We start from the raw sequence: 115,343 nt of genomic DNA, 5'->3' as shown, positions 1-115,343 counted from the left end.
GTCGCCATCCTGATCCGTTTCCGTCACCATGGCGCCATGCAACGCGACAAAAATACCGTCAAAAGGCCCGCTTGCCTCCAGCCGCTTCAAACATTCCTCGGTGATTTCGAGGCGTGCCGTCTCAAGCACCGGCCCGTTCGGCTCCGCATGAGCTGCGGTGATATAGACGGGCATCCATCCTTTTTCTTCCGCGACTTTTATCGCCCCGCCTATTTCGGAGCCCGTATCGCGAAAATTTGCAGGGATCTCATCACCTTTAAAATAATGAGACGCGCGAAAATCGCTGATACTAGTGCGGTTCTGAGTGAAGGTATTACTTTCATTGATCAACTCGATGATTGCAACACGATAGGACACGCTTGATCTTTCTTTTGTCGGGGGAAGAATAATTTTAAATTGGCCGAATACGAACTATGAAAACTTACCCGGAAAATCGCGAGCAATGATGCCTGGAACCGTTTTAAGGCCAGCACCATTTCAGGGAACAAGTGAAAGTGCGAGGCGGAACACCCGCAACTCAAAAAATGTTGCACGTAGTTTAAGTAAGAATATTCAAACTACGTGCAAACTTGAACAAAATTACTTCGCAAAAATTTCGCTGGCGAACTTCGGCTTGGTTCTTATATCAAAATCGAAGTAACGAGCGCGAATCTCATCGTAGCTACCATCCTGAATAATTTCATCCAGTGCCTGATCTACACGATTTCTCAACTCGTCATCTTCCTTGCGGAAGGCCATTCCGGCACCCACTGTACCGTCGAGAAGAAATTCGCTGCCAACAAATTCGCAACAATCGCCGCCTTTGGAAAGCCAGTCGCTCAGTGCAAACTTGGACTCCAGAAGAAGATCAATCCGCCCATTCTCAATATCCAGGAATGCTTCCCCCAATGTGGGGTACAGCTTTACTTCATTGTCCGGGAAGAACTGCTGTAGAGCATCAAAAGCAATCGAGCCGGTTTGCGTGCCGATGATCTTGCCCTTGGCAATTTCAGGCGTCACGTCCTTGAGTCCCAAATCCTTCAATGCGACAAACCGCATTGTGTTGTAATAGTACGGCTTTGAAAAATCGACCTGCTGCATCCGGGCTTCAGTAATAGCCATCGAAGAAGCCATGACATCAAATTTCTTTGCCTGAAGCGCTGGAATGATGCCACTCCATTCATTCGCGCTCCACACGCAGTCAGCTTTCAATTTTTCACAAATTGCATTGCCGATATCGATATCAAAACCTTTTAGCTGACCACTCGGATCAAGGTAGTTGAACGGTGCATAAGCCCCCTCTGCTCCCATGCGGATCTCTTCCGCGTAGGCCGGAAAGGCGCCAACAGCAGCGATAATTGCTGCAATAACCCCAGTTTTTATTTGCTTATACACGCTCTGTTCTCCTGTTATCCGCCCGTACCCAGCTTCGTCTTCCCTGAAAATGTGCATCATTCACAATTGGGATAGATGATATCCGGGACCTAAGGGCTGCTTTTTATTGATTGACAATTATTCTTGCGCTGGAAGCCGATCAATGCAAAAGATCTATTCATTATTATTAGAAAAATTCATAGGTCCATGGCCTCACGCATAGAACGGAAAAAACTTCCAAGTTTGAAGGCCTTGCGGGCTTTTGAAGCTGTTTCACATTATCATAGCTTCACCACGGCCGCCGAGGAACTGGCTGTGAGTCAGGGGGCGGTAAGCCACCAGATAAAACTATTGGAGCAGGCACTGGGCTGCCAATTGCTCGTCCGGGGACCTCGCGGCGTGTCAGTTACCGCCGAAGGCGCCTTATTGACCGAAGTATGCAGTCGAACATTCGATGAGCTGGGCGCAGTTATTTCCTTGATAGGGCAAGATAAGAAGGCGCAGGTTCTTCGCGTTCGGGCAGGTCCGTTTTTTGCGATGGAAGTTATAGCAAGCAGGATATCGGATTTTCTGAAGCAGAATCCTGGCATTCAGTTGCACCTCAATAATCTTGAGACTGAATCTATGGCTCAAGAACGTGAGGACGCTCAGATCAAATACTGCCTGCATCCACCCTCTGGCGTTTATAGTGTGGATATCCTCAGAGAGAAGCTGGTGCCTGTTTGCAGCCCCTCCTTCTTGGAAGGGGTGTCGAACCCAACAGACATCCTCATGAATCCAGACATCGCCCGGCTGCATTACCGAGACGTGAACGACTGGAAAAGATGGATTTCTCAGCACGGATTCGAAGATAAGAATGCAAACTCAAACCTATTCTTCGATGACCAGCACACGCTTCTGGCCGCAGCTCGCTCCGGTCAGGGCATTGGGTTTTCTCACCGCCCATTGGTTGAAAGCGACGTTCAGCGTGGAAGCCTTAGCGTTGTCTCGGAAAAGTATTTTCAGCCGCGAGAATCCTACAAGTTTATTTGTAGCCACGAGAATATTGAATCTAACGCAGCGCTGCGGCTCTTTCGCGATTGGCTGATTGAGGAAATCTCAACAATTTCCTGAGCATGGCAATTATTGAATGCCTTTTTCCGAAGAATACGGCAAAGGACAGTGAGAATAGATACGAAGAAATCACAACAAATGCTCTGACGTGCGATAATACGGAATACGCTCTCGCAGACGTACAGATACCGGTGAGAGCGCAGCCAATGCAGCAAACTGAGATTAGCGCGACGGGCCCGGCGGTTGAGACCACCTTTTCCGACAGGAAAGTACACTTTCGTCGTAATGACCACATCTTCGCCAGAGGCGTGTTCTTTGAGCAATTGGTCGATAACCTCTTCGCTTGCTCCCGCCGACAAGGCATTCTCAGTATCGAAAAAATTGATACCCGCTTCAATTACCTGACGAATGAAAGGGGCGCATCGTCCAGTCCGAGTGCCCCGTCGTGCGTACCGGCTTTGGGGTCTCCATAGGTCATACATCCGAGTGCCAGACGCGATATTTTCAGACCGCCTTTACCGTGGTTTACGTAATTCATCGTCATATAAACCTAGCTTTGTTGGGGGTAGAACTCTTCAAGCGGGCATACACAACCATGCAGCGTCATAAATGGCGGTTTCACTAAATTTTTCTTTTTGTATTTTATTGCGCTTGACGCGGTTGGATAATTAAGCCCACAATATGTTAACGTTATCATTCTGGGTGCGAGAATAAATTTCAAGGGAAGCCAAGCATGGAACGGAGTGGAGGAACAGAAATGCCGAGACCCCTTACCGTAGGCGATATTTTTAGTTTTGGGATATCGCATCCTCGCGCGCACTGCGCGGTTCTGGTTCGTGGCCGGGCAGACGGCGGTATCGCCGACGCATTTCGGGTAATGTGATGGCTTCTTTGAACTTCCGCCCCTTATGGCGTTATGAGGACACTTTCATCGAAGGCATCCTCGTAACCCTGAAGCTGGCGCTGCTGGCGGGTGCGGTCGGGCTTTTGCTCGGCCTTGTCTGTGCACTTTTGATGGGTCGCGGCAATCGCGCCGTGAATCTGTTGATCCGTTCCTATATCGAACTGATCCGCAACACCCCGCCGGTGCTCCAGATATTCATAATCTTTTTCGTCATGCCGCAGATCGGCCTGCGCCTGCCGCCATTCGAGGCGGCCGTAGTGGCGCTGACGCTCTATTTTGCGGCTTTTGTCGCAGAAATCGTGCGTTCGGGACTCAATTCGATCCCCAAGGCGCAGATTGAGGCCGGGCATTGCCTGGGACTGACCGGCTTGCAGGTATTCGGCCATGTCGTGCTTTTGCCCGCCTTGCGCAATATCTATCCCTCACTCACGAGCCAGTTCATTCTGCTGTTGCTGGGAACCTCGGTCGCGTCGTTCATCTCAACCGAGGAGCTGTTCCATACCGCCGCCTTCGTCGACAGCCGCACCTTCCGCAGCTTCGAGGTCTATGCCCTGATTTCGGGGATCTATGTGGCGATGGTACTGGCGTTTCGTTTGTTCTTCTTCGCCCTCGGAAAGTTGGCTTTCCGCTGGCCAATAGCGCGCTGAGGAGAGAACAATGCGTTCCCTGGGTATGATTGATCTCATCTCTTTTGCGACCGCTTTCCAATACACCATTTTGCTAGTCCTGCTGGCTTTGGTGGTTGGCGGTCCGCTCGCGCTGGGCTTTGCGATGATGCGCGTGTCGCGCTTCGCGCCGCTACGCTGGTTCTCGGCTCTGATCCTCCAGCTCATGCAGGGCGTGCCCCTGCTGGCCCTGCTCATGTTCGTTTACTTCGGCCTGCCAGTCTTTTTGGGCATCCGACTGCCACCGCTTCTGGCAGTCACGGCAGCCTTCACGATCTATACGGCCGTTTTCCTGGGCGAAATCTGGCGCGGCGGCATCGAAGCGGTCAAGAAAACGCAATGGGAGGCTGCGGCCTGTCTGGGCCTGAGCCGGTGGCAGCAATTCGCGTATATTATCGCACCGCAGGCGCTCAAGGTTGCTCTGCCCGCAAGCGTCGGCTTTCTTGTCCAGCTCATCAAAGGCACCTCGCTTGCGGCCGTGGTCGGCTTTATCGAACTGACCCGCGCCGGGCAATTGTCCGCCGCAGCCACGCTACAACCGCTTCCGGTCTATATCACCATAGCTGCGATCTACTTCGCTATCTGTTCCCCGCTGACGTTTTTGTCGCGCAAACTGGAGACACGTCTGCATGGCGCTCGTTGAGATCAAGAACCTGCGCAAATCCTTTGGTACACTAGAGGTTCTCAAGGATGTGACGCTGATTGTCGAAAAAGGCGATATCGTCGCCCTTATAGGCCGCTCGGGCTCGGGCAAGTCCACATTGCTGCGCTGCATTAACGGGCTTGAGGAAACGCAAGGTGGTTCGATTACGGTGGCAGGACAGGCCATCAGCGCCAGAATGGCGGGCCTGCGCGAATACCGCCAGCGTGTGGGGATCGTTTTCCAGCAGTTCAACCTGTTTCCCCATATGAACGTGCTCAAGAATGTAACGCTGGCGCCGGTCCTCACCGGCAAGGTTTCCAAGGGAGAGGCGCGCCCACTGGCCGAGGCCTGTCTGGCGAAGGTCGGGCTTCTGGAAAAGATCGAGGCGTGGCCCGAACAGCTTTCGGGTGGGCAGCAGCAGCGTGTCGCCATCGCCCGTTGTCTGGCCATGGCACCTGAATTGATGTTGTTTGATGAAGTGACCTCCGCGCTCGACCCCGAGCTTGTCGGTGAAGTGCTCAAGGTCATGGAGGATATGGCGCGGCAGGGCATGACCATGGTTCTCGTGACGCATGAAATGACTTTTGCCCGTAACGTCGCAAACAAGGTGGTCTTTATGCATCAGGGCCGTATCTGGGAGGAAGGTCATCCAGAGCAGGTATTTGGCAATCCGCAGACGCCGGAATTGCAGGCCTTCATCCGGACATCACAAAAATAACTGTTCAACATTTAACAAGGGAGAGAGCAAATGGGAATCAAAGCGTTTCTTGCTTCGCTGACCGTAGCGGCAGCATTGCTTGCGCCAGCCGTGGCGCAAGCCGACAAATTGCAGGATATTCTCGACGAAGGGAAAATCCGCGTCGGCATTCTGCTGGATGTGCCGCCATGGGGCATGACCGATGCCAGCGGCAAGCCGACAGGTCTGGACGTCGAGGTGGCGCAGCTTCTGGCGGAAGAACTCTCCGTCGAACTCGACATCGTGCAAGTCACCGGCACGAACAGAATTCCCAATCTTTTGTCTGACCAGACCGATATCATCATCGCCGCCATGGGCGCCACCTCCGAGCGCGCACAGCAGATTATGTTCTCGCAGCCCTATACAGCCGTACAGCTCGGGGTCTTCGGTTCGCCAGAGATAGGGCTATCGGAAGATATCTCGGTTCTGGATGGGCATACGATTGCCGTCGCACGCGGAACAACACTGGATCTGTGGCTGACTGACAATGTTACCTCGGGTACCACGCTGGCGCGTTTTGACGACGTGCCGGGGGCCATGGCCGCCTATCTTGCGGGGCAAGCGGATATGTTCGCTGAAAACAGCGCCATCATCTCCAATCTGCGCACGGATCGCCCCGAAATCGAGATTGCTCCGGTCTTCGAAATCCGCCAGTCGCCGGCGCATATCGGTGTGACAATGGGAGAGCATAACCTGCTGCAATGGGTTAACACCTTTGTCTTCACAAATGTGATCAATGGCAAACTGCCGGCATTGCAGGAAAAATGGTTTGCAACAAAACGCGGACAACTGCCGCCACTCTGAACAAAACCGGGCGATCACCACACAAAATGATCGCCCGGTCTTCATTCCCCCATCTGACGATCGGCATTCGCAAAGTCTGATGGTAAGGTACACTCGATCCACTTCATTAAGTTCCGGGGCCGAATAACGTATCGGCATGAAAGCCTTAAATGCAGACTATGACGATCCCTACCGTGACTCAGGATCCTGTTGCGCGTGTTCCGAGCAGCGAGAGTGAACGAGCCTTACGCAGCAAAGGTCAGGTTCGGATCGAGGCAGTCGCAGAGATCGCGGGCGTCTCAGCGATTACCGTTTCCCGCACATTGCGCAAGCCCGAACTCGTTACGGAAAAAACCCGAACCAAAGTCACAGAAGCCGTCCGCGCTACGGGATTCAGCCTCAATCCGCATGCCAGTGCATTGCGTTCAGGCCGCTCCAATGTGGTGGCGGTCTTTGTTTCTTCGATGGCTAGCGAACAGTTCCTGCTGGCTGCTGATGCGTTTTCAGATGTCGTAGAAGCCTTAGGTTTTGAAATCGTTCTCGCCCGTACTTCCTATTCCTATGAGCGCGAAATTCGATTGACGCGTAGCCTGTCACAGATTCGGCCCGCCGGCGCCTTCATCACCGGCATGATCGAACAAGAATTGAACCGTGATTTATTTCGCCGCCTTAATATTCCCATCGTTGAAAGCTGGGCCTATTGCGATACGCCGATCGATATGCTTGTGGGCGTGTCGAATACGGACGGCGTGACGGCAATGGTCCAATATCTGGCGCAGCGCGGTTATCGCCGCCCCGCTTATATCGGGCGCGCCTACGGGCGAGGACTTATCCGGCATGTGGCCTTTCAGAAGGAATGTGGGCGCCTCGGCCTCGAAAATGGCGGCTCTATCCTTCTGCCAACCGTCCGCTCGCAGCAAGATGGCCGCGTAGCGCTTTCCGAATTGTTGCGGCAGGGTCGTGCGCCCGATGCGGTCTTCTGCGCAAATGACCTTCTGGCCTGCGGTGCCTTGCTCGAAGCGAAAGACCGTGGCTTGCGGGTGCCGGAAGATATCGCCATTAGCGGGTTTGGAAACAGTACATTGATGCAAGAACTGTCACCCGGCATCACAACCGTCACTGTAGATGCAACGGAATTGGGCCGTCTGGCGGGGGAGATGCTGGCCGCCCGATTGACTGGGACAGTTCCTAAGAACGATAGAATATTAATGCCCCTCACCCTGCTCCAACGGGGATCATGCTGATTCCTGTTCGCACTATGGCGCCTGCAGAAGCAAAGCCGGTTTCGCTTTACCCGGAAATGTTCCACTCCCATTTTTCCTCCTCCATTAATCTATCGCTACACCCCTATTAGAAACCATATGATGTTAACGTTGTCACCGTCTGGAGATATGTAAGGCATGACAAGATATGCTGGAATAGATCGCGAAGCAGCAATTTCCCTGCTGTCGAGCTTTATCAGGATCCCCTCGATCAACCCCGCATTTCGCACCGAAAATGATGAGCCATCCCATTTTGGGGAAGAGGCGGTCGCGGAAGTTCTGTGTGAATGGCTGGAGGGAGCGGATATTGATTGCAATATTGAAGCAGTCGAGCCGGGTCGCCCGAATCTCGTCGCGCGTGTTAAAGGCCGCAGCGGCACCAAGAGAATGCTCTGGGAGGGACATCTGGATACGGTGCAGGTTGCCGGCATGGCCGATCCCTTTACGCCGCGAATGGAAGGCGACAAAATTTTTGGGCGCGGTGCGGTCGATGACGGGGCGAGCGTTATCGCCTTCATGCTGGCAATGCGCGCATTAAAGGCGTCACCGCCCGAAGCGGATGTCGATTTTCTCGCAGCTATGGACGAAGAATACAGCTATCGTGGCATATTGCACCACCTTGCCCGGAAAGAACATTACGATCTCGGTGTAGCAGGAGAACCGACATCATTACGGGTAATCAGGGCCTGCAAGGGCACCGTTCGCTGGTGGGTGAATATCGAGGGTCGGAATGCTCATACGGGCAAGCCGCAGGAAGGGATCAACGGCATCACGATCGCGCGCCGTGTTCTCGAACTCTACGACGATGAAATGGCACGCCGTACTGTAGCTCATCCGTTGCTTGGCCCAGCAACCCTGACCTGTACGGCGATTGAAGCAGGTGTCGGCCCGAATACGGTTCCTGCGGCCTGCCGGTTGCGCTTCGATTATCGCTACCTGCCGACCGAACTGGGAACGGAAGTACACGCCGCATTCAAATCTGCCGCCGAAGCGGCGGTCGCGGAATTCCCTGGCGCGCGCATTACGGTCGAAGCGCCTTTCGTTGATTCATCCGCCATGGATATTCCGGAGGCAAGCGAGATCGTGGCACGCATGAGCAAGATCTGCGGCGCATATGGCATCGATCCGATGCCAATTGGCGTTCCTTACGGATCGGATGCAACGAAAATGGTAAACATCGCAGCAATCCCGACCATCATCTTCGGTCCGGGCAGCATTGATCAGGCTCATGCCATCGATGAGTATGCTGAAATCGAACCCATACTCAAAGCGGCAAAAATGCTCGTTGATCTGGCTCACGAACTGGATACGCCGCTTTAGCGGCGTATCCATCGGTTCAATCAGTAGAGCGCCCTATGAAACAAACGGCGCTCTACTGAGGCAATCCCGCCCCGCAGACGGCGACCGTAATCTTCTCTCCGCGGTCTGCCTTATAGGCTCCCGAAAGAAGAGCTGCGACTGCCGCCGCGCCAGCCGGATCGGCCGCAATACCCATTTCGAACCAGAGCCATTGTGCCGCCTCGGCCATATGTGCGTCTTCGATCAGCACATATTCATCCACAACCGTTCTAAATTGCGCAAACAAAGCCTCATCGGTCCGGCGGCAGGACATGGTAGGAATTGCACTTGTGATACGGGGCAGAGTGACAACTTCCCCTGCGGCGGCGGAATTATATAATGTCGGTGATCCATACGGCTCGACCACCACCACTTTAACATTGGGGTTAAGCGCCTTGATTGCCGTCCCCGCGCCGGTGACAAAGCCACCGCCGCCTGCGGCAATGATAACGGTTTCGGTTTCCGGGCGATCCTCGAATATTTCGAGTGCTACAGTCCCCTGCCCGGCAACGACAAACGGGTCGGCGAAAGGATGCACATAGGTCGCTTTTTCCTTTTCCGCCATGACATGCGCAAGCGCGTTGCAATGGTCGAAGTCGTCACCACCAACAACGGTGTTTGCTCCCCATGCCTGCATTTTAACGACCTTTTCCGGGGCAACCGATTCGGGCAGGAAGATCGTCACAGGCACTTTTGCAATATGGCCGCAGCGCGCTACGGCAAGGCCATGATTGCCGCCCGACGCCGCGACAAGCCCCCGTGCGCGCTGCTCAGAAGGCAGTGACATTACACGATTGGCTGCCCCTCTCGCCTTGAACGAACCGGAGACCTGAAGACATTCAAGCTTTAATGACAGTTCTCCTTTCGTGATGGACGACTTTATCTGATCCGCAGCCAGAAGAGGTGTCCGCCGCACATAAGGCGCGATCCGTTGCGCCGCAGCACGAACGTCGTCCAAAGAAATCATAACCGTATCCTTCGCATTCGATAAAACTTTGCTTCAGGCCCATGATTCTACTTGACGCAGCAGGATAACCAAGCCCAGAATATGTTAACGTTATCATCCATGATGGGAAAGAACTTTCTCGCTGAGGAAGCCAGATGAAACGGGGGGAAAGCAAACAGGAATGACGAGCGTATGACCAAGGATCTGATAAATGGTGAAATCCGTGGATTTCCCTCTGACCGCCCTGCTGCTTCCGCCTCCGATATTGCACGTCTGGGCATTGACCCACGAGATGGCTCCGCGCAGCTTCCGCTGCTGACATTCGACCGCACAGCCTGGGAACGCAATTGCAATGCGATGTTTTCCTATCTTCGAGCGGTAGGCGCTAAGATAGCACCCCATGCCAAGACGCCTATGTCACCGGTATTGGCCCGCGATCTTATGAAGCGCGGCGCGGTGGCTCTGACGGTAGCTGATATCCGTCAGGCGGCGGTCATGCTCGGACACGGCCTTGACCGTCTCATTCTTGCCAACCAGATCGGAGGGCGGGCAAGCGGTGCGAGACTGGGTCGACTCCTTCAGCAATACCCATCATCGCAGATCACGCTCTATGTAGACAGCCTGGCTGCGTTAGCCACTGCCGCCGAGGTCGCCGAAGCAGCCGGTCGTCGGATCGACTTCCTGATCGAAGTCGGAGGTGGCCGCGCCGGTGCAAGAGATGTCGATGTTGTTTCCGCAATACTGGATAAATTGGAGGATTTACCAAGTCTGCGCGCCGTTGGAATTGCAGCCTATGAAGGAGCGTCGGCGAGCGCCGATCAGGTAGCAACCCGAAAGGCGATCGCTGAACTTCATGCTTTCGCGGCCAAGGCTTTTGCGCGTTTGCGTGCCAGCCAGCCCAAAGATCACCTTGTGCTTTCTTCGGGTGGGTCGAGCTTTTTCGATCTGGTAATCGAGGATCTTGGGCCTGTGGTCAAAGCAGATGGGAATGCTGATCTAGTACTACGATCCGGCGCCATCTTTTTTCATGACCATGGGGTTTATGCACGCGGCCTTGCCAATATGGATAAACGCGGCGGCTTTGCTCCTGCAGGAATGGGCCCGGCGAGTACAGCCTTTACGCCCTCACTTCTGGTTTATGCCGAAGTCTTATCAAGACCCGAACCGGGCCTTGCCATTTGTGGCATGGGGATGCGGGATGTGTCCTTCGATCAGGGTCTGCCGATAGCTGTGTCCTGCTATCGCGATGGGCAGGTACTGGCGGTGCCTCAAGGCGCTGAAGTGATAAAACTCAACGATCAGCATGCCTTCCTCAAAATCCCTGCCGAAGCGGACCTCGCTGTAGGCGATATTTTTAGTTTTGGGATTTCTCATCCTTGCACAGCGCTTGATCGTTGGTCGTGGCTGTTTGTGGCGGGTGACGATGGCAGGGTTGTTGACGCTCTACCAATGCATTTTGGGTAGAGTGATGGCTTCTTTGAGCTTCCAGTCCTTATAACACTATGAGGCACCTCAAGTGAAGGCATCACCTCGGCGTGCGGCTTCAGACTTTGTCCTTGAGCGTTTCTTTCTGGGTAATGAGCCGTGCGGAATGGTGGCCGCTGACAAATGCCCAAAGCCAGCTTAGCGCGACCGCCATCCGGCTTCTTGTTCCAATCAGGAAATAAATATGCGCTAGCCCCCATATCCACCAGGCGAGCCATCCCTTCAGCCGGATACGCCCGAAATCGATAACGGCGGCACTGGGGCCTATCGTAGCGAGATTGCCAAGGTGGCTGTAGCGAAAGGGACCCGGAGCCGCTCGCTGTGAAAGCCGATTGCGGATGACGCCCGCTACATATTTGCCCTGCTGCTTGGCGGCGGGTGCGATGCCCGGCACCGGCTTGCCATCCTGATCGCTTACCGCCGCCGTGTCTCCGATAACGAAGATATCCGAGTGGTCCTTGATCGTCAGATCATTCTCGACAATCGCCCGACCGGCGCGGTCATGTTCCGCTCCTGTCCATTCAGCCGCTTGCGATGCCTGTACGCCTGCGGCCCAGATAACCGTCCGGCATGGCATGAACTCATCACCGATGACGATACCCTGATCGTTACACGAAGTCACGGGGCGGCCCGTCCGCACATCGACCTGCATTCTGCGCAATACGTTCGCAGCATAGTTCGACAAAGACTCGGGAAAGACCGGAAGTAGCCTCGGGCCGGCCTCCACCAGAACGATCCGCGTTTTCCGCGTATCGATAGAGCGGAACTCTTTCGTCAATGTCCTTTGCGCCAGTTCCGCAATAATGCCCGCCAGTTCCACGCCCGTCGGCCCGCCTCCGATGAGGCCGAATGTCATGAGGGCGCTGCGCTCCATCGGATCGATCGTTAATTCGGCCTTCTCGAAGGCCAGAAGCAAACGGCGGCGAATGGTCGTCGCATCTTCCAGCGTCTTGAGGCCGGGAGCATAAGGCTCCCATTCGTCATGGCCGAAATAGGCGTGCCGCGCCCCGGTTGCGAGAACCAGAGTATCGTATTCGACAGCTGTCCCCTCTTTCAGCCTGACGGCTTTCGCTTCGACATCGACGCTCACAACCTCGCCAAGAAGAGTCCGGACATCCGGTCGGTCCCGAAAGAGAGATCTTATCGGCCAAGCGATCTCCGATGTCGACAGAACCGTGGTAGCTACCTGATAAAGAAGCGGCTGGAACAGATGGTGATTGCGCTTGTCGATAATCGTAATATCCACGGAGGAGCCCGCCAGATCCTTGGCGACTTGCAGGCCCGCAAAGCCAGCGCCAACAATGACTATCCGGTGCGATGACATTCGATTTCTCCAAGCAGGCTGAGCGATATGCTTTCCACCGCTCGATCTCCAATTGACAGATTAACCGATGAGAGCATGAATGCACGAGTATAGTCACAAATCTCATCGTGGGCGGATATCGCGATAATTTGATGACGGCTGAAGCCAGAGATATGGCTCGATCCCCTACCCGGCGGCTTTTGTTCTCAGTTATTCTGTGGACAAAGGTGTAAGTTGTCCGCGTCTTCGCGTATATCGTGCAATGCTGATACTACAGTCTTGCTGAATCGCGGATACAGATCATGAATACTTCTCCGGCGCCGTCACAATGGCGCATTCTGGATATGCTGCCCGCGATTGCTCTTTTATTAACCGGCCTTACGGCGCTAGCCTATGCGATGCTCTTGCCCAAAGGAGAAACTGGCCAGTTCGGTGTTCTGCTTCAACCTTGGGCCGATGCTTCGCGGGTCATCGAACTTGTGAGCGATTCCCACGCGCAGATACTTTCCTTTAACAAGCGAACGAATATCGTCGTGGTCTACGCCGACCGGCCTGACGCGATTGAAGCGCTTTACCGTGCAGGTGCATGGTTCGTCTTTGAACCCGCTCAATTATCCAGTTGTTTCGATCTCAAGGTCGTGGGGCCTTAAATCATGATCATCGAACTTGATGATATTCGCAGACGCTTTGCGCGTTTTCTGGTGGTGCTTTTCTGGCTGCACGTACCGCTATTTGCAATTATGGCCTATACAGTCGGCTCTTCGGTGACAGGCGGCGCACTCGCAGGCGCTTTTCTAGCGACAAGCTATCATCTGATGTGGTGGCGCTCGGACATAGCGCCAGCGACACGCTTTCTTTCTGCCGTTGCCCTAATGGGAGAGCCGGCAATCCTGCTTTACCTCATGCGTGGCCATGTCTGGCAGATGGACATGCATATGTATTTCTTCGCCATGCTGGCGCTGACCATCGGCTGGTTCGATCGACGGACGACGATCATTGCTGCAACCGCCGGTAGCCCTGCACCATCTGGTGCTGGGCTATTTCCTGCCATCACTCGTTTTCCCAACTGAAAGTGATATCAGTCGTGTATTGCTACATGCAGTGATCATTGCATTCCAGTCCGCGGTCCTCGTATGGTTCTCCGACATGCTTGTCGATTGCATCAACCACATCAGCAGCATGCGCGATGAAATTCTGGCCAAAAATGCGCAGATCGAGAAGCATTCGGTGGAAGTCGAGCGGGCGTACAAGGCCAAGGGCATGTTCCTTGCCAATATGAGCCATGAAATCCGTACGCCGCTCAACGCCATTCTGGGCTTTTGTCACCTCATGCAGCGTACCGACATAACAGAGAGGCAGCGCGACTACCTGTCCAAAATCAATGGCGCCAGCGCCGCCCTGCTGCGCCTCATCAATGATATTCTGGATTTCTCCAAGAACGATGCGGGCAAGCTGACACTTGAAAACAGGCCATTCGAATTGCGCTCGATGTTTGATAATCAATTGCAATTCACCAGTGCCGACGCGCGCACCAAAAATGTCGATGTGCAGCTTCACATCGATAAAGCGGTGCCGATCCGCCTCGTCGGCGATGAAATGCGGCTTTCGCAGGTGGTGCTCAACCTGTTGAGCAACGCCATCAAGTTCAGCGAAAACGGCTCTGTTACCATCCGTGTCAACGGGAAGCCGGGAGACAGCGACGAGTATGATTTGCAGATAGCGGTCGCGGATACGGGCATCGGCATGACGGCTGAACAGCAGGCCGGGCTTTTCAGCTCATTCTCGCAGGCCGATAGCTCCACCACGCGCCGCTTTGGCGGCACCGGGCTTGGGCTGGTCATCAGCAAGCAGATAGCCGGGCAGATGGGCGGAGACATCACCGTGATGAGCAAACCGGGCAAGGGCAGCCTTTTCACTGTTACTGTCAAGCTGGGCAATGAAGATCGCCTCAATGCCGTCATCAGAAAGCCGTCGCCTCATATCCAGAAATTGCGCGTGCTGATTGCCGATGACAATCCCGCGTCCCGCGAAATATTGCAGGGTATTTTTGCGGACTGGTCGATGCCCGCCGATCTTGTCGCTTCGGGTAATGAAGTCGTTGGGGCGCTTGAAACATCGCTTCAGCGCGGACAGCCCTATGATCTACTGCTGCTCGACTGGAAAATGCCGGGAATGGACGGCATGGAAACCGTCAGCAGTCTCTATGCCAATGCAAAACTGGCCAAACTGCCGGAGATCATGCTGATTACCGCCTATGGCAGCGAAGAATTCAAGGCCGAGGCCTCGCGTGCGGGTATTGCGGCCTATCTCCCAAAGCCAATCGAAGCGCAGCAGATTCTGCAAACGCTTAACGATATTTTCCCGCCATCGGGCAGCGCGGACACTATAAGCCATGAAGCCGGGTTGATCGCCGCGCCATTGCGCGGTGAGCGGGTTCTGCTCGTAGAAGACAATACCATCAATCGCGAGATTGCCTATCAATTGCTCAGCGATGCGGGACTTGAAGTCGATGTAGCAGAAAACGGGCGCATCGCTTGCGAAAGCGTCACCCGGTCAGGGTCGCATTATGCCGCAATATTGATGGATGTGCAGATGCCGCAAATGGACGGTCTGGAAGCCACACAGCATATCAGACGAGACTGGTCTTCCGATGATCTACCGATCATTGCGCTGACTGCCCATGCCTATGAAGAAGAGCGCAGGCGCTGTGCACAGGCAGGCATGAACGATCATATTGCCAAGCCGATTGATCCTCCCGTACTTATCGGGACGCTCGAACGCTGGATGAAGCCGCGCAGACACCAATCGTCAGGCGAAGATATTGCGCCGGCGAAAAAGAACGAGGGCAAGCCTGCACCCTTGCCGGAGCAATTACCGCCTTTTGATCTTGCACGTGCGCTCATTCGCGTCAACGGCAAGGAAGCTCTGTTACGCCGGCTTATTATCGGCTTTCATGACGATTTCTCAAACGTTATGGATAGCCTGCGCGATCAGATCGCCAGTGGAGATCTGACTGGAGCGCGGCGTCTCGCCCATACGCTCAAGAGTGTGGCAGCATCGCTGGAACTGGCCAAGGTTGCCCGCATTTCAGCCGAAGTGGAGCTTGCGATTGCAAACGAGCAGCTTGTCGGCCTTGATCCTGTGCTAGCGGGACTGGAAACAGCTTTGATTCCTGCATTGCAGGCGGCGGCGAACCTGAAGGAAACCGCACAGACCGCTCTGCCGGACAGGAATTTCAGTGGTCAGGCGGCCGATATTGCATCCGCACTTGCCGCGCTGCGCGAACATCTCGACCGTCGAAGCATGCGCGCCCGTGCGAGTTTCGATGCGTTGACGCAATTGCTCGGCGACTCTTCAGAGAATATGGAAGCTCTCAGGCCTGTCAAAAGCGCATTGGACAAGCTCGATTATGAGCTTGCAATACGCTACCTCGATGAAGCTTTCGCGGGCAGTATTCCCTCTGCGAAATGATCAGGACTGAAACTACCGGAGTATCATGAATGACTGAACGTGCGACCGTGTTGATCGTCGATGACGAAGTTTCGAATATCGAGATCATGAATGCGGTGCTGGAAGACGATTATGAAATCTGCTTCGCCACATCCGGCGAACAGGCTATGGATGTGGCTCGTTCGGTATTGCCGGATCTGGTTTTGCTTGATGTCATGATGCCGGGAATTGATGGTTATGAAGTTTGCGCCCGTCTGAAAAACGAACGCCTGCTGGCGGATGTGCCTGTCATTTTCACGACCGGGCTAGACGATCAGGAAGCGGAGGTGCGGGGCCTGTCGGTGGGGGCGATCGACTATGTGACGAAGCCTATTAATCCAATCGTCCTGCGTGCCCGCGTATCAAACCATATCGAGCTTAAACGCTTACGCGATCAACTCGCACAGATGGCCGTTACCGATGCCATGACCGGCCTTAGCAATCGCCGTCAGCTCGAAACCACGCTAAAGGCGGAAACCACGCGGCTCGCCTCATCAGGTGCATGGCTATCGGTCATCATGCTCGATATCGACTTTTTCAAGCTGTTCAACGACACTTACGGCCATCCGGAAGGAGATCGATGCATCACGATGGTCGCAGCTGCTTTGACGCGTGCCGTCCACAAAATATCTGGCATAACCGCCCGTTATGGCGGCGAAGAGTTTGCCTGCGTGCTGCCGGGAGCCGACCCAGCTATGGCATTGGCCACTGCTCAGGACATACAGGCGCAGATAAGGTCGCTGAATATTCCGCATCGGGGCTCGCATGTGAGCACCAATGTCACGCTTAGCATTGGTGTCGCATCCGCACAGACGCATCCAGATATGTTCGGCGATCTCTGGCTGCAACATGCGGATCATCAATTGTACATAAGCAAGAAAAATGGCCGCAACCAGATTACGATCATAGAATTCTGACCAGAATTCAGGGGGAGACCTCGCTGCCTGATTATGGAGCATCACTGAGATCAGGCAAGATGAGCATTGCGAATGCATGCCGAACTTTGTGCAGGAAAATCGTTTCCTGCCGATGTTGAAGAACCTACTGTGCAGCTTCCGATATGATCGGTTTCACCGGCGCTGCTTTATCAAGAGCACACACCTTCAGATTGCCGGAGAACAGAATTCCGGTGATCGGCAAAACCGGCTCCGCAGGTAATGTGTCATGACGGATACTGTCCTTGGGGACATACAGCCTGTATTCGGCTCCCTCTTCCGCCCCCATCAGCTTCAAAGCGACACTGCTGCGCGCGTCGAGCAGGTTCGCACCGTAAAGAAACTCGAAGCTGAGCATGGAAACCAGAAACTTGTAGGTGCCGTCGCGCACGCCACCTTTCATCATCGCGGCGCGATGCATGTCTTCGCCCATGGCGATATCGAGCGGCGGAATGCGCGGATCGCAGACATAACCGAGCGCCAGCAATTGTCCGTTATCGACCTCAAAACGCATACGATCCGAACCGAGATCAAGCGCTGAGATTGAAAAGCGGCGATTGCTGTACATGACAGGCACCCGCCCCAGCCGCTTGCAAAGCTGCTCGCCACTCAAAGCACGCGCATTGGCGAAATGATCGGGATCGATGGCATGCGGCAGCGCTTTCGGGCGGTGCGGAGCGGACAAAGCCGGTTCCAGCACATCGGCGATCAGATTTGATACGATGGTCGTCGAAACCGGGCGCGCATAATGGCCCTGGTCGAGATAAAAGGCCGGGCTGGTTACCACTTCGCGGCCAAATTGCTGCATCAGCATCCGCGAAACATCGGCGCAGATCGTACCATACCATTGCGAGATATAATTGATGCCCGCATCGATGGACGGAACGGAATGAAGGAACGAGCCATTGCGCGCACCGAAGACGAGCGTCGCGATGCGCAGATTCGGATTTCGCGCCAGCGCATAACGGATGATGCCTTCATAAAACCGTGCCCAATGACGAAACGGCCTGCGTTCGTCACCATAAACGAAGGCGTCATTGATCGCGTATTCGATCAGCAGAAGGTCACATTCTTCCAACTGTTCGAAGATCTTGAGCTGATAGAGGCCGAGCGCGCTCGTCGTACCACCGACCGCAAGATCTGCCACGACGTCGAGTTCGACACCCCGCCGTGCCATGGTCGATAGAAGCGTCGGCAGATAGCCGGGCAGCATGACGGTGTTGGAACCGCCGATGATTACAGTTTTCAGTTTCATTTCGTCACCGTTGCGGCCCGCCCGGCCGGGGTCAATGCCCCGCAGCGCCAGACGCCGTAAGTACCCTCATCCCAATCGAAATAGTAAGCTGCCGCGATCTGGCCGCTATCCATCATCTGCCGGAAGCGCTCACGCGCCTTCTCGACCAGTTTCTGACGGTTGTTATCGTTTGCCGGACATGCCTTGGAGGTGTTGGCAAAGCCCCATTCCGTGATCCAGCATGGCTTGCCATCGGCGCCGCCGCAGAAAGACAGTGATTTTCCGATATGCTTTGCGCGCGCGGCAAGCGTGCCGCTGCTGCCCGGATAAATGTGAATGCCGTAGCCATCGACAACCTCATCCAGACCATACTTCTTCAAAAGGTCGGTAAAGACCGCCGGGTCGACGCTATCGATCCCGCGCCGGTCGGCATCGATGAAGGGAATGTCTGACAGTCCGGCCGAAACCACCTTCGCGCCAGTACTGTGTTTCGTCTTCGCCAGTTCGGCGCGGACGATCCGCAGCAATTCGACATATTTTTCGGCACCTTTTTCGATTTGAGGCAGCTCCCTCATCTCGCCCACCGTGCGCGCCGTTTTCATTTTTGCCTTTGGCATAATAGCGAGATCGCCATTATAAGCGCCCCAATTGATCTCATTGCCGGTCTCGACGGCAACAAGGGGGACGCCGAACGCATCGATCTTCTGCAAGGCATCGGCAATCGCTATACGGAAGCGTTCCGGCGAAATATCGGAAAGCCGGTACATGTCCCAGATGCGTCCGCGCCCCGAACGCGGCTTTGTGCCGTCGGGATAAAAGTCCACATTATTGAGCGAGATTTCCAGCAGGACGGCAAGGTCCTTGTGATGAGCAACACGCACGGCATCAATGCTCTGGTCGACAGGACGCGTGAGCGAAAGCCGCACTGCAACGACCCCGTTTTTCACCATTTGATCGAAGATTTGTTCGCGCTTCGCCGCCGGAAGCCAAGCCATGTTGACCCGGTTGACGCCGAAGCGCGCATCGGCAAAAGCACCGTCCGGCACCGTCGAGAACATGACAGCGCCGAGCAGCGCCGCCATTATCCCTGTCCTGCCCCCGATGCTCCTGCCGGTCAGCTTCATCGGATGCCGATATCCTTTAGCGCGCCATTGAAATTGGCCTCGCATTCCGAATAGCGATGGATAGCGGCAGGCACATCGATCTTGGAAAGGAAATCGCGCAGGAAAGCCTTTTTCTGCGGTTCACGATTCCAGACACCGGCCTCGATATGCGGGAAGCCGACAAAACCCAGCATTTCGCGCATACGATCATCGACAGCGATCATGAGCGCCGGAATGCCCGACTGCATGCCGATGATCGAGCCATGAAAACGGCGTCCGAAGCTGAAATCCTGCCCGGAAATCCAGCTCCGCCATTTATGCGTATCAAAGAACACCAGATAGTCGCGCTTGCGCTGCCATTTTTCTGCGTGCTTGTACTCGGTCGCAGCAGTTATACGGCTCGCGGCCTGATCGTAAGCCTCGTTGCCATCCTCGCCGACCATATTCATATTGTAGACGATCACCTCGTCCTGAATGACATAGCTGGCGACACTGTCCTTTTCGAGCAGCGCATGAGCATCCACGATGGTGTCGGGAACGCTGCCCAGATAGCCACCGAAAGCGATCTTCTGTGAATCCGCAAGGCTCGGATCGGCAAGGCGGCTCAGCGAGCGCTTCATCTGATCGGGCGCATAATAAAGCGACGGACAGCCGGTCGGACGGACATATTTCATGCCCGCATCTTTCAGAAACTCCGCCGTGAAGTGCCCGCGGGTGAGGAAGAAGCTCTCCTTGCGTTTGAGAATCTCGAGAAAGCGGCGCGTGCCTTCGGGCAGCTCGGCCTTGAGGTTTTCCTTCTTCTGGATGCCGATCCCCATGACGACAATCGGCATATTGAGTTTTTCAAACACGAAGGATTCGGTTGTCGCCGCATAGCCGGGACGCAGCAGATTGGCCGAGGCGAACAGGCACAGATCGAAGCTTTCGTTCAGCTTTGCATAGGTGTCGGGCGAGTTGAGGCTGTTCGCCAGATGCCAGAACGGAACATAGGTCACATCATGACCGCGCACGCTGTTGGCAGCACCCTCGCCGATGAGATAATTGCCGGTATTGGCGATTTTCTTGACCTGATCGATCACATCTTTCTTGGTGCGGATGGGTTCGAAATACGGACGATGCTTCACGCTCGCCCCTGAAACGCTTTCGACGGTCCGCATCAAATATGACGGAATGCCGGTAATCATTATGCGCATGGTGATCCATCTTGGCTGGAGTTTATGAAACGGCGTCGGATCCGGGAGCTATCCGATGCCAATTTCTGAAAGCACGCTTCGGAAATTGCGTTCGCGTGCCGAATAGGTTTCGATGACTGCCGGAATGTTCATGCCCGCGAGATGATCGCTGACAAAAGCGCGCCGGTCGTTGGCGGCATTTAAATCGCGGGCATCGATCTTCGGCAGACCGGAGAAATTGAGCATCTCCCGCATGCGATCATCGACAGCAACCATGAGGCTTGGCACGCCTGCCTGCATGGAGATGACATTGCCGTGGAAGCGGCGTCCGAAGGAAAAATCCATGGTCGAGCACCAGGCGCGCCACTGATTGGTATCGAGAAAGGCGTGAATCCTGATCTGCTTTTTCAGATCGCCCGAACCTTTATAGGCAAGCGGCCCGACGATCTCGCCCGTGGTTGAATCATAGGTGCGGCCATTGGCGTCCGGCTCCACCTGCATGTCGAAATGCAAAAGCTCATCCTGGATGACATAGGCCGAACGTCCATCATTGGCGGCGAGCGCATTCATGTCACCGATGGTTTCCAGCTCCGCGCCCATATAGCCGGTAAAGACGGTACGGCCTTCGCCAACCTTCACTCCCGGCAGGCGGCTGATCGCCTTGCGCATATTGTCGGGGCGGAAATAGAGCGACGGACAACCCACCGGACGCACATAGGAAAAACCCTGATCGCGGAGATAGCCAGCGGCATCCTCACCGCGTGTGAGAAAATAGTGTTCACGGTCCTTCAGCACTTCAAGAAGTTTCTGCGTTCCGGCAGGCAAGCCTTCTTCGATGTCCGGGCGGTTTTGAATGCCAATGCCGAGCATCACGACAGGCATGTCGAGTTTCGACAGAACAAGTGCTTCCGCATCCGCCGACAGCCCCTTGCGCAATAGATTCGCGCAGGTAAAGACGCAGATGTCGAACTCCTTGTTGATCTCGTCGAGGCCAGTCCCGTTATTGACGCAATTATAGAGATGCCAGAACGGGACATGCTTCGCCGATGGCAGAAGGGCAGTCATCGCACCCTCGCCGATCAGGTAATTCCCGGTATTGCTGATGTTTTTCAGCTCCTGGATAAAGTTTTCCCTGCTTTCGGAGTCCCGCTGCTTTTCGGAATAGTAGATCTGTGCCTTGTCGGCACGCTGGATCAGGCGCGTCAGATGGCTGGGGATACCGGTGACGAGGATTCTTGGGCTCATAAACTGGCCTTTCTGTCTATCATTCAAGCAACTGCGCGGCCCGGGAGGGCAACTACAGGCTTTGAGTCTCTGCGCATGTCTGTGTCAGCTGACCGGGATTTCGGGAAAACGGGGATTATTTCATTGGCCCAGTCGGTAAACTCCGCAAAAGCCGAACTCCATGTGCGATGAACGGCCGAGGCCAGTGCGCCTTCAGCGGTGCGTGTCAGGGCTTCCCGATCCTGTGCAAGAATGGTCAGGATTCGCGTCATATCGGCGACAATCTGCGCATCGTTGCCATTGCGGATCAAAATGCCGTCGCGGCCATGATTGATCAGTTCATCGACAGCGCCAACCGCTGTCGCAACCGGCACACAGCCAAGCTGCTGGGCTTCGGCGATCATCAGCGGTGCGCCCTCCCAGCGCGACGGCATCAAAAGGACATCGGCCCACGCCAGATGCATCGCGATATCCCTGCCGTCGAAAACAGGGGGGGATACCTTCACGCCCGCTTCCTTCAGTCGGGTCATCCATGAGGCGCTTGGGTCGTCTGACAGGATTTCACCGCCAATTGCCTGCGCCTCGAAGGAAATTCCCTGCTCTTTCAACTTGATGATCGCATCATGCAGCCGGTCTATGCCCTTCTGGCGATCCAGCCGTCCCATATAGAGAATACGCAGCGGCTCACCCTTACGCCCAGCCTTGCGGGTGGCCGTCACCAGTGCGCGCTGCTTCGTGTCGATGGAAAAGCTCGCACCGTTGGGCACCGAAAAGACCTTTTCGAACGGCACCCCGAAACTGTGCAGATAGATCTTGAGCTGGTCCGAGCAGGTCAGGAATGCATCATAGGCATGCTCGAAGGCAATCGCTGCATAAGGCTGTCCCGCCTGACGACGGAAGACAGTCTCATCGACCACATGCAGGTAGCAGGCCGTCCGGGTCCCTTCGGATCGCAGCTTGCCCATGAGCGGGTGTGCCGCCATGACATGATTGTTCACAACGAGATCGAACCCGGAAAGCTGGCCGCGTAAGATGCTCCAGTCGAGCGGATGGTCCTCGGTGATGAAATCCTGTCCGAGAAAGCGATTGGTATCACCCCAGGCCGGAATTCCGTCCTTCCAGAAATGAAGATAGTCGAACGCTTGATCGAACTCGTCCAGTACGTCCATACGTTCGTTGCCCAGAACGAAAAGATGGGTTTCGAAGCCCTGGTTCTTCAGCTCCCGCCCGGCGGCATAGGCAACTTTCTCGGCCCCACCGAACGAGGCATTCGGCACGAGCACGGCTGCCGTTTTCCTGCGCGAGGCATTATGTGCAAGCGGCAGAACGGGCCCGCCCCCAAGCTCATTGCGCAGCACCTGATACATTTCGGAGAGTGCCGGCAAACGGCGAGGGCGCCATGTCCACCGCGTCACCGCGCTCTGCTTGAGCGGACTTGTTGCAATAGCTGTAACCAGATTGAGCATGGATTGCTCCGGTCGCGACAGCGGTCTGCGTTGCCGCACGCGCGGAAACGGAAAGCGTATCTTCATCCGTGCCGATGTTGGCCACAATTGCTGCGCGCCAAGCGAAGCGAACCAGTCCAGTGCATCATTTTCAATGACGGTCTGGATCAGCTTGGTCGAGACGAAGATCAGGTCCGCGTGACCTTGCCGCGCACCAGACGGGAGTATTTCCGTATCGATGCGGCGTTCGGCTTCCACATTGGTCAGCTCGACGAAAACGATGTTGACCTCATCCGCCAGTTTTTCCAACCGGGACAGTATGTTCGGAAACAGCCGGGAACGCGCCAAGAGCTTCAGAGTTTCCGTATTCGAAGAGGCCAGAAATGGCGGAAAATGGAAATTATCCGGTTCGCAGACGCTGCCCCAGAACGCGCGGATGGCATCGTCGAACTTCAGTTCTTTCGATTCCAGTCCCGGATCGGTAAAGACGCTGACGGTTCCCTCACCTGCGCGAATGATGCCGTAACGCGGGCATTCCTCATGCTCGAAACCGACAAGCGTGGGGCGGCGGAAGAGCGCCTTGTGCCTTTTGCGCAGAAAACCGACCGAGCCGGAACGGTCGCGATTGGCTTCCTTGAAGCGGCTTTCTGCACGCAGACGATACTCAAAGCCGGTATCGTGGCATGGCGTACCGACGAATCCGGCCTCAATCGCCGAAAGCCAGAACTCCCAATCTTCGAAACCGTTCTGGCGGTCGGTGTCGAAACGCACGCCGCTGCGGAACACCTCTGCCGAAATCATCGATCCCGTATCGCAGATATTGTCGGTAATGCAGTGGATCAGACGCGAATAACTGTCACCGTAATGCGCGCGCCAGTTGACCGAAAACGTATCGATATTGGTGTAGACCCAGCCCGCATCGCTCGCCAGAAGCTTGCGATACAACGTATCGATGGTATGCGGCTGCACACGGTTATCGGCATCGAGGAAGTAAACAGCCTCAACGTCGGGCATTTCCTGCAGAATATACTCGACGGCGCGGTTGCGCGCGCCCCCCGGCCCGGCATTCTCTGCGAAAAGCACATGAATATTCGGATGTGCGGTCGCATAGAGCGCCAGACTATCGAATACCTCGCAACGGGGGTCCCCATCCACCGATACCACGATCTGCGTGCGGAACACCGTTTCCGATGCAAGAACGCTTTCCAACGCCTCCAGCGCCAGCGCCGCGTGACCATAAAGCGGCATGGCGATGGCGATCAAATCCTTCGATCTATCGTACATTCGCCGCCTCTTTCACCACGTCCTGAACGGGAAGAGATTCGATGTGCTTTACCAGCCGGAAGTTGAAAACCTTCAGCCATGAGAAATCGACCGAGTCCCCGGCGGCTTTGCTCAGAACCACGAGATCCATCGCCTTGTCGATAGGCTCTTCAAGCATGAAATTGATATCGATCGGGCGGCTGGGGGCTACTTCCGACCAGCCGCTGAACATCGTCTGCGGACGACGGCGATCCAGGCTGGCAAGTGCTCCGATCTCTTCCTTCACATCCGATGCCAGATTGACCAGCAGCAACCCGACCACGCAGGGCTTGCCTTCCGGATGGTCGATCACGGCGCGGGCGGAAATGCGTACTGTGCCCGGCGCGACCACACGACGAATGGCCGCGGCGGTGATCCCCTCTTCGAGAGGATGACAGCCAATGGCATCCTCGTGCTCCAGAAAGCGCACTGTGGGGAAATCCGGCGTGATCGGCGAGACGGAGACATTCGCCACATTGCGCAGCAGTTCGACCGGCAGCCGGTAGTCATCAACCTTGCGGCCGCCGATGAGCGAAGTCGGAACCAGGGCATTCGGCAGCGATGCAGGACGCACGCCCGGCAACCCGGTAAAAATCCGTAGCGCCAGCGGGCGCATATCGAGATCGGCATGGGGAATGCGCGCGCGGGCGGCATAACGCTCATTGGCGATCACATTGCCGAGCGACAGCTCCGGCGGAACGCCGCCAGTCGCCGATATGCGCAGACGCAGCGTGCGATGACTGCCATCGCACGCTTTTGGCAAGGAAAAGAAATTCCATTCTGAATGTAGCGTTCCGTAAGGCACGAGCCATTCAGCGATGCCTTCGCCGTTCTCCAGATATTCGAGCGTGACGATCAACTGGCCATTCCTGTTAGCCGGCAAATCGCGAAAATGCAGCGCGAAGCCGGAAACGGCATAGCTTGAAACCGGGAACAGTTGTTCGATTTCGGATTCACGCAGCAACCGTGCGAAACCCTCATCTTTCGGATCGACCAGGGGCGTATGGCTGAAAACTTCCGTCGAGGAATCCCAGTTGCGGGCATGAAATGCATCTTCTATCGCCCGATAATTCTCGAACATCGTTTCGCGCTCTCGCCGCAGCATGGCCAGCTCCGCGTGAACCTTGCTCACATGCCCAGCGAGACGATCCAGACTGCTTTCCAGCAATTGCGTCACGAGCAAGGGAACAGTTTCCGGCGTAGCATCATCGATCCGTACGACGGGAAGCTCCGGAATCGTGCGCATATGGTAGAGCTGCTGCAAAACCGCTGTCAGTTCATCTTCGCCTTCCGGGGATGCGGCGACCGCAACGAGCGGAAATGTATTTGCCAGTCGAAGGCGTTTAGCGTCACCCTCGACAAAAGCTGTCAACTCACCCAGAGACGTCGCTTCCAGCGCTTCACGATCACGCATCGAAGCAATGGCATACCGGCGGGTTTTCCGCGCCGAGATCGCAGGAAGTGGTGTGCTCAACATAATCATCCATTGTGTAGGGGGCCGACTTGGGAGGCTCGGCCTGCGCGCACAATGAGAAAATACAGACTATGTATTGTCAACAGTCATATGACATCAAATATATGATAATATTGCGAATTTTGAAACGAAATTATTTCAATATTTGAAACAATATGCATATACATTATGAAATCAGCGTAAACACGCAGAAACAATGCATTTTATATTTTGTCACCACACCTTGAACGCCCGATTGTTGCCACATATTGTTCAGCGACCGTTCAATACTGCGTCGATCAAGGTTTTTTGCTGCCGTAAACATTCCGGCAACCTGAAACGATTTTCAACGGTTCTGCGGGCAGCAGCCCGCATCGGCAGGCAGGCGTCCGGGTCTCTGAGCACGTTCAGGATGGTTTCGGCCAATGCGTCGGTGTCGTAAAACGGCACAAGCAAACCATTCTTCCCCGAACGGATCACCTCGCGCACAGGCGGCGTATCCGAGCCGATGACGAGTGTTCCGCAGGCCATTGCCTCCACCACCGACCATGACAGGACGAACGGATAGGTAAGATAAATATGGGCGGTGGATATCTGGTAGAGCTTGCGCAACTGCGCGTGCGAGATCGTGCCCGGAAAGACAATGCGATCGGGCGGCAATTCCATGTTCTTCAGGAGGTGCTCGCGCCATGAACTGCCGCCTGGCGGAGGCGTCCCGTAACTCACCCCATCGCCCCCGACAAAAACGAAGATGGCATCATTATTCTGGCGAATAACCTTCGCAGCAGCTTCCAGCGCTTGCGGGAAACCTCTGTAGGGTTCGAGGTCGCGGGCAACGAAAGTGACGACCCGCGTTTCCCCTGCCTTCAAGATTCGTCCGTCCGGCAGCTCGATCGATGCATGGCGATCGGGATAGAATATCTTTGTGTCGATGCCCTCGTGAACCACTGCGATCCGGTTCTGGACTGTGCGCGGATAGAGGCTCTTTTGCCAATGCGTCGGACTGAACGCGCCGTCGATTCCTTCCAGGGTGACCAGCTGCGCCATGTTGCGCAGCCGCAAACGCTTGCGCATTTCGAGATCCGGCTTGTCACTGGGCGCGAAACCGACATCAGCTCCCTGCGCCCGATAGAAAAATTCGCAATAACCGAGAGCAGGCGTCGTGGGCAGCACGTCCTTTACGAACATCATGCTGCCCCAGCCAATATGACCGATGACAATATCCGGGGATTGGCCATGACGTGCCATGGATTCGAGGGTTTCCGCCACGCGGTACCCGATACGTGTATGGTGATCGGGTACCTCGAGGTATCTGGCCATCGCACCGCCTGGGCGCGGGCCGGATTCCACCCGGTGGCGGATGACACGGACCACTGGGAGGCGACGGTCCATTGTCTCGCAAACCAGGCTGACATCATGTCCACTTGTGGCCAAATGTTCGGCCAGTGCAGCGAACTGCCCAAAACCACGCCTGTGCACAAAAGCTATATGCATGTCACAAAACGTGTTCTGATAAACGCGAATAATCGATTCGAAAAACGCTTCTGATCATCAGATGCCATAGCGTGCGGCATTGCCCCACACCAGTTCCAGCCTATGCAAAGTCTGATAGGCAATCTCCAGATTACGCAGATCGTCATCATCGCGGGTGAGAACGTGATTATAGGCCCTGCTTGCATTGCGAAGATTCGCACAAAGCCGTTCGCCCTTCTCCGTAAGACGGATACGCGCCGAGCGTTTGTCCCTTTGCGAGGCGACCCGATCAACATATCCACCGTCCGTAAGCTGTTTCAAATAATAAGAAATGTTGGAACCGATATAATGTCCGCGATCCAACAGTTCTCCCACTGTAAGCTCGACATCGCCGATGGCCATCAGAACCAGGGTCTGTGCCGGGCCGACGTCTTGCACGCCCAGTTTCGTAAGCTCTGTTTTCAGCAGGCTCACGAAGCGACGATTTACTCTTTCTATCATCCGGGCCAGCTCAAAATGCGTGATGACGACGGTATGAGCTGGTTGTCTGCGTTCCTGTTTCTCGGCGGTGACTTCAGGAAAATCGATAGTACTTAAACCATCGACTGATGTTTCGACTTCCACTCTCTCGTGTAGAAGTTTTTGCATCTTCTTCTCTCCGTTTTAAATTATACTTCAAAATTTGAAGAATTTTGTAGGTATTTTTTATTTGCTCCTTTTACATTTCCCCGCCGCAAGAACTTCTTTCTGTCACATTCCATGCAGTATTATTTAACTGATCTTTATGGATACATCACACTTTCTAGGGATACCCGCCACCTGTGTCGTTTCCAAGGCAAATAGCGCATGACTGATACTCGCCAAAACAACTTAAATGGCAAGAGCCCTTCCTCTAAAAGCCAAACTGCGGAGGCGATGATTTCGCCTAAAAGCCTGATTTTCAAGGCTCGGCGCGTGTTCCTTTCGGGCCTACTTTATGCGGTGCTACTTAGTGCCTGCATCAATTTGTTACAGCTCACCGTACCACTCTATATGTTGCAGGTTCATGATAGGGTGCTGAATAGCCGAAGCATGGATACGCTCACCATGCTGACGATTCTCGCCGTCGGCGCCATGCTGGTATTCGGTGTTCTGGAGTTCATACGTTCACTGTCGTTTCAGGCAATGGGAAGCGCGCTCGTTCGTCGGCTGAACCTCGCAGTGCTGACTGCGGCAGTGCAAGCATCGGTCAATCAGGGCATGCCAAAAGCTACCCAAACCCTGCGCGATCTCAATGAGTTACGCAATTTTCTCACCTCCCCTGCCATCAACGCTCCTCTGGATGCAGCCTGGTCTCCGATCTTTCTTGGCGTTCTGTTTCTGCTCCATCCCATGCTGGGAATCATCGGCCTCGTGGCTATTGTCATTCTGGTTGCCTGCGGCGTCCTGACAGACCTTCTCACCCGCAATCTGGTTCAGGAAGCGAATCAGGCCAATGTGGAAGCCGTCGCAAAAATTGGCAGCAGCTTGCGCCATGCCGAGGTGATCGAGGCAATGGGCATGCTGCCCGCCTTGGCGCGTCGCTGGCGCACCTTGCAGATGCAGGCACTGGAAGTGCTCGACCTGAGCGGGACACGCGCCCGTGCCATGTCGTCCATTGCCCGAACAGCGCGTTTTATCGTCCAGATCGGCTCGCTCGGCGCAGGCACATTGCTTGCCATGCAGCAGGAAATCACTCCCGGCGCGATGATCGCCACCAGCATTATCATTGGCCGGCTGCTGATGCCTTTCGACCGCATCGTCGAGAACTGGCGGCAATGGGTGAGCGCCACCGAAAGCTGGCAGCGCGTGCAATCGCTCCTTTCGGAAAACCTTGCCGTTCGCCAGACCATGCCGACGCCGCGCCCCAATGGCGATCTTGTCGTCGACCGCCTGATCTATGCCGTACCGGGCGTCGATGTGCCTATCATCAAAGGTATTTCCTTTTCGATTTCTCCCGGCGAGGTACTAGGCATCGTCGGCCCCTCGGCCGCAGGTAAATCCACACTCGCGCGTCTTCTAATCGGAATCGTGAAACCCACTTCAGGCGGTGTATTCCTCGACGGCAACAACGTCTTTTTGTGGGAGCGCGGTTCGTTCGGCGAAATCGCAGGCTATTTGCCGCAATCCGTTTCGCTTCTGGATGGCACCATCAAGGACAACATAGCTCGCATGGGAGACAGCGACCCGCATCGGGTGCTCGAAGCCGCGCGACTGGCAGATGTGCATGAGATGATCGGACGTATGCCGCTTGGCTACGACACGCCTGTCGGCGACGGACGCTTGACGCTTTCCGGTGGCCAACGCCAGCGGATCGGGCTCGCCCGCTGCCTTTACAATCGTCCTCGCCTGATCGTGCTCGACGAACCCAATTCCAATCTCGATGCGGTCGGCGAACGCGCCCTGATCCGCGCTATCGAGCATGCTCGCGACGATGGTGCAATCGTCATCATGATCGCTCATCGGCCAACGATCATGGAGGCCGCCGACAAGCTTCTCGTGCTGGAAAATGGGCGTATTACGCAATTCGGCCCGCGCACCGATGTGGTTGCATCGCTCACGCCGAACAAAAACAATACGCAAGTAGGAGCCGTCAATTCATGACCGGCAAATCCATGATCCCCCGCCGCGTCTCAAATCTGCTCGCTCCGCGTGCAGAATCATCCGACCACAAGGCGCTCACCCGCTTTGGAACCGTAAAGCCGGAATGGGCAGCCGATCTGGAACAGGAGGATGCGCGGTCTCCTTTGCGCCGCCTGATCATTGCAGGGCTTACCACCATCGGCATAGCCTTTGGCGGCTTTTTCGCCTGGGCATATTCCGCCGATCTGGGCAGCGCTGCGGTAGCGCTTGGCACCGTGATCGTCGATTCGAAGCGCAAGACCATCAGCCATCTGGAAGGCGGAATTCTCGACCGTTTGCTAGTGCAGGAGGGCGATCTGGTGAAAGCCGGCCAGCCGCTTGTCAGGCTCGATGCCACGAAAGCACGCTCAGAACTGCGCTCGCTGGAAAGCCGGCGCATTGGCCTGATAGCAAAGCTTGCGCGTTTGCGGACCGAGCAAGCCGACGCAGAGGAAATCATCTTCCCGGAAAAGTTTGCCGAAAAAGGAGAGAACGCCCTGAACGCGATCCGTGCCGAACAGATATTTTTCCAGAAGCGCCAGGCGCAAAAACTGAGCAAAATCAATATCCAGCAGAAAACCATCGAGCAGTATACCGAGCAGGCCAAGGCCTCAACCGCGCAGATTGCAGCCACCGACCGTCAGATCGAACTCATCGGTGAGCAACGCAAAGCTATTGCCAGCCTTGTGGACCAGGGGTTCGCCCAGAAATCCAAACTTACCGAAATCGACACCCGGCTTAGTCAGCTTGCTGGTGATCGCGGTGAATATGCGGGTGACAAGGCGAAGGCCGAACAGGCCAAGGCGGGTGCGGAGTTTGAGCTTATCGGCATTGAACGTGACCTTCAATCGGAGATCGCCGGTGAAATCGCGTCAAGTCAGGTCGAGCTTTCCGATGTGGAAGAAAGAATCGTCGCGGCAAAAGACGTGATGCGTCGTGTCGAAGTTCGCTCACCGCAAGATGGCATCGTTGCCAATATCCGCTTACGGACGCCGGGTGGCGTCGTCGCCCCCGGCGAAGCAATTCTGGATATCGTTCCCGAAAACGAACCGCTTGTCGTGGAAATGAAAATCAGCCCGCGCGATATCGACAGCATTTCAGTGGGGGCAAAAACCCAGATCAGGCTCACCGCGTACAATCAGCGCTCGATGGCCCCGCTGGACGGCAAGCTTACCTACATCGCCGCCGATCAAATGATCGACGAAAAGACAGATACAGCATTTTTTGTCGCCCGTGCGGAAATCGAACCGGCGTCGCTGGCGGCCAATCCATCGGCGCGCCTGTTTCCCGGAATGCCCGCGGAAGTCATCATCGTTCACAAGGAACGTCGGGCGATCGACTATATCACAGCCCCGATATCCAACAGCCTCAATCGCGCGTTTCGCGAGGATTGAGAGCATTTTCAACTTCTGGAATGCCGACCTGATTCAGCCAGGTCGGCACGCTAAAGAGAAAAACGTCCTTAAGTATAACTCATCTATAGGTTGATACACTCAGGAAATTCAGCGCCGCGCATCCATTTCGATATGTGGAGCTATACGTCTGGAAAGATGACATCTTTCTGTCTTTTCTGTGAAATTTCAAATTTTGAAGCAATATGCTTATAAATACAATTCAAATATAAATTATTGTAATGATAAATATATTTCCTTAATGTGTTTACAATTTCGCAATATAAATTAATGGTAATAATTTGTTACTTATAGAATAGCGGTTTATACATTCTGCATGTGTTGCAATTTCACCTAATGAAGAGCAGACTACTGCAAGCATAATGGTCGGAGCATTCCGGCTTGTGAAAACCCGCATAGGACACAAGGAGAAGCAGATGGCCACTTTAGAAGGAGGCGCCTACGACGACGTGTTGTTTGGCTCCCGCTTTGACGATTTCATCCGCGCCCATGGCGGTGATGATCTCGTCTTCGGAGGTGATGGCAATGACACCATCTTCGGCGATAACGGGAATGACATCCTTTTCGGCGGTCAGGGCAATGACACCCTGTCCGGCGGCAATGGAACCGACATTCTCTTCGGCAATGAAGGAAATGACGTTCTGAGCGGCGGCAATGGTAGCGACGTGCTGTTTGGCGGTAATGGAGATGATATCCTCCAGGGCGGCAACGGCTCCGATCTGCTTTATGGCGGCGCGCATAACGACATTCTCTACGGTGGAAACGGCAGCGACATCCTTGATGGCGGCGCCGGAAACGACGTGCTGATCGGTGGCAACGGAAGCGATACCTTCCTGTTCAATGGTGGCGGCGGAAACGACGTCATCCTTGATTTTAATCCGGGTGAGGACATCCTCCAGATACAGAAGGACATCAATGGCCTTGATATATCTTCACCGGATGACCTTGCCGATCGCGTCACGCAGGTTGGCGGTAATGTCGTTGTCGATCTCGGCAATGGCGACACCGTTACTCTCGTGAATACCAGTGCTGATGACGTACAGTCTCATCCCGACCAGTACTTCACTATTCACTGATTGAACCAATAGTCGCGTGCCCGGCAACTCCCCCTGCCGGGCACGTTTGGTTTTTCCCTGTTCTAATAAAATTCAAAGGGTGCGCGCATTGAACCTCGACCATTCGGCGATTACTGAAAGCAAACTAGAGAACCTCTCCATTTGCCGTCTTTGCGCCGATGTGACTGTCGTCACTTGGGATATCCCAAGTCCGGCTCGCGCTTCGAGCAAATGCAAACTGGAGATACCGGTCCCGCCGGTCCCCCTGATCAGTGTCGGAATACCACTCGAATCCGGCGACATCCGTATGTTCTGGGCCATGCGAACCGGCAGCGAACCTGTCGAATTTTCACTCTCTGCAAGCCCCCTCGGCCCGACCGCTCAGGCTATTCTTTATCCGGCCAATGAGCTTGCCCCCTTCGATGCCGAACATACTCTGGCCGACCTGACTTTGCAGGGGCATATCAAGTTTCTCACCACTCTGCTGACGACCTGGCGCAGCGCCTTCCGCCTCTCGCGCAATCAGACTTTTGCTGCCCTCCTGCACGATATAACGCTGGCGCTCACGCCCGAGCCACGCGAAGCGCAGTCTTGCGGCGAGCCTGTGCAAGGCCACCATCTTCTTGAAACCGCCGTGGACCCGATGCTTGGCGATATCACAGCCATTTACGGCATCAGCCCCGGCATTGTCACTGTCATTCCGCCACGCTTCGCGGTCGGAAAACAGGGGCGTAAGAACTGGCAGCCCTGCCATCTGCTGCTGGAAGGGCCGCAAGGATTGCCTTCTTCCCTGCTTCTGGTCCTGAGCGGGCCAAAGGGCGTCGCTGTGCGTAAACTTGCCGCCAAGGCGCAGGAACCGGCAGAATTCACTAATTGGTGGACCAAGTGGCATGGCAATGGAGAGCTACGCGAATTTCTTGTCCGCGAACTTGGCAGACTCGGCGCGCCCGGCGCGGCTGTGGCCATTGATCTGCAAACGCGCGCGCCGTTGCCGGTGCGCCAGATCGCCCAATCGGCAAGCCATCCGGCCGCCGAGATCGATCTTGCTTTGGCGCTGGATGGAGGCTTGATCGTCGGCGGCTGGTTCCAGGATCCCGCGACCCTGCTGACCGATCTCGAATACCTGCCCGAAAGCGGTAATGCTGTTTCATTGAAGCCGCATTTTCATAAGTTTTCCGGCAAGGTCGCCAAGCGTGATAACAACCCGCAGACCGATGTCACCGGTTTCGTGGCGTGGCTTCCGTCAGCCAAAAACCTCGGCCCCCTCTTGCAGCCGCGTTTTCAGATGCGCCTTGCCTCTGGCGCCACTGCGCCTCTCACACCGTTACCGCAACCCTTCGAGCCATCCGCGCAACGCAACCGGATTTTGCGGGCCGTACCGCCACAGCATGCCCGTCCGAATGTGTTCGGACAGATTCTGGCCCCTGCTCTCACTGAGGTCGAGAAAAAGCTTGGCGCGACAGTGCAAATTTCCGAGGTGAAGGACTACGGCTCCACGCCACTTTCGCCTCTCGCCTCCATCGTCATCCCGCTTTACCGCAATCTGGACTTCCTGCGTTTTCAGTTCTCCGCCATGGCAACCGACCCCTGGTTGATGGAGAATGCCGAACTCATCTTCGTTCTGGATTCGCCGGAGATTCTCGACGACACCGAACACATGCTGGGCGGGCTGCATATTCTGCACGATCTGCCGTTCCGTTTCGTGATCATGAACCGCAATGGCGGCTATGCACGCGCCTGCAATGCCGGGGCGAGCGTTGCCACCGGCACGACCATCATCATGCTGAATTCCGATGTGGTGCCCGGCGGACATGGCTGGCTGCAACATCTGATCCAGCCTTTGTTCGATCGACCGAAGCTTGGCGCAATCGGCCCCCGCCTTTTGTTCGAGGACGGCTCACTTCAGCATGCCGGGCTTTATTTCGCGCGCGACCGGCAGGGCATCTGGCTCAACCATCATTATTACAAGGGCATGCCGTCCAACTATGCCCCAGCGCTTAAAGCACGAGAGGTTCCCGGTATTACCGGTGCCTGCCTTGTAACACGTAAGGATATATTCGATCTTGTTGGCGGTTATACTGAAGATTACATCATCGGCGACTATGAAGACAGCGACCTTTGCCTGAAAATCCGCCAACTCGGTTTTCAGGTTTTCTACGATCCTTCCGTCGCTCTTTATCACTTCGAGCGCCGCTCGATCCGGCGCAGCGCAGACTATATGCGCGGGCTTGCCAGCCAATATAATTCCTGGCTCCACACACAGCGCTGGAATGACGACATTACCGAACTGATGGCCCCGCCGCAGGACGGGGATCAGATAACCGATCCTTCGAACGTGATCGTAGCTAAATCTGAAAGGACCGCCGCTTGACGGACGTGGTAGCATTGAAACGGCCTGAGCCGGAAACAAGCCCGGCCATACCGGAAGCACAAATCGACTGGCTGACCCAATCGATACTGAAAAATCGTTTTCTGCCGTCACCAGACCCGAGCAGCGTCTTCGTCGGCGATGGTGATTTTCGCGCTGTCGGCGCAGAATTTCTCGGCCATTTCATTCGTATAGGCGGGCTGCCCCTCCATGCGCAGGTGCTTGATATCGGATCCGGCATCGGGCGCATGGCGGTTCCTCTAACGCAATATCTCGACCCGGCAAAAGCCCGCTATTGCGGCATTGATCCGGTGGTGGACGGCGTCAACTGGTGCCGCAAGCACATCAGTTCGCGCTATCCGAATTTTGAATTCCGGCACCTTGATATCGCGCATGAACTGTACAATCCCAGAGGCGCGATTAACGGCCTGCGCCTTTCACTTCCCTTCCCCGACAAGAGCTTCGATTTCATCATAATGACTTCTGTTGTGACTCACCTGCCCTCCGACGAGGTGAAGGTTTATCTGGCTGAAGTTTCGCGTGTTCTCGCCCCTGGCGGGCGGTTGTTAATGACTGCTTTCATCGTCGATGACATTGCCGCACGTAATCGCTACGGCAAGCGTGATCCGCGCCTCGCCTTCGAGCGTAACGGCAACGGCCCCTGCTGGTTCGTACCCGAACTTCCGCCCCTTGCCGCCGTCGGCTTCGAGAACGGTTTTCTCGACCGTGCTCTTGCAGGTGCCGGACTGACCGTCGAAACCAGATCGTTCGGTCACTGGCGCGGAACAAAGGCCGCTCATTATCAGGACATGTTTGTCGCGACACAGGGAGGTTTCGCCTGATGGCCCCGCGCGTGCTCATCGCAGCCCATAATCACCCGTCGCTGCACCCCGGCGGCACGGAGATTTTCGCGCATGACCTGTTCCGGGCCTACCAGCGCACCGGATGTGAAGCGCTGTTTCTGGGGGCCACCAACAATATCCATCGCGAAGCGCGCCCCGGCACCAGCTTTCAGAGCATTGGCAATGGCGGCGACGAGATTCTGCTCTGGTCCGGACATTTCGACCGTTTCTATATGAGCCAGATCGACCTTTACGGCATCGTGCCGGATATTGTCGAACTGCTCAACGATTTCCGGCCCGACGTCGTACATCTGCATCATCTTTTGCTGCTTGGCGCAGAATTCCCGCATATCGTGCGCCGCACTTTGCCGGATTGCCGTATCATACTGACTTTGCATGACTATTACTCGATCTGCCATCATGACGGGCTGATGGTACGTACGGCAGATAAGGAGCTATGCCATGGAGCAAGCCCCGACAGATGCCATGCCTGCTTCAAGAGTATCACGCTCGACAAATTCGTACTCCGTGAACGTCATATCAAATCGCTGTTGAGTGCCGTCGACGCTTTCGTGTCACCCAGCGAATTTCTGAAACAACGATATGTCGAATGGGGTATCGCCGAAGAACTCATCAGCGTGATCCCCAATGGCCAGCCCATTCGACCGGCGATCACCGCACCAAAGATCGGGCGTAGCAAGCCGGCATTCGGATATTTCGGAAACCTCAATCCGTGGAAAGGCACAGCCGTTCTTCTCGAAGCTGCGCAACAGCTCATCGCCACCGACTTTGATTTCGAACTGCGCGTGCATGGCGCGGCACCATTCCAGAGCGAGGCATTCGTCAACGAAATCGACCGGCTTTTTGCTGAAACCGCCCCCTTCGTGCAGCGCCGCGGAGCCTATCGGCGCGAGGACATCGCACAACTGATCCAGGCGGTCGATTGCGCCATCATGCCCTCAATCTGGTGGGAAAATGCCCCGCTCGTCATTCAGGAAGCGCAGGCACAAAACTGCCCGGTCATATGCAGCAATATCGGCGGAATGGCCGAGATGATTACGGACGGCATAAACGGTCTTACTGTTCCGCCCAACGATCCGCTTGCGCTTGGCAACGCCATGCAGCGCATCGCGGAAAACCCGGAACTGCGTCAGTCGCTTGCCGACAATGCGCGCCATCCAGACACCATCGACACGACAGCCGCGCGTTATCTCGATCTGATCGGGACATTGCGTGCGCCCCACGTCGAGGCAGCATGAGAGGTAGATCATGAACATCGCGACCCAAATTCCAGCCGAGGGAAACAAGAAACCCGCAGCCGCAGCACAGCCGACGGCCACGCAACCTCAAGGAAAAGAAGCCGTGAAAGGACGCGTTGATGCCATTGAGGACGGGCGCCTTTTCGGCTGGGCCTTCGATCCTTCTTTTCCAACGGAAAGGTTGACGATCCGCGTTCTTCTCGATGACAAGCCGATTGCGGAAGCGCCAGCCGATAAGGATCGTCCCGACCTGAAGCGTAACGGGATCGGCGACGGCAAGCATGCTTTCGAGGTCATGCTTCCCCAGTTTGCGGCGGCGCGCGCTGGCGAGCTCGTGGTCGTGGCCGCCAATGAAGCGGGCGGCGAACAAAAACTGCGCGTTCCAAAGCCCGACGAACAGGCAGCCGAAGCACTTATTGCCGCGCCCATGGCGCACATTCTCGATAAGCTCGACATGCTGATGGCTGCCCAGCGCCAGTTGCAGGTGAACCAGCGTTCGCTTCAGCGCTCAGCCCCCACACTGGACAGTTCCGGCAATACCGCACCGGCGGAACTGCTCGACATTGCAAACTCCGTGGACGGTCTTCGCACCGATCTGCATCAGCGCATGACGGAACTCGACGTGCATATCATGCGCATGGACGGTGTCGTTGCCGGGCTTGAACAGCGCATGGATGATGTGCGCAAACGGGCCGGTGGCGACATCAAGCTGCTGTTCATGCTGATCTTTGTGCTTGCCGGTTTCGTTGCCGGTGCGCTTCTGACGCTGACCGTAATGCCCTGAGGACATGGTCATGGCGAAAGACGAACGGCCTAACCCGCAACCGCCTGCGAGAGCTACGCGCGAGATCGACCGTCCTCCCATGATGATGGAAGGCGAAACGGTTGTGGGCTGCGCGATCGAGGACTCGCTGGTTCTGGTGCTGGGTATTGGCAATGCGACTGCCGGCCAGGTGAGCGCATTTTTGAATGGCGATCCCGCCATGAGCGTCAAGGTGAACATGATGACCTGGCCGCTCAGGGAACCGTCACCCGCCGGAACCCATGGTTTTGTCGCCATCGCGCCGACCGGCGTTTTGCGCCGTGGCATCCTCAAGACCATTATGTTCCAGCACAAGGCGAAGGTCGCACGCTATAACTTCGCCTCGCGTGCAGCGCCGGTTGCCGACTTCGTAGCCATGATCGGCGACCTCGCCGGGTCGAGCCTTCCGGGCGTCATCGACGAACTGGTGGAAGGGCTGATTTCCGGCCCCATTGGACGCAGGAAGCTTTCGGCCATCACTGTTCTGTTGCAGGCCGGCGCACGTTCGGACGGCTGTGTTGAACTGATCGGCGGCAGCGATGAAGGCGAGATTTTCGTTCAGGGCTGGGCACACGACCTGACCCCGGCCGTCTCCCGCCTTCTCATCAGTGGCAAAAGCACGTCACTTGCCGAGTGTTCGATCAGCGTCTTTGCCCGGCCAGACGTCGATGATCAGGCTTCCGGTTTTGCCGGGCTGCTTCTAGCCAACGAAGCGGTCGAGCCGAACGAAATCGAACGGCTTCTGTTTCGCGGGCGGCACGGCTGGCGGTTTACCGAAGTCTATGATCGCAGGCTGCTTGCAGGCTCTCGCGAAACGCCCGGACATATCCGTGCCATCCTGTCACATGTGCGCAGTTCCACCGATATTCTTCTTCGGCTGCGGTCCGCCGCCAACCGTTTTGATGGCAGCGAAACCGTCTCCAGCCTACCCCTTCCGGTTCGCATGGGCATCGACAATGCGTTCCGCGTCGAAGGCAGCGGCATTCTCATTTCCGGCTGGCTGCTTGATCCCGACAGCCATGTGGAAAGCGTCAAGCTGCGCCGTCATCGCGGAGAAATCCAGATCGACGGCACCTGGACCCGCGTCGATCGTCCGGACGTCACCCGCGAATTCGACAATCAGCCACCGTTCAATGCCGGACTCGATCCCAATCGCCATGCTCATGGCTTCGTGGCTTTTGCGCCTGAACTTGCGGGCGACAGCACGTCGCCCTTCTACATCGAACTCGCTATCAGTGATGGACGGCGGGTTTTCTTTCCCCTGGCACCGACGCGTGTCACCTCGCGCGAGGCCATTGTCCGGCAATTGCGCGCCACCGATCCCAACGCCTGGGCGCTGCGGCACATGGTGGATCAACAGCTTGTACCCTTGCTGCGCGGCATCAGCAGACCCGCGCCGGAAATCTTCGGCGTGGCCGATCTCGGACCGTTTGAAGATGCATCCGGTCCGGTCATTATTATCGGTATCGACGAACGCGTGGACGAACCTGGCCCCCTGCTCGCTCTTCTGGCGCTCGACCCGGAAACGCGCATCGCACCCATCGTCATTGCAGCGGCGACCGAGGTTATCGACCGCATCGGCGTGCAGATAAGACGGCTGGCAGATTTCTATCGTCTGCGCGTCCGCCTTGTTTCGGCAAGCGGATCAGAAGACCTTTACGACGCGCTGGAAGTCGGCGCACGGGCAGTATCCAGTGAAAAAGTCGTCTTTCTTGCGGGCTCCTTGCTGCCGCGCCGCCAGGGATGGCTGAACAAACTTGTCAGCGCTTATGACGCCAGCACGGACTGCGTCTTGTCCCCCACGCTCGCTTATGAAGACGATTCCATTCGCTGGGCCGGAACATGGGTGGCCAGTCCACAATCCGACCGTGCCCTTATCAGCCGCTATGTCGGTTATCCCATCGACGCCGTATCGGGCATAGGACTGACCGAAGTCGCCACCGCGACATTCGAATGCTGCATTTTGCCCCGCGACGCACTTTTTTCAGTTGGCGGTTTCACGCGCGGCTATCTCGGTACTCACGAAAAAGGCCTCGACCTTGGTTTGAAGCTCAAGCAGTCCGGCCTCCGCTCCTTTTGGCTGCCCTCGGCCCAGATGCTCGGTTGCGACGAGATTTCCGTCACAGACAATGCGTCGACCATCGCTCAGATCGAGCGAATAGATCGCCAGATCTTCGACGCGCGCTGGTCAGCCATTCTCGCAGGCAAGCGTCAGGCCCTGGTGAAGAGTGAACCCGCATGAACGAAAAGCTCCGTGTTCTGGTCATTTCCCATGCCCACCCGTCGATCTCGCTCGGCGGCGGCGAGATCGCATCCTACAATCTGCATAAGGGTCTCAACACACTGCCCGGTGTGCATTCGGTTTATCTGGCGCGGGCGGGACATCCGATTCCCCGGCATGGAGCGACCGCGCTCATGAGCATGCGTCGCACCAGCGACGAAATCCTGTTTCACGCCGACGAGTACGATCATTTTTATTTGTCAAACAAGAACACCGACGAAATTCGCCGTGACCTCCTGCGCTTTGTCCGCGATTTCGACCCCGATATCGTGCATTTCCATCATGTCATGGGTCTTGGCCTCGAAACGCTTTATGCCATTCGTGAAACCTTGCCGGACAGGCCAGTGCTGGTCACATTCCATGAGTTTCTGTCCATCTGCAACAACGACGGCCAGATGGTGAAAGCGGGTACGGCAAAACTCTGCAACGAAGCATCGCCCATTGATTGCCACGCCTGCTTTCCACATATCCCCCCTGCCCGATTCCTGAAGCGCGAACGGTTCGTGCGCGACATGCTGGAACTAGCCGATGCCTTCGTTTCGCCGAGCGAATTTCTCGCACAGCGCTATCGCGAATGGGGCCTTAATCCAGATAAGCTCACTGTCATCGAAAACGGCATCGATATCCGGGAAGTAACGCCGCCGCGCGAACTGACCGGTCCCAATCCTCGTCGCAACCGCTTTGCTTTTTTTGGGCAGATCAACCCGTTCAAGGGCATCGATGTGCTGGTTGATGCGGTATCGCGCGTGCCAGAACAGGTTTGGGGCGAAGATTCCCGCCTGATGATCTTCGGTGGCAATCTCGAAAAGCAACCGCCTGCCTTTCAGGAACGCATGAAAAAGCTGATCGAGGAAGCTGGGCCGCGCGTGCGTTTTTATGGCGCTTACCAGAACGCAGAAATGCCACGCCTGATGCAATCGGTGGACTGGGTCGTGATGCCCTCTATCTGGTGGGAAAACTCGCCCATCGTCATTCAGGAAGCGCTGCATCACCGCCGCCCGGTCATCTGCTCAAATATCGGAGGCATGGCCGAAAAAATCCGCGATGGCGAAGACGGCCTTCATTTCCGCGTTCGCAGCCCGGAAGACCTCGCGGATCGCTTCACTGAAGTCCTAAGCGAACCCGCGATCTGGGATCGCCTGCACCAGACGATCCGCCACCCGGTCAATCATGTCGATTGTGCGAAAGAGCACCTTGATCTCTACAACAGGCTGCGCGAAGCAAAGCTACACAGACAGAACCCAATGGCCGGTGAAGCCGTTCTCACATGAGCAAGCTGAAGCCTGGCTCGTTTGTGATATAACAAGAAGGAAGACCGTATGGCACGCGCCCTCGTCATGATCCCTGCCGGAGAAATATACGATCACGACAATGTCCGCTGGTATCGTCACACGGACGTGCAGGGCAGCATCAACCACTATCACAACATCGGCGACGCTTTCGTGTTCGAGTCTTCCCTGAAACTCATGAACTACGAAAAGGTAGCCGAACTTCCGATCACCAACCCTTCGCCAGAAAAGATCGACCAACTGCGCGAGGACTATGATTATGTGATCTTGCGCGGTTCCAATTACATCAACAAGGATATGAACTGGCGCGATACGATTGCTGTCCTGCAAAGGTTGAAATTGCCTGTCATCGCGTTCGGCATTGGTGCACAGGCGCCGGTGCAAGGCGAACTGGAGCTATCCGAAGAGACAAAAGCGATCCTGCGGATGATCGCTGGTTCAACGACATCGGTCGGCGTGCGCGGCGCCTACACAGCACAGGTTTTGAACGATATCGGCATCCGCAACGTGCGCATCATCGGTTGCCCCACCGCATTCCGGCGCAATAACCAGCATTTGCGGATCAAGCTACCGCCGCTTGAAGATGTACGGCAGGTCGGCGTGACAGTGCGCCGGGAAGTTTCACCCGCCTATGCCCAGAATATCGAGCGCTATCTCACCCTGCATCGCGACCTCATCAAGACAATGGCGCAGCGTTTTGACGTGAGGCTGATGGCGCAGGGCGAGATCGACGAGAAAAAGCTGGCGCTTGGCACCGCTGAGCAGAAAGAAGAAGCTATTGCAGCCCTGAAGGCGCATCGCTGGACGGCCGATTGGTATTTCGATAACGAAATTGAAAACCTCTACCGGCATCGCATGTTCTATTCCGATGTGGTTGCCGATTATGAGGATCTCGTACGCAAACAGCAACTTGTGCTCGGTTATCGGTTGCATGGGAATCTCATGGCCCTCGCCAATGGAGTACCCTCGATCTACTTCACCTATGACAGCCGCACAGCGGAATTTGCCGAGACATACAAGATCCCCAGCTATGACGTATTCAGCGACAAGCCTTTTCATCTGGAGGATTATTGGGACCAGTCGCTCTTCGATAAATATAACCGGGCATGGTTCGAGACCTATGCCCAGATGAAGCAGTTTCTCGATGAGAACGGCGTTGATAACAAGATGACGGATACCGGGCTTGCCGTAGAGACACTCAAGGTCGCCTGACAATAGCGGCTCTGTTTCCTATTTACTTGCGCAGCAGGCGTTTGGCAATTTCATCAAGAAACTGCGGCAGCACGCCGAACGCATAGGGCGTGTAAACGCGCTCCAGCCTCTGATGATACTCGCGCCCCCATGGGCCGATATTGACCACCGGGTAGGAAAGCGCCTTCGAATTTGCCTTATCGATAAATTGTGCCGCCGGGGTATTGTCGGCAATAATCTCACTATCCTTGGCATCAGGCACATGGCCGAAGAAACTCATGTCAGATATGCCTGCAAAAATTTCGCGATATTTGATCGTCGTATCCAGTCGTCTTTCGATATCTTTGCGCGCATCTTCAAGGGCTGTCGAGAAACCACGCTCAAGCGCCGTTTCATTGCCCATATTGACATGCGGATAGACGAGACTGCCAAATCCCACGATTACCAGCGGCCCGGTAACACGCGCTTCGGCCACCATATGATCGACCAGTTCGCGGCTGATAAGCAGGGGATTATCGCTCTTTGAAAGCTCCGCTTCCAGCGCCTCAATGCGTTGCAATGCTTCTTCCCCGCCAATGCGATGCACGGTTTCGCGCAATTGCGCAACCGTCATGACGCGGCCTTTATGGCCGCTTGAATGTTTTTCGCCTGTAAGCTGCGCATAGCTCTGCGCATTCGCGTTGAATTGTGCAATCGCCTCTTCAAGCGCCTCACCAACGATTTCCCCGAATCTTGTAAACAGGGCTTCGGGCGATAACGAATGGGTGAGCCAGTTGAAGGCAACCCATGTGCGTTCCGGCGTCGTCACTTCGTAACCGCCACGGAAATCACGCGCTTCAAGGCAGATCGGCGGTGGCGACACATTGCCCTCTCCCCTATCGCAAAGGATCATATTGGCTTCCACTGCGCGCATGATCTCGGCTGCGATCCTGTGCGCACTGATACCCTCGAATGGGTAGCTAGCATGGGAGGATTGCCCGACGATGAAAGCAAACGGCAATTGCTTGCCGATAGTGCCGCGATAGATGGCTCGGCCTTCGGAGCCGTCGCCCTGATCGCTTGTCGCATCGAGATTGATGCCCGCGATAATATCGAGGCCCCATTTTTCCATCAGCTCCGGCAGCGCATCGCGCAGACTGCGCATACCGCGCGATCCGCGCTCTTCATCCGGTGTTACAAACAGGACCAGATTGCCCTCGCGGTCGGCCTGTTCCGCAAAGTGTTCCAACGTGGCAATACCCGCCGCAACGCCGCTTTTCATGTCAAGCATGCCGCGCCCTGGCAGATAATCGCCGCTCTGAAAATCAGCCAGCGCTTTTTCCTCATGGGCGGCCAGTGGGCGGCTGGTCAGATCGGCCAGCAAGGCTTCCAGCAACGCATCCGGCTCGAAAGCCAGATACTTGAGATCACGGTAATTGGAGGTTTCCACCACGTCATAATGGCCCGCCAATGCGAGCGTGCGCCGCCCCGTCCCGCGCACGACGGCGACGATGTTCTTGGTGACAGGAGAACCATGGCTGTCGATGACGGCAATATCGCCGGGATTGGCCTTGAAATAGGGAAGCTCGCGCAGAAGCTCCGCCAGCTTTGGCGCGAAGGCGGCTTCATCCGCCGTTCCCGTCTCGCTCGGCCAGCGGACCATCCGATAGGAAAGTTCGCGCACCCGCTCATCCGGGTTCCATTGCTTGGTGGATGTCATGACATTTCCTCGATAATCGCTCCCCGTTCCCGCGCTTTTGTAAAGCGCAAGTCCAAGGCGTTGAATATTTTTTGCTTTTCCGGTCTACTGGCTCAAATGCTTGCGCAGGAACGTCCTCGTTCTCTCGTTCTGCGGATTGGTGAAGATGAACTCCGGGGGGCCTTCCTCGACCACAACTCCCTTGTCCATGAACAGCACCTTGTCGGCCACTTCGGCGGCAAAGCCCATTTCATGCGTAACGATCAGCATTGTCATGTGCTCCTGCGCGAGTTGCTTCATAACCTGGTTTACTTCTTCGACAAGTTCAGGATCGAGCGCCGATGTCGCTTCATCGAAGAGCATGACTTTTGGCTGCATGGCGAGCGCGCGCGCAATCGCCACGCGCTGCTTCTGTCCACCTGAAAGCCGCGACGGATACATGGCCGCCTTGTCGGAGAGCCCAACCTTTTCAAGCAGTGAATTGGCCAGTTCTTCCGCTTCGCGCCGGGATTTTCCTTTCAGCTTGACCGGCCCGAGCGTAATGTTTTCCATCACAGTGAGATGGGGAAACAGGTTAAAATGCTGAAACACCATGCCCATCTGCTGGCGAACGCCATTGATGTGCTTTTCAAATGCGCGACCGGTCAAAGGCTGATTAACCTGTATGCCGTCAAGCAGGATGCGGCCCGAATTCACCGTCTCAAGATGATTGATCGAGCGTAGCAAGGTGCTCTTGCCGGAGCCGCTCGGCCCGATAATGGCGATGATCTGGCCGCGTTTTACGGAGAGATCGATGCCTTTGAGGACTTCGAGCGCGCCGTATGCCTTATGGACATCGCACACTTCGACCATGGGTTTGTTGTCGCTCATCGATAGGCCTCAACTTTCTTTTCCATCCGGCGCAGTCCTGCTTCCAGGATAAGATTGAGCAGATAGAAGATCACTGCCGCTGTGATGTAGAATTCAAACGGGCTGTAGGTTTCGCTGATCGCTTGCTGCGAGGCGTGGACGAGTTCGGTTATGCCAATAACCGAAACGATCGCCGTATCTTTCAGAAGCGCAATGAGATTGTTGCCGACCTGGGGCATGGCGTTTCGCACTGCCTGCGGCACGATGATGTAGCGCAGCGTCTGGCCATGGCCGAAGCCCAGCGAACGGGCTCCCTCATTCTGCCCCGGATCGACGGTCAGAATGGCCGTGCGAAAGATATCGGAATTATAAACCGCGAAATGCAGTCCTAACCCGATCACACCCGTCCATACGGCCGGGATGTTGATGCCGATCTGCGACAGGCCGTAATAGAGCAGGAAGAGTTGCAGCAGCAGCGGCGTGCCCATGAACAGCCAGATGAAGAAGCGCAGTGGATACTGGATCAGTCGGGGGCCATAGAGAACCAGCAGCGCAAAGGCGATGCCGCCAAAAAAGCTCACCACAGATGCAAGGACCGCGATGACGAGCGTCCACCAGACGCCAGTCATTAGAAGCTCTGCATAGGGAGGAACGATCGAGAAATCGAGTTGCATGACGTCCACCTATTTCAACGCATAGCGAGCTTCGAGGAGATCGACAAACCGTGAAATCACATAAATCACGACCATGTAAATCGCAGCTGCGATACCGAAAATTTCAAATGGCTTGTAAGTCGAGCCGATAAAGCGCTGTGCCGTATAGGTGAGTTCGATCACGGAAATCGCCGATACGAGCGACGATCCCTTGACCAGCATCACCGTGTTCACACCGAGCGAGCGGATCATCAGACGTGCGGCTTGCGGCAGAACCACGAATCGCATGGACTGGCCGCTGCTGAAACCTATCGAGCGGGCGGCTTCGTTCTGCCCTGTATCAACGGTCAGAATGGCTCCGCGCATCGCTTCGGCGTAATAAGCGCCGATATTCAAACCAAGACCGATCGCACCCGCCGCGAAAGGTTCAAGATTGATGCCGATCTGCGGTCCGCCAAAGTAAATCACGAAGAGCTGCAAAAGGCAGGGCGTACCGCGAAAGACGCTAACATAAGCCGAACCGATGTAACGCAGCACTGAAAAGCGCGACAGTTTGGCAGCCGTTGCAAGCGCACCCATTATCAGGCCAAGCGCAATCGCCAGAGCAGATATTTCCACCGTGACCCATGCAGCTTCCAAAAAATAGGGAAGCACGTCCACCATCAAAGAGAAATCCATCTCTTCTCCGTTCCTGTCTAGTGCATTTCCAGCAAAAGTGTGTAGTGGTTTTGCATCCGGATAATGCGTCAAAACAAAGATTTAGAGCGGTTCCGATGATTCCCTTTAAACGAAACCGCTCTGGATGGGAAAGGCGTCGGGGCGCAAAATCAATCGCCCCGACCAATTGCAAGCCGGATTAGCGAATATCGCGGCCGATCCACTTCATCGAGATCTGCTCATAGGTGCCATCGGCTTTCATATCGTCGAGAGCCTTGTTGATAGCGTCCTTCAATTCCGGATTGTCCTTGCGCAGCGCAATGCCGATATTGTCGGTACCTTGAAGTTCGGGCGTATCGAGCTGGCGGACCTTTTCGCCGCTGTTCTTGATCGCGATCAGGATCGGAATGTCGTCTGAAACGATGGCATCGACGCGGCCCGAACGCAGCTCCAGCAGCAGTTCCGGAATGCCCTTATAGGTGCGCACATTCCAACCGCCCTGCTCGCGAGCCCATTTATCGCTGGTTTCGCCCAGAGTGACCGCGACTGTCTTGCCCTTCTGAAGTTCATCCATAGACTGGATCGACGAGGTTTCCGACACGAAAATACCGCGCCCGCCGCGATAATACGGCCCGGCGAAATCCACGGCCTTTTCGCGTTCCGGCGTGATGCTCATGGAGCCAACGACGACATCAAATTTGCCGGCGCGCAGCCCGGCAATGATGCCGTCAAACGCAGTGGTGGCGATGACCGGCTTGACGCCGAGGCGCTTGGCAAGCTCCGATCCGATATCGACATCGAAGCCTACGACCTTGTTTTCACTATCAACAAAGCTGAAGGGCGGGAACACACCGCTCATGCCGATACGCAGTTCCCCATTCTGCTTTACCGTGTCCAGATCGTCGGCATTGGCCGGTGCGAGCATCAACAATGTGCTGACGCCAGCAGCAATCAGCGAAGACAAAAAGGCTTTCATTTCGTTCTCTCCTTGGTGATCATAATGCAATCTCAGGCATTGCCCGTTTGATGTACCGCTATGCGCGGTTCATTTTTGGATCAACCTCTCCGCTGGGGAAAATCGATACGGCTCGGGGCCGATTTGAAAAGACCGAACGGAACACCTTGGCCACCAACGACCAGACGAGCCAGAACTTGCATCGATCACCTCCAAAATTCCCCTGCCGGTATCATTGTCGCTTATCCGGCTTGTTTGTTTTCAGGCACGCTAACGAAGAAAAAGATTAACGAAAACGCCATTTCTGTATAAAAAAGCACAATTATCTGCAATAAACGCGGTCCATTTGGTTAAATCGTCAAAGGAATATCGATGGACGACCTGGACCAGCGCCTTATTTCCGAACTGCGCGTCAATGCGCGTGCATCCGTTCCCACACTGGCCAGCATACTGGGCGTCGCACGCGGCACGGTGCAAAACCGCATGGAGCGCCTCATCGCGTCCGGCGTGATCGCGGGCTTTACCGTCCGTTTGAAAGACCACGGCACCTCGGAAATGATTCGCGGCATCATGATGATTGAACTGACAGGCCGTAATATAAAAAGCGTGATCGCCACGCTGCGAAAAAATCCGGGCTTCTCGGCCGTAAACACAACCAATGGTACATGGGATCTGATCGCGGAAATCGAAGTCTCGGACATGAACGAGTTTCACCGGCTTGTTACCGGCATCCGAGCCATGGAAGGCATAGCCAAATCCGAAACTCACATCTTTCTGGGCCCCGCCTGATCTCGTTTCCCGTCACGCGACACACCTTAGCTAGCCACCATGCCTTTATAGGGCCCTGCAGTCACACTTCTTGTTCTGCGCTGTTTGATATACAAAAGAAGCAAGATTGGATCATGCTTTTGTGCACATGATCTTTGGTGGGCTTTCCAGCCAGCCCCTCCGAGCGCCCATTCGATGGCCCGGGATTGCTCGTAATGATTGACGGCATTGACGCGAAAAATCACCGGGCATAGGCAGCCTCGAAAGACCATCACGGATTAGTTGAATGGGGACTTCTACAAGCCCCCATTCATATTCGTTACTGCTTCACACCTTCAACATGCAGGTCAAGATTCACTTCAAGGTCAGCGAAGTCACCTGTTACGCCAAAATCGCTGAGCTTGATGGAGGTCTCGCCTTGGAAACCCATCCGCTCCTTGCCCCATGGGTCGGTACCGCTGCCAACCATCTCCGCATCGATTTTAACGGGGAAGGTAACGCCGCGGATCGTGAAATCGCCCGCAACAGTGGCCTCCTTATCGCCATTTACCGTAATGGACGTGCTTTTGAAGGTAGCTTCCGGGAATTTGTCTGCATTGAGGAAATCGCCAGCACGCAGGTGATTGTCGCGCGCAGCCATGTTGGTATCGATCGACTTCGTGTTGACCTTCACTTCAATCGAGGAATTAGCCGGGTTGGCTTCGTCAATGATAAACTGGCCTTCGAACGTGTTGAAGCGGCCAACGATATAAGAGAAACCCAGATGCGGGGCCGTGAAGTTGATTGAGGCGTGTGCTCCTTCGGTGTCAATCACATAGGTGTCGGCAGCAAGTGCGGACGTCGAAAGGGCAAGGCCAGCGAGAGCGGCCAGAACTAAACGCTTCATAGAAATTCTCCTTGATTACTTGCTGGCTATACCCAGCATTCGAATAAAGACTCCATCGCGATCGACGAAGTGATGCTTGAGTGCGGCTGCCGCATGCAGGCAGACCATCACTGCGAGGCTCCATGCGGAGAAGAGGTGAACCTTCCCGGCGATTGCCTCAGATCCCTTGGCTGCAAAAAGAGCCGGGAATTCGAAAAGGCCAAGAACGTTAACGGGACGACCGTCCGCCGTGGCAATAACATATCCGCTCATAAACAGTGAGATGAGCAGGACATAGAGGAGGATGTGCATAATTGACGCTGCTTTCTTCTCGAAAGCATTGCCAATGCCCTCTGGCGAACCAGCAATGCTCTTCCAGGTAAAGCGCGCCAGAGACAGGCCCACAAGGATCATGCCGAAGCCTTTATGTAACTCGGGTGCGGTGTGATACCAGGGGGAATAGTAGGATAGGCTTGTCATCCAGAGACCTGACGCGAACAGGCCAATGGCAATCAGGGCACTCGTCCAGTGAAAGGCAATTGCGATGGCTCCATATTTGTCTGGCGTGTTCTTCAGTATCATCGTTGTCTCCGTTCTCTCCTTTCAGATAACGATGTATATTGTTTATGGAAACACTGAATAATCTGCACACTTCGTTCAGGAATTGTTGACAGAGAATTTCAGTTCCTTTTGGAATTTTGTCGGTAGAAAGCTAATTTGGCTTTCATAAGTGAACGGCCAGAGTCCACAGTCAGGCGATATTTAGCCACGCACTTGGGAGCGCGATTTATTTACCCTTGTTGTCAGGCGTTCAATAAGTTTAAAACCAACATCGACGCACGAGGCACCAATAGCTCGCTGCGTCGGATCTGTTTTATCAAACAAGTCGAGCAGTAATTCTCCGGTTCGCACCCCAATTTCACCTGCATCGACACGTATTGTTGTTATTGCGGGAACGGTCTGGCTCGCAATATCGAAATCACCAAAACCCATTAATGAAAGCTGTGCCGGCACCTGAACACCGCGGCGATGGCATTCCATCAAAGCACCAAAGGCTGAAACATCCGATACGGCGAAAACAGCCTCCACATCTGGCGCACGGTCCAGCAATATGGACATTGTCCGCGCGCCATGATCGTGAGAAACCGGTGCGGTCCCCTCCCGCACGATCAGTTCATCACTGACCCCCGCCTCCCGTAGCGCCGCTGAAAACCCCGCGAGCCTGCGTTCGCCGCGCAAATCGATTGCTTCAGCATCTGTCCTCGATCCAAGCGCACCGATACGCCGGTGGCCAAGTGACAAAAGATAGCGAGCGGCCGCGCGACCCACTTCATAATTGGAAAACCCGACCGAATGATCGATTGGCTTGTCGGGTTTGCCCCATATTTCGACGATGGGAATAGCGGCACGAAGCAACATTTCCGTAGCTGCTTTCGTATGAACCGTACCCGCCACCACGATCGCATCGGGACGTCGCTCCAGCATCGTACGAATGATGCGTTCTTCTTCGGCCAGTTTATACATCGTAAAGCCGATAAGTAGCTGATAGCCCTTTGGCCGTAATGCTTCCCCCAGCCCCTGCGCCGTATCGGCAAAGTTGGAATTGGTCAAGGTCGGCAGGATTGCGGTGACAAAGTTGGTGCGCCGTGAGGAGAGGCTGCCAGCCACCCGATCCGGCACATAGCCCAATTGTTCAATTGCCTCCATCACCCGCTTGCGTGTTGTTTCCGTCACCCGCTCCGGATCGGCAAGAACGCGCGATACAGTCATTTGTGATACGCCCGCCAGCCGGGAGACGTCGCGCATCGTTGCTTTTCGCGGAGGTGGGGCAGTCATATATTGGCGTCCGGATCGTTAATGTAGCAAATGAGTTGCGTATTGTCAGTTTGTCGGGAGCCGTTCGTAAACCACATGGTAAAAACGGCCATCGAACATTTCCATCATTTGCTCGGTAATAACGCGGCCCTCCAGCCGTACCGGCGAAGCAAGCGCCTCCTTCACTGCCGCCAGTGATGGATAATCGATCTCCTGCACCATAGCGATGGCAGGCGACCCAGGATCGGTATTCAACATCCGCATCACCCGAACCGCTTGCGCATTCGGCATCCGTTTCCAGACCGGAAGTAATTGCTCTTTCACAATGCGAAAAAATTCCTCTTCGCGCCCAGGATGGATCGTACCTTCAAAAATTGCTGACCGTGTATGCATGAAGCCACTCCCTGGCGCTATATTTATGTTGCAATGATATCGCTAACATGCACTATTGCAAGTGACAAACTTACGATCCGGCATCTTCAGCGATCCGTGTTTGCGAGGCAAATCGCAGTAAGGCACTCAAACACCTGTAGGGTGGCCCATGTACTAGGCACATCGTCTTGGAATTAAGGGTATGAAACGGGGGATTGTTTAGAAGTTACAAATTTGAGAATGCCACGCCATGATGTTATCGAAAACATCTCATTGAGAACGAGTATTAGCGTATCTTGATGCTATCGCGTTTCCACCCGGGGAGGATCGTGTGGAAACGAAGAACTGGAGGAGAACCATGCATATTCTAAAGACAATACGTACAACTGCCATCGCCATGGGACTAGGACTTGCGGCAGTCGGCATGTTCGGCTGGGGCGACGCTCATGCGGTTACGCTTAACGAGCTTACCCAGCGCGGCTCTGTCAAAATCGGTGTCCTGACCGGTGTTCCGCCCATGGGCATGATCGACGAAAAGGGCAACCCATCAGGCTATGACGTTGATGTGGCCAATCTGCTTGGCACCTATCTCAATCTGCCGGTTGAACTGGTTCCGCTGACACCGCCGGCTCGTATCCCTGCGCTTCAGACCGGCAAGGTCGATTTTCTGGTGGCAACTCTTTCACCAACTGGTGAGCGTGCTAAGACTGTGATGTTCACCCAGCCTTATAATGCCTTCAATATGGATATTATTTCGGGTGCAGATCAGAAGTTTGCAAACCTTGAAGATCTTGCTGGTAAGCGGGTTTCAGTCAATCGTGGCTCCACTCAGGAGACTGCACTGCGCAAGGCCGCCATTCCTAGCCTTGAAATTGTTGTTTATGAAGACGATTCTACCGCGGCACAGGCCTTGATATCCGGCCAGGTTGATGCAGTCGCATTGCCGTCAACCGTTGGCGAAGCCATCATGAAACAGCGTCCGGATGCAGGGCTTCAAGTTGGCTTTACCTTCTTCCGTCAGGGCAATTCCATGACGACTAAGCTTGAAGATTTCGAGCTGCATCAGTGGCTGAACACTGCCATCTATGTGATGAAAATTTCCGGCGAGCTGGATGAAATCGCCGTCAAGTGGACGGGTCAACCGATGCCTGATCTGCCTTTGTTCTAATCCATCTTCCGCCGGTGCTGTCTGCACCGGCGGGTTTTCCCCATTTTGCATCAACTCGTCCGCGCAGGCGCTGGCGTTCAGCGGGAGGCCGGAAAATGTCCTATACTTTTCAGTTCGGTGTCATCGCGCAATATCAGGATGCGCTGCTGGCAGGCATCTGGCTGACGATTAAACTTTCCGTCATGTCGATTGTCCTTGGCTGCGCAGGCGGCATTTTATTTGCTTCTTTGCGCTCGATGAATAACAGCATCGTCAGTTTTTTGATCAATGCTTATGTCGAAATCATCCGCAATACGCCGTTTCTGGTGCAGTTGTTCATCATCTATTTTGGCCTGCCGGCCATTGGTTTGCGCGTGGGCGCAGAAACGGCAGCATTAATCGGTATGACGATCAACCTTACCGCCTATTCCACGGAAATTATCCGAGCTGGTATTGAGGCGGTGCATAAATCCCAGATCGAGGCGGGAGAAGCCCTAGGCTTCACGCGGCTGCAAATCTATCGTCATGTCATCATTCTGCCAGCCTTGGCAAAGGTTTATCCGGCGTTGTGCAGTCAGTTCGTGCTGATGATGCTCGCATCCAGTATTTGCTCGGTGATTTCAACGAATGAGCTGGCAGCATCCGCAGCCTTCGTTGAATCACAAAGCTATCGCTCATTCGAAGTCTACATCGTCGTAACCTTGATCTATCTGGGACTGGCATTGTGCTTGCGAGCGGTTCTTGCCCTGATTGGGCTTTGGCTGTTCGGACGTCGCGTCGCCCGTCGCGCGGTCGTAGCAATTCCGGAGGCGTCAGCATGACTTTTCGCAGCTTCGGACCAGACGAATTCCTGTTTCTGCTTACGGGCCTGCAATGGACCGTATTGCTGACCGTCATCACATTGATCGGTGGTGGCATCGTCGGTTTCATTTTAGCGCTCGCCCGCGTTTCGACAATGAAATGGCTGCGCGTGGTGGCAGGAACCTATATCCAGATTATTCAGGGTATTCCGGTTCTGATGATCCTGTTTCTGTCCTATTACGGCCTGAGCCTTGCCGGGTTTGACCTGCATCCACTGATCGCGGCCGGGGCGTCAATGACGGTATACGCATCGGGCTATCTGGCGGAGATCTGGCGTGGCTGCATCCAGTCGGTAGCCAAGCCGCAATGGGAAGCATCAGAATCGCTCGCCATGACGCGCGCCCAGCAATATCGTTATGTGATCTTGCCGCAGGCAATCCGCATCTCGCTGCCATCCACGGTCGGTTTTGCCGTTCAGGTAGTCAAGAATACCTCGATTGCCTCGATCATCGGCTTTGTCGAATTGGCTCGCGCAGGCACACTCATCAACAATGCAACGTTTCAGCCATTCCGGGTGTTCGTGGTGGTAGCGATTCTCTACTTTGCGGTTTGTTACCCACTCTCGCTACTTTCACGCTGGCTGGAAAGGAGGCTCAATGTCTGAAGTCATCATCAAAAATGTGCATAAGAGCTTCGGCAATATCGAAGTTCTCAAGGGCATATCGCTCGCTGTAGAACGTGGCGAAGTCTTCGCACTGATTGGCCGCTCGGGCTCAGGTAAAAGCACATTGCTGCGTTGCCTTAACGGTCTGGAAAAAATCAATTCCGGCGAGATTGAAATTGCGGGTCACAAAGTGACGGCCGACCCAGCGCAATTGCGTAAATTACGTAAGGATGTCGGCATCGTCTTCCAAAGCTACAATCTTTTTCCTCACCTGACCGTTGGCGAAAACATCATGCTTGCACCCAGGATCGTCAAGGATGTGTCCAAATCGGAGGCGCGCAAAAAGGCAGAGGAAGTGCTGCATATGGTCGGACTTTCGGAAAAATTCGATGCCTATGCCGATCAGCTTTCGGGCGGGCAGCAGCAACGTGTGGCCATCGCGCGATCGCTCGCCATGCAGCCCAAGGTTATGCTGTTTGACGAAGTGACTTCTGCGCTTGATCCGGAACTGACCGAAGAAGTCTTGAATGTGATGGAGCAATTGGCGCGTGATGGCATGACGATGATCCTCGTGACCCACGAAATGGCGTTTGCACGCCGTGTCGCAACGCAAACGATCTTCATGCATCAAGGAAAAATCTGGGAGGAAGGGCCTTCCTCAGAGTTTTTCGCCAATCCAAAGACGCCGGAACTGCGTCAGTTCGTCAAATCGGACGTCAAATAGACTGCATAACAAGCATAATCGAGAAATAGCATGTCCATTGAATTACTTCAGCTTTGCTCACTGACCCCGGCATTGGAAGCAAGTCTCAACGAGCACTACAAAGTGCACCGCTGGTTTGAAACCAAAGATCAGGATGGCTTTCTGACGAGCCATTCGGATGCGATCAAAGCCGTTGTTACCGGCGGGCATATTGGTATTCCCAACGATCTGGCAGATCGCCTGCCCAATCTGGAAATCGTAGCCATCAATGGGGTGGGCTTCGACAAGGTGGATCTGCCGAAAGCGCGTACGCGTGGCTACCATGTTTCCAATACGCCCGATGTGCTGACTGCGGATGTCGCTGATACTGCCATTGGGCTGATTATCGCGCAGGCTCGCCATATTGCGCGGGCCGATGCACATGTACGTAAGGGTGAGTGGCCAAAGGCTGAAATCGGACTTGGCACTCGCGTAACCGGCAGGCGCTATGGTATTTTCGGCCTGGGACGCATTGGCAAGGCGATTGCCCGGCGGCTGGAAGGCTTTGACGGGCAGATTAGCTATACAGGCCGCTCAAAACAGGATGTTGCTTATACTTATTATCCAGACCTGCTCGAACTGGCGCAAAATTGCGATGTGCTGATCATCGCTGCGGCTGCAAGCAGCGAGACGCGCCATGCGGTCGATGCGGAAATATTTGCAGCGCTTGGCAGCAATGGTGTGCTGATCAATGTCGCACGCGGTTCGCTGGTCGATGAAACCGCTCTGATACAGGCTCTCAAAGCAGGGCAACTGGGCGGTGCCGGACTGGATGTGTTTGAAAACGAGCCGACCGTTCCGGCTGAATTGTTTGACATGCCCAATGTCACCCTGACGCCGCATATTGGCAGCGCAACCCATCAGACGCGCAAGGCGATGGGCGATCTGGTGCTGGCCAATCTGGCTGCGCATTTCAGCGGCAAAGAACTGGTGACGCCTGTGGCTTAAACTGGCGTTTTAAATCTTTACTTTTCGCCCGGTTTACCATCAAGGAGCCGCATCATTTCGGCGGAATCCCTGTTTCCAAGCCCCGCTGCACACAAGAGCCGGTGAATTTCCACCACCTGGCCGGTCATTGGCAGCGGGGTTTTCGTTTTCATCGCAAAGGCCTGAACCGAATCCAGATCTTTCAGCATATTATCGATGCGCCCGGTCGGGCTGTAATCGCGTGCCGCAAACTTTGCCATGAATTCCTGCATGATGCGGCTATCGGCACGCCCTCCGGCCAGCGCCTGCGGAATAGCTGCCGGATCAACGCCGCCAGCCTCGGCCAGCTTGACGGCCTCGGCTACCGCCTGAAACGTCACGGCGCAAAAAAGCTGATTGACAAGCTTGGTCGTCTGTCCGGCTCCGCTGGGTCCCATCAGCGTATAATTGGCGCTCAGATGTTGCATCACCGCATAAGCGTGGTCGAAATCTTCCCGCTCGCCGCCAGCCATGATGGTCAATTCCCCCGAAAGCGCCCGCGGCGCACCTCCCGACAAGGGGCAATCCACCCATTTCATGCCGGTTTCAGCAGCCAGTTGCTCCGCCATCTGCACCGTATCGGCCGGGTCGATCGATGACATATCGATCAACAGTTTCTCCGCACTGGCGGATTGCGCAACGCCGTCTTTTCCGAATACCGCACTGCGGACGATATTGGCATGGTTGAGACTGAGAATGATAAAGTTGCTTTGTGCCGCCGCCCCCGATGGCGAGGTCGCAGCGTGCGCACCTTTGGCAACAAGATTTTCAACCTTGCTTTTATCCAGATCGAAAACCGTGACAATATTACCGGTTTCCAGCAAGCGCGTCGCGATGGCCGTTCCCATAATTCCCGCACCAATGACGGCAACTGTTTCAGCCTTGCTCATTCCACCCTTCCCTTGCATTTGATTACACGCTGGCTGTCATTCCGCCATCTACATGCAGGACCTGACCATTGACGAATGAGGAGGCATTGCCGCTCAGATAGATAGCGGCGCCCACCAGTTCTTCGACATTGCCCCAGCGGCCTGCCGGTGTGCGCTTTTCGAGCCAGCCGGTGAATTCAGGATTATCGACCAGCGCCTGATTGAGCGGAGTCTTGAAATAGCCCGGTGCAATGGCATTGATCTGTAGCCCGTATCTCGCCCAATCAGTCGCCATTCCGCGCGTGAGATTGCGCACAGCGCCCTTGGTTGCGGTATAGGGCGCAATCGAGGGGCGCGCCAATTCGCTCTGCACCGAGGCAATATTGATAATCTTGCCGCGTTTGCGCGCGATCATATGGCGAGCCACGGCCTGCCCCACATAGAAGACGCTCGAAATATTGGTATCGAGCAAAAGCTGCCATTTGTCCTGCGGAAAATCCTCAAGTGGTGCACGAAACTGCATACCGGCGTTGTTAATGAGAATTTCAATCGGCCCATGTTCATGCTCAATCGCATCCACAGCCGCTCTAACCGCTTCCATATCGGTCACATCAAAACCGGATGCATAGGCCGTGTGGCCCTTTTGCGTGAGCATCGCAATTGCCGCATCAACCTTGGCCGGATCGCGGCCATTGATGATGACGGCCGCGCCATGTTCGGCCAAACCTTGTGCAAGCGCCAGCCCAATACCCTGGCTGGAGCCGGTAATCAGGGCCAGTTTGCCCGTCAGGTCGAAAAGCGGAAACGTCATCGATCTCTCCCGTTTAGTCCGGCGCAGCGGTTGCCGCCAGCATCCGGATGATTATCCTTGACTTAAATGTTATCGGTAACATATGCAAGTTTGATCACGGAGGAAGCTATGAAAACTGTCGTTATCCACGCCGCAAAAGACCTCAGGATCGAGGACCGGGAACCCGAAGCCATCGGGCCGGGTCAGGTGGAAATTGCCATTCAGGCAGGCGGCATTTGCGGTTCCGATCTGCATTATTATCATGAAGGCGGCATTGGCGCGATCCGCGTACGCGAGCCGATGATACTCGGCCATGAAGTTGCCGGGACCATCACGGCGCTCGATGCTTCCGTCAGCGGTCTGGCAATTGGCGACCGGGTGGCGGTGTCGCCGAGCAGGCCATGCAATGCCTGCAATTATTGCCTCAAAGGTATGCAAAACCATTGCCTGAATATGCGTTTTTACGGCAGTGCAATGCCGATGCCGCATATTCAAGGCGCGTTTCGCCAGAGACTGGTGGCCGAAAGCTGGCAGTGCCACAAAGTAGACGATGGAATTTCCATCCATGAGACAGCTTTTGCCGAACCTCTGGCAGTTACGCTCCATGCGGTCGCGCGCGCCGGATCGCTGCTGAACAAGCGTGTTCTGGTCACCGGCTGCGGACCAATCGGCGCGCTGGTCGTCATCGCTGCCCGCGCCCATGGCGCACGGGAAATCATTGCAACCGATGTAATGGAGCCGGTTCTTGCAAAAGTGCGCGAAATCGGTGCTGACCGGACCATTAATGTGGCCGAGCATGCCGATCAACTGGCCGCATATTCTGCCAATAAAGGCTATTTCGATGTGATGTTCGAGGCGTCGGGCAATGAACGCGCCATGCGAGCCGGGCTGGAGGTACTCCGGCCCCGCGGTACTCTGGTGCAGGTCGGGCTGGGCGGAGACATTTCCATTCCGCAGAATCTGGTCGTATCGAAAGAAATCGACATGCGGGGTTCATTCCGCTTCCATCAGGAATTCAGCCTCGCTGTCGACATGATCAACCGCCGCACGGTCGATGTAAAACCGCTCCTGAGCCGAACCTACCCGCTTGAAGAAGCCATCGCGGCCTTTGAAATCGCAGGAGATCGCAGGCAGTCGATGAAGGTCCAGCTCTCCTTTGAATAGGCGGATATCTGCACGACATTGGGCGGAGGACCGGGGAACCGGGGAACCGGGGACCAAAGAATATGAAGAACCGTTCCATACTCCTGTCAAAAAGGATATATTGCAGGCTTGCGTCACGAAGAATAACGGCTTTCGTCCCACGGACAGTCAGTCGAGCCTAGGCCGAACTACAAGGAGGACCCCATGCCGAATACTATTCGCCTGCATCGTGTCATTGCCACCAAACCGGAGAAGCTTTATCGCGCATTTATCGAAGCTGATGCGATTGCAAGCTGGCTTCCGCCATACGGATATCTTTGCACCGTACATGAACTGGACGCGAAGGTCGGCGGCAATCATAAAATGTCGTTCCGCAATTTCACCACGGGCCAGGGCCACTCTTTTGGCGGCACCTATCTTGAACTCGTCCCCGGTGAACGCCTCGTCTACACCGACAGATTCGACGATCCGAACCTGCCGGGCGAAATGAAGGTCACGATCAGCCTGAAGGCAGTGTCGGTCGGCACCGAAATGCATGTCGAGCAGGAAGGCGTACCGGACATTATCCCGCCGGAAGCCTGCTATCTTGGCTGGCAGGACTCGTTGCGCAAGCTCGCAAAACTGGTTGAGCCTGAAATCAATCAATAGATAAGCATCACCTGGAAGGAAAAATCCTACTGCTCGCTATGGTCATGCGGCGCATCTGCTTGATATGCTTTGGCAAGACTAACCGTACGTGTAAGATAATTGCTAAGTATTCCAGGAGGTGGGGATTATGAAGCGCAAAACTCTTGTATCGCTTGTTCCAATACTGGTTTTATCGGGATGTCTGAACATACCGGGAAATTTACCAGCGAACGAGTTCACTTTTAACGCGAGCAATTCTAGTACAAAGAAGGCCATTATTAAGACCTTTCGGTCGCGGAACTATCGCATTGTTAGAGATTCCAAATCGCAACTCGTGATGGACCGGCCAGCGAAAGATTCTGTTCGAGCACGACTCATTTATGGATCGAAAAGGAATACAGTGCCGAATGCCAGAGTGCTTCTTACGATCACCGGGAATAAACCTACGAAAGTCAATTCGATGGCGCAGATTGTCACAAATCCAGGCAGCAGGTCTGAGCGCATTACAGATGTGAGCCAAAATGCCGAGGCTCGGGAAGCCATCGCAAGGGGAATGGATCAGGTAAAAAAGCAACTCGACAAAAAGTAACTTCAACCTAGGAAGCCGCCAGTAGATGATTTCAGTGCCTGCGGTTTCAAGCACCGCATGAGCAATTTCTAAATCCAAAACGAACTCAATGACCTTCACCAGTCAGGAGGCCAATTCCAGATATGCTGCGCTGCAGTGGTATTGCAACATATGTTTTTGCAATCAGCACTATGAGGTTAGGCTTCCGTCCATGTCTGTGTTGAGGCTTCTTTAGTCGATCCGGCCTTGAGCGCTGAAATCCAAGCAGGTGCTAGGATCACGCCGTTGACCATTGCCTGCTTAGATACACAGCGCAGGACTTGTGACAAGCTTACTTGTTCTTTAGGCGTTCAGAAGCACGATCAGCGTGCCATTAACGCCTATATTAAGCAGTTATGAAAACGTGACCGTCTGTATCGCTCCAGCCTATCAGCAATTGCTGGCCAAGGGTCGGCGGACCGCTGAAAGCAGCAAGCGGCTTGCGCAATATAACGGTTTGCCCATTCCCTATATCGACAAGCAAACGTAAATGATCACCTACATAGGTTACGTCAGCGATCGTTGCAGTACATTGGTTGCGTTGTTGGTTTGCTGTTTCGCCCACGGCTATCTTCTCTGGCCTAACCGCAATTTCAACAGCTGCATTCTCTGCAATGATGGTCGACTCGCGTATCAAGACTGAGCATCCGCCATCAAGTTTCACGGTCAGGCACCCGTCTCCGTCCCGCCCAGCAGCGCGTCCCGACAATATATTGTTTTCGCCAATGAAGCCCGCGACAAAAATATCGGCTGGATTTTCATAAAGCACACGCGGGCTGTCGATTTGGACAATGTTTCCGCTTTCGAAAATAGCAATGCGATCAGACATGGTCAGGGCTTCTGATTGATCATGCGTCACATAAACCATGGTCACACCCAGATCACGATGGATCTGTTTGATTTCATACTGCATATGTTCGCGCAGAGTCTTGTCCAGCGCGCCAAGCGGTTCGTCCATCAACACCAGTTCAGGCTCAAACACCAATGCACGCGCCAGGGCCACTCTCTGTTGCTGGCCGCCGGAAAGCTCATTGGGCCGCCTGTCCTGCATAGTCTCCAGACGGACCATTTCCATAGCTCTGGAAACTTTATGGTCTATTTCCTTGCGGCTCATTTTACGCATCCGCAATGGATAAGCGAGGTTCTGAGCGATCGTCATGTGGGGGAAAAGCGCATAATTCTGAAATACAACGCCAATGCCGCGCCGATGCGGCGGCAGATGCTCGATCGACTTTCCTTCAACGTAAATATGTCCCTGCGTGGGAGCTTCAAAACCGGCCAGCATCATCAGTGTGGTCGTTTTACCAGACCCGGAACCGCCTAGCAAAGTCAGGAACTCTCCCCTGCGCACAGAAAGGTTGAGATCATTGATGATGATGTTACGACCGTCATAGGTTTTCTTTACATTGACGAAATCGACTATATTCGCGGTTGTCATATCGGTCCTCATGCACCGGGTTTCGGTCATTCGAGTTTTGGGCTCAACTTTTCAGGAACGTCCAAGCTTCTTTGCGCTGCGGTTGACCAGGTACACAGCAGTTATCAGATTGAGGACTGCAACTATCATCAGGAATGTCGACATAGCCAGAATTGAAGGCTCAATATTATCTCTTAAGCCTTCGAACATTTTCAGCGGTAATGTGCGTTGTGCCGGCCCCGCCAGATACAGGGTCACGACGACTTCATCAAAAGATGTCATGAAAGCAAACAACGCGCCTGAAATAATGCCTGGCGCAATGATCGGTACGAGTATGGTCATAAACGCAGTGAGAGGGGATGCGCCCAGGCTGTTTGCCGCCCTTAGCAACCCCATATCAAAGCCCTGCAACGTGGCGGTGACGGTAATCAAAACAAAAGGGGCCGCCAGCACGGTATGGGCAATAATGACGCCCGGCATGGTTGCCGTCAGCCCTGCTTTGGCCATAAGAAAATACATGCCGAGTCCGCTGATAACAGGCGGGACGATCATAGGCGCGATGAGAATGCCCAGTAATGCTGTTGGCATGGGAAGATCGCGCCGTGCAAAAGCGTAAGCCGCTGAAGTTCCCAATATTGTCGCGAGTATGGTGCTTGCAACTCCGATGATAAAGCTGTTTTTCAACGCGGCCAGCCATGGGCCATCCTGAAACACTTTTTCATACCACTGAAGAGAAAAACCCGGCAGCGGATAGGAGAGGAAGCTTCCCGAGCTAAATGACAGTGGAATAATCGCAATCAACGGCGTGATAAGAAACATCACCATTGCACAGCCAAATGTGTAAAAAAGAGCGCGGATCAAGCGCGTTTGCAAGTGATAAGACATCTACAACCTCACTTGAGTCCGGCCAGTTGGCGCACACCGATGGTGCGTGCGGCGATGAAATAGAGAGACAGGGTACAAACCAGCAATATGATGCCCAGAGCGGAAGCCATGCCCCAGTTGATCGTCGTATTCGCAAAAAAGGCGATGAAGTAACCTAGCATCTGATCTCTGGCGCTCGCGACTAAAGACGGCGTGATATAATAGCCGGTTGTAACGATGAAGGTCAGCAAGGCACCCGCGCCCACTCCGGGAAGCGTCATTGGAAAGTAGATTTCCCAAAAGCCACGAACCGGGCTTGCGCCCAGCGATGAGGACGCCTTCATATATTGCGGCGGAACGCCTTTCATCGTTGAGTAGATCGGCAAAACCATAAAGGGCAGCATCATGTGGACCATGACGATGTAAAGACCAGTGGTGTTAAAGATGAGCTCCAGTGGTTGGTTGATCAGACCTATATAGCCCAAGAACGAATTCACGAGACCTTCTCGCTGAAGGAGTACAATCCATGCAGATGTGCGGGCCAGCAAAGAGGTCCAGAATGGAAGCATCACGGCAATAATGAGCACGGTAGCAAAAGGCTTGGGCGCAACCAGCATAAGATTTGCCAGAGGATAACCCAAGGCCAGGCAGACAAGGGTCACAACAGCCGAAATGCGAAGCGTCCTTAGAAGAATATCGACATAGGTACGCTGCTCTTCAGGTGCCTGAGCTATTGAGCCAGTGTCATCGAGCTGTAAATCTACGGCTGCCAGCATATAAAACGGCGTATAAGGCGTGGATGTGCGCTTTATCGCATGCCAGAACGCGGGCTCTTCCCAGCGCTCGTCAATGGCAGAAAGAAATTTTCTCGCATTGCCTTCGACGCCGAGGTTCTGAGGTAAATCGCGCAATTTACGAACAGTACGGGTCACTAATGTCCGATACCCGCTGATCTCATAGTTCAAACGTCGCGCTGCTTCTCCAACCTTATTACGTGGAGCGCTGGAGAGTTCTTGAATGAATGAGAGATAAACAGTGTCTGGTGGGGCCGCCTTTGAATCGGTTGGATGCCAGTTTTCAAGATGAGATGCCGTTTGGGGGAAAACTTCTATGACTTCGGCATTCTCTATCGCTTTATAAAACATCGTGCCGATGGGGAGGATGAAGGCAACCAGCACATAAATAAAAAGCGGAGCAATCAGCATAAGAGAAATAAAGCTCTTTCTACGCTGATTGGCCCGTAACGTATTTCCCAGTTGAGACATTTCGTTTTCTATTGCCAGAACCATATAAACGATATCCTCACTACCACGCCAGTCAAACGACTGGCATGGCTGTTAAAGCACACATCCAATTCATCAGAACGAAGCAAATTCCAAGATGAAACAGGCCGGATTTACTGTGAGACCCAGCTTGCGAAGCGTTCCGCCAGCTCTTCACCGTGATCAATCCAGAACTCCGCATCGAAACGGATCGCATTTTTCAGGTTTTCGGGAGAGGAGGGCAATTTTGCAAGCCGCTCTGGTGAAAGCGCGTCCATAGCTTTAACATTGCTGACGCCATAGGGAATGGCATTCGCAAAAACGACCTGAGGATCCTTCGTCATCATGAACTCGACAAACTCAATTGCTTCTTTGATGTTGGGAGTGTCTTTCATGATCCCCCAATATTCGAGGGAATTGATCTGGCCGTCCCAAACGATAGCAAAGTTCTTACCTTCATTTTGAGCAGCATCGACGCGACCATTATAGCCAGCCGTCATAACGACATCCCCGGATGAAAGCCATTCTTGCGGCTGGGCACCACTTTCCCACCATTGGACATGCGGCTTTAGCTCATCCAGCTTTTTAAAGGCCCGGTCCTGCCCCTCTTTTGTGGCCAATACTTCATAAATATCAGACGTAGGCACGCCATCAGCCATTAATGCAATTTCCATGGTGAGCTTTGCAGTCTTCCTCAGACCACGCTTGCCCGGCCATTTTTCCACATTCCAGAAATCAGCCCAATTTTTAGGACCTTCAGCAATCTTATCGGCGTCATAGGTTATTATTTTTGCCCAGGCGAGAGCGCCCACACCGCATTCTTTGAACTGGGACGGGTCTATCTCATCCGCATTTTTCTGCTTGCTCCAGTCGATATCTTCTATCAAGCCCTGCTCGCAGGCCATGGTCACTTCATCTGCTTCCATCTGCATGATGTCCCAAGTGACATTCCCGCTCTCAACCATGGCTTTTTGCTTGGCAAGTCCGCCATTGGTTGTGTCTTCGAGGATTTTGATGCCTTTGAGTTTTTCATAGGGCTTAATATATGCTTCGCGGAATGCGTCCTGAACAGCTCCGCCAAAGCCGACAATCGTCAAATCCCGCGCTTCCGCGACGGAAACCAAGCTCAGCAATACTCCGCCGCTCAAAACGACCTTCATAAGTTTTAGCATATTCGACTCTCCCATTTTGTCAGTTTTCTAAATAGAGAAAAGTACGTCGCAAGGCAGCGGATCAACGAGTAGAGTGATCTTTAACGAAATTCAAAAATATCAACTTCTGCACACTTCTCTCCCCCATCTTTTCGCTATAAGCCATGAGCAATATACCGATGAGATCTAAAAGATGATCGCACCGAAAGCTGATCGTAACGAAAAGTGTTCGCCCTTGTTTTTCTACAGCTTAGAATTCCATTTTATAAAACTGATGTCAATTAAATGTATCCAAAGAAAATATGAAACATAGAGTAAGCCGGCCAATCTTCTGCTCCCATTCAGAGATTAATGGACAATTGTATGCAATCGATGGTTTTCTGTTCGCTCGCCTATCGGTTCCTTCAAGAGCCAACAAGGATTGAAGCAGAAAGCGGAAACCCGTTTTTCGATAAAGGCATGAGTAAGAACAACAGGTTAAAACGTGTCGTATGAGTATGGTTAAACGCGACACGCTTTAGCCTCAGGTCCCATGTACTGGTTCGGCTTCCAGCACATAGGACCAATGACAAACCAGAGGCGGAAGCTATTCCGTTTCTGCTCAAGCCAGTTCAGTCCCGGACTGGCCTCGCAAAGCAAGGGTCTTTCCGGCGTCGATCGTGAATGTACCCGGTTCAGCCTCATCCGCGAGCAGGGCAACCTTGTAGATTTCCTCGGCCACGTCCGCGGAAAGCCAGCCACGATTGACAGTTGCCAGAACACGTTCAGGGTCGCGCTTCAGCGGGTCTCCGTAACCGCCACCGCCAGAAGCGGTGAACGCCATTTTAGCCCCCTCCTCGATGACAACCTCGGCAAAAGCGGGCAGCACTTCCTCTGTGCCTCCTGCCTTGATCTTTATCGTCTCCGATGCCTTGCCCGTACCGCCTCCCAATACGCCCCGCGGCGGGAAAGTGGTTCCATCGGCGGCATAAACAATAGTCATGTCATGATCGAGCGGATAGAAAACGCCACCGACCGTTGGTGCTCCTTCGAACTCGCCATACCCTTGGGAGTTCTGCACCACACCACGACTTTCTATGATGATGGGATACATAGACTCATCCACCTCGACAGAATCGAGCTGGATCAAACCGGCATTGGCCGGGCCGCAATAAGTCAGCCATCCGTCGTGGCCGTGCAAGGCACCTCCGCCCGCATATCCTACGAAAACCTGATTCACATAACCCTTGCCCTCTTTATAAGGGTCCTGTCCTGAAATGACGCCGACACCGGCAGGCAAGTGTGAACCGCTTTCAGCCTGCCCAAAAGGTGCTCCCATCTGTGAGAAGACGGCATTCCCGGCAATCATCAAGCGGTCATTGACATTGGTTGTGGCCACGGAAGTGCCGACCGGATATTTCGGCCTGCCAATTGCTGAGCCGTCGCGCAGAAGGACCTTGATCTGGGATTTCGCACCTTCATTGTGCGGAACACTTTCATCCAGATTATTGAAAACCCCGATACGGCAAGATCCGGTCGCGGTGTTCTCTGAAAGATTAAGGCCGCCCGGCACGCAATCAATGTTATCGCGAACATCGACAACGATCTCTCCCTGCTCGGGATCGACATTGATCGTCAGCTTGACCGGGATGCCGTCCTCCGCAACGCCGGGGACAGGGTCATGCCGGATTTCGTAACTATATTGGCCGGCAGGAAGCTTGGCAATCGCCGCTTTTGCACAACGCGCACCATAATCGAACCAGTCTTCGACAAAGTCCATTACGGTTTCCTGCGAATAACGTTCCAGCAATTCATGGATGCGCCGCTCACCCGTGCGACAAGCCCCGATCTGCGCCCGCACATCGCCAAGCCACATTTCGGGAACGCGGTTGCGCATGGAACCGATGCGCAAAATATCTGCCTTTTCCTTGTAATTCTCGGCAATTCGCACGCAGGGCCAATGCATGCCCTCTTCAAATATATTCTTCGCAAAAGGAAGATAGGTTGATGGTGTCGGAGCACCTGTGTCGGCATGATGCGACAAGGCCATCATCCAGAACAATGGCGTGCCCTGATAGAAAACCGGCATTGCGACGATCAGGTCCGCGTGGTGCGTACCCCCGGTGAACGGACAATTGTTAAAAAAGATATCGCCCGGCTTGATGTCGTCGAAAAACTCCGTGATCGGGCGGGTCGCCAGATCCATCGACATGACGTGGATCGGCAACGCATCTTCCACGGATACCAGCCGGTGGTCATAGGTAAGAATAGCGCAAGAAAAATCCCGCGCATTTTTGATGACAGCCGACCGGCTTGCACGCATGACAACAAGCGTCATTTCGCGAACGACAGCCTCAAATCTGCTTTTCAGCACTGACATCAGAAAAGGATCAACGCGGCGGGCCGGGCTGTCGGCATCAGTTATTTTCACACCCATATTCATCTCTGCCTCTCCGAATTAGCCGACCTGAACGACAAGATTGCCATACTCATCAACGATGGCGTTGTGTCCTGTCTTCAAATAAGCGGTAAAGGTTTCGGCATCTACGATGCACGGTCCTGTTAATTGAGCGCCCTGGCCAAGGCCGGTGAGTTCAAATACCGGCAGCTCTTCTTTGGCCCGTTTTTCATGGTTATAGACCTGACGCGTGGCCTTTGGCTGGGCCGCGTCTTGTTGCGGTTGCAAAGTATGGCTGAGCCAGATGTCCTGTCCTGATCGTTTTCCGATCGCACGCATCTTCCATGCTGTAAATTCAACAACATCGTCATTGGCGCGGATGGAATAGATGCGCTCGTGCATTTTATGAAAAGCCTCGACAAAATCAGCAAGCTGGTCTTGTGAGATTTTGCCATCCTCCACATTGAAGGGAACTTCAATTTCAAATGACTGATATTCGTAGCGGCCCATGAAAGCGAATTCAAATTGGCGGTTCTCGTGAGTAACACCTGCCTCCTCAAGGAAGTCGTTCCCCGACTCGAGCAGGCGCTCGAGGATTGCATTGACGCCGTCTGCGTCGAAACGCACGCTCGAGGTCAGCAACACGCCGGTGTCTTCGCGGCGGATATCCGAGATCAACCCGCCAAAGGCGGAAAGCCCAGCCATGAAGCGCGGGATCATATATCGCTTGAGGCCGAGAATATCGACCATTTCAGCAATATGAATTGCTGTTGCCCCGCCCCCGCAAACGAAAAAACTATCGCGGGGATTGATACCCTCACGCACGGTAATTTCTTCAATTGCTGCCACCATATTATGGTTGGAGGTGGTATAAATTGCGTAGGCTGCCTCTTCATTCGAGACACCGAGCTTTTCAGCAACTGGAGCGATCGCCTGTTCTGCGAGGTCCTTGCGCAATTGCATTTTACCACCCAGGAAGTAATCCGGGTCGACAATACCAAGAACGACATTGGCGTCGGTTACAGTCGGCAGGGTACCGCCTTTATTATAGCAGGCCGGCCCCGGACGGGCGCCAGCACTTTGCGGGCCGACATGGAGAAGCCCGCCTGCATCCACAGAAGCGATTGAACCGCCTCCGGCCCCGACCGAGCGAACGTCAACCTTGGGAATGCCAAGGCTGTCATGATGAATCATGCTGTCGGGAGTAACGATGATCTGATGGTTGCGCAGTGCGGAAACATCGAAAGTCGTACCGCCCATATCACCAACGATGATGTCCGGTTCGTCAGATAGGGCGAGTGCCGCCATCGGCGCCAGAGTCGGGCCGGACATAACCGAATAGATTGGCTTTCTGATCATTTCTGCAACGGGCATCATGCCGCCCACGCAATTGGCCAGAAGCAGTTCGCCGGAGAAATTCGTCTCATCAAGTGCGGAGCGCAGCTTTTCAATATAGCGCCGCACGATCGGATTGATCGAAGCATCAATCGCTGCCGCAATAATACGTTTGTACTCACGGGGCATTGGATTGATTTCGTGACTAAGTGTGACGGCAACGCCCGGTAGTTTTTCTTCAAGTATTTTGCGGATTTCGAGTTCGTGGTCTGGATTGACCACAGACCAGAGCAAGCCCACAGCCACAGCCTCGACACCGAGTTTCTGGAAGTCTTCGGCTGCTTTTATAACGTCGTCGCGGTCAAGCTCCGTGATGACACGACCGCGTGCGTCAATGCGCTCACCAACCGTGCGGGTCAGATGGCGCGGCACATAGGCTTCCGGATAATCCAGACGCCACTGGAACGCGCCTTTGCGTGGACCCTCGCGCAAGACCAGTACGTCCTGATGGCCTTCAGTTACGAGCAGCCCGACCTTTACCGTCTTACGTTCCACCAGAGCATTCGTAGAGACCGTCGATCCGTGCACGATCAGGTCGATCTGCTGGAAGAACGCCTCCGAACCCATACCGTAGCCTTCTGCCGCCACGTGAAGAACATCAATAAAGCCTTTTTCAAATTCACCCGGTGTGGTCGGCGATTTGAAAATCGAAATCTCACCCTTTTCATCCGAAACAAGGCAGTCCGTGAATGTGCCGCCAATATCGATGCAAACTTGATATGCCATGTAATCCTCAGATTTCACTTTCCGGTTCAATGAAGGACGGAGCGGCCCGGGGTTGGCTACGCATCCGCCCAAAACGTTGTGGGCAGAAAACTTCTTGAATCAGCGCTGCGTTTGCCCCTGCACGACGATCAGGGAAACAATGATGATCAGCCCAAGGAATATCTGTTGAAGATAACCATCCACCTGGGTGAGGTTCATTCCGTTGGAAAGAACCGTAATGAAAAGGGCGCCCGCCAGAGCTGCCGTTACGCCGCCCTCGCCACCCGACAGACGCACACCGCCGACAACGGCCGCCGCAATGGATTCAAGGGTAAGATTGCCACCAAGATTGGGTTCACCGGAACCTGTGCGCGCAGTCAGCATGACCGCTCCTATGGCGGTAAGAAGTCCGCAAACCGTATAGGCCAATATGACCACCGGCCTTGTTCGAATTCCCGCAGCATTGGCAGCTTTCGGATTGGCGCCGATGATATAAAGGCTGCGACCGAACTTGGTTGCCGTGAGAATACAGCCCAGGACGATGAAGATTGCCGCCAAAATCCAGATTGGCGCCGCAACGCCCAGCAGCTTGCCTTGCGAGAAAATTGCATTGAGCATGGGTGGCAGACCGGTGATCGGGAAACCCCCACTGACGGTCGATGCCAAAGCAAGGATTATATTGGCCATGGCAAGGGTTGTGACCAGCGGATTAAATCCAAATCCGGCGATCAGGATACCATTTGCCAGACCGATCGCTGAGCCCAGCAGCAGCGCCACACCAACCCCGAGAATTATCGAGACGCTATCAGTATTACTCCCAACCATGACCATTGCTGCAACGACACTGATGAGCGAAATATTGAAGCCAAGAGAGAGGTCGAAGCCGCGCGTCAGAATAACGAAGGTCTGCGCCATTGCGAAAATGGCGAGGAAGCTTGCCTGAATAATAATATTCTGAAGATTCCCCCATGACCATACGCGTGGTTCAATGATGCCGAACATTATAATTGTTCCGGCGATGGCCAAAGGAAGCACAAGCGTTGGAATATTTTGTGAAATCGATAGCGATCTCGTCAGGCGACCGGAAGCTGTGTCTGTCATGATTAATTCCTCACCTGAAGCAGTCGTTCCATTCCCAGCGCGAAGATCAGCACAGCGCCCAGCATCAAGGTTTGAAATTTGCTGTCTATCTGAACCAGGTTCATCGCATTGCTGATAACTGTCAGGAAGAGAGCTGCAAGTACGACAAGTTCAGCACGTCCGACGCCACCGCGCAGCGACACGCCGCCGATGACCGCTGCCGCAATAGTTTCCATTGCCAGTGTGCCGCCAATCATCGCCTGACCAGAGCCAAGACGTGAGGTCATAAGGAACCCCGTGACCGCAGCCAGAACACTTGCCAGTGCATAGGTGGATATGACCACACGCTTTACTTTAACGCCCGAAAGACGTGCAGATCTTGGATCGCTGCCAACCGCATAAATATGGCGTCCATACACGGTAAAACGCTGGACAATCACGCAGAGCAAAGCGACAGCCAGGACAATGAGCATAACAATAGGGATGCCGAGGAATTGTCCGCGGCCGACACCCTTGATGAAACCGTCGAACACGCCATAAACAGGAATGCCTTGCGTAAAATAAAGCGCGGCTCCCATGATAACCGAAGTTGTGGCCAGCGTGACCATAAACGGGGAAATGTCAAAGGTTGCGACCAATGAACCATTGACCAGGCCAACAATCCCACCAAGGGCAATTACCGCCAGCAACGCCATCAGCGTTACATAAATTTCCATACCCGGAAACATGGGGCCAACCACAAGCATAATGGTGGCTGTTACCAATGTTGCACCGGCCACGACCGCACCGACTGAAAGATCGAAACCGCCTGTTGTCATGACGAGCATCTGGGCGAGTGCCGGCAAGGCAAGAAATGAAAAATTTCTCATCACATTGATGAGGTTGAGCCGGTTGAGAAATCGTGGCTCCAACAGCGATGTCACGATCAGGGACAATGCCAGCAACACAAGAACAATTCCGCCATTCGCTACGAAGCGATTGACCTTGTGCAGTGCGTGAGGAAGGTTAGTTTGTCGGCTAATCGCATCCGTCATGCTCTTGATTCCTCACTGGCACTTTTCCCGAAATAATGAGAAAGAACATTCGCTTCTGTTTTTTCATCTTCCTGAATTTCAGCTACAATTTCGCCTGCATGCATGACGTAAATGCGTGTGGAGAGATTGATGAGTTCGGGTAATTCCGAAGTCGAGACAATGACGGAGGCTCCGCCTTCCACCAGGCGCTTGATATAGCGGTAGACGTCCGCCTTGGCGCCCACATCGATCCCAACCGTCGGCTCATCGAAAATATAGACGTCAAAATCTTTCATCAGGCCACGCGCCAGCATGATCTTTTGCTGATTGCCGCCAGAAAAGGAACGTGCACGCCTTTCAGTATCCAGCGGGCTCAGGGCCAGTTCCTTGAGTGCGGCCGCAGCAATGCCGGGCTCTTTTCTATGCTTGAAGAAAGGACCAAACGAGACGTTCGGCAGATCCAGCCCCGCCATCGTCACATTCTCGCGCGCGGGCCGAATGAGCGCCAGGCCCTCCTCACCGCGATCTGCCGGAAAATAGCAGAGCTGATTATCCAGCATCTGTGATGGAGCAGGACGGCTGATGGTCTTGCCATTCAGGGTCACTTTTCCTTCAGCCATTTTCTCAAGGCCAAAAACCGCCCGGCACAATTCGGAACGCCCACACCCAACAAGCCCTGCAAGGCCGACCACTTCCCCTGCTCTTGCGTAGATACTGGCACCAGACACCGTACCATTATCAGTCGACAGGTTTTCAACCTTGAGAACCACTTCTGTCGGCTGTACTGAAATTTTGGGAAAAAGCTCGGAAACGGGACGGCCAATCATCATCTCGATAAGACCTTCATCACTGATCTCATTGGTCGTAACCGTGCCGATATACTTGCCCCCGCGTAGTACCGTCACGCGATCAGAAAGATTACGCAGTTCCGCCATACGATGGGATACATAGATTATCCCCACGCCTCTTTCCTTCAAACGGCGAATGGCGCGGAACAGTTTCTCTGCCTCCCCGTCGGTCAGCGATGCCGTGGGTTCATCGAGAATGAGGACCTTCGGTTCAAGGCGCAGCGCCTTCGCAATCTCAACCATCTGCTTTTGCGCACGTGACAACTGTCCGACCAGCGCATCGAGAGGAACATGGAAATCGAGGCTGTCCAGCAACGCTTGCGCTTGCGCACGCATGGCCGACTTTTTCAAGAAAAGCTTCGCCGTCATTTCTCGCGCCAGAAACAGATTTTCCAGCACGGTCAGGTCCGGAACCAGACTAAATTCCTGAAACACCGAGGCGATGCCCTGTGCACGCGCCAATGATGGGTTCATTCTGGCATGTGATTGGCCGTTGAGAATTAACTCGCCTGCCGAGGGTTCAAAAGTCCCTACAATCAGATTGATAAGTGTTGATTTTCCTGCGCCATTCTCACCCAAAAGCGCATGAATCTCACCCGGCTTCAAATGGAATTCCATGTCGTCCAGCGCGACGATGTTACGGAATTTCTTTGTAAGCCCTTTAATGTAAAGCATGTTTATTCCGATCAACGATCCCATGCCGGCCTCAATCGAGGCCGGATGGAGTTGTATTCGTGAAGAACTATACTGTCTGGAAGGTCATTGACTTATTCTGTGCTGACAGAAAACACAGGGCGCGTACCGGCTGGCGCAAAAATCTGCGTCTTATCCAATGTTTCAATATTGTCTTTTGTTACGATGCCCGGAGAAACAAGCAGCACCTTTTCATGCGGCTTCTTCTCAAGCGCACGAACCGCCAGATCAACGCCGATACGTCCCATCATAACCGGATATTCGGTCGCGAAAGCCAAAACCTCCCCAGTGCTGACAGAGTCGAGCATGGTCTGGTTCTCATAAGACGAGACGATCATAACATCGTCACGCCCTGCATCTTCCACCGCACCAATTGCGGCTTCCGCTGTCGGCGCTCCACCCCAGATAACATTCATCTCCGGATAAGTTTGCAGGGCGTCTTCAACCAGTCGCAACTGGGCAGGGACGCTGGCTTCGCCAAACTGTTCCGCCAAGAGCTGAATATTGCTGTCTTTGACGGAATCGCGGAAACCACTCATATAGGTCTCCGCCCAACCGGAGCCCTGCGGCCCCGGAAACCCGACAGCTTTAGCCTGCTTGTCACCAAGTGTTTTCTTCGCATACTCGCCGGTTTGATAACCCTTCTGATAGAAATCAGGGGTAACGCGAGCGGTTATCGGCGTTTCAAGAATAGGATTTGCGACGGCAACGTTAACAATGCCCTTGTTCATGCCTTCCGTGATTTTCGCGGCAACTCCCGCCTCGGAAATCGGCGAAATCAGGATAGCATCGGCACCGGATGCAACGCAGTCGTCATATTGTGAAATCTGCTTAGGAAGAGATGTATAACCGCCCGCCTGGTATATTGTGAGATTAACGCCCAAGCGCTTCGCTTCTTCCACCATGCCGTAGTTCACAGAAACCCAATATCCATCCTGAATGTGTGGATACAACACACAAAGATTCCAGGCCTTCTCCGCCTTCTCAAGGGGCGCATACTCGATTTCTGAGACTGCATTCAGATCGCCGTCTTTTGCCGACTGGATTTTGAACGTCCATGCATCAGCGGTCTGCGCTGCCGCACCTGCAACTGCGGATAATGAGATCGCAATCGCCAACAAAGACGAACCGTACATATTTTTTAGAGTCATAGTCAGACGAACTCCCATTCTGCCCTCTACGGATTTGATTATGCGGCAACTACGCCTTGTTATTCATGCAAAGTTTATATGACGCCACCGACCTGTCAATAAGTTGGATACAAAAATATCTCTTTTCTGCTAAATTAGCTGATTATATTGAATAAAATTGAATGATTGTATCCATTTATTGCTTTAAGCCGCGTCGACTCGAAAACGATCCGACGCGGAATAGTTCATGCGCCGCCTGTATCAGGCGCGCTTTATTGCAACCAGAGTTTCATCAAGTGATTTCCTGGTGGCTGCGACAACGCTATCCACCTGTTCTGGCGTGATAATCAGGGGAGGACAGAAAGCAAGTGCATCACCCATATTGCGGGTGATAACACCATTATTGAACATGGCAGCATTCGCTATCCCGCCCAATGTTCCTGCTTTTTCGTAAGGTTCCTTGGTTGCCTTGTCGCCTACCAGTTCCACCGCTGCAATGAGGCCAACTCCACGTACCTCGCCAACCAATGGGTGGTCTGCCAGTTCGCCAAGGCGCTTTTGCAAATAAGCGCCGGTATCGCGAGCGTTAGCCACCAGATCGCGCTCTTCAATGATCTTGAGATTTTCCACAGCGACGGCGGCAGCAACCGGATGGCCCGAGCCGGTGTATCCATGTCCGAACACACCAAGGCGCGCACTTTCATCCGCAACAGGCTCATAGACTTTATCATTGAACATAAAAGCTGATATCGGCAGATAAGATGATGAAATCTGCTTGGACAAGGTCATGATATCGGGTTTGATATTGAAGGTTTGGGAGCCAAACATATTGCCGGTCCGTCCAAATCCGCAGATCACTTCGTCGGCAATCAGCAGGATATCATATTTCTGAAGAACGGCCTGAATCTTCTCCCAGTATCCTTCTGGGGGCACAACGACGCCGCCAGCTCCCATCACCGGCTCGCCGATAAATGCCGCGATCGTTTCCGGGCCTTCGGCCAGGATCATATCTTCCAGTTCCTGCGCCAGACGCGTTGTGAACTCATCGACAGTCTCGCCAGGCAAGGCTTCGCGATAATAATGCGGGCAGGCTGTATGCAAGAAGCCGGGAAGCGGCAGATTAAAGGAGTTATGATTGACCGGAAGGCCCGTGGCACTGGCCGATGCAATCGTCACACCATGATAGCCACGCTTGCGGCCAATGATTTTGGTACGCTGGGGTTGCCCCATAGCATTCGAGCGGAACCACAGCATCTTGATGATTGTATCGTTGGCTTCCGAGCCCGAATTCGTAAAGTAGGCCTTGCTCATCGGAACCGGTGCAAGGCTTATCAGCTTTTCAGCAAGCTCGATAATCGGCTGATGCGAACGATGCGTGAAAGTATGCGAGTAAGGAAGCTTTAGCATCTGCTTATATGCAGCTTCCGCGAGACGAGGCTCAGAGAAGCCCACCCCGACACTCCACAGGCCCGCCATGGCTTCTACATAACGCTTGCCATTATTGTCTTCGACATAAATGCCGTCCCCTTTTTCAATAACGATAGGACCGATCTCTTCGTGGCGACGAGCGTTCGTATTAGAATGAAAATGATAGGCTATGTCACGCGCTTCTACGGAATTAGGCTGTGTTGTCATCAGTATTTACCCTCAGTACGACAGGGCCGATTGAGTCGGCCTCAAATTAAGAAAACACCAGTTTTTAAAGAGACACTTTACCCCTTCGACGCCGGAGCTTAGGGAAGCTGGCCGTCATTGAGATAACGCTACATATAAATTAGCTGCCATGCAACATGTTTGATGCATCATATTTTCTTTGAACGTGGTAAATTATGGCTGTGGCGCATGTTTTCTGGAGAGGCCGAATGCATAATATTATGGAATTACAAACTGTTGAGCACGAGAACCTGGGCGACACCGTTTACCGAAGACTCTCGGAGGCGCTGATGCGGGGCAAGTTTCCCCCAGGAACGCGCCTGACCATCCGTGAATTATCTTCTTCACTAGGGACTTCAGTCACCCCGGTCCGGGACGCGATACTGCGCCTTATCCAGGACCAGGCACTCATTCAAAAAACCCCGCGCGAGGTGCGCGTTCCTATACTTACATCTGAGCGATACTGCGAAATTCGCGATATCCGCGTAAGGCTGGAAGGCTTGGCTGTTCGACGGGCGGCCGAGAAAGCCACCACGGAGGACATTGCTCATTTGTGGTCACTTGTTGATCAAAACGAGGTCGCCTTGAAAGAACAGCGCTGGCAGGATGCGCTTGAATGCAATCAACTTTTTCATTCGTTCTTTGCCGAAATAGCGCAAATGCCAGCACTCGCATCCATCCTCGCAACACTGTGGCTCCAGATGGGTCCCCTTATCGCAGGCGTCTATGAATATGGCGGGCGCTTGATGATCGATGACCACTATGCTGTGATGAAAGCGATCGAGGCGCGCGATATGGAAGCAGCCGAAGCGGCCATCGCCAAGGACATAACGGATGCCAGCGAACTCATTCTCGCGGGCATTGACAATCTTCTCCATGAGTAATTCCTGGCCGGGCCGGAGATGAGCAGGAAGCCTCCTTCGGCCTGCGCTTTGGTCGCTGAATAATCATTTGGATACAATTATTCTATCTTCGCACTAAACGCAGAAAACTATTATCCGCCATTAATTATATTAACTATATGATTAACAATATTTTTTCTAGAAAAAAGCTAGGGTATACGCGGCATTCAAAATCAGGCTTCCTACTTGCCAACAGATAAATTTCATGAAATGTATCCAATATGAGAACGTTGCGAGCACACCGCTCGCATGCGTTAAAGAATTTTGGGCTGGGAGGTTATATGCCTGATTTCACAAAGCTTGATCCAGCCAATCAGTGGCTTGAACTCACCACCACTGGCGATGACTGGGCAAGTGCTGACCCTCTCAAACTGCAATCCATGCTGGTATCTGCCCATCTGATCCGGGCTTTTGAGGAAAAAGTGCTGGAACTTGCCGGAAGCGGGCTTGTCCATGGTCCTGCCCACTCGGCAATCGGGCAGGAAGGCGGGGCCGTCGGATCCGCAAGTCTGCTGCGCGCCACAGATCAGGTCAACGGCTCCCATAGAGCGCACCATCAGTTTCTTGCGAAATCCATTTCCTATGTTGAACCCGACGGGATGCTCGTGGAATCCCGGTTTTCAACCGGGGTCCACGCCCTTGCACAAAGGTCACTTGCCGAGATCATGGGATTGGCACAGGGATTTTGTAAAGGGCGCGGGGGATCAATGCATCTGCGCTGGGCCGAAGCCGGAAATTTAGGCACCAATGCTATTGTAGGCGGTGGTGTCCCGCTCGCAGCCGGTGCAGCATGGGCGCATAAAAGAGCCGGTGCGGGAGATGTGGTTTTTACCTATTTTGGCGATGGAGCAACCAATATCGGCTCTGTTCTGGAGACGATGAACCTCGCAGCCGCGTGGAAACTGCCTCTCTGCTTCTTCATTGAGAACAATCGCTATGCCGTATCCACTCATATTGATGAAGTGACTGCCGAGCCGCGTTTATCGGCTCGGGGACTGGGCTTCAATATTCCAGCCTGGAAAGTGGACGGGATGGACCCGCTGGCAGTGATGCTTGCAAGCGAAGAAGCCATTGCCCACATGCGAAATGGGAATGGCCCGACCATTATCGAAGCCGATGTATATCGATACTTCCATCAGAACGGACCGCTGCCTGGATCGGCCTTCGGGTATCGCGACAAAGCGGAAGAAGCAGAATGGCGGCAGCGCGATCCGTTGGAGCGCTTGGCGCGTGAGCTTCTGGAACGCCAGATACTCAGCGAAGCGGCAGTTGCAGGCCTGCGCCAGCGTGCACAGCAACTGATGGAAGAGGTTTCTGCCGAACTGCTTGAAACCATCGATGGCAAGAAACGGATTATCCCCGCACTATGGCCAGAGGAAAGCTTCCGCGACTTTGGTGTGCGTGGCGATCTTTCTGAATTCAAAGATTTGCGCTTCACCGAGCTGGAACAGTTTGAAGGTCAGGTCACACAAGGCAAATTCATCGATGCCGTTTCATCGGTCATGCGCCGTCGAATGGAGAAAGATGAACGCATCGTAGTGCTGGGCGAAGATATTCACCGCCTCAAGGGGGGGACGAATGGCGCAACGCGCGATCTGGCTGCCTTGTTCCCCGACCGGGTGCTCGGTACACCGATCAGCGAAAACGCTTTTACGGGCGTTGGGGGCGGCATGGCCATGGATGGTCGTGTGCGACCAGTCGTCGAATTTATGTATCCCGACTTTATGTGGGTTGCTGCCGATCAGATATTTAACCAGATAGGCAAAGCCCGCCACATGTTTGGCGGCGATATAAATGTTCCTCTGGTTCTGCGCACCAAAGTCGCAATGGGCTCGGGTTACGGTTCACAACATCTCATGGACCCGGCGGGAATTTTTGCAACGTCGCCCGGCTGGCGTATCATTGCCCCCTCCTCGCCATTCGATTATGTCGGCCTGATGAATGCCGCCTTGCAATGCGAAGATCCGGTTCTCGTGATCGAGCATATCGATCTGTATACGTCGAGTGGTCCGGCACCCGTTGAGGATTTCGATTATTATATTGAGCTGGGCAAGGCAAAGATATTGCGGGAAGGCAGCAGGCTCACCGTTCTCAGCTATCTGAACATGGTGCATGTAGCAATCGAACAGGTTCAGGAACTGGGGATAGATGCGGAGGTTATCGACCTGCGCTCTCTTGATCGCGCCAGCATCGATTGGGAGACAATCGAAGCCTCTATTCGCAAAACCGGCAATGTACTGATCGTAGAGCAAGGAGCCATTGGCACTTCTTATGGCGGAATGCTCGCAAGTGAAATCCAGAACCGTTGTTTCGACTGGCTGGATCAGCCCGTGGCCAGAGTGCATGGGAGCGAGGCCTCGCCGAGCATTTCCAAAGTGCTGGAAGCCGTAGCCTGCACCCGTCCCGTGGATGTGGCAGAGGGATTGCGCAATGCGATGGCTGCACAAGGCCACCCCATTTAACGCTGAAAGGATCAAGTAATGACCCGCGAGATCATACTCCCTTCCCTTTCTGCGGGAATGGAAAGCGGTACACTTTCCCGCTGGCTGAAAGCCGAAGGTGAAGCCGTACAACAAGGCGACATCATTGCCGAAATCGAAACAGATAAGGCTACCATGGAATTGGAAGCTGCGGCTTCCGGTATTCTCGGCGGCATAATCGCAACCAGCGGCGCGGATGTGCCAGTTGGCACCGTACTTGGCCTTATATTCCCAGATCAGGCTGAATATGAGCGCCACGAGGTAAAGCAGGTTCCTCCATCGCCCCACAGGGATATTCCCACACTTGCGGCAAAAGAGGGCAACGACAGGGCATCGACGAAACCGGTCTCAACCGTCAGTCCCACCGCGTTACCGACCAATGAAAAGCGTATTGCTGCGTCTCCTCTGGCACGCCGGGTTGCACAAACAAACGGGATAGAGCTTGCGACGCTGCAAGGCAGCGGACCAAGAGGACGTATCGTTCGCATTGATGTGGACCGCGCAATCAACGCGAAGAACAACGCAAATATCGCCGTGCCGGAAAGCCAGCCGTTACAGGAACTGGCAACCGAAACCACTATTGAGGGAGAGCGCATTCCTCACAGTTCAATGCGCAAGGCGATCGCACGCCGGCTCACTGAGGCAAAAGCAACAATACCGCATTTTTACCTGCGAACTGACTGCAATATCGATGAGATGCTGGCGTTACGCAATCAAATCAATGCGTCGGGACTGACGGAAAAGATTTCGGTCAATGATCTTATGATCAAGGCTCTGGCCTATGCGTTGGCTAAAACACCAGGCACCAACGTCATGTGGACAGAGGATGCAATGATTGTTTTGCCGCGGGTCGATATTTCAGTCGCGGTCGCCATCGAGGGCGGCCTGATGACCCCAATTATCCGCAACGCAGACAAGAAGAGTTTGAGTACGATTTCCACTGAGGTACGTGAACTGGCCGCAAAGGCACGTACAGGCAAATTAACGCCTGCCGAATATCAGGGCGGCAGTGCATCAATTTCAAATCTGGGCATGTATGGTGTCAGCGAGTTTTCCGCAATTATAAACCCACCACAAAGCCTTATCATGGCTATTGGAGTCGCTGAGCGTCGTCCCGTTTATCAGGGTATGGAATTGGTGGGGGCAACATGCGTTTCCTGCACCCTATCCGTTGATCATCGGGCCATTGATGGCGCATTGGCGGGCGAGTTTCTCAAAACGTTCAAAAACGCTCTTGAACAGCCCATGACATTGTTGGTTTGAATGAGACGGCGGTCTTTGCTGAACGAATGACATGGATGGAGGCCGGATTAACGGCCTCCATATTTCACGTCGGTGCAGTGTCGATTGTCAGATTTTATACCGCATAATCGACCTTGTCGGCCTTCCACAAGGCATCGTGTTTGCCCCAATAGAGGTCGTATATTTTCTGTGTAACCGGACCGGGTTTGCCGTTTCCATAAATGTTGTCGTCAACTTTGGTAACGGGCATAATACCACCGGCTGTCGATGTGATGAAAACCTCATCCGCAGCAGCCAGTTCTGCGACCTTCACCGGACGCACTTCGATTTCCAGGCCTGCTTCCTCGGCAAGTTCAATGACTGTTCGCCGGGTCATACCTTCAAATATACCGCGATCCGGAGTCGCCAGCTTGCCATCACTGACCAGAAAAATATTAAAGCCTGCGCCTTCCGTGAGATTGCCTTTGCCATCTGTGAGAACAGAGACAACGGCATTCCTGTCGTAAGCTTCAAAAATCCCCATGGTCAAATCCAGCCAATGGAAGTTCTTGATGCGGGGGTCTATGGATTCGGGCGGAATGCGCTGCACGGAAGAGACAACCATGCTTAATCCATTGGCGCGCTGCTCATCATTCGCAATCCAGACAAAAGGCTGCGCAAAAGCATAGAACCGGTTCTCGCATTCGCGCGGATCGCGGGAACCGGGCTTGGGAACGCCTCGGGTGCATGTCATCTGCACATAAGCATTGGTCAGGCCGGAACGGCGCACCAGTTCATGAAGTATTTCGGCAATTTCGGCCTTGCTGTAAGGAAGGCTCATGCGGAGACCTTCCATAGACTGATGAAAACGGTCGATATAATCATCCAGTCTGAAAAAATACCCATTCCAGACATGGGTCACGTCATAGGTAGCATCGGAACGAACAAAGCCGCGATCCGTGATCGGTATTGCAGCCTGTTTCAGCGGGACGTACTCACCATGAATAAATGCAAATCCGTCTTTCGGATCATGGATTGTAATAGTCATAACTTCCTCTTGTCCTGGTTTATCAGTTCGATCACATCGCGCGATCATCCCTGTCCTCACCCATCAACCAATTACGTCGGCAAACTAGCAGGCCAGACGATTATTGGATACAAATAAATGATAAATCTGCTTTCTTGCTAGGAAAATATAATTTTTCAACCTAGATTGAATACATTGCATTGCGTGAGATTTATGAGATTGGGAGAGACTAAGTGTCTTTGACTTCGACGGCAACACTTCCGGGCCTGCGCGGAACAGAGCATATCGGCTTCACTGTTCCAAATCTGGAAGAGGCGATAGACTTTTTTGTAAACATTATCGGATGCGAACTGTTTTATCGGCTGGGGCCATTTCAATCGGATACGGACTGGATGGAAACTCAGTTGAATGTTCATCCGCGCGCCGTCATGAAGCAACTGGCATTTCTACGTTGCGGCCATGGTTCCAATTTCGAGATTTTCGAATATAGCGCACCGGAACAGAATACGCTCCAGCCGCAGAACAGCGACATTGGCGGCCACCATCTGGCGTTTTATGTGGATGATATGGAAGCTGCGGTCGATTATCTTCGCCAAAAAAACATCCGCATTCTTGGAGAGCCGGTCATACGCGAGGACGGACCAAGTGGAGGTCAAACCTGGGTTTATGTTCTCACGCCATGGGGAATGCAGCTCGAACTTGTTTCATTTCCGAACGGAAAGAATTACGAAGAGAACTCCACCGGCAGATTATGGAACCCCGTTGAACCGGCCAGATAATCTTCTATAGTACCCAATCAATATTCAAAATTCAGGGCGCGGAACACCTTCATGCTAGTTGAGAATCGACCAGTATCGGCAATCACCAGTAATCGCATAACTGATGCGATGCGTGAAGCAATTCTGAAAGGCGAGCTAAAGCCCGGTAGCCGTCTGAGACAGGAAACACTCGCCGCTGCCTATAACAGCAGTCGCATTCCCGTGCGCGAAGCCCTGCGGCAATTGGAGAGCGAGGGGCTGATCACCCTCGTGCCAAATAGCGGCGCCTGGGTATCAAAACTGGATCAGGCCGAATGCGTGGAAATTTACAAGATTCGAGAGCAGTTGGAGCCGCTTGCACTTCAGGAAAGCTGCCCGCATCTCTCAGATGAGACATTGGATCAGCTAGAGGTGCTTGCGCAGGATATTGAAGCTGCACAGGATATTGATGATTTCTTACGTCTCGACAGGGAGTTTCATCTGTTGAGCTATGAAGGCTCAAAAATGGTCAATCTCATTCAGATGATCCACCAGTTCTGGAACACGACCCAACAATATCGGCGTGCTTATGCGCTTTCAGTCGAGATCAAAAATCTGACCCCGGTTTATCACGAGCATTGGCTAATGGTAGATGCTCTCAAGCGTCGTGATGGCAAACACGCCAGCATTTTGCTCAGGAGCCACATCCGCCGGACCCGGTTGCAACTTATGCAACGCAGCGATCTGTTCGAATGATATAATATTATGACACGTGCAAGGAATTAAACACTGATTGCCTGCAACACAGCCTTTGCATGATCTTTATTCAAACAGGAGACGTCGCCGCTTCGGCTTTCTCCTGCACAGCAACCAGCGCATAGCTCCAGCGCACGTCATCCTGCATGGCTCGCTTGGCAGCGAGAGGATCACGGGCTTTCAGCGCTCCGATGAAATCGAGGTGCTTATGGTCCTTCCCGGTCAACTGCCGAACGGGAACCTCCTCATGGAATGTTCTCAGGAAGGGCCCCATTAGCATCCACATGTTTTCGCAGATGGATTCAATATAGGGCATGCCTGCAAGTTTCAGTATCCGGAAATGGAAATCCCGGTTAATGCGGCTTGCAAGTTCCGGGTCACTTTTGGCAGCCTTGTTAAAACTGTCATTTAGCGCCTGAAACTCCTCAATCTGCTCGGCTGTCACAATTTCGGCAACCCGATATGCGGCTATACCTTCAAGTTCGACGCGGATGGAAATGATTTCCCGCAGGTCCTGGGATGTCAGCTTCGGAACCACAATCGACGTTGCTGCCCGCACCTCCAGCGCCCTTTCGCTCGCCAGACGAAAGATCGCCTCGCGCACGGGAGTGATGCTGGTGCCGTATTGTTCAGCAAATGCCGCAATAACCAATCTCTGGCCGGGCTTGAAGTGCCCATCCATCAATCTGCGTCGCAAATCCTCGTAAAGCTGTTCCGAAAGGTTTGCGCGGTTAAGCGGCTTGGTGGTTGGCATGAACATCTCCCAGTATCAGATGGCAGAAATATATTACACGTCCTCATACTGTCAGTGTCAGGTAAATAAAAGCAGCCCTCGCAAAAGCGTCTCTGTTACGATTTGAGAAATTCCTCCGCGACACTGCGGATACCTGCCGCGTCGAGCTTGTAATGCGCGTAGAGATGGGTCGGAGGCGCAATGAGGCTATACTCGTCGTAGATGCCGTGGCGCTTGAGCTTCACGCCCATACCTTCATCGGTGAGAACTTCCGAAACGGCTGCACCCAGCCCGCCGAGCACATTGTGTTCTTCCACGGTCATCATCTTCCTGGTGCGTGCTGCAGCCGAAAGAATAGCGTCCCGGTCGAGAGGCTTGATCGATGCCATATCAATGACACCTATCGAACGGCCTTCCGCATTCATTGCGCGCGCTGCTTCAAGCGCGCCGTGAACCGCCATGCCGCAAGCAATGATGGTCAGCTCTTCGCCCTGGAGATGCTCATGCGCCTTGCCAAAGGTGAACGTGATATCCTTGTCGTAAACGACTGGATCACGACCACGGCCAATTCGGAAATAGATCGGGCGATCATGATCTGCCGAGGCACGGATCGCGGCTTCAAGCTGAGCGCCATCGGCCGGAGAGACTACGGTCAGATCCGCAATAGAGCGGGTCGTGGCAATGTCCTCCGTCGCATGATGGGAGGTGCCGTAGAAGCCAAGCGAGATACCGGTGTGGTGGCCGATCAGGCGTACCGGCTGTGCCGAATAAGCGATGTCCATGCGGATTTGTTCGCAGGCAAGCAGTGCTACAAATGATGCAAAGGTCGCGACAAAAGGGGTGACGCCGCAGGTAGCGATGCCAGCCGCCGCGCTCACCATGTTCTGCTCGGAAATGCCGAACGAGACGTAGCGGTCCGGATAGGCTGCAGCAAAACGGTTCAGACCGTTCGAATATTGCAGGTCCGCGGACCCGGCCATGACATTGTGACCAGCTTTGACCAAATCGATCAGGCCGTTGGAAAGGTGATCGAGGCCGGGATTAACGGAGTTGAGGCCGCGGTACTGCCAGGAGTTCGGGGAAAGAGGGCCGGTCATATCAGATCTCCCTGGAGTTGATTTCAGCGATAGCAGCGTCGGCGTCGGAAGGATCGAGGTAGCCGAGGTGCCAGCCCGGTTCGGTTTCCATGTAGGAGACACCCTTGCCCTTGACCGTCCTAGCGATGATGCAGACCGGCTTCTCGCGGGTGTCATCAGCGCGGACGCAACGCAACAGTTCTGTCGTGGCAGCAACATCGTGGCCATCGACAATGTGGACTTCCCAGCCGAATGCACGCCATTTTTCGTCAAGTGGCTCGATGTTCATGACGTCGTCAACTTTGCCATCAAGCTGATATCCGTTACGGTCAATGATGGCGATCAGGTTCTTCGCCTTGTGCTGGGCAGCCGACATCGCCGCTTCCCAGACTTGACCTTCCTGCATTTCGCCATCACCCATCATGCAGAAGACCTTGTAGTCTTCGCCGGTCCAGCGCTGGGCGAGAACCATCCCGAGACCATTCGATAGGGCATGGCCGATTGATCCCGATGAAAAATCGACACCGGGGACCTTGCGCATATCCGGATGGTCGCCGAGCGGGCTGCCGAGACGCGTGTAGCTGTCCAGCCACTCCTTCGGGAAAAAGTCGAGGTCCGCATAGATTGGGAAAAGACCAACAGCGGCATGACCCTTGCCGATTGTGAAACGGTCGCGCGAAGCCCAGCCCGGTTCCCCGCGACGGATTTTCATGACGTCGTAATAGAGCGCCGCAAAAATCTCGGCCGCCGAAAACACTGACGTGTAATGGCCGGTCTTTGCGATGTCGATAAGGCGCACGGTTTCAAGGCGAATGAAGCGTGCTCGCTCCTTCAGCATGGCCACCGTTTCATCGGATGGCATGAAACTGTTTGATTTGAGTGCTTCCGAAATACCTGTCGATGAAGCCATCCGTGATCTCCTGCTTGCATATGGGAAATTACACCATCCGCCTCGACCTGACGCATCGCATCAGGCCAGAGTATGGATGAAATTGCGGGAATGCCGTGCAACCAATGTGGACCGCGCGATAATCCGGTAGACGTAGGCATCGTTATGAACGAAGCGCCTTGCCGAGATCGATTGCCTTGCTGCCTCCAATGGCGAAAGCATTATCTACCTGCCACTCCAGAAGCCCACACCTCTTCCGATCAGCGAAGATCGGCTTTAGCGGCATAATCCAGGCAGGCACTGACAATTAACGCATTTGGATTGTTCATTGCGCCCTCCTCTATCGACCTCTCCTTAAGTCGTGAGTTGAATACCAGTGCTCCCCACAAGTGTCAAACATCATATATGATATATTTTATCGTGTACATTATTTTATCAGGTCGAGAATCGCTTCTATACGAAGGGGTAAGCCGGATAGTTTGACTGACGCGACCCCACCAAGCCTACAATCATGCGTACTATTCTTGGGCTTATGCCAAAGCCATGACCGCTCATTCCTGTAGCAATCGTAAGGCCCTTGCTGACGACGTCAAAAGCTTGCAACATGTATAATGAAGCCACTTTACGCAGGGCTCGCGCGCAGCAAAGTCTTTCCATAAGGAAGCCCGCTGCGGTGATCGTCGTGTTGGTTCCAATATGGTAAGTAGTGAGACATCCATGGCTATTGCGCGATGCAATCACATTGAACGCCATACGCGCATCTGCTTTGTCTACTCAAGTAAAATCAGACTGCATAACTTCGATTAGTGTTGGTTTCTTTCGCGTACCGACCCGCATCAGTTCTTTATGCAGATCTTTATGATTCGCCACACGACATCCATAGCAACCGTATGCTTCAGCGAGCTTAACGAAATCAGGCTGATAAGGATGGCAGGCGATTGGTTCCATCCCTGCCTCCCTGAAATTTTGAGCAATCATGTCATAAGATTGATTATTCCACACGATGATTGCAACTGGGATTTCAGCCTCCGTAGCGGTCGAGAGTTCATTAATTGAAAACTGGATACCTCCGTCACCTAGCAACGCAACCACCGGCCGATCTGGAACTGCCAGCTTAGCGCCGAACGCCGCAGGTAGTGCATACCCGAGAGTCCCAAATCCGGTCGCAGCGCAGGCAAAACTACGAGGCGTCTCGGGATGATATTGGCTCGCAGCAAAGTAAGCTGGCTGGGTTGAATCACCCACTAAAAGCATGCCAGGTAACGCCTGCTGCAACGTATCAAAGAAAGTTTGATATCCAAGGCTGTCAACTTTAGCCAACGCTATATTTACATGCCGGGCCCGCAGGGCGCCATTCCGAGGGCTACGCGGAATCAGAGGCAGTAAAGCTTGCAAGGCAAGCTTGCTGTCAGCAAAAATAGGTAACGTCGGCAATGCATTGCGGCTTAGCTGCGCAACATCATGATCAATACGAATTAGTTTAGCTTCCCCAAAACTGAAGCGACCATTAAAGAAGAAATCATAGTCCGTTTCCGCTACTTCTGTACCAATCGCCAAAACAACGTCGGCGTTATGATAGAGTTCTCGCACCTCTTCAAAGGAGGGACTCCCGGCAATGTAGAGTGGATGGGAAAAGGGCAAGATACCCTTTGCATTTTGAGTGACTGTCACTGGAGCATCAAGCTTCTCAGCCAACTCACGGATTTCTTCAGCGGCATTGATTGCTCCGCCACCTAGAGCAATTACGGGACTGCAAGCTGAATTCAATATATCAGCTGCTGCCTGAATCGCACTTACTTCTGGCGCAGCAAGGCTCGGAGAGGGCCAGAGCGCCGACCTTACATGTGTAGCATCAGCGGTAATGACATCTTGAGGTACGATAATATGGACCGGCCCTGCTCTCTGTGACCTAAAAATTGCGAAGGCACGCGCAAGCACCATCGGTAATTCGTCCGGACGCATTAGCGTATGCGACCAAACACTGCATTGCGACATTGCAAGCGATAGGTTATTGACCTCATGCAGTCTTCCCTCGCCCAAGCCTCGTTTGTAAGTCGCATTATCGGCTGAAATTACCAGCATGGGAATGCTGTCCTGCAACGCCTGGCTCATAGCAGTTGCTATATTGAAAGCACCGGGTCCAGACACGGTCAAACAAACAGCAGGGCGGCCTGTCGCGCGGGCATAACCATCCGCCATAAATCCCGCTGCTTGTTCATGCCGCGGCGTCACATGGCGAATACCAGAACCTATCAGCCCACGGTAAAGCTCGATTGTGTGCGTACCGGGGATACCAAATGCTGTATCAATACCGTACGCGCCCAGCATTTCCATCAATTTTTCGCCGCAAGTAGACATATGTCTCACGCTATCCATTTTTCTTAGGTAATGATGGGCTGAACATCATAAGGCTGAGAATTTCAAACAGCATTTGAGCGCCATTCTGCGCTGTATTGCTCGTGGCGTCATAGGCAGGAGCTACTTCGACCACGTCCCCTCCAACCAGATTTATTCCTTTCAGGCCACGTAAAATTGCTTGTGTCTCTCGTGGCGTCAGGCCCCCTCCCTCAGGGGTACCGGTACCGGGTGCGAAAGCTGGGTCAAGAGAGTCAATATCAAAAGAAACATAGGTTGGGCCATTACCAACCACTTCGCGGGCTTTTTCGATAATCGCCGGGATCCCCATCTGATCCATTTCGTGTGCGTTAACGACCGTCATACCCGACAGGATTGAAAATTCGTTCGTGAAGCTGGCGGGACCACGAATACCTATCTGAATCGTACGTTTGGGATCCAGAACCCCATCCAATACCGCATTTCGAAATGGCGCACCATGATGAAAACGCTCCAGATCATAGACGCCTCCAGTATCGCAATGAGCATCGATATGTACCATGCCCACCGGCCCATCTCGACCAAGAACCCGCAAAATCGGATGGCTGATCGAATGGTCACCCCCAACCGAAAGTGGTATGACACCAGCATCAACCAGCTTGCTGATGAATATCTCTATGTCGGCATGGCATTGGTCCAAATGAAATCGGCTGCGAAAAGGGATATCGCCTATATCCGCAACAGATAGTTCGTGTACTGGCGCAACATTAAGCCCATCATTATATGGTCCCACTCGTTCGATAGTCCGCAGAGCTCTTGGGCCAAAACGTGACCCGTTTCGATTGGTAACTGCCAGGTCCATTGGCATACCTACAAGCGCAACTTGAAGGGTTTCCAAATTCTCAATGCTGGGATCAAGGGACGGCGCGTCCAGAAAAGTTGGAAATCCAGCATAAGGCGCCGGTCGGAAACCGACCTTTCGCGATATTATCTCCGAAATTCGTTTTGCGTTTTCATCTATGAACAACCCTGCTTCAGCGTTCCCATAAGTTTCCCGAAGCTCTTCCAGAGTCATGGTGTGTTCATGCATAATAATAGCCCTCTTAATAACGTATATTGTGGGGGTTAGACCTGACCGGAAACAAACCTCTTGAAGCGCTCGCTTCTTGGGTTCTGAAACATCTCGGCGGCTGGTCCTTCATCTTCTATTGCACCCTGGTGCATGAACACCACGCGATCCGATACATCTCTGGCAAAACCCATTTCGTGCGTAACAACCAACATTGTCCGTCGTTCTTCAGCTAACGTTCGAATGACCTTCAGAACCTCGCCCACGAGTTCGGGATCCAACGCTGAGGTAGGTTCATCAAACAGCATCGTCTTCGGTCGCATAGCAAGAGCGCGCGAAATTGCAGCCCGTTGTTGTTGTCCTCCGGACAAATGGCTTGGATAACAATTGCGCTTGTCCGCTATTCCCACTTTCTCCAATAGTATTTCTGCTTCTTCTATTACTTCTTTTCTTGGTCGTCCTTGAACGCGTATGGGAGCTTCAATCACATTATCGAGGATAGTCATGTGAGACCAAAGATTGAAGCTTTGAAAAACCATTCCCAAAGAAGATCTAATCCGTTCAACCTGCCGGCGATCTGCTGGCACGACTCTGCCTGAGCTTAACTTTTTCAGCCGTATATTCTCGCCGGCAATCGCGATGTCCCCCTTGTCGGGCACCTCGAGTAGATTGACACAGCGCAGCATCGTACTTTTGCCAGATCCTGACGAGCCGAGAACAGAGATAACCTCCCCCTCTTTTGCCTCTAAGGAAATACCTTTCAGAACTTCAAGAGAACCAAAGCTTTTGTGCAAATTATTGATGCTCACAACAGGCACTTCACCCATCTTAGACATAACCTTCCTTCTCTCGCGTCGAGGGATGTTGGAATTTAGCCCTATCGTCCTGAAATCTTGGGGAAAGCGCGGATGGCGCCGGACGCAGGTGTGGAGACAGCCAATATTCAAGGAGAAGGACAAAACGTGTTAAAATGAAATTGATCACGAGGTAGATCAGGCCCGCACAGATGAAAATCTCTGTGGCTCGGTAAGTTTGAGACATCAATTTCTGAGCTATCCCGGTGACTTCCATCAAGGTTATGATAGATGCCAACGATGTTGCCTTTACGAGGCTGACAACCTCGGAGGAATACGCTGGCAATGCCTGACGTATCGCAATCGGCAGGATGATCCTGCGTAGTAGTAACACAGGCGACATCCCGTAAGCTTTACCCGCTTCCACCAAGCCGGTCGGGACAGACATGAAACCGCCACGCATGACTTCAGAAGTATATGCGGCAGAATTGAGCGTAAGGGCTAAGAGGGCGCACCAATAGGGTTCCCTGAAGAATGGCCATGCAAAACTCTGCCTTATTAACTCGATCTGGCCCAGTCCGTAGTATATAATAAAAAGCTGTATTAAAAGCGGGGTGCCTCTAAACATGAATACGATAAGTTTTGCAGTACTGGCGAGTAACCAGCTTCCAGAAAGTTGCATCAGAACGAAAACCAATGCAAGAACTCCACCCAAGGCTAATGCCGTAAGGGCTAATTGGACGGTCAATGGCAAGCCATACAAAAGTTGACCCATAATCTGTGCCATAAACGAGAGTTCCATCAGGCCCTCCTCATGCTACGGGAAGCAGACTTTTCGGCCCTGTCAAAGCCCCACATTGAAACGACAGTAATTGCAAGATAGAGTGCTGCTGCAGTAAAATAAAAATAGAACGGTTGCTGCGTTGACCCTGCACCAACCATCGCCTGACGCAACAACTCAACTAGTCCTGTGACAGAAACCAATGCAGATTCTTTGACCGCTATCTGCCAGCAGTTACCAAGCCCAGGCAAAGCAATACGCATAACCTGCGGGACAATGATGCGTCTAAATACGAGCGAGTTTCGCATTCCGATCGCATACGCAGCTTCTAGTTCGCCTTTTCTCATCACGGAGAAAGCGCCTCTGAATACTTCAGCCTGATACGCGGCAGAAACTAACCCAATAGCAATCGCACCTACAGCGAGAGCAGGCATGCCTATAAAACCCGTATTTCCAAACGCTTCCCCTATCATGCTCAAGAATGCGCTGCCGCCAAAATAAAAAACATAAATTACAAGAAGCTCAGGGATGCCACGTAGAACAGTAATGTAAAGATCCGTTAAGTACTGGACGGGTCGGCTGCCGCCGATCCGCCCCCAAGCCAGTAAAGAACCCAAAGCCGTTCCCAAAATGAACGCAAACAGGGATACTAAGATGGTAGTAAGAGCGGCGAAGAGAAGCGCATTCGCCCATCCCTGCCCAACCATTATTTCTATATATTTGATCATAGCATCGGCCGTTTTAAATTGCCTGATGTTGAGTGTACAATACTTCTAATCGTGGATTCTTCAGAAGTACCAAATTGAAGTTTACTTACCGGGCGTCATATCAACGCCAAACCACTTAACCGAAAGTTCTTTCAGCGAACCGTCCTTGATCATGGAGTTTATCGCATTATCAAACTTGGTCTTCAGAGCAGTGTCCTCTCGGCGCATACCTACCGCAATCCCATCGCCCAACACATCGCCAAAGAATTTCGGCCCGGTTGTTTGATATTTTTCTGCGAGTTCGGGCTTACTCCAAGCGGTTCTCAGTGCACTTCCCAGTGCGAGAATGCCGTCAATTCGGCCAGCCGCCAAGTCAAGATCATGTTGTTCAGTGGTATTATACTCACGTATCGTAACAGTGTCTGAAAAGTTTTCTTCGAGAAATTGTGATAAGGTCGTCGATCCCTGTACGCCGATAATCTGACCTTCAAGCATCGGCTTCATTGCTTCGATGATCCCTGAAACCTGGGCTTTATCCGCTTTCAGATCAATCTCCTGACCCGCCTGCGGTAATTTTGAAAGGGGTGCATCCTTGGGTAAGCCGAACGATGCAGGGTCCAGCGCATATGCACGGGAGAATGCGATCGTTTTTCTTCGCTTTTCCGTCGAATTCATTCCGGCAAAAATGGCGTCGAATTTGCCCGCTGTCAGCGCTGGGATAAGCCCCGCAAAATCGTTAGTAACAATTTCGCATTCAACACCCATTCGTTTGCACAGTTCACGCATCATGTCGATTTCAAAACCAACAAGTGTAGTCCCGTTTTCCATGTAGCCCCAGGGCTTATATGCCCCTTCCGTTCCAAGCGTGAGACTTTTTCTGGGTTCTGCAGTAGCGGAACTCATTACCCCGGTAAAAATAGCGAGTGCGGCAGCGGTTAAAGTTACTAGTTTCATGGCTTGGCTTCGTCCCCTGATTATTGGTTATTTCGTTTATTATTATATGTTGCACGAAATTATTTAGTGGCAGCCGCGCAGCAACATCCTGCGCGCGCCTCTACGGGGTTCCTTGCAACATGAGAAAACGGTAATATGTTCAGAAAATAGAATAAATAGTAATTATTAGCCGATATGTTTCATATTGATGCAATTAGAAGCCTGAATGCGCGGCGTCTTTTTTCGTTGCTCGAATGATCCTCAAGAATTCTTCTAGGAGCGCCGAGTGATCACGATTCTTCGACCAAACGAGATTAATTGGATATCTGTACTCAAAAACATGAGGCAGAACCTCCACGCATCCATCAACTTGAGGGCTACGAGTGTGGCTCGGAAGAAATCCGAGATAAATACCTGATCGCACCAGCATATCTACCGCCTCAGTCTCCAGCACTGTCGGCCCCCGGGCAAAGCGCTGTTTGAGATCTATCTGGATGTCTGCCTCCCGATACCCCCGATAGATTAGTTCATATCGATATACTTCTGCCTCACTCACTTGTTCGCCATTGCGTATTTTTCTTGCAACAGGATGGTTGCCGCCCGCATATAAAGTATTTCTTTCAACATATAGACGTTCGTAGCTCAGTTCCGGTAACATTTGATAATTCATTACGATCCCGCAATGTAGCCGCCCATCAATGAGCTTTCGTTCAATTTCGCGCGGTGCGCCAACTGAAATGTCTATGATGACGTTCGGGGCAAACAGCGCATATCGATGTAGGGCATCAAGCAAGGGATTTTGCGGGTCCGAGAACGTATAGTCAACAACACCGACGCGTAAAGTACCAACAATATCGTCAGTAATACTTGAAATATTAATTGAAAACTCATTGGTTGCTATCAGTAACTGCTCGATATATTCGAGGGCCAAACTTCCTTGCTCCGTAAGTCGGAGTCCGGATCGACCACGTTGGCGATGGCAAAGACGCACACCGAGTCGAGTCTCCAGATCAGAAAGATGCCGAGAAATTGTCGAGCGTCCTACGCCAAGTTCTGTTTCCGCTGCCGAAAAACTTCCACATTCCACGACTTTGGAGAACACACGCATCAATCGCAGATCGGTATCAGAGACGGTTCCGAAGAACGCCTTATTCCGCCTTTTACCCGCCATTTCGCACCTTCAGTAGCTTGATTAATAATTTCATCAAAACGAAACAAGTATTGTTATTATTCCACATAACAAATAATTAGCGTGTGTTAAGTGTACGATCAACTCAACCATTTCCAAAGAATGTGAGCGCATTGTAAGATCAAGAGTCTAGGTGAGCCTCAGGAAAATGTGGCCAAGCGCGCCGATGCCTACAGCTGCCGCCTTCAAACCAATCCAACCTGTCTCTCGACATCAGAGGCATTGCTCTGCAATGTCGATAGACAGTTTACGCCGGCCTCTTGCGAGAACAGCCAGCGGTGACATGAATTTTCACCCTGCCATGTTCGAGCGGCTCGTGTTTGCCGTTGCAGCCAGTGCAAAGACCGTAAGGGCAAGAGGAACAAATGAGAGCCAGAGCACCATGTCCCATCCATAAGCGGACAGCAAACCGCCAGACAGGAATGAGCCGACAGCCATCGTCCCGAACACGACAAAGTCATTGAGCGACTGCACGCGGGCTTTTTCTTCTGGACGATGCGTTTCCAGCACCATCGCCGACGCACCGACAAAGCCGAAATTCCAGCCGATGCCGAGCAGGATCAGCGTAGCCCAGAAATGCGCCACATCGATGCCCAGCAGTCCGACCGCCGCCGATATGCCAGTGAGTGCAAGGCCAGCCATGACTATGGGCGTCGCGCCGAAGCGTGTGATCAGTCGCCCCGTGAAGAAGCTGGGCGCATACATAGCAATCACATGCCACTGAAGGCCGAGATTGGACGATTCCTGCGATAGCCCACACATCTGCATGGCGAGCGGCGCAGCCGTCATGAGGAAATTCATGAGTAGGTAGGAAACGACCCCGCATATAACCGCGATGAGGAAGCGCGGCTGGCGGGCGATGATCCCGAGAGGCCGGCCGTAAACAACTTCTGCCGCGGTTGGTGCGGGCAGACGCACACCAAGCAGAATGACGGCGGATAGCGCCGCCACTGCCGCCTGCGCCACGAACGTCGCCGCGAACATATACGGCATCCACAGATACATGGTGTAGGTGACGAGCTGCGGCCCAATCACGCCCGCAAAGACGCCACCCGCCATGACGAAGGATAAGGCTCGCGGGCGTTTTTCCGCCGGAACACAATCAGCGGCCGCAAAGCGAAAGGAAAGAACGACAGCAGCATAAGCGCCACCAAAGAAGGTCGCGGCGCAAAACAGCCAGAACGAGCCAATCACGACAGCCAGCGCTGCGAGAAGGCCAACAAGCACGCCGCATCCCGTTCCGGCCAGAAAGGCGGCACGGCGACCGTGACGCTGGGTGATTGCGCCCGCCGGCAATGTGCATGCCGCCATGCCCACAACGAAGATGGAAATAGGCAAGGTCGCCAAGGCGGGGCTTGGCGCAAGCATGTTCCCAACAATTGCGCCAGTGGCATAGACGACAACCGAATTGGCACCAGCAAGGGCCTGCGCAATGGTCAGCCTTACGACATTGCTGCGGGCGTAATCATATTGAGACGGGGACGATGTTTCGAGGGCTGTGCTCGCGGCGGATTGCGACATGGAAATTCAACCTTAGAAGAGTTTTTCAGCGCATGGTACGCGGAAAGTGATGCATGAAATGCTATATCAAGCCTGCTCGGAGAACTCGACAGAAAGCCCGGCGGCCTTCCATTCCGGAAAACCATCCTCAAGCCGCAATGCACTGAAGCCTTCTGCGCGCAGTGCCGCCACGGCTTCATACGCATAAACGCAATAGGGTCCGCGACAGTAAGCGACAACCTCGGCGTCCTTCGGCAATTCACTAAGCCGCTTGTCAAGTTCAGCGAAGGGAATGTTGCGGGCACCGGGAAGATGACCCTGCATGAATTCATCCTCGGAGCGGACATCGAGCACGGTCACGAGGCCCGCATCCAATCGTTCCGCGAGCGCCTCACGGGATATCGCCTCCATCGTATCGCGTGAGTGGAAATAGTCATCCAACACACGGTTCACCTCGGCGATGTTGCGTTCGCCCACCCGACCGAGCGCGCTGAGCAGCGTCACGACTTCCGCGTCGCCGGCAAGGCTGTAAAGCACATGCTTGCCACGGCGTTCGGTCTCAACCAGCCGTGCCCGCCGCAGAATTTGCAGATGCCGCGACGTATTTGCAAACGACATGCCCGACTGCGCGGCCATCTCCTCGACGGAGCGCTGCCCCTGCGCCAGACTTTCCAGCAATTCCAGCCGGTTCGGATGGCCTAGTGCCTGGGCAATCTCCGCCAGGTTCTCGAAGATGGCCAGTTTCGGCCGGGGGCTTGCCATACGCAGCTCCGTCGATATTTCATTCAGCGGATTGATTGAATGATTTCTACCAGCTCGCTTTGCAAGCGGCAAGCCCAGGAACATGGTTCTCGTTCCACTCACTGGCGACAGCGGCATCGTCAATACCTTCGAACAAGCACGCCTGTTGGAATGGCCGTGGGGCATGCCGCAAAACCAAAACAACGGCTTAAGTTTGCCTTAAGCTCCACAGGCGAGGTCACCAAAATTGCATCAATTGGAGCTTGGCCATGCACGACTGTCATTCTTTCTCCCGCCGACGGGCGTATCTATTCGCCTATCGTGTTGAGCTGGCGAACTGTCCTGATGGGTCTGATCGCCGAGGGGCCGCGACGCGGATCAGCGATGCGGCGGTAGACACACTGCAAGCCTTGCTCGAACTGGCAAGGCAGCGCTGACATGAATGCGTTCGCCATCGGACCGTTGGTTTTTGCGCCTGACCGCTTCGCCGCCATTCTGGCAATCGCAGCGTTCCTGTTCCTCAACGAGATTCTCGCGCGGAAAGTAGACCGTCGTTTCTCATCCTGGGCCTGGGGTGCAACGATCGCTTTCATAATCGGTGCACGAGCCGGGCATGTGATTCAACACGGCGGAAACTTTCTCGCCGAACCGCTGCGCGCGCTTTACATATGGCAGGGCGGGTTCATGATCGAGGCGGGCATCGCATTGGCGCTCGCCTATACGCTCCTCCGGTTCAGGCGCGAACTTCGTCTTGTGCTATGGGCCGCGTTGCCAGCCGCAGCTTCAGCCTACGTCGCCTTCTTCATCTTGCAACTCACCGCGGGCGCGCCAGCCACTCCGCTACCATCGGGAGACACATTTCGTACGCTCTCCGGTACGCCATTCCAGCCAACCACGCTCAAAGGTGAACCGATTGTCATCAATCTTTGGGCGAGTTGGTGTCCACCGTGCCGACGCGAGATGCCAATGATGGCGGACGTCGCTGCAAACACCGGCGACGCACAGTTGGTCTTTGTCAACCAAGGCGAAGGCGTGGAGGCCATCCGACGCTATCTTGAGACCGAGAACCTCGAACTCGAACATGTCGTGCTCGACACATTGGGCGAATTCGGGCGCCACTACGGCGTACCCGGTTTGCCGGCGACGTTCTTCATTGGCAGCGATGGGATGCTGCAATCGGTACACATGGGCGAAATATCGCGTGAGACACTAGCCGCAGGGATCCACTTGATAGCGAAAGATGAAGCGGCTCGCTAATCGGTATGGGACCTACCGTATCTGCGCTATTATCTGCTGTCGTTTCGCGGTTTCCTTCAGCGTGGAAACCGCTGGTTATCCTCCAGAACGTTCAGGTCCATGTGGTTACGCATATAGCGCTCGGACGCCTTCTGAAGCGGCTGATAATCCCATGGGAAATAGGCACCATTTCGCAGCGCAGAATAAATAATATGGCGGCGAGCCTGGCTTAGACGCACATCGGCATCGTAACGCTCCAGATCCCATCGCTTATCCGCCAAGTGCAGGAACTGATCGAGTACCGCACGATGTCCCGGTTCGGAGGCAAGGTTACGGAGCTCGTCAGGGTCTTCAGCGAGATTGAAAAGCTGTGGCGGATCGGCACGGCAGATATTAAGCTTCCAAGACCCCTCCCGCAATAATACCATAGGCGTCACAGTCCCTTCCGCCGCATATTCAGCGGGCACGGCTCCACGTTGCTTGGTTCCTGACACGATCTCAAGAAGTGAAACACCGTCTGTCCATGGCATAATGCCTTTGAGATCGATGCCGGCCAAATCTGCGAGAGTAGGAACGACATCAAGCGTGGAAACAGGCTCTGTAACGAGGCGAGACTCAAGCTGCGGAGCGGCTATCATGAGGGGTACACGCGCGGAGCCTTCAAAAAAACTCATCTTGAACCACATGCCACGCTCGCCCAGCATGTCACCGTGATCTGAGGTGAAGACCACCAGCGTATCATCCGTCATACCGCAGCGCTCAATTACATCCAGCAAATTACCAATTTTCTCATCGACATAGGAAATATTGGCGAAATAAGCCTGACGCGCGGTCCTGATCTGCTCAGGCGTAAGAGTATAATCCTCCGCTTTTGCAGCCCATGATAGCCGTTCGCTATGCGGGTCGGTCTGGCTTCCCAGCAGCGGCCCGATCTTCGGGTCAAGCTCCGGAATATCAGCATAAAGATCGAAAAAACGCTTGCGCGCAACATAGGGATCATGGGGATGAGTAAAGCTTACGGTCAGGCACCACGGACGGGTGTCATGTCCGCGCGCGAGATCGTAGAGCTTGGCTTCGGCCTGATAGGCGACTTCGTCGTCATACTCAAGCTGATTGGAAATCTCTGCGATTCCCGCACCGGTGATAGAGCCCAGATTGTGATACCACCAGTCAATCCGTTCGTTCGGCTTGCGATAATCCGGCGTCCAGCCGAAATCGGCGGGGTAAATGTCGGTCGTTAAACGCTGCTCAAAACCATGCAGTTGATCCGGCCCGACGAAATGCATTTTCCCGGAAAGAGTGGTCTGATAGCCCGCATTGCGCAGGTGATGCGCGTAAGTTGGAATTTCGGACGAGAACTCGGCCGCATTGTCATAGACTCGCGTGCGCGAGGGCAATTGTCCCGACATGAAGGACGCGCGCGCAGGTGCACAAAGTGGGCTTGCCGTGTAGCAACTGGCAAAACGGGCCGAACGCTTCGCCAGTTTTCTCAAATTCGGCACATGAAGAAACTCCGCTGGACCATCCGGGAAGAATGTCCCATTGAGCTGATCGACCATCAGAATAAGGATATTGGGTTTTTTCATCTGAGCGAACCATGAACAAGTGGTGAGAGAATCGCAGAAAGGGCGAGCGTTAACACGTCCGCCTCACAAGAATTCCAGCAGTAGATCAAAGGCCGAGGCTGGTCTTTACGGCCTCAGCGCCCGGCTCGCCTTTCAGCGTTGTAACGCCAGTGAGCCATTTGTCGATTTGTTCAGGATGCGCTTTCAGCCAGGCTACCGCGGCATCAGGACCTTCTGCGCCTTCGTTGAGGATTTTGTCCATCAACTCGTTCTCGATATCGATAGTGAAAACGAGGTTTTTGAAGAAGGTCGCAGCATTTGGGCAATTCGATGCCCATCCGGTGCGTGCCAGCGTATAAACTTCCGCACCGCCGTAATTGGGTCCGAAATAATCATCGCCGCCAGAAAGATATTCTATATTCAGTTTTGTGTTCATGGGATGCGGCGCCCATGCAAGAAACAGAACCCATTGTTGGTCGCGGCTTTTGCGATCGACCTGAGCCAGCATGGCTTGTTCACTCGATTCCACGACTTTCCAACCATCGAGCTTGAATTTTTTGTCATCGATGATCTTCTGAATATTCTGATTGGCTGGAGAACCGGGATCAATGCCGTAAATTTCCTTGCCGAACTTATCTGCATGCGCGGATATATCAGCGATGTCTTTCACACCTTGCTCCGCTACATAATCCGGTACGGCGAGCGTGAATTTTGCGCCTTCAAGATTCTTGATGAGAATCTCGGCAGCGTTGTTCTGGTCGAGATCTTCCCGAAACTTCTGCTGCGCTGGCATCCAATTGCCAAGGAAAACATCAATGTTGCCGGATTTGAGGGCCTCATAACCAATCGGTACAGACATGGTTTTGACATCGGCTTTATAACCGAGCCCGTCCAGCAGCACGCTGGCAATCGAATTCGTGGAAGTAATATCCGTCCAGCCCGGGTCTGAAAGCCGGATGGTTTCACATGCATCCGGATCTGCTGCCGATGCCATGCCGGTAAGTCCCGTAAAAACCGCAAATGCGAATGCCGTCAGTTTCAATTGGCTCATGGTGTGGCCCCTCTTTGCTTGGTGTGCAAAACATCTCTTATAATCGAAAACCATTATGTCTCGTATTCGAGCTTTAAGGAAAACACCTTTTGCTCTAAGGAAAAAGCCATTCAATTTTTATCAAAGGCATAGAGGTTCTTTATGATTTCTCCGTCTTGGAACTTGGGCAGCCTTAGTATTTTCGAAGCGGTGGGGCGTTTGGAAAATCTGACCCTTGCCGCGCGCGAATTGGGCATGACGCAACCCGCAGTCAGTTATCAGATAAAACGAATAGAAGATCGTCTCGGTGTCACTTTGTTCGCGCGGCGCGGGCGAGGCGTGGAAATTCTGCCGGAGGGGCGAATTCTTTATAATGCAGTTCAGTCCAGCCTTGCGGAAATCGAGGAGGCAATCCAACAGATCAGTCGTCGACAGCGGACACCAAGTCTGAGAATCGCCACCGATTATGGCTTTGCCGCTTTCTGGCTGATGCCCCGGGTCGGGCATTTCAGGTCAAAATATCCTGAAGTCGATGTTCGCATTACGGCGTCATCAATGCTTCAACCGGTTGATCAAAGAGAGGCGGATATTTCCATTCTTTTCGGCTCGCGCGGGGATTTTGCAACAGAAGCCGTTGCCTTTCTGGGCGAAGCCGTAGTTCCTGTCTGTTCCCCTCTTTTCTATAAAAAGCATGGCCCTTTTCCAAATGGCAAAGGGCTTGGCTCTGCACCACTCCTGCACCTCGATACCTTTCAGGGCCATCGCTGGTACACTTGGCAAGGCTGGCTGGAGGCGGTTGGCGAAGAGATCGACATCGACAATCGCGGGCTGGTCTTCAATACTTACAACCTCGTTGTCGAGGCTGCTATCGCCGATCAGGGCGTAGCTCTCGGCTGGGCCGGGCTAATAGATGGCGCGATCAGACGTGGGCAATTGGTACAAGCCTGTGATATGACCTTATCCAGCGACAAAGGCTATTGGCTGGTTTTCAGCCCTGATATTTCCGAAACCACGCGGGCGCTGGCCTCCGAATTGATTGGAATGGAGCCGGCATTATAAAGAATTATTCGAGATGAAGGGGCTTTCTGGATTCTCTCATCCGACTGGAAGGATATCCGGGACATATTGCCTCCATATCACTTAAGTTGCACGCCAATCTCGAGTGTCGAATTCGCACTTTGTCTACAGCTTATATATTCGTCTCAAGCTTGGGTGTCATCACCTCGAACATAGGTAAGGCCGCAGCTCCGAGCGCGGCTGTGAACTGGCCGGTCTGACCGCGCATTATTCTGGGCAAGACACGCATTTTTCTGCTGGCAACAGAAATAGGAAGATCGCTCATATGGAATATCAGAGCATCAATGATCGAATTGGGCAGCATTCCGCCCAGAATTATAGATTCCGGATCTAGAATATTCTCGATAATCGCAATCACCGGTGCAAGATGACTTGCGGCCTCCTTCACCCATTCAAGGATAACCGGATTGTCTTTCTGAAGCAGATATTCAAGATTTTCAAAGCTTGTGTCGGTGATGCCCGCTGACACCAGTTTTTGGTTCAACGCATAGGCCGATGTATAGGTTTCAAGACAACCCTGCTGTCCGCAAGAGCAGGAACGCCCACCCGGTGCAATTGATATATGGCCGATTTCGCCAGCATTGCCAAAGGCGCCGCGAAATGGAGCTCCCTCCTGAATCATACCAAGACCAATACCGGCACCGAAATAAATCATCGCGAAGCTGGCTATTGCGTATCCTGCGCCAAATAGCCGTTCACCGACCGCCGCCGCATTGGCGTCATTTTCAACGATCACCGGCTCGCCAAAAGCTTCAGTCAGCATAGCGGCCGCGTCAATGCCCGCCCAGCCCGGCAATGTCGTCGGGCCAACCGATGTCATGCCCTCAATGCCAAAGGGCCCAGGCATCACCACCCCAATTCCGAGCAAGGGCACATCGAATTCGGCTTTGATTTTATTGATTTCAATCCGCAGCTGATTACAAAGCGTTTCTGGCCGCGTGTCGCTTACCGGATAAACCTGCTTCTTGCGCGGCGTTCCCGAAAGGTCAAGAACAGTCGTGACCATATGAGCGGAACCCATTTCGATGCCGATGGTCATGGCGCCGGAGGGGTTGACTGCGAATTGAATAGGCGGCTGACCGCGCCCGGTCTTCAATCTGCCAAGTTGCATCAAAAGATTTTCGGCAACCAGTTCATCAACGATATTGGCGATTGCCTGTGCTGTCAGGTGGGTGAGACGAGCAATATGCATACGGCCTACAGGGCCGTGACGGCGCACAACATCCAAAACAACACGCCGATTATGATCCCGGATTCGTTCAGGATTCTTGCCGAGCGTAACAGTTTGCGTATTCACTTGCGCCATGGACCGTGAGCTGCCCGTCTGCGATGCCATTGCCCTCTCCAGATTTGCAATCATTGGAATACGCCACCGGGCTTTTAACAGCAATATATTAATTCAAGTAAATTATCTTATTGACAAGCGGGACACAAAAATGAAGCATAATAAAGTGGCAAGAAATTTGCCCTGCCGGCCTTGGAGGAGGTATGTCGCTTCAGATGTGCGGGCAGTAAGGGCCGTGTCAAAAACACGGCAGTGGTGGAACTGGCAGGTCGCTGGCCTGCATATACCTTGCCCGCGCAAAGTGCGGGGCAATGGGGAGGTCTTATGCAAATGGGTAAGTTGCTACTTGCGGGTCTTGTGGCCGGTTTGAGTTCTATGGCAATCAATGCCGCTCAGGCAGTTGAAATCGAATATTGGCAATATATTTTTGAATCGCGCGTCAAGACAATGGACACGCTGATCGAGAATTTCGAGAAAGCCAATCCCGATATCAAGGTCAAACAGGTCACATTCCCTTATGATGACTATCAGACCCGCGTAATTGCTGCGAAAATGGCGGGAAAAAGCCCGGATGTTATGCAGCTTTTCTACGGCTGGCTCGATAAGTTTGCCGCAGGCGGCATCTTGCAGCCGCTTCCGCAGGATGTGTTTCCGCATGACAAGATTGAAAGCGAATTCTTTCCAATCGTAGGCGCGATGAAACGCGGTGGCGAATATTACGGCCTGCCGACGGCTGTACGTTCGTTGGCACTTTTCTATAACAAGAAGCTTTTCGAGGAAGCTGGGCTGGATCCAAACACTCCACCCAAAAATCTGGATGAACTGGTCGATTTCGCAACGAAAACGACCAAGCGCGACGATGCCGGCAATCTTGTTGCCGAAGGTATCACGCTCGACATGCCTGGTCAGGATCAGCATTGGTGGCGCGAAGTTCTGGTGCGCCAGTTCGGTGGACAGCCTTATACCGATAATGACCGCAAGGTTGCCTACAATGATGCTGCTGGTGAAAAGGCGCTTGCTTTCTATACCGGCCTCCAGACCGAGCATAAGGTCGGCGAAGTTAAGTTCATGGACGAAGGTCATGCAGCCTTCCGCGCTGGTAAGGCGGCAATGACTGTTGATGGCACTTTCCGGCTGGCCGCCTTCAACACCATCAAGGACTTTGAATGGGGTGTAACCGAACTGCCAGCCAATGCGGACGGGGTGCGTTCGAACTATGCCAGCTACTTTGCCAATGGTATCAGCGCGTCGGCTGACGGCGAAAAGCTGGAAGCTGCTGCCAAGTTCCTTGATTACATCTCTTCGCCGGAAGCCATGGAAATCTGGTTGAAGGGTGTGGGTGAACTGCCTGCGCGTCGTTCGGTGGCTTTGACGGAAGCCAATCTGGCTGATCCGGTCTATGGTCCATTCCTTAAAGGTCTGGAATATGCACATACGACTATGTTCGTGGACGAGTTGAAGCAGCGTCAGATTGCGGTCGATATGGCCAACCGCGTCATTTTGCAAAACCAGCCGGTCAAGGAATCCCTTGATGAAGCCGCCAAGGCTGAGCAGACAGTTCTGGATGCGGCCAAGTAATTTCTAACGGGCCGGGCGGTTTTCATAATCAAAATTGTGGGCCTGTCCGGCTCGATTTTTGTGCAGCCTGTCCGGCTCTGTATTCGATTTTATACGGCTGTATTCTAAAATTCGACCAGCCGTCCGCTTTGCTATTATGGCACCTTGCCGGACAGCGGCGTATATCTCGCCGAAGGATTTTGAATATGACAATGACGGCTGAACCAGATCGCATAGCGCACAGGCCTTCCGGCTCGCGGCTTACTGATCGTCTGTCGATGAAAGCCAGAAAGCTGATATGGGTCTGGAGCTTTTTGGCTCTGCCAATTCTCTTTTATAGCGTTATCCGTTTTTATCCGACGATTGAAGCATTCTGGCTGTCTTTCACGGATTGGGATCTGATGAGCACTCCCAAATTTATCGGCCTTACCAATTATCAGAAGCTTTTTGCCGATCCGGAATTCTGGAAAGTTTTCAAAAACACTTTCATCTATCTATTGGTCGGCACCCCGATCAGCCTGATTATCGCTTTTGTCATCGCCTATTTTCTGGATCGTGTGCGCTTCATGCACGGTTTCATTCGAGCGCTCTATTTTCTGCCTTATCTAACCACGGCGGCAGCGATGGCCTGGGTATGGCGCTGGTTTTATCAGCCAGCCCCCATTGGCTTCATCAATAATATTCTAAGTGCTGTCGGATTGCCGCAGCAAGGTTTTCTCCGATCGCTCGATCAGGCGCTTTATGCCATTATGGCAACCTCCATCTGGGCAGGGCTAGGGTTTCAGATCATTATCTTTATGGCCGGCCTGCGCGCTATTCCGAACACATATTATGAAGCTGCACGGATTGATGGCCTCGGCGAATGGGCGATCCTGCGCAAGATTACGATCCCGCTACTAAAACCAACAACCGTCTTTCTGGTGGTGTTTTCCTCCATCGGGTTCCTGCGCATCTTCGATCAGGTCTACAATATGACCACGAATGATCCAGGTGGCCCACTGGGCTCGACAAAACCGCTGGTACTGATGATTTATCAAACCGCATTCTCATCCTATGCGATGGGCTATGCAGCGGCACAAACGATCATTCTTTTCATCATTCTGCTCTGCGTATCCCTGTTACAGCTCTGGATTCTGAGGGAAAAGAAATGACCGTGCCCGCACAAGCCAAACCGCTTCCCTTCCAGAACCTGAACCCCAGTCGCGCCATTACATGGACATTACTGTTCATCGGCGGTCTGATCATGATCACACCTCTGGCCTTCATGTTTTCGACATCGCTGAAAACCGCTAGTCAGGTCTATGATCTGCGGCTCATCCCGGCTGACCCGACCCTTCAAAACTATGCGTCCATTCTCGCTGACGGACGTTTTCTGCGCTGGTTCCTGAATTCGATGATCGTCGCGGTTTTCGTGACACTGTCAAACGTATTTTTTGACAGTCTCGTGGGCTATACCCTGGCGAAATTCCAGTTCCGCGGGCGTTATTTCATCTTCCTCGCGATCCTTTCGACGCTGATGATCCCCACTGAAATGCTGGTAATCCCTTGGTATCTCATGTCGAGTCAACTCGGCTGGCTGGATAGTTATTGGGGGATCATGTTTCCAGGCATGATGACGGCCTTTGGCACCTTCCTGATGAAACAGTTCTTTGAAGGCGTGCCGAATGACTTTCTCGAAGCTGCGCGTATTGACGGGCTTAACGAATTTCAGATCTGGTGGAAAGTGGCCATGCCGCTGGTGACGCCCGCACTTTCGGCTCTTGCAATTTTCACCTTCCTCGGCAACTGGACCGCCTTCTTCTGGCCGCTGATCGTCGCCACCAGTCCGGAGCTTTACACGCTGCCGGTCGGGCTTTCGAGCTTTGCGGTTGAGCAGTCCATCCAGTGGGAAATGATCATGACCGGCGCAGCCATTGCAACGCTGCCAACGCTTATCGTTTTCATGCTTCTTCAGCGTTATATCGTGCGCGGCGTTATGCTCGCTGGCCTTAAAGGTTGAACCATGTCTGATCTTGATCCGAGACTTTCCGACAAAAGCGTTTTTCCAAATCCAGTTTACAAGGAAACTGTACTTCGCCCGCTGTTTGACGGTGCCAAAACCCATCATGTGGATGGCTTCCGGCGTATTGACCGCGCCCATCTGGTGATGCTGGTCGAAACCGGCATTCTTGACCGCGGTCAAGCAGCAAGAATTGCTGGCGCGCTTGAAGCCATCGACAGGGAAATCGACCCTGCCACGCTCATCTATACGGGCGAGGTTGAAGACTTCTTCTTCCTCATCGAGAAGGAACTGAAGGCGCGCATTGGCCCGGATATTGCCGGTCGGCTGCATACCGCACGTTCGCGCAATGACATTGACCACACGCTTTTCAAGCTTAGTCTAAGAAAACATATCGATGTGCTCCTGGCCCAGTCGCGTCATCTGCTTGAGGTAATGACATCTGCCGCTGAGCGCGAGAAAGCGACATTGATCGTTGCCTATACGCATGGCCAACCAGCGCAGCCAACAACATTCGGTCATTATATTGCCGCGGCAATTGAAGTGCTTATCCGAGATATTGAACGCATTGAAGCCGCCCGCGCCATCGTTAACCAGTCCCCTATGGGGGCGGCAGCCATCACCACCTCCGGCTTTCCGATCGACCGCAAACGCGTCGCGGAGCTACTGGGCTTTGCTGCCCCTTTAGCCAATTCCTATAGCTGTATCGCGGCAGTGGATTACGTCACCTCCACCTATTCAGCGCTCGAACTGATGTTCATTCATCTGGGACGGCTTATTCAGGACTTCCAGTTCTGGACCAGTTTTGAGGTTGGCCAGATTTATGTACCCAATGCTTTTGTGCAGATTTCTTCAATCATGCCACAAAAACGCAATCCTGTACCGATTGAGCATATGCGCCACCTGTCGAGCCAGACAATGGGACGTGCGCGCACGGTACTGGATGTGATGCACAACACGCCTTTCACCGACATGAATGATAGTGAAGGCGAAACACAGGCGATGGGTTATGAGGCATTTTCCTCTGCTGGCCGCGTGCTCGATTTGCTAGCAGCCTTCATTGATGCCATCCGCATAGATTCGGCAAGGGTTGCAGAGAATATCCGCCGTTCCTGCATTACTATTACGGAACTGGCGGACTCGCTGGTACGCATCGAAAGTCTCTCGTTCCGGCAAGCCCATGAGATTGCCGCCAAGGTGGCGCGTGCCGTGGTAGCAAAAAACGGGGGGCTGGAAAAGGATGGGTTTGAGCCTTTCCTTGAAGCTTTTCGTGAAGCGACTGGCCGTGACCCGGCCTTTGACCGGAAAGAATTTGAAAAGCTCGTTTCACCACAGCATTTTGTCGCCGTGCGGGACCGATTGGGAGGTCCAGCACCGCAGCCGATGCGCACTGCCCTGGATCGGTATACCTTCGAAGCCGAACGTTTCAGGGCGCAGGCCGCCGAGCATGAAGCCACGGAGGCGAAGGCTGCCCGCGACCTCAATGAAAAATTCAGCGCACTTGTGGAGACACGTTAATGGCAACTATCGAGCTTGAAAAACTTGCTAAACATTACGGCAAGGTCGACGCTGTTCGCTCAATCGATTTGCAGATTGAAGACGGAGAATTCGTTGTCTTCGTTGGCCCGTCCGGATGCGGCAAATCCACAACGCTGCGCATGATTGCGGGTCTTGAAGACATCTCCGGTGGTCAATTGAAGATCGGGGGCGAAGTGGTCAATGAGCGCGACCCCAAACAGCGCAACATCGCCATGGTGTTTCAAAATTATGCGATCTATCCGCATATGACCGTACGCCAGAATATTGGTTTCGGCCTTTATACCTCAAAGCTTTCCAAGGCAGAAAAAGCAAAGCGGATTGAAGGTGTCGGCCAATCTCTCGGGCTGACACCTTATCTTGATAGACGTCCGGCAGCACTTTCAGGCGGGCAGCGCCAGCGCGTTGCTATTGGCCGTGCGATGGTGCGCAATCCTTCGGCGTTTTTGTTCGATGAACCGCTGTCCAATCTGGATGCCCAGTTGCGCGCGCAAATGCGCATTGAAATCAAGCGCCTGCATCAGAATCTCAAGACCACCACCGTTTATGTGACCCATGATCAGGTTGAGGCCATGACAATGGCCGACCGTATCGTGGTTATGCGTGATGGCATTATTTTGCAGACTGGCACGCCGACAGAGCTTTACGAACATCCGGTTGATGTCTTCACCGCCCGCTTCATCGGGAGTCCCTCCATGAACCTGATCGCGGGTCGCCGTAAAGGCACTTGGGTTGAATTCGCAGCCGATGGGGACATGCTGATCGGCATTCGCCCGCATGAGCTCAAGGTAGGCGAAACCAGTTCGCAAAATGGCATATCACTGCAAGGTATCGTCACTGCCGTAGAACCGCTCGGTGCTGAAACCCTGGTTCATCTTGATGTCGATGGTGCCGCAGTTATCGCAACGGCACCAGGGAAAACCGTTCCACAGGCGGGCAGTCGGCTAAATGCTTTCGCTCCGGCAGGCAGTCTGTATCTGTTCGATACCAAGACGGAAAAGAGTCTCGGTCGCTTATAATGTCAAAACAGTTCAAAACTCCTGCAGTCCTGAGTATAGGGCGAATTTATTGCGACCTTATTTTCACTGGCTTGGAATCCTTGCCGCAACCAGGTCGTGAGGTTTTTGCCGGTAACGTAAAAATTGTGGCCGGTGGCGGCGCCTTCATTTCCGCCGCTCATTTCGCCCATGTTGGTCGCATGGCCGCGCTTGTTGCGCGTCTTGGTACCGACAGTCTTTCGCAGGGCATATCGGCCGATCTGTCGACCGCCGGCATAGATCTACGTTTTTTGGAAATAACGGCAGATGCCGGACCACAGGTAACGGTTGCCAGTGTTATTGGTAATGATCGGGCATTTCTGACGCATCGCGCCGGGCCGGCGCGTCCATCGACACTCGATGAAGCTTTACTTTGGTGCGATGCAAAACATCTACATATTGCCGAATATGCAACGCTTCATGAAATTCCGGATTTGGTGAGAACAGCCAAAGCTGCTGGTCTAACCGTTTCGCTGGACCCCAGTTGGGATGAAGCCTTGATTTATAGCGCTGATCTACTGAAAAGCTGCGAGGGAATCGATATTTTTCTGCCGAACAGTGATGAAGCACAGGCCATTACCGACGAGAGCGATGCCCGCAAGGCACTCGACATTCTATCGGAGCATTTCCCTGTCATTGCCTTGAAAACGGGGGCGGACGGTGCATGGCTGCGCTCGGGAAATACGGAAATTCATGTGCCCGCCAGCAAAGTCGACGTTGTGGATACAACTGGTGCTGGTGATGCATTTAATGCGGGTTTTATCGACTTCTGGCTAAACGGACGCAGTCTGAGAGAATGTCTCGCGGCTGGCGTTAGAAGTGGCAGCCTCGCGGTTCAGGCTGCCGGAGGCGCTTCAATTCTACAGGGCTGAAGGGCTAGTAAATTGCACTAATATACATGATAAGGGGGCCGTGATGGTCACAACATCTTTTATGCGCAAAGAAACAATTGAGGCATCCGCCGTTGTTTCTTATTTGCTGGCCGGTGAAGTTGCAACCTTTGCGGAAATCAAACGTCTTTTTGAGCGGCGTAAGCCGCGTGTCATTACAACATGTGCACGCGGATCGTCCGATCATGCTGCAACATTCTTCAAGTATCTATTCGAGATCAGTGTCGGTGTACCAGTGGCCTCTGTCGGCCCTTCAATTACGTCGGTTTATAATGGTCGCCTGCAACTTGAAGATGGTTTGCATTTCACGATATCGCAGTCTGGTGCCAGCCCTGATATTATTGCTTTACAAAAGGCGGCGAAGCAAGGTGGAGCGATCACCGTGGCTGTCGTCAATATGTTGGATAGTCCATTAGCGCAGCAGGCAGATATTGTAGTAGCTTTGCACGCCGGTAAAGAACAGAGTGTGGCTGCAACAAAATCCTGCATCGCCAGTGCTGTGGCGCTCGCCGCTGTCACCGCAGAAATCTCCGGTGATTCCGCCTTGAAAAAGGCATTGAACCAATTACCGGATGCACTGGAAAAAACGACAGCCGCAATCATCCATGCGGAGTTGATTTCCCAGTTGTCAAAGCTCGAGGATATGTATGTGGTCGGCCGCGGCCCCGGCTTGGCCATTGCCTTGGAAGGCGCACTCAAAGCCAAAGAAACCTGCGGTATTCATGCCGAAGCGTTTTCGCTGGCGGAAGTCATGCATGGCCCAATCCGGTTGATCAAAGGCGGATTTCCGATATTGGCCTTTCTCAACAAAGATAATGCTTTCAGTGCGAACGAGTTAGCAATTGAGCGCTTAATTGGCCTTGGAGCAGATGTTGTAACCATTGGAGCTGAAAGCAATCTGACACAAACTGTCCAGATAAGGTCGACAGATCATGGTTTGATTGATCCGTTGGTCGGCCTTGGTGCTTATTATAATCTGATTGAACAGATCGCCAAAGCGCGTGGCCTGGACCCCGATAAGCCGCAGAACCTCAGCAAGATTACGGAAACCATGTAGCGAATTGGAACAACCGATCCCTGAAGTTTTGTTTGAACGTCTTGGATTTGCTATATGGCTACTATCGCAGAGAGCGTTTCACGCTTTTGCTGGAAGTGCTCTAGCTGCTACCCTTGCCGGATAGCAATTGAGCCGCCCTAACCGCTGCATCCAGCCCCGAATTCACTGCTTTTTCGAAACCGTCTTCGCGCATGGCAAGGATTCCAGCGGTAGTTGTTCCCTGATAGTCTACAAACAACTTTACAGTTTCATCGGGAGAAACCCCGTTATACTCCTGAAGTCGTCCAGCCCCGATAAGAACCTGCTGTGCGGCCCTGCGCGCAATCTCAGGTGGCAGCCCCTGTGCGACTGCGTGATTCATCATTGCTTCTGCAAGCAGCGCCGGGAACGCGGCCCCCGATCCTGACATTGCGGTAAAATAGTCGATATATTCCTCTGCACTTACGGTATCGACAGCACCGCAACTTGCAAAGAGAGTACCCACTATATTCCTGTCGCCCGGATCAGAAGAATCAATGAAAAACGGCGTATATGAGAAGCCAATTTCAGCCGCCGCATTCGGAAGGGCGCGCGCGACGCGGGAACTGCCCGTTCTTTGCTTGATTTCTTCCACACCCACTCCGGCCATAACCGAGATTATAAGCTTGCCCGTCGCATCGATGTCAACGGAAGCCCAATCGGCAGGGCGGACAGACAGGATGACGATGTCGGAATTCTCGACGAGCTGTTTATTGTCCGGCGTCCATACACAAGGCAGAGCGTTCTGCGGCTTTCCGCTTCTGAAAGAGCACGTCAACTGACCAATAGAGATTGTATCCGAATTAAGCAGTGCTTTGGCGATTGCCGTTCCAAGCCATCCAGAACCCCCGATGAGGCCGACGCGACCGATATTTGTCATATCTCTTATCCTTATTTGATCTGAAAACCGTGGGCCGTTCTAGGATGACGTTGCAGCGCGCCTTTTGAGAAGCGGTCGAGGAGAATGGCAATAGCCACGATCGAGAGCCCTGCGCGCAATCCCAGCCCCATTTCCATTCGCGTTAGCCCGCGCGTTACTTCAGCGCCAAGACCGCCTGCCCCGACCAGCCCTGCCAGAACGACCATGGCCAGCGACAGAAGAATACATTGGTTAAGCCCAACCAGAAGCGTTGGCGTGGCCAGCGGTATTTCGATTTTAAACAATATAAAGCGTGGCGATGCGCCGGTGGCTTGACCGAGTTCCTTGAATTCCTTTGGCACCTGCTTGAAAGCCAGCGTCGTCAATCGCAGCATCGGCGGTATACCGTAAATGACCGTAGCGATGATTGCCGGAACTCGCCCCAGACTGAAAATCATGACAGCAGGAATGAGATAGACCCATGGCGGCACGGTTTGCATAATGTCCAGCAAGGGACGAAGTGCAGATTCAAGCCCTCGGTGTCGGGACGCCATAATGCCCATGGGGAAGGCGACCAATACAGCAATGCTCACTGCCACAGTGACAAGAGCCAGTGTCTGCATGGAAGCCGCCCATAAGCCGGAAAACAGGCAAAACAGAAGTGCGATTGCTGTTATCACGGCGACCCTTAAACCGACAAAGATAAAGGCGATGAGAATTGCCGCTAGGATCAGCGCATAGGCCGGAGGATAGAGCAGGACGCCCTCTATGGCCCCCAGCACCGCTTCTATTAATGTAACCACTGCACTGAAAAACGGATGAAAGTTTTTGTTCAGCCAATCCACGACGGGAGCGAGATAGGCGCCAGGTGAAAACCGGAGCAGGTCGAGGTTCATGTTCCGTCCCCTCTATTATCGCTGGCCGCAGCCTGCGTAAGACGATCAAGCACCATTGTCAGGATAACGATGGCGATTGCGGCGTTGATCGAAGTTGCAATATCGAGCGTACGCAGCGACCCGTAAATCGTCTCGCCCAGCCCTCCGGAACCCACGATCCCCGCAATTACCACCATGCCGAACGCCATCATGATGCTCTGGTTGATCCCGGCCATTATGCTTGGCAAGGCGAATGGGAGCCTGATCTTGCAAAACATCTGCCATGGGGTGAGTCCACTGGCCTGTCCCAGTTCGATGAATTCGCGCGGCGTCATCCGAAGGCCAAGGGAAGTGAGGCGAATAGCGGGAGGCATCGCAATGATAACAGTTGCGGCAAGAGCGGTAGCAGGCCCGTAACCGAGCAACGCAATCGCCGGAAGAAGATAAATATAGGGCGGCAGCGTCTGGATCAGGTCGAGGACGGGCGCTAGCAGCCGGTCGAGCGACTGAACGAAGCCTGCAGCGATGCCGATGGGAACACCCACAACGAGCGCGAGGATCGTTGCCGTGATCACCATGGCCAGCGTGCTCATGGTTTCGCTCCAAAGGCCCATTGCTGCACAAAACAACAGGGCAAGGCCAGCGAGAAGCCCGGAGAACACATTGATCAATCGCCATCCCAGAAGCATCACGATGATCGCAATGACATAGTGCGGCGCGAGTTGCAGAAGCCAATGCACTCCGTCATAGGTTCCCTCAAGCACGGTTCTGAAGAACCCGAACAGCCAACTGCCGCTCTCGCTGATCCAGCTCAGCGCGTCCTCGGTTCTGGTATCGAAACTCTCCGTTATGGCGGCGATATCCATTTCGCTTTCCCGAATATTGCATTATCAATTTATCAGAGCGTCATTGCCGCCCCGTTGGCCCACCTCTCATGCCGCGACAGCTTCTTTCGCCGGCAAACCGGCAACACCGCGCAGGAGACTGTGAATGGTGACAACACCTATAACGGCATCATTCTCGACTACTGCGACCGCGTCCCGTCCGGATTTTATGGTGAGATCGATAAGGTCGGCGATATCCGTATCAGGAGCAGCTTTGGGCATGGTGTTCATCGCGACGCGAGGCTGCGCAGCCTGAAACTCGGCAACCGGCTGCATGACGGAAAGCGCCTTGACCAGATGAATGCGAGAAATGCCCGCCACAAAATCTGCCACATAATCATCGACGGGTTTGGTAACGATCTCTTCCGCTGTTCCCACCTGGACGATGACGCCGTCCTTCATGATGGCGATGCGATCGCCGAGGCGGATAGCTTCCTCAAGGTCGTGGGTAATGAAGACGGAGGACTTGCCAAGCGATTTCGCCAGCTGCCGGAATTCGTCTTGCTGCTGACGGCGGATCAGCGGATCAAGCGCGCTGAACGGCTCGTCCATTAAAATGATCTCAGGATCAGCCGCCAGTGCACGCGCAAGACCGACACGCTGTTGCATCCCTCCGGAAAGTTCCGCGGGAAGGCGCGTGGTCCAATCGGCTAGCCCGACCTTTTCGAGCGCGGCAAGTGCTGTCCTGTTGCGCTCGTCTTTTGAAATCCCCTGCACTTCAAGACCAAAGGCGGCATTCTCCAGCACGGTCCGGTGCGGAAGAAGAGCCACATTCTGAAATACCATCCCGATATTCCGGGCCCGTACCGTGCGAAGCTCTGCCGCATTGAGGTCGGCAATGTCCTTTCCCTTCACCATGATCTTGCCAAGGCTCGGCTCGATCAGGCGATTGAGCAAACGGATCAGCGTGGACTTGCCGCTGCCCGAAAGGCCCATGACGCAGAAAATCTCCCCCCGCCGGAGCTGAAAGCTGGCGTCCGACACACCGACCACGCAATTATATTCCTGCAAAACCTGTGTCTTCGTCAAACCGCGCTCAACGACAGCCTTTACGGCGGCGGAGGCATTGGCGCCAAAGACTTTCCACACAGACTGGCAATCAACCAGTACTTCGTTCGTATCGATGTTTGAGAGTTGCATCTCTACCCCGTGGGTTTCGCTTCCCGTTAATATTGCCAAGGCGCCCGGCCGATGCCGGGCGACCTCGCTCGCGGCGATGATTCTTCGCTCTTGATATTTTTCCAGCGCTTGAGAAGATCGCTATGGCCATCGATCCAGCTTGCTACCGCATCGTCCATCGTCGCGCCGTCGCTGACGGCAGCATTGATGGAGGTGATGTCTGCGAGAGGCACATAGACGCTGGCCAGCAATTCGCGCGCATGAGGGTGGTCAGCAGAAAATCCGCTCTTGCCGATCCAATAATAGCTCTGCGGCGGAGGATAGACGCCTTTGGGATCCTTGAGAAACTTGACGTCGTATTTCTGCATCATCCAGGACGGCTCCCAGAGCGTGACGGCAACCCACTCCTCACGATCAACCGCCGATTTGAGGGCAGCGGTCATTGCGGCAGTACTGCCTTCGATAAGGGGAAGCTTGATGTCGTAAGCCTTGATTGCCTCGCCGGTTTCGCGCATGAGGCCAGCGCCCGGTTCAATGCCGATAATCTTATTGCCGAACTTGTCGGCATTGTCATTCAACTCCTCGATGGAATCGATATCGACATATTTCGGAACGGCAATGCCATCAAACAGGCCGTGGGAGACCGGAGAAATTTTTTCCAGCTTGTCCTTGTTCTTGTTCCAGTAGTCATGCGCAACATAGTCGGTCTGCGAAGCAAGTATCTGAATATCACCCTTGGAAAGGGCAGCATAGGCGATCCCCCATTCCGAGAATGGAACCACCTTCACCGCATAGCCGGAATCTTCCAGAACCTTCTTGGTGATACCCGTAATAGGAAGAAGATCCTCCCACGACATGGTGCCCATGGTGATGGTCTTTTCTTCCGCCTGGGCGGAAAGGACCGTCAATCCGACCGCCGCTGCGGCGCAAAGCGCTTTCCAGAAACTTTTCATTTTACTTCCTCCTCGTTTCGTTCCCATCATGTTCAAAGCCTGTCATCGCTTCAGACTTCATATTGCGCGATAGCGGATCATCCTTCGCGACCGGCGCGCAATTCCTGCAAACGGATCACCGAATTGATGCCGAACCACGCCAAGGGCCGCGGCGGAAGCCGTGACGGCTCCGGGTGATCCATATATTTCCTGAGGTCGCTTGAGATGGTTTGCGTTGCCAGTTCGGCGGCCATCATGCCTGCAAGCGTGCTTTTTACAGTGCCAAGCCCATTCTCGCAGCACGCGGAATAGAGCCCTTCCTCGACTTCGCCGAAGGCGGGCACATGATTGAGGCTAAGACACAGCCTTCCCGCCCAGCTATAGTCGAACCCTATGCCAGCCAGCCCCGGAAATCTGGCGTCCAGAGAGCGGCGCTGCTCATCGGCTATTCTAGTCATGCGCCGCTGCGATACCGCAACGGTCGTGTCGTAGGTATATTTCGTGCGAATAATAATGCGTGACTGATCGCCGACCGTGATTTTGCGAACGGTTGCTCCCATTGCGTCGGCAGGCAGCAGCCCCCATTTTTCGTGCCCTGAAATTTTGCGCCCGAAATCTCCCGCCGGGAACGGTGCCGTCATTGAAGCGTAAGCGAAGATATGCATCAGCCGCCCGGCATAATGCCCGAAATCCTCAATATGGCCATTGACGCCAATGATGACCTTGGGTGCGCTGACCGCGCCGCGTGGCGTACAGGCCGTCCAGCCTGCGCCTTCCCGCTTCAATGAAGTGACAGGGGAATGTTCGAATATATCCATCCGGCGCGCCAGCCCGGCAGCAAAAATACGCACATAATCAGCGGGCTGGATGAGGGCCGCTCCGGGCGTATACAAGCCGCCCAGATAATAATCCGAACCTGTAATCTCACGCATTTCGGCGGCATCCAGATAGATATGCGGCTCGTCGGCGGATTTAAGCGAACGGGCGAAACTCCGGTTGAGTCTCATGCCGCGCGCTGTTGCGGCAGCGTTGATCTTTCCCGATGGATCGAAGGTAGCACCCGACATTCCATATTCAGCCGCAGCATCGCTTGCAAAGGCGATTGCCGATCGATTCTGCATCATCTCCAGCCGGGTGGCATCTGTGCCACCGCTTGAATATTCGCTGGCGGAAAGCGTGTGCGGGACATCGATCATGAAGCCCGAGTTTCGCCCCGACGTGCCTTTGGCGACTTCGCTTGCCTCCAGTATGACGACCCTGTCATCGGGCCGAAGTTGAAGCAGGCGGCGTGCAGCGGACAAGCCGGCAAAACCCGCGCCGATGACCAGCCAGTCGGCAGTCATGTTGCCTTCAAGGCGGCGGGCTGGAAAGGAGCGCTCACCAAGCGCTTCCCAACCCGAAATGCCATTCTCCACAGGCAATCGTTTGACAGCCCCTGCTATCATCGCACGGTCTCGTCCACCGACCGATCGGAAATGTCGATCCAGACCGTTTTCAGTTCGCAGTAATTATCATGCGCGAA

103 protein-coding genes (2 of these 103 cut by a window edge) are annotated in these 115,343 nt (G+C 53.8%); 45 read left to right on the top strand and 58 right to left on the bottom strand.

The window, feature by feature from the left end; all coding sequences use genetic code 11:
• Nucleotides 1-357: the beginning of a M81 family metallopeptidase gene (locus KUG47_RS08595; protein WP_217677552.1), read on the bottom strand. 1,152 nt of this gene lie to the left of the window's left edge; 357 of the gene's 1,509 nt are visible here — the first part of the coding sequence; its start codon is at nt 355-357; its stop codon lies off the left edge, out of view.
• A 222-nt stretch (nt 358-579) separates the two neighbouring features.
• Complete coding sequence (locus KUG47_RS08590) at nt 580-1,374, bottom strand: transporter substrate-binding domain-containing protein (RefSeq protein WP_340162795.1); 795 nt, start codon at nt 1,372-1,374, stop codon at nt 580-582.
• A 123-nt stretch (nt 1,375-1,497) separates the two neighbouring features.
• Here KUG47_RS08590 and KUG47_RS08585 point away from each other — a divergent pair, with 123 nt between their 5' ends.
• Nucleotides 1,498-2,466, top strand: a complete 969-nt coding sequence (locus tag KUG47_RS08585) for a LysR family transcriptional regulator (protein WP_254799438.1) — start codon at nt 1,498-1,500, stop codon at nt 2,464-2,466.
• Here KUG47_RS08585 and KUG47_RS16855 read toward each other — a convergent pair.
• Nucleotides 2,370-2,888: an aldo/keto reductase gene (locus KUG47_RS16855; RefSeq protein WP_217677551.1), complete on the bottom strand. Its 519-nt coding sequence runs from the start codon at nt 2,886-2,888 to the stop codon at nt 2,370-2,372. The two genes, KUG47_RS08585 and KUG47_RS16855, sit on opposite strands and share 97 nt — an antisense overlap.
• Before the next feature lie 400 nt (nt 2,889-3,288).
• Here KUG47_RS16855 and KUG47_RS08575 point away from each other — a divergent pair, with 400 nt between their 5' ends.
• The 6 genes from KUG47_RS08575 (at nt 3,289) to KUG47_RS08550 (ending at nt 8,719) form a co-directional block, all read left to right on the top strand.
• Nucleotides 3,289-3,957: an amino acid ABC transporter permease gene (locus KUG47_RS08575; protein WP_254799437.1), complete on the top strand. Its 669-nt coding sequence runs from the start codon at nt 3,289-3,291 to the stop codon at nt 3,955-3,957.
• A gap of 10 nt (nt 3,958-3,967) precedes the next feature.
• Nucleotides 3,968-4,618 (top strand): amino acid ABC transporter permease, encoded by a 651-nt coding sequence (locus KUG47_RS08570; protein ID WP_217677550.1) that lies wholly within the window; start codon nt 3,968-3,970, stop codon nt 4,616-4,618.
• Complete coding sequence (locus tag KUG47_RS08565) at nt 4,605-5,336, top strand: amino acid ABC transporter ATP-binding protein (RefSeq protein WP_217677549.1); 732 nt, start codon at nt 4,605-4,607, stop codon at nt 5,334-5,336. The genes KUG47_RS08570 and KUG47_RS08565 overlap by 14 nt, the downstream gene beginning before the upstream one ends.
• 30 nt (nt 5,337-5,366) lie before the next feature.
• On the top strand, nt 5,367-6,158 hold the full coding sequence (locus KUG47_RS08560) for a transporter substrate-binding domain-containing protein (RefSeq protein WP_217677548.1): 792 nt from the start codon (nt 5,367-5,369) through the stop codon (nt 6,156-6,158).
• Between the two features lie 149 nt (nt 6,159-6,307).
• Entirely contained in the window at nt 6,308-7,381 is a 1,074-nt protein-coding gene (locus KUG47_RS08555) for a LacI family DNA-binding transcriptional regulator (protein ID WP_217677547.1), read from the top strand.
• A 156-nt stretch (nt 7,382-7,537) separates the two neighbouring features.
• The gene (locus KUG47_RS08550; RefSeq protein ID WP_217677546.1) at nt 7,538-8,719 is read left to right on the top strand and encodes a M20 family metallopeptidase; all 1,182 of its coding nucleotides are present in this window, start codon (nt 7,538-7,540) and stop codon (nt 8,717-8,719) included.
• Nucleotides 8,720-8,771: 52 nt separating this feature from the next.
• Here the strand turns inward: KUG47_RS08550 and KUG47_RS08545 are convergent, their stop codons facing one another.
• Nucleotides 8,772-9,704: a threonine ammonia-lyase gene (locus KUG47_RS08545; protein ID WP_217677545.1), complete on the bottom strand. Its 933-nt coding sequence runs from the start codon at nt 9,702-9,704 to the stop codon at nt 8,772-8,774.
• A gap of 171 nt (nt 9,705-9,875) precedes the next feature.
• Between KUG47_RS08545 and KUG47_RS08540 the strand changes: the two genes are divergently transcribed.
• Nucleotides 9,876-11,147, top strand: coding sequence for an alanine racemase (locus KUG47_RS08540; RefSeq protein WP_217677544.1), 1,272 nt, complete (start codon nt 9,876-9,878; stop codon nt 11,145-11,147).
• A 79-nt stretch (nt 11,148-11,226) separates the two neighbouring features.
• Here the strand turns inward: KUG47_RS08540 and KUG47_RS08535 are convergent, their stop codons facing one another.
• Nucleotides 11,227-12,492, bottom strand: coding sequence for an NAD(P)/FAD-dependent oxidoreductase (locus tag KUG47_RS08535; protein ID WP_217677543.1), 1,266 nt, complete (start codon nt 12,490-12,492; stop codon nt 11,227-11,229).
• Nucleotides 12,493-12,773: 281 nt separating this feature from the next.
• On the opposite strand from KUG47_RS08535, the gene KUG47_RS08530 reads away from it, so the two are divergent.
• Genes KUG47_RS08530 through KUG47_RS08520 form a run of 4 tightly spaced genes read left to right on the top strand, consistent with a single transcriptional unit; the run spans nt 12,774 to nt 16,877 of the window.
• Complete coding sequence (locus KUG47_RS08530) at nt 12,774-13,121, top strand: hypothetical protein (RefSeq protein ID WP_217677542.1); 348 nt, start codon at nt 12,774-12,776, stop codon at nt 13,119-13,121.
• A 3-nt stretch (nt 13,122-13,124) separates the two neighbouring features.
• Complete coding sequence (locus KUG47_RS16740) at nt 13,125-13,541, top strand: hypothetical protein (protein ID WP_254799435.1); 417 nt, start codon at nt 13,125-13,127, stop codon at nt 13,539-13,541.
• Nucleotides 13,468-15,942 (top strand): response regulator, encoded by a 2,475-nt coding sequence (locus KUG47_RS08525; protein WP_254799434.1) that lies wholly within the window; start codon nt 13,468-13,470, stop codon nt 15,940-15,942. Before KUG47_RS16740 ends, KUG47_RS08525 begins: the two co-directional genes overlap by 74 nt.
• Nucleotides 15,943-15,971: 29 nt before the next feature.
• Nucleotides 15,972-16,877 (top strand): diguanylate cyclase, encoded by a 906-nt coding sequence (locus KUG47_RS08520; protein ID WP_217677541.1) that lies wholly within the window; start codon nt 15,972-15,974, stop codon nt 16,875-16,877.
• A 124-nt stretch (nt 16,878-17,001) separates the two neighbouring features.
• Here the strand turns inward: KUG47_RS08520 and KUG47_RS08515 are convergent, their stop codons facing one another.
• The 8 genes from KUG47_RS08515 to KUG47_RS08480 all read right to left on the bottom strand — a co-directional run bounded on the left by KUG47_RS08515 (nt 17,002) and on the right by KUG47_RS08480 (nt 27,949).
• Nucleotides 17,002-18,150, bottom strand: coding sequence for an SGNH/GDSL hydrolase family protein (locus KUG47_RS08515; RefSeq protein ID WP_217677540.1), 1,149 nt, complete (start codon nt 18,148-18,150; stop codon nt 17,002-17,004).
• A complete protein-coding gene (locus KUG47_RS08510; RefSeq protein WP_422718070.1) occupies nt 18,147-19,253 on the bottom strand; it encodes a glycoside hydrolase in 1,107 nt (368 codons plus the stop codon). The genes KUG47_RS08515 and KUG47_RS08510 overlap by 4 nt, the downstream gene beginning before the upstream one ends.
• Nucleotides 19,250-20,425 carry a polysaccharide pyruvyl transferase family protein gene (locus KUG47_RS08505; RefSeq protein WP_185918303.1) on the bottom strand — a complete coding sequence of 392 codons (1,176 nt, stop codon included), beginning with the start codon at nt 20,423-20,425 and terminating at the stop codon, nt 19,250-19,252. Before KUG47_RS08505 ends, KUG47_RS08510 begins: the two co-directional genes overlap by 4 nt.
• 48 nt (nt 20,426-20,473) lie before the next feature.
• The gene (locus KUG47_RS08500) at nt 20,474-21,649 is read right to left on the bottom strand and encodes a polysaccharide pyruvyl transferase family protein (RefSeq protein WP_217677538.1); all 1,176 of its coding nucleotides are present in this window, start codon (nt 21,647-21,649) and stop codon (nt 20,474-20,476) included.
• A gap of 23 nt (nt 21,650-21,672) precedes the next feature.
• Nucleotides 21,673-24,357 carry a glycosyltransferase gene (locus tag KUG47_RS08495; protein WP_217677537.1) on the bottom strand — a complete coding sequence of 895 codons (2,685 nt, stop codon included), beginning with the start codon at nt 24,355-24,357 and terminating at the stop codon, nt 21,673-21,675.
• Nucleotides 24,347-25,852 (bottom strand): DUF6212 domain-containing protein, encoded by a 1,506-nt coding sequence (locus KUG47_RS08490; RefSeq protein WP_185918300.1) that lies wholly within the window; start codon nt 25,850-25,852, stop codon nt 24,347-24,349. Before KUG47_RS08490 ends, KUG47_RS08495 begins: the two co-directional genes overlap by 11 nt.
• 249 nt (nt 25,853-26,101) lie before the next feature.
• Nucleotides 26,102-27,322, bottom strand: coding sequence for a glycosyltransferase family 4 protein (locus tag KUG47_RS08485; protein WP_217677536.1), 1,221 nt, complete (start codon nt 27,320-27,322; stop codon nt 26,102-26,104).
• A 57-nt stretch (nt 27,323-27,379) separates the two neighbouring features.
• Nucleotides 27,380-27,949, bottom strand: coding sequence for a MarR family winged helix-turn-helix transcriptional regulator (locus KUG47_RS08480; RefSeq protein ID WP_217677535.1), 570 nt, complete (start codon nt 27,947-27,949; stop codon nt 27,380-27,382).
• 198 nt (nt 27,950-28,147) lie between these two features.
• On the opposite strand from KUG47_RS08480, the gene KUG47_RS08475 reads away from it, so the two are divergent.
• From KUG47_RS08475 to KUG47_RS08430, 10 genes are all read left to right on the top strand, one after another.
• Complete coding sequence (locus tag KUG47_RS08475) at nt 28,148-29,923, top strand: type I secretion system permease/ATPase (RefSeq protein WP_217677534.1); 1,776 nt, start codon at nt 28,148-28,150, stop codon at nt 29,921-29,923.
• The gene (locus KUG47_RS08470; RefSeq protein ID WP_217677533.1) at nt 29,920-31,335 is read left to right on the top strand and encodes an HlyD family type I secretion periplasmic adaptor subunit; all 1,416 of its coding nucleotides are present in this window, start codon (nt 29,920-29,922) and stop codon (nt 31,333-31,335) included. Before KUG47_RS08475 ends, KUG47_RS08470 begins: the two co-directional genes overlap by 4 nt.
• Before the next feature lie 434 nt (nt 31,336-31,769).
• Nucleotides 31,770-32,429, top strand: coding sequence for a calcium-binding protein (locus tag KUG47_RS08465; RefSeq protein WP_217677532.1), 660 nt, complete (start codon nt 31,770-31,772; stop codon nt 32,427-32,429).
• A gap of 88 nt (nt 32,430-32,517) precedes the next feature.
• Nucleotides 32,518-34,779: a glycosyltransferase family 2 protein gene (locus KUG47_RS08460; RefSeq protein ID WP_217677531.1), complete on the top strand. Its 2,262-nt coding sequence runs from the start codon at nt 32,518-32,520 to the stop codon at nt 34,777-34,779.
• Nucleotides 34,776-35,618, top strand: a complete 843-nt coding sequence (locus tag KUG47_RS08455; protein ID WP_217677530.1) for a class I SAM-dependent methyltransferase — start codon at nt 34,776-34,778, stop codon at nt 35,616-35,618. Before KUG47_RS08460 ends, KUG47_RS08455 begins: the two co-directional genes overlap by 4 nt.
• Nucleotides 35,618-36,877: a glycosyltransferase family 4 protein gene (locus tag KUG47_RS08450; protein ID WP_217677529.1), complete on the top strand. Its 1,260-nt coding sequence runs from the start codon at nt 35,618-35,620 to the stop codon at nt 36,875-36,877. Before KUG47_RS08455 ends, KUG47_RS08450 begins: the two co-directional genes overlap by 1 nt.
• A gap of 10 nt (nt 36,878-36,887) precedes the next feature.
• Nucleotides 36,888-37,661 carry a hypothetical protein gene (locus KUG47_RS08445; RefSeq protein WP_217677528.1) on the top strand — a complete coding sequence of 258 codons (774 nt, stop codon included), beginning with the start codon at nt 36,888-36,890 and terminating at the stop codon, nt 37,659-37,661.
• Between the two features lie 10 nt (nt 37,662-37,671).
• Nucleotides 37,672-39,921: a glycosyltransferase family 2 protein gene (locus tag KUG47_RS08440; RefSeq protein ID WP_217677527.1), complete on the top strand. Its 2,250-nt coding sequence runs from the start codon at nt 37,672-37,674 to the stop codon at nt 39,919-39,921.
• Nucleotides 39,918-41,231 (top strand): glycosyltransferase family 4 protein, encoded by a 1,314-nt coding sequence (locus KUG47_RS08435; RefSeq protein WP_217677526.1) that lies wholly within the window; start codon nt 39,918-39,920, stop codon nt 41,229-41,231. Before KUG47_RS08440 ends, KUG47_RS08435 begins: the two co-directional genes overlap by 4 nt.
• Nucleotides 41,232-41,279: 48 nt before the next feature.
• Nucleotides 41,280-42,461, top strand: a complete 1,182-nt coding sequence (locus tag KUG47_RS08430; protein WP_217677525.1) for a polysaccharide pyruvyl transferase family protein — start codon at nt 41,280-41,282, stop codon at nt 42,459-42,461.
• Between the two features lie 22 nt (nt 42,462-42,483).
• On the opposite strand, the gene KUG47_RS08425 is transcribed toward KUG47_RS08430, so the two are convergent.
• From KUG47_RS08425 to KUG47_RS08405, 5 genes are all read right to left on the bottom strand, one after another.
• The gene (locus tag KUG47_RS08425; RefSeq protein WP_217677524.1) at nt 42,484-44,139 is read right to left on the bottom strand and encodes a M20/M25/M40 family metallo-hydrolase; all 1,656 of its coding nucleotides are present in this window, start codon (nt 44,137-44,139) and stop codon (nt 42,484-42,486) included.
• Nucleotides 44,140-44,223: 84 nt separating this feature from the next.
• On the bottom strand, nt 44,224-44,988 hold the full coding sequence (locus tag KUG47_RS08420; protein WP_305855227.1) for an amino acid ABC transporter ATP-binding protein: 765 nt from the start codon (nt 44,986-44,988) through the stop codon (nt 44,224-44,226).
• Nucleotides 44,985-45,641 (bottom strand): amino acid ABC transporter permease, encoded by a 657-nt coding sequence (locus KUG47_RS08415; protein ID WP_217677523.1) that lies wholly within the window; start codon nt 45,639-45,641, stop codon nt 44,985-44,987. The genes KUG47_RS08420 and KUG47_RS08415 overlap by 4 nt, the downstream gene beginning before the upstream one ends.
• A gap of 9 nt (nt 45,642-45,650) precedes the next feature.
• Complete coding sequence (locus KUG47_RS08410) at nt 45,651-46,298, bottom strand: amino acid ABC transporter permease (protein ID WP_217677522.1); 648 nt, start codon at nt 46,296-46,298, stop codon at nt 45,651-45,653.
• Nucleotides 46,299-46,476: 178 nt separating this feature from the next.
• The gene (locus tag KUG47_RS08405; protein ID WP_217677521.1) at nt 46,477-47,253 is read right to left on the bottom strand and encodes an ABC transporter substrate-binding protein; all 777 of its coding nucleotides are present in this window, start codon (nt 47,251-47,253) and stop codon (nt 46,477-46,479) included.
• 351 nt (nt 47,254-47,604) lie between these two features.
• On the opposite strand from KUG47_RS08405, the gene KUG47_RS08400 reads away from it, so the two are divergent.
• A complete protein-coding gene (locus tag KUG47_RS08400) occupies nt 47,605-48,021 on the top strand; it encodes an Lrp/AsnC family transcriptional regulator (protein ID WP_217677520.1) in 417 nt (138 codons plus the stop codon).
• 298 nt (nt 48,022-48,319) lie between these two features.
• Here KUG47_RS08400 and KUG47_RS08395 read toward each other — a convergent pair whose 3' ends face one another.
• From KUG47_RS08395 to KUG47_RS08380, 4 genes are all read right to left on the bottom strand, one after another.
• Nucleotides 48,320-48,886 (bottom strand): YceI family protein, encoded by a 567-nt coding sequence (locus tag KUG47_RS08395; RefSeq protein WP_217677519.1) that lies wholly within the window; start codon nt 48,884-48,886, stop codon nt 48,320-48,322.
• A 15-nt stretch (nt 48,887-48,901) separates the two neighbouring features.
• Nucleotides 48,902-49,447, bottom strand: coding sequence for a cytochrome b (locus tag KUG47_RS08390; protein WP_217677518.1), 546 nt, complete (start codon nt 49,445-49,447; stop codon nt 48,902-48,904).
• A gap of 180 nt (nt 49,448-49,627) precedes the next feature.
• Entirely contained in the window at nt 49,628-50,671 is a 1,044-nt protein-coding gene (locus KUG47_RS08385) for a LacI family DNA-binding transcriptional regulator (RefSeq protein WP_217677790.1), read from the bottom strand.
• A gap of 75 nt (nt 50,672-50,746) precedes the next feature.
• Nucleotides 50,747-51,073, bottom strand: a complete 327-nt coding sequence (locus tag KUG47_RS08380; RefSeq protein WP_217677517.1) for an EthD domain-containing protein — start codon at nt 51,071-51,073, stop codon at nt 50,747-50,749.
• Between the two features lie 376 nt (nt 51,074-51,449).
• On the opposite strand from KUG47_RS08380, the gene KUG47_RS08375 reads away from it, so the two are divergent.
• The 5 genes from KUG47_RS08375 (at nt 51,450) to KUG47_RS08355 (ending at nt 55,354) form a co-directional block, all read left to right on the top strand.
• Nucleotides 51,450-52,220 carry a transporter substrate-binding domain-containing protein gene (locus KUG47_RS08375; RefSeq protein WP_422718074.1) on the top strand — a complete coding sequence of 257 codons (771 nt, stop codon included), beginning with the start codon at nt 51,450-51,452 and terminating at the stop codon, nt 52,218-52,220.
• 95 nt (nt 52,221-52,315) lie between these two features.
• On the top strand, nt 52,316-53,020 hold the full coding sequence (locus KUG47_RS08370; protein ID WP_217677515.1) for an amino acid ABC transporter permease: 705 nt from the start codon (nt 52,316-52,318) through the stop codon (nt 53,018-53,020).
• On the top strand, nt 53,017-53,664 hold the full coding sequence (locus tag KUG47_RS08365) for an amino acid ABC transporter permease (RefSeq protein WP_217677514.1): 648 nt from the start codon (nt 53,017-53,019) through the stop codon (nt 53,662-53,664). Before KUG47_RS08370 ends, KUG47_RS08365 begins: the two co-directional genes overlap by 4 nt.
• Nucleotides 53,657-54,388: an amino acid ABC transporter ATP-binding protein gene (locus KUG47_RS08360; protein ID WP_217677513.1), complete on the top strand. Its 732-nt coding sequence runs from the start codon at nt 53,657-53,659 to the stop codon at nt 54,386-54,388. The genes KUG47_RS08365 and KUG47_RS08360 overlap by 8 nt, the downstream gene beginning before the upstream one ends.
• A gap of 30 nt (nt 54,389-54,418) precedes the next feature.
• The gene (locus tag KUG47_RS08355) at nt 54,419-55,354 is read left to right on the top strand and encodes a 2-hydroxyacid dehydrogenase (RefSeq protein ID WP_217677512.1); all 936 of its coding nucleotides are present in this window, start codon (nt 54,419-54,421) and stop codon (nt 55,352-55,354) included.
• Nucleotides 55,355-55,371: 17 nt separating this feature from the next.
• Here the strand turns inward: KUG47_RS08355 and KUG47_RS08350 are convergent, their stop codons facing one another.
• Nucleotides 55,372-56,262, bottom strand: coding sequence for an NAD(P)-dependent oxidoreductase (locus KUG47_RS08350; protein ID WP_217677511.1), 891 nt, complete (start codon nt 56,260-56,262; stop codon nt 55,372-55,374).
• Nucleotides 56,263-56,284: 22 nt separating this feature from the next.
• A complete protein-coding gene (locus tag KUG47_RS08345; protein WP_217677510.1) occupies nt 56,285-57,052 on the bottom strand; it encodes an SDR family oxidoreductase in 768 nt (255 codons plus the stop codon).
• 108 nt (nt 57,053-57,160) lie between these two features.
• Between KUG47_RS08345 and KUG47_RS08340 the strand changes: the two genes are divergently transcribed.
• The 3 genes from KUG47_RS08340 (at nt 57,161) to KUG47_RS08330 (ending at nt 59,390) form a co-directional block, all read left to right on the top strand.
• A complete protein-coding gene (locus tag KUG47_RS08340; protein WP_217677509.1) occupies nt 57,161-58,195 on the top strand; it encodes an L-idonate 5-dehydrogenase in 1,035 nt (344 codons plus the stop codon).
• A 183-nt stretch (nt 58,196-58,378) separates the two neighbouring features.
• A complete protein-coding gene (locus KUG47_RS08335) occupies nt 58,379-58,822 on the top strand; it encodes an SRPBCC family protein (RefSeq protein WP_217677508.1) in 444 nt (147 codons plus the stop codon).
• Between the two features lie 127 nt (nt 58,823-58,949).
• Nucleotides 58,950-59,390 (top strand): hypothetical protein, encoded by a 441-nt coding sequence (locus KUG47_RS08330; protein WP_217677507.1) that lies wholly within the window; start codon nt 58,950-58,952, stop codon nt 59,388-59,390.
• Nucleotides 59,391-59,754: 364 nt separating this feature from the next.
• Here KUG47_RS08330 and KUG47_RS08325 read toward each other — a convergent pair whose 3' ends face one another.
• The 11 genes from KUG47_RS08325 to KUG47_RS08275 form a co-directional block, all read right to left on the bottom strand.
• Complete coding sequence (locus tag KUG47_RS08325) at nt 59,755-60,846, bottom strand: ABC transporter ATP-binding protein (protein WP_217677506.1); 1,092 nt, start codon at nt 60,844-60,846, stop codon at nt 59,755-59,757.
• Between the two features lie 51 nt (nt 60,847-60,897).
• Nucleotides 60,898-61,710, bottom strand: coding sequence for an ABC transporter permease (locus KUG47_RS08320; protein WP_254799432.1), 813 nt, complete (start codon nt 61,708-61,710; stop codon nt 60,898-60,900).
• An 8-nt stretch (nt 61,711-61,718) separates the two neighbouring features.
• Entirely contained in the window at nt 61,719-62,978 is a 1,260-nt protein-coding gene (locus KUG47_RS08315) for an ABC transporter permease (RefSeq protein ID WP_217677505.1), read from the bottom strand.
• 107 nt (nt 62,979-63,085) lie between these two features.
• Entirely contained in the window at nt 63,086-64,123 is a 1,038-nt protein-coding gene (locus tag KUG47_RS08310) for an ABC transporter substrate-binding protein (protein ID WP_254799430.1), read from the bottom strand.
• Nucleotides 64,124-64,703: 580 nt separating this feature from the next.
• A complete protein-coding gene (locus tag KUG47_RS08305) occupies nt 64,704-66,518 on the bottom strand; it encodes a hydantoinase B/oxoprolinase family protein (RefSeq protein ID WP_217677503.1) in 1,815 nt (604 codons plus the stop codon).
• A 21-nt stretch (nt 66,519-66,539) separates the two neighbouring features.
• Complete coding sequence (locus KUG47_RS08300; RefSeq protein ID WP_217677502.1) at nt 66,540-68,600, bottom strand: hydantoinase/oxoprolinase family protein; 2,061 nt, start codon at nt 68,598-68,600, stop codon at nt 66,540-66,542.
• Between the two features lie 99 nt (nt 68,601-68,699).
• On the bottom strand, nt 68,700-69,680 hold the full coding sequence (locus tag KUG47_RS08295; RefSeq protein ID WP_217677501.1) for an ABC transporter permease: 981 nt from the start codon (nt 69,678-69,680) through the stop codon (nt 68,700-68,702).
• Nucleotides 69,681-69,682: 2 nt separating this feature from the next.
• The gene (locus tag KUG47_RS08290) at nt 69,683-70,693 is read right to left on the bottom strand and encodes an ABC transporter permease (protein ID WP_217677500.1); all 1,011 of its coding nucleotides are present in this window, start codon (nt 70,691-70,693) and stop codon (nt 69,683-69,685) included.
• On the bottom strand, nt 70,690-72,195 hold the full coding sequence (locus KUG47_RS08285; protein ID WP_217677499.1) for a sugar ABC transporter ATP-binding protein: 1,506 nt from the start codon (nt 72,193-72,195) through the stop codon (nt 70,690-70,692). Before KUG47_RS08285 ends, KUG47_RS08290 begins: the two co-directional genes overlap by 4 nt.
• Before the next feature lie 92 nt (nt 72,196-72,287).
• On the bottom strand, nt 72,288-73,382 hold the full coding sequence (gene torT, locus KUG47_RS08280; RefSeq protein WP_254799428.1) for a TMAO reductase system periplasmic protein TorT: 1,095 nt from the start codon (nt 73,380-73,382) through the stop codon (nt 72,288-72,290).
• 222 nt (nt 73,383-73,604) lie between these two features.
• On the bottom strand, nt 73,605-74,978 hold the full coding sequence (locus KUG47_RS08275) for an aspartate aminotransferase family protein (RefSeq protein ID WP_217677498.1): 1,374 nt from the start codon (nt 74,976-74,978) through the stop codon (nt 73,605-73,607).
• Between the two features lie 227 nt (nt 74,979-75,205).
• Between KUG47_RS08275 and KUG47_RS08270 the strand changes: the two genes are divergently transcribed.
• The 3 genes from KUG47_RS08270 (at nt 75,206) to KUG47_RS08260 (ending at nt 79,641) form a co-directional block, all read left to right on the top strand.
• Nucleotides 75,206-75,880: a GntR family transcriptional regulator gene (locus KUG47_RS08270; protein WP_217677497.1), complete on the top strand. Its 675-nt coding sequence runs from the start codon at nt 75,206-75,208 to the stop codon at nt 75,878-75,880.
• Nucleotides 75,881-76,179: 299 nt separating this feature from the next.
• The gene (locus tag KUG47_RS08265) at nt 76,180-78,360 is read left to right on the top strand and encodes an alpha-ketoacid dehydrogenase subunit alpha/beta (protein WP_217677496.1); all 2,181 of its coding nucleotides are present in this window, start codon (nt 76,180-76,182) and stop codon (nt 78,358-78,360) included.
• Nucleotides 78,361-78,378: 18 nt separating this feature from the next.
• Nucleotides 78,379-79,641 carry a pyruvate dehydrogenase complex dihydrolipoamide acetyltransferase gene (locus tag KUG47_RS08260; RefSeq protein WP_217677495.1) on the top strand — a complete coding sequence of 421 codons (1,263 nt, stop codon included), beginning with the start codon at nt 78,379-78,381 and terminating at the stop codon, nt 79,639-79,641.
• 94 nt (nt 79,642-79,735) lie between these two features.
• Here the strand turns inward: KUG47_RS08260 and KUG47_RS08255 are convergent, their stop codons facing one another.
• A complete protein-coding gene (locus KUG47_RS08255; protein ID WP_254799426.1) occupies nt 79,736-80,647 on the bottom strand; it encodes an aminotransferase class IV in 912 nt (303 codons plus the stop codon).
• Nucleotides 80,648-80,859: 212 nt separating this feature from the next.
• Here KUG47_RS08255 and KUG47_RS08250 point away from each other — a divergent pair, with 212 nt between their 5' ends.
• A complete protein-coding gene (locus tag KUG47_RS08250) occupies nt 80,860-81,405 on the top strand; it encodes a VOC family protein (protein WP_217677494.1) in 546 nt (181 codons plus the stop codon).
• A 51-nt stretch (nt 81,406-81,456) separates the two neighbouring features.
• Entirely contained in the window at nt 81,457-82,119 is a 663-nt protein-coding gene (locus tag KUG47_RS08245; RefSeq protein WP_217677493.1) for a GntR family transcriptional regulator, read from the top strand.
• A gap of 70 nt (nt 82,120-82,189) precedes the next feature.
• On the opposite strand, the gene KUG47_RS08240 is transcribed toward KUG47_RS08245, so the two are convergent.
• From KUG47_RS08240 to KUG47_RS08185, 12 genes are all read right to left on the bottom strand, one after another.
• Nucleotides 82,190-82,873 carry a GntR family transcriptional regulator gene (locus KUG47_RS08240; protein WP_217677492.1) on the bottom strand — a complete coding sequence of 228 codons (684 nt, stop codon included), beginning with the start codon at nt 82,871-82,873 and terminating at the stop codon, nt 82,190-82,192.
• 95 nt (nt 82,874-82,968) lie between these two features.
• Entirely contained in the window at nt 82,969-83,949 is a 981-nt protein-coding gene (locus KUG47_RS08235) for a transketolase family protein (RefSeq protein WP_217677491.1), read from the bottom strand.
• Between the two features lies 1 nt (nt 83,950).
• Nucleotides 83,951-84,838, bottom strand: coding sequence for a transketolase (locus KUG47_RS08230; RefSeq protein ID WP_217677490.1), 888 nt, complete (start codon nt 84,836-84,838; stop codon nt 83,951-83,953).
• 753 nt (nt 84,839-85,591) lie between these two features.
• Nucleotides 85,592-87,175, bottom strand: coding sequence for a 5-guanidino-2-oxopentanoate decarboxylase (locus tag KUG47_RS08225; RefSeq protein ID WP_254799476.1), 1,584 nt, complete (start codon nt 87,173-87,175; stop codon nt 85,592-85,594).
• Nucleotides 87,176-87,185: 10 nt separating this feature from the next.
• Nucleotides 87,186-88,241 carry an agmatinase gene (gene speB, locus KUG47_RS08220; RefSeq protein WP_217677488.1) on the bottom strand — a complete coding sequence of 352 codons (1,056 nt, stop codon included), beginning with the start codon at nt 88,239-88,241 and terminating at the stop codon, nt 87,186-87,188.
• Nucleotides 88,242-88,276: 35 nt separating this feature from the next.
• The gene (locus KUG47_RS08215; protein WP_217677487.1) at nt 88,277-89,056 is read right to left on the bottom strand and encodes an ABC transporter ATP-binding protein; all 780 of its coding nucleotides are present in this window, start codon (nt 89,054-89,056) and stop codon (nt 88,277-88,279) included.
• Nucleotides 89,049-89,816: an ABC transporter permease gene (locus KUG47_RS08210; RefSeq protein WP_217677486.1), complete on the bottom strand. Its 768-nt coding sequence runs from the start codon at nt 89,814-89,816 to the stop codon at nt 89,049-89,051. The genes KUG47_RS08215 and KUG47_RS08210 overlap by 8 nt, the downstream gene beginning before the upstream one ends.
• A complete protein-coding gene (locus KUG47_RS08205; protein ID WP_217677485.1) occupies nt 89,816-90,523 on the bottom strand; it encodes an ABC transporter permease in 708 nt (235 codons plus the stop codon). The genes KUG47_RS08210 and KUG47_RS08205 overlap by 1 nt, the downstream gene beginning before the upstream one ends.
• A gap of 81 nt (nt 90,524-90,604) precedes the next feature.
• Nucleotides 90,605-91,456, bottom strand: a complete 852-nt coding sequence (locus tag KUG47_RS08200; RefSeq protein WP_217677484.1) for a transporter substrate-binding domain-containing protein — start codon at nt 91,454-91,456, stop codon at nt 90,605-90,607.
• Nucleotides 91,457-91,649: 193 nt separating this feature from the next.
• Entirely contained in the window at nt 91,650-92,606 is a 957-nt protein-coding gene (locus KUG47_RS08195) for a LysR family transcriptional regulator (RefSeq protein ID WP_217677483.1), read from the bottom strand.
• A 309-nt stretch (nt 92,607-92,915) separates the two neighbouring features.
• Entirely contained in the window at nt 92,916-94,145 is a 1,230-nt protein-coding gene (locus tag KUG47_RS08190; RefSeq protein WP_217677482.1) for an MFS transporter, read from the bottom strand.
• Nucleotides 94,146-94,211: 66 nt separating this feature from the next.
• Nucleotides 94,212-94,886, bottom strand: a complete 675-nt coding sequence (locus KUG47_RS08185) for an ArsR/SmtB family transcription factor (RefSeq protein WP_217677786.1) — start codon at nt 94,884-94,886, stop codon at nt 94,212-94,214.
• Nucleotides 94,887-95,303: 417 nt separating this feature from the next.
• On the opposite strand from KUG47_RS08185, the gene KUG47_RS08180 reads away from it, so the two are divergent.
• Nucleotides 95,304-96,122 (top strand): TlpA family protein disulfide reductase, encoded by an 819-nt coding sequence (locus tag KUG47_RS08180; protein ID WP_217677481.1) that lies wholly within the window; start codon nt 95,304-95,306, stop codon nt 96,120-96,122.
• Between the two features lie 56 nt (nt 96,123-96,178).
• Here KUG47_RS08180 and betC read toward each other — a convergent pair whose 3' ends face one another.
• Both betC and choX read right to left on the bottom strand, forming a co-directional pair.
• Nucleotides 96,179-97,687 carry a choline-sulfatase gene (betC, locus tag KUG47_RS08175; protein ID WP_217677480.1) on the bottom strand — a complete coding sequence of 503 codons (1,509 nt, stop codon included), beginning with the start codon at nt 97,685-97,687 and terminating at the stop codon, nt 96,179-96,181.
• Nucleotides 97,688-97,772: 85 nt separating this feature from the next.
• Nucleotides 97,773-98,660, bottom strand: a complete 888-nt coding sequence (choX, locus tag KUG47_RS08170; protein WP_254799473.1) for a choline ABC transporter substrate-binding protein — start codon at nt 98,658-98,660, stop codon at nt 97,773-97,775.
• A 198-nt stretch (nt 98,661-98,858) separates the two neighbouring features.
• Between choX and KUG47_RS08165 the strand changes: the two genes are divergently transcribed.
• Nucleotides 98,859-99,755, top strand: a complete 897-nt coding sequence (locus tag KUG47_RS08165) for a LysR substrate-binding domain-containing protein (protein ID WP_217677478.1) — start codon at nt 98,859-98,861, stop codon at nt 99,753-99,755.
• Nucleotides 99,756-99,885: 130 nt separating this feature from the next.
• On the opposite strand, the gene KUG47_RS08160 is transcribed toward KUG47_RS08165, so the two are convergent.
• The gene (locus KUG47_RS08160; RefSeq protein WP_217677477.1) at nt 99,886-101,109 is read right to left on the bottom strand and encodes an ROK family protein; all 1,224 of its coding nucleotides are present in this window, start codon (nt 101,107-101,109) and stop codon (nt 99,886-99,888) included.
• A 279-nt stretch (nt 101,110-101,388) separates the two neighbouring features.
• Here KUG47_RS08160 and KUG47_RS08155 point away from each other — a divergent pair, with 279 nt between their 5' ends.
• The 7 genes from KUG47_RS08155 (at nt 101,389) to KUG47_RS08125 (ending at nt 109,134) form a co-directional block, all read left to right on the top strand.
• Complete coding sequence (locus tag KUG47_RS08155; RefSeq protein WP_217677476.1) at nt 101,389-102,636, top strand: extracellular solute-binding protein; 1,248 nt, start codon at nt 101,389-101,391, stop codon at nt 102,634-102,636.
• A 185-nt stretch (nt 102,637-102,821) separates the two neighbouring features.
• On the top strand, nt 102,822-103,766 hold the full coding sequence (locus KUG47_RS08150) for a carbohydrate ABC transporter permease (protein WP_254799424.1): 945 nt from the start codon (nt 102,822-102,824) through the stop codon (nt 103,764-103,766).
• A complete protein-coding gene (locus KUG47_RS08145; protein WP_217677475.1) occupies nt 103,763-104,614 on the top strand; it encodes a carbohydrate ABC transporter permease in 852 nt (283 codons plus the stop codon). Before KUG47_RS08150 ends, KUG47_RS08145 begins: the two co-directional genes overlap by 4 nt.
• A 3-nt stretch (nt 104,615-104,617) precedes the next feature.
• Nucleotides 104,618-106,132: an argininosuccinate lyase gene (gene argH / locus KUG47_RS08140; RefSeq protein ID WP_217677474.1), complete on the top strand. Its 1,515-nt coding sequence runs from the start codon at nt 104,618-104,620 to the stop codon at nt 106,130-106,132.
• The gene (locus tag KUG47_RS08135; RefSeq protein WP_217677473.1) at nt 106,132-107,169 is read left to right on the top strand and encodes an ABC transporter ATP-binding protein; all 1,038 of its coding nucleotides are present in this window, start codon (nt 106,132-106,134) and stop codon (nt 107,167-107,169) included. The genes argH and KUG47_RS08135 overlap by 1 nt, the downstream gene beginning before the upstream one ends.
• On the top strand, nt 107,169-108,059 hold the full coding sequence (locus KUG47_RS08130; RefSeq protein ID WP_217677472.1) for a carbohydrate kinase family protein: 891 nt from the start codon (nt 107,169-107,171) through the stop codon (nt 108,057-108,059). The genes KUG47_RS08135 and KUG47_RS08130 overlap by 1 nt, the downstream gene beginning before the upstream one ends.
• Before the next feature lie 43 nt (nt 108,060-108,102).
• A complete protein-coding gene (locus KUG47_RS08125) occupies nt 108,103-109,134 on the top strand; it encodes an SIS domain-containing protein (protein WP_254799423.1) in 1,032 nt (343 codons plus the stop codon).
• A gap of 100 nt (nt 109,135-109,234) precedes the next feature.
• Here KUG47_RS08125 and KUG47_RS08120 read toward each other — a convergent pair whose 3' ends face one another.
• From KUG47_RS08120 to KUG47_RS08090, 7 genes are all read right to left on the bottom strand, one after another.
• A complete protein-coding gene (locus KUG47_RS08120) occupies nt 109,235-110,032 on the bottom strand; it encodes a pyrroline-5-carboxylate reductase family protein (protein ID WP_217677470.1) in 798 nt (265 codons plus the stop codon).
• Nucleotides 110,033-110,043: 11 nt separating this feature from the next.
• Nucleotides 110,044-110,907 (bottom strand): ABC transporter permease, encoded by an 864-nt coding sequence (locus tag KUG47_RS08115; protein ID WP_217677469.1) that lies wholly within the window; start codon nt 110,905-110,907, stop codon nt 110,044-110,046.
• Nucleotides 110,904-111,752 (bottom strand): ABC transporter permease, encoded by an 849-nt coding sequence (locus tag KUG47_RS08110; RefSeq protein WP_217677468.1) that lies wholly within the window; start codon nt 111,750-111,752, stop codon nt 110,904-110,906. Before KUG47_RS08110 ends, KUG47_RS08115 begins: the two co-directional genes overlap by 4 nt.
• A gap of 66 nt (nt 111,753-111,818) precedes the next feature.
• Nucleotides 111,819-112,910 carry a quaternary amine ABC transporter ATP-binding protein gene (locus KUG47_RS08105; RefSeq protein ID WP_217677467.1) on the bottom strand — a complete coding sequence of 364 codons (1,092 nt, stop codon included), beginning with the start codon at nt 112,908-112,910 and terminating at the stop codon, nt 111,819-111,821.
• A 26-nt stretch (nt 112,911-112,936) separates the two neighbouring features.
• Nucleotides 112,937-113,842 (bottom strand): glycine betaine ABC transporter substrate-binding protein, encoded by a 906-nt coding sequence (locus KUG47_RS08100; RefSeq protein ID WP_217677466.1) that lies wholly within the window; start codon nt 113,840-113,842, stop codon nt 112,937-112,939.
• A 77-nt stretch (nt 113,843-113,919) separates the two neighbouring features.
• Nucleotides 113,920-115,266: an NAD(P)/FAD-dependent oxidoreductase gene (locus tag KUG47_RS08095; protein ID WP_217677465.1), complete on the bottom strand. Its 1,347-nt coding sequence runs from the start codon at nt 115,264-115,266 to the stop codon at nt 113,920-113,922.
• On the bottom strand, nt 115,263-115,343 hold the end of the coding sequence (locus KUG47_RS08090) for an aldehyde dehydrogenase (RefSeq protein ID WP_217677464.1). The gene runs 1,437 nt beyond the window's last position; 81 of the gene's 1,518 nt are visible here — the last part of the coding sequence; the start codon falls outside the window, past its right edge — the gene reads right to left on this strand; it ends in the stop codon at nt 115,263-115,265. Before KUG47_RS08090 ends, KUG47_RS08095 begins: the two co-directional genes overlap by 4 nt.

It is taken from the genome of Falsochrobactrum tianjinense (assembly GCF_019100495.1).
Taxonomy (GTDB): domain Bacteria; phylum Pseudomonadota; class Alphaproteobacteria; order Rhizobiales; family Rhizobiaceae; genus Brucella; species Brucella tianjinense.
Note: the sequence above shows the minus strand (reverse complement) of the source record. Positions and strands in the feature narration are given on the sequence as shown.

Bases quoted from the DNA above. Each gene is read 5' to 3' on its own strand.
- KUG47_RS08325 (WP_217677506.1), bottom strand. From the start codon at position 60,846: ATGACAACCGCGAATATAGTCGATTTCGTCAATGTAAAGAAAACCTAT.
- KUG47_RS08425 (WP_217677524.1), bottom strand. From the start codon at position 44,139: ATGACATCCACCAAGCAATGGAACCCGGATGAGCGGGTGCGCGAACTT.
- KUG47_RS08350 (WP_217677511.1), bottom strand. From the start codon at position 56,262: ATGAGCAAGGCTGAAACAGTTGCCGTCATTGGTGCGGGAATTATGGGA.
- KUG47_RS08550 (WP_217677546.1), top strand. From the start codon at position 7,538: ATGACAAGATATGCTGGAATAGATCGCGAAGCAGCAATTTCCCTGCTG.
- KUG47_RS08145 (WP_217677475.1), top strand. From the start codon at position 103,763: ATGACCGTGCCCGCACAAGCCAAACCGCTTCCCTTCCAGAACCTGAAC.
- KUG47_RS08420 (WP_305855227.1), bottom strand. From the start codon at position 44,988: ATGAGCGACAACAAACCCATGGTCGAAGTGTGCGATGTCCATAAGGCA.
- KUG47_RS08260 (WP_217677495.1), top strand. From the start codon at position 78,379: ATGACCCGCGAGATCATACTCCCTTCCCTTTCTGCGGGAATGGAAAGC.
- KUG47_RS08155 (WP_217677476.1), top strand. From the start codon at position 101,389: ATGGGTAAGTTGCTACTTGCGGGTCTTGTGGCCGGTTTGAGTTCTATG.
- KUG47_RS16855 (WP_217677551.1), bottom strand. From the start codon at position 2,888: ATGTATGACCTATGGAGACCCCAAAGCCGGTACGCACGACGGGGCACT.
- KUG47_RS08110 (WP_217677468.1), bottom strand. From the start codon at position 111,752: ATGGATATCGCCGCCATAACGGAGAGTTTCGATACCAGAACCGAGGAC.
- KUG47_RS08510 (WP_422718070.1), bottom strand. From the start codon at position 19,253: ATGAAGCTGACCGGCAGGAGCATCGGGGGCAGGACAGGGATAATGGCG.
- KUG47_RS08440 (WP_217677527.1), top strand. From the start codon at position 37,672: ATGGCGAAAGACGAACGGCCTAACCCGCAACCGCCTGCGAGAGCTACG.
- KUG47_RS08275 (WP_217677498.1), bottom strand. From the start codon at position 74,978: ATGACAACACAGCCTAATTCCGTAGAAGCGCGTGACATAGCCTATCAT.
- KUG47_RS08560 (WP_217677548.1), top strand. From the start codon at position 5,367: ATGGGAATCAAAGCGTTTCTTGCTTCGCTGACCGTAGCGGCAGCATTG.
- KUG47_RS08500 (WP_217677538.1), bottom strand. From the start codon at position 21,649: ATGAGCCCAAGAATCCTCGTCACCGGTATCCCCAGCCATCTGACGCGC.
- KUG47_RS08245 (WP_217677493.1), top strand. From the start codon at position 81,457: ATGCTAGTTGAGAATCGACCAGTATCGGCAATCACCAGTAATCGCATA.
- KUG47_RS08150 (WP_254799424.1), top strand. From the start codon at position 102,822: ATGACAATGACGGCTGAACCAGATCGCATAGCGCACAGGCCTTCCGGC.
- KUG47_RS08365 (WP_217677514.1), top strand. From the start codon at position 53,017: ATGACTTTTCGCAGCTTCGGACCAGACGAATTCCTGTTTCTGCTTACG.
- KUG47_RS08200 (WP_217677484.1), bottom strand. From the start codon at position 91,456: ATGAAACTAGTAACTTTAACCGCTGCCGCACTCGCTATTTTTACCGGG.
- choX (WP_254799473.1), bottom strand. From the start codon at position 98,660: ATGGCATCGGCAGCAGATCCGGATGCATGTGAAACCATCCGGCTTTCA.
- KUG47_RS08495 (WP_217677537.1), bottom strand. From the start codon at position 24,357: ATGTACGATAGATCGAAGGATTTGATCGCCATCGCCATGCCGCTTTAT.
- KUG47_RS08575 (WP_254799437.1), top strand. From the start codon at position 3,289: ATGGCTTCTTTGAACTTCCGCCCCTTATGGCGTTATGAGGACACTTTC.
- KUG47_RS08290 (WP_217677500.1), bottom strand. From the start codon at position 70,693: ATGACGGATGCGATTAGCCGACAAACTAACCTTCCTCACGCACTGCAC.
- argH (WP_217677474.1), top strand. From the start codon at position 104,618: ATGTCTGATCTTGATCCGAGACTTTCCGACAAAAGCGTTTTTCCAAAT.
- KUG47_RS08370 (WP_217677515.1), top strand. From the start codon at position 52,316: ATGTCCTATACTTTTCAGTTCGGTGTCATCGCGCAATATCAGGATGCG.
- KUG47_RS08165 (WP_217677478.1), top strand. From the start codon at position 98,859: ATGATTTCTCCGTCTTGGAACTTGGGCAGCCTTAGTATTTTCGAAGCG.
- KUG47_RS08135 (WP_217677473.1), top strand. From the start codon at position 106,132: ATGGCAACTATCGAGCTTGAAAAACTTGCTAAACATTACGGCAAGGTC.
- KUG47_RS08430 (WP_217677525.1), top strand. From the start codon at position 41,280: ATGGCACGCGCCCTCGTCATGATCCCTGCCGGAGAAATATACGATCAC.
- KUG47_RS08340 (WP_217677509.1), top strand. From the start codon at position 57,161: ATGAAAACTGTCGTTATCCACGCCGCAAAAGACCTCAGGATCGAGGAC.
- KUG47_RS08330 (WP_217677507.1), top strand. From the start codon at position 58,950: ATGAAGCGCAAAACTCTTGTATCGCTTGTTCCAATACTGGTTTTATCG.
- KUG47_RS08210 (WP_217677486.1), bottom strand. From the start codon at position 89,816: ATGGAACTCTCGTTTATGGCACAGATTATGGGTCAACTTTTGTATGGC.
- KUG47_RS08345 (WP_217677510.1), bottom strand. From the start codon at position 57,052: ATGACGTTTCCGCTTTTCGACCTGACGGGCAAACTGGCCCTGATTACC.
- KUG47_RS08295 (WP_217677501.1), bottom strand. From the start codon at position 69,680: ATGACAGACACAGCTTCCGGTCGCCTGACGAGATCGCTATCGATTTCA.
- KUG47_RS08305 (WP_217677503.1), bottom strand. From the start codon at position 66,518: ATGGGTGTGAAAATAACTGATGCCGACAGCCCGGCCCGCCGCGTTGAT.
- KUG47_RS08465 (WP_217677532.1), top strand. From the start codon at position 31,770: ATGGCCACTTTAGAAGGAGGCGCCTACGACGACGTGTTGTTTGGCTCC.
- KUG47_RS08360 (WP_217677513.1), top strand. From the start codon at position 53,657: ATGTCTGAAGTCATCATCAAAAATGTGCATAAGAGCTTCGGCAATATC.
- KUG47_RS08230 (WP_217677490.1), bottom strand. From the start codon at position 84,838: ATGGCTTCATCGACAGGTATTTCGGAAGCACTCAAATCAAACAGTTTC.
- KUG47_RS08505 (WP_185918303.1), bottom strand. From the start codon at position 20,425: ATGCGCATAATGATTACCGGCATTCCGTCATATTTGATGCGGACCGTC.
- KUG47_RS08195 (WP_217677483.1), bottom strand. From the start codon at position 92,606: ATGGCGGGTAAAAGGCGGAATAAGGCGTTCTTCGGAACCGTCTCTGAT.
- KUG47_RS08415 (WP_217677523.1), bottom strand. From the start codon at position 45,641: ATGCAACTCGATTTCTCGATCGTTCCTCCCTATGCAGAGCTTCTAATG.
- KUG47_RS08410 (WP_217677522.1), bottom strand. From the start codon at position 46,298: ATGGATTTCTCTTTGATGGTGGACGTGCTTCCCTATTTTTTGGAAGCT.
- torT (WP_254799428.1), bottom strand. From the start codon at position 73,382: ATGGGAGTTCGTCTGACTATGACTCTAAAAAATATGTACGGTTCGTCT.
- KUG47_RS08315 (WP_217677505.1), bottom strand. From the start codon at position 62,978: ATGGTTCTGGCAATAGAAAACGAAATGTCTCAACTGGGAAATACGTTA.
- KUG47_RS08520 (WP_217677541.1), top strand. From the start codon at position 15,972: ATGACTGAACGTGCGACCGTGTTGATCGTCGATGACGAAGTTTCGAAT.
- KUG47_RS08530 (WP_217677542.1), top strand. From the start codon at position 12,774: ATGAATACTTCTCCGGCGCCGTCACAATGGCGCATTCTGGATATGCTG.
- KUG47_RS08395 (WP_217677519.1), bottom strand. From the start codon at position 48,886: ATGAAGCGTTTAGTTCTGGCCGCTCTCGCTGGCCTTGCCCTTTCGACG.
- KUG47_RS08270 (WP_217677497.1), top strand. From the start codon at position 75,206: ATGCATAATATTATGGAATTACAAACTGTTGAGCACGAGAACCTGGGC.
- KUG47_RS08445 (WP_217677528.1), top strand. From the start codon at position 36,888: ATGAACATCGCGACCCAAATTCCAGCCGAGGGAAACAAGAAACCCGCA.
- KUG47_RS08285 (WP_217677499.1), bottom strand. From the start codon at position 72,195: ATGCTTTACATTAAAGGGCTTACAAAGAAATTCCGTAACATCGTCGCG.
- KUG47_RS08570 (WP_217677550.1), top strand. From the start codon at position 3,968: ATGCGTTCCCTGGGTATGATTGATCTCATCTCTTTTGCGACCGCTTTC.
- KUG47_RS08565 (WP_217677549.1), top strand. From the start codon at position 4,605: ATGGCGCTCGTTGAGATCAAGAACCTGCGCAAATCCTTTGGTACACTA.
- KUG47_RS08320 (WP_254799432.1), bottom strand. From the start codon at position 61,710: ATGTCTTATCACTTGCAAACGCGCTTGATCCGCGCTCTTTTTTACACA.
- KUG47_RS08545 (WP_217677545.1), bottom strand. From the start codon at position 9,704: ATGATTTCTTTGGACGACGTTCGTGCTGCGGCGCAACGGATCGCGCCT.
- KUG47_RS08480 (WP_217677535.1), bottom strand. From the start codon at position 27,949: ATGCAAAAACTTCTACACGAGAGAGTGGAAGTCGAAACATCAGTCGAT.
- KUG47_RS08095 (WP_217677465.1), bottom strand. From the start codon at position 115,266: ATGATAGCAGGGGCTGTCAAACGATTGCCTGTGGAGAATGGCATTTCG.
- KUG47_RS08335 (WP_217677508.1), top strand. From the start codon at position 58,379: ATGCCGAATACTATTCGCCTGCATCGTGTCATTGCCACCAAACCGGAG.
- KUG47_RS08255 (WP_254799426.1), bottom strand. From the start codon at position 80,647: ATGACTATTACAATCCATGATCCGAAAGACGGATTTGCATTTATTCAT.
- KUG47_RS08130 (WP_217677472.1), top strand. From the start codon at position 107,169: ATGTCAAAACAGTTCAAAACTCCTGCAGTCCTGAGTATAGGGCGAATT.
- KUG47_RS08405 (WP_217677521.1), bottom strand. From the start codon at position 47,253: ATGAAAGCCTTTTTGTCTTCGCTGATTGCTGCTGGCGTCAGCACATTG.
- KUG47_RS08265 (WP_217677496.1), top strand. From the start codon at position 76,180: ATGCCTGATTTCACAAAGCTTGATCCAGCCAATCAGTGGCTTGAACTC.
- KUG47_RS08400 (WP_217677520.1), top strand. From the start codon at position 47,605: ATGGACGACCTGGACCAGCGCCTTATTTCCGAACTGCGCGTCAATGCG.
- KUG47_RS08120 (WP_217677470.1), bottom strand. From the start codon at position 110,032: ATGACAAATATCGGTCGCGTCGGCCTCATCGGGGGTTCTGGATGGCTT.
- KUG47_RS08100 (WP_217677466.1), bottom strand. From the start codon at position 113,842: ATGAAAAGTTTCTGGAAAGCGCTTTGCGCCGCAGCGGCGGTCGGATTG.
- betC (WP_217677480.1), bottom strand. From the start codon at position 97,687: ATGAAAAAACCCAATATCCTTATTCTGATGGTCGATCAGCTCAATGGG.
- KUG47_RS08475 (WP_217677534.1), top strand. From the start codon at position 28,148: ATGACTGATACTCGCCAAAACAACTTAAATGGCAAGAGCCCTTCCTCT.
- KUG47_RS08375 (WP_422718074.1), top strand. From the start codon at position 51,450: ATGGGACTAGGACTTGCGGCAGTCGGCATGTTCGGCTGGGGCGACGCT.
- KUG47_RS08205 (WP_217677485.1), bottom strand. From the start codon at position 90,523: ATGATCAAATATATAGAAATAATGGTTGGGCAGGGATGGGCGAATGCG.
- KUG47_RS08435 (WP_217677526.1), top strand. From the start codon at position 39,918: ATGAACGAAAAGCTCCGTGTTCTGGTCATTTCCCATGCCCACCCGTCG.
- KUG47_RS08515 (WP_217677540.1), bottom strand. From the start codon at position 18,150: ATGAAACTGAAAACTGTAATCATCGGCGGTTCCAACACCGTCATGCTG.
- KUG47_RS08105 (WP_217677467.1), bottom strand. From the start codon at position 112,910: ATGCAACTCTCAAACATCGATACGAACGAAGTACTGGTTGATTGCCAG.
- KUG47_RS08190 (WP_217677482.1), bottom strand. From the start codon at position 94,145: ATGTCGCAATCCGCCGCGAGCACAGCCCTCGAAACATCGTCCCCGTCT.
- KUG47_RS08555 (WP_217677547.1), top strand. From the start codon at position 6,308: ATGCAGACTATGACGATCCCTACCGTGACTCAGGATCCTGTTGCGCGT.
- KUG47_RS08180 (WP_217677481.1), top strand. From the start codon at position 95,304: ATGAATGCGTTCGCCATCGGACCGTTGGTTTTTGCGCCTGACCGCTTC.
- KUG47_RS08235 (WP_217677491.1), bottom strand. From the start codon at position 83,949: ATGACCGGCCCTCTTTCCCCGAACTCCTGGCAGTACCGCGGCCTCAAC.
- KUG47_RS08390 (WP_217677518.1), bottom strand. From the start codon at position 49,447: ATGATACTGAAGAACACGCCAGACAAATATGGAGCCATCGCAATTGCC.
- KUG47_RS08125 (WP_254799423.1), top strand. From the start codon at position 108,103: ATGGTCACAACATCTTTTATGCGCAAAGAAACAATTGAGGCATCCGCC.
- KUG47_RS08490 (WP_185918300.1), bottom strand. From the start codon at position 25,852: ATGTTGAGCACACCACTTCCTGCGATCTCGGCGCGGAAAACCCGCCGG.
- KUG47_RS08115 (WP_217677469.1), bottom strand. From the start codon at position 110,907: ATGAACCTCGACCTGCTCCGGTTTTCACCTGGCGCCTATCTCGCTCCC.
- KUG47_RS08160 (WP_217677477.1), bottom strand. From the start codon at position 101,109: ATGGCATCGCAGACGGGCAGCTCACGGTCCATGGCGCAAGTGAATACG.
- KUG47_RS08485 (WP_217677536.1), bottom strand. From the start codon at position 27,322: ATGCATATAGCTTTTGTGCACAGGCGTGGTTTTGGGCAGTTCGCTGCA.
- KUG47_RS08355 (WP_217677512.1), top strand. From the start codon at position 54,419: ATGTCCATTGAATTACTTCAGCTTTGCTCACTGACCCCGGCATTGGAA.
- KUG47_RS08540 (WP_217677544.1), top strand. From the start codon at position 9,876: ATGACCAAGGATCTGATAAATGGTGAAATCCGTGGATTTCCCTCTGAC.
- KUG47_RS08215 (WP_217677487.1), bottom strand. From the start codon at position 89,056: ATGTCTAAGATGGGTGAAGTGCCTGTTGTGAGCATCAATAATTTGCAC.
- KUG47_RS08185 (WP_217677786.1), bottom strand. From the start codon at position 94,886: ATGGCAAGCCCCCGGCCGAAACTGGCCATCTTCGAGAACCTGGCGGAG.
- KUG47_RS08240 (WP_217677492.1), bottom strand. From the start codon at position 82,873: ATGCCAACCACCAAGCCGCTTAACCGCGCAAACCTTTCGGAACAGCTT.
- KUG47_RS08300 (WP_217677502.1), bottom strand. From the start codon at position 68,600: ATGGCATATCAAGTTTGCATCGATATTGGCGGCACATTCACGGACTGC.
- KUG47_RS08310 (WP_254799430.1), bottom strand. From the start codon at position 64,123: ATGCTAAAACTTATGAAGGTCGTTTTGAGCGGCGGAGTATTGCTGAGC.
- KUG47_RS08225 (WP_254799476.1), bottom strand. From the start codon at position 87,175: ATGTCTACTTGCGGCGAAAAATTGATGGAAATGCTGGGCGCGTACGGT.
- KUG47_RS16740 (WP_254799435.1), top strand. From the start codon at position 13,125: ATGATCATCGAACTTGATGATATTCGCAGACGCTTTGCGCGTTTTCTG.
- KUG47_RS08380 (WP_217677517.1), bottom strand. From the start codon at position 51,073: ATGCATACACGGTCAGCAATTTTTGAAGGTACGATCCATCCTGGGCGC.
- KUG47_RS08385 (WP_217677790.1), bottom strand. From the start codon at position 50,671: ATGCGCGACGTCTCCCGGCTGGCGGGCGTATCACAAATGACTGTATCG.
- KUG47_RS08470 (WP_217677533.1), top strand. From the start codon at position 29,920: ATGACCGGCAAATCCATGATCCCCCGCCGCGTCTCAAATCTGCTCGCT.
- speB (WP_217677488.1), bottom strand. From the start codon at position 88,241: ATGCATGAACACACCATGACTCTGGAAGAGCTTCGGGAAACTTATGGG.
- KUG47_RS08450 (WP_217677529.1), top strand. From the start codon at position 35,618: ATGGCCCCGCGCGTGCTCATCGCAGCCCATAATCACCCGTCGCTGCAC.
- KUG47_RS08535 (WP_217677543.1), bottom strand. From the start codon at position 12,492: ATGTCATCGCACCGGATAGTCATTGTTGGCGCTGGCTTTGCGGGCCTG.